The 115,343-nt window shown below is 72.9% G+C and carries 92 protein-coding genes, 2 tRNA genes and 3 pseudogenes (2 of these 97 cut by a window edge); 68 read left to right on the plus strand and 29 right to left on the minus strand.

Annotated features, from left to right (window positions below):
* The 4 genes in view from C8046_RS01410 to C8046_RS01425 are tightly spaced (at most 23 nt apart) and all read left to right on the plus strand, a layout consistent with a single transcriptional unit that may run on beyond the window.
* On the plus strand, positions 1–416 hold the end of the coding sequence (locus C8046_RS01410) for a hypothetical protein (protein WP_146197027.1). The gene continues 448 nt to the left of window position 1, outside the view; only the last 416 of its 864 coding nucleotides appear in the window; its start codon lies off the left edge, out of view; its stop codon occupies positions 414–416.
* A complete protein-coding gene (locus C8046_RS19640) occupies positions 416–2,188 on the plus strand; it encodes a Y-family DNA polymerase (RefSeq protein WP_109227954.1) in 1,773 nt (590 codons plus the stop codon). Before C8046_RS01410 ends, C8046_RS19640 begins: the two co-directional genes overlap by 1 nt.
* Before the next feature lie 23 nt (positions 2,189–2,211).
* Complete coding sequence (locus C8046_RS20135) at positions 2,212–2,877, plus strand: PHP domain-containing protein (RefSeq protein ID WP_158277101.1); 666 nt, start codon at positions 2,212–2,214, stop codon at positions 2,875–2,877.
* Positions 2,874–5,975, plus strand: a complete 3,102-nt coding sequence (locus tag C8046_RS01425) for an OB-fold nucleic acid binding domain-containing protein (RefSeq protein WP_419183532.1) — start codon at positions 2,874–2,876, stop codon at positions 5,973–5,975. The genes C8046_RS20135 and C8046_RS01425 overlap by 4 nt, the downstream gene beginning before the upstream one ends.
* Positions 5,976–6,011: 36 nt before the next feature.
* Here C8046_RS01425 and C8046_RS01430 read toward each other — a convergent pair whose 3' ends face one another.
* The 6 genes from C8046_RS01430 to C8046_RS01455 all read right to left on the minus strand — a co-directional run bounded on the left by C8046_RS01430 (position 6,012) and on the right by C8046_RS01455 (position 11,077).
* Positions 6,012–7,343 (minus strand): AI-2E family transporter, encoded by a 1,332-nt coding sequence (locus tag C8046_RS01430; protein ID WP_109227956.1) that lies wholly within the window; start codon positions 7,341–7,343, stop codon positions 6,012–6,014.
* A 96-nt stretch (positions 7,344–7,439) separates the two neighbouring features.
* Complete coding sequence (locus C8046_RS01435) at positions 7,440–7,946, minus strand: tRNA (cytidine(34)-2'-O)-methyltransferase (RefSeq protein WP_109227957.1); 507 nt, start codon at positions 7,944–7,946, stop codon at positions 7,440–7,442.
* 21 nt (positions 7,947–7,967) lie between these two features.
* The gene (locus C8046_RS01440) at positions 7,968–9,152 is read right to left on the minus strand and encodes an AAA family ATPase (protein WP_109227958.1); all 1,185 of its coding nucleotides are present in this window, start codon (positions 9,150–9,152) and stop codon (positions 7,968–7,970) included.
* Between the two features lie 10 nt (positions 9,153–9,162).
* Positions 9,163–9,798, minus strand: a complete 636-nt coding sequence (locus tag C8046_RS01445; protein WP_235866025.1) for a vitamin K epoxide reductase family protein — start codon at positions 9,796–9,798, stop codon at positions 9,163–9,165.
* An 80-nt stretch (positions 9,799–9,878) separates the two neighbouring features.
* Positions 9,879–10,862: a hypothetical protein gene (locus tag C8046_RS01450; RefSeq protein WP_109227959.1), complete on the minus strand. Its 984-nt coding sequence runs from the start codon at positions 10,860–10,862 to the stop codon at positions 9,879–9,881.
* A 131-nt stretch (positions 10,863–10,993) separates the two neighbouring features.
* A tRNA-Leu gene (locus C8046_RS01455) sits at positions 10,994–11,077 on the minus strand.
* Between the two features lie 177 nt (positions 11,078–11,254).
* Between C8046_RS01455 and ligA the strand changes: the two genes are divergently transcribed.
* A complete protein-coding gene (gene ligA / locus C8046_RS01460) occupies positions 11,255–13,291 on the plus strand; it encodes an NAD-dependent DNA ligase LigA (RefSeq protein ID WP_199224361.1) in 2,037 nt (678 codons plus the stop codon).
* Positions 13,292–13,335: 44 nt separating this feature from the next.
* Here the strand turns inward: ligA and C8046_RS01465 are convergent, their stop codons facing one another.
* From C8046_RS01465 to C8046_RS01475, 3 genes are read right to left on the minus strand one after another with little or no spacing between them, the layout of a single operon-like run.
* Complete coding sequence (locus C8046_RS01465) at positions 13,336–15,498, minus strand: glycosyl hydrolase (RefSeq protein ID WP_109227961.1); 2,163 nt, start codon at positions 15,496–15,498, stop codon at positions 13,336–13,338.
* A complete protein-coding gene (locus C8046_RS01470; protein ID WP_158277102.1) occupies positions 15,495–16,226 on the minus strand; it encodes an HlyD family efflux transporter periplasmic adaptor subunit in 732 nt (243 codons plus the stop codon). The genes C8046_RS01465 and C8046_RS01470 overlap by 4 nt, the downstream gene beginning before the upstream one ends.
* On the minus strand, positions 16,226–18,130 hold the full coding sequence (locus C8046_RS01475; protein ID WP_109227963.1) for a glycosyltransferase family 2 protein: 1,905 nt from the start codon (positions 18,128–18,130) through the stop codon (positions 16,226–16,228). The genes C8046_RS01470 and C8046_RS01475 overlap by 1 nt, the downstream gene beginning before the upstream one ends.
* Before the next feature lie 274 nt (positions 18,131–18,404).
* On the opposite strand from C8046_RS01475, the gene C8046_RS01480 reads away from it, so the two are divergent.
* Positions 18,405–20,477 carry a M3 family metallopeptidase gene (locus C8046_RS01480; protein ID WP_109227964.1) on the plus strand — a complete coding sequence of 691 codons (2,073 nt, stop codon included), beginning with the start codon at positions 18,405–18,407 and terminating at the stop codon, positions 20,475–20,477.
* Positions 20,478–20,524: 47 nt separating this feature from the next.
* Positions 20,525–21,823 (plus strand): M20/M25/M40 family metallo-hydrolase, encoded by a 1,299-nt coding sequence (locus tag C8046_RS01485; RefSeq protein WP_109230654.1) that lies wholly within the window; start codon positions 20,525–20,527, stop codon positions 21,821–21,823.
* 10 nt (positions 21,824–21,833) lie between these two features.
* Here the strand turns inward: C8046_RS01485 and C8046_RS01490 are convergent, their stop codons facing one another.
* A complete protein-coding gene (locus C8046_RS01490; protein ID WP_109230655.1) occupies positions 21,834–22,040 on the minus strand; it encodes a DUF5703 family protein in 207 nt (68 codons plus the stop codon).
* Positions 22,041–22,113: 73 nt separating this feature from the next.
* On the opposite strand from C8046_RS01490, the gene C8046_RS18580 reads away from it, so the two are divergent.
* The gene (locus C8046_RS18580) at positions 22,114–22,374 is read left to right on the plus strand and encodes a DNA primase (RefSeq protein WP_199224362.1); all 261 of its coding nucleotides are present in this window, start codon (positions 22,114–22,116) and stop codon (positions 22,372–22,374) included.
* 18 nt (positions 22,375–22,392) lie between these two features.
* On the opposite strand, the gene C8046_RS01500 is transcribed toward C8046_RS18580, so the two are convergent.
* Entirely contained in the window at positions 22,393–23,367 is a 975-nt protein-coding gene (locus tag C8046_RS01500; protein ID WP_109227965.1) for an aldo/keto reductase, read from the minus strand.
* A gap of 54 nt (positions 23,368–23,421) precedes the next feature.
* Here C8046_RS01500 and C8046_RS01505 point away from each other — a divergent pair, with 54 nt between their 5' ends.
* Positions 23,422–24,270 (plus strand): undecaprenyl-diphosphate phosphatase, encoded by an 849-nt coding sequence (locus C8046_RS01505; protein ID WP_419183533.1) that lies wholly within the window; start codon positions 23,422–23,424, stop codon positions 24,268–24,270.
* Positions 24,271–24,300: 30 nt separating this feature from the next.
* Here the strand turns inward: C8046_RS01505 and C8046_RS01510 are convergent, their stop codons facing one another.
* Entirely contained in the window at positions 24,301–25,293 is a 993-nt protein-coding gene (locus C8046_RS01510) for a CorA family divalent cation transporter (protein ID WP_146197028.1), read from the minus strand.
* A gap of 29 nt (positions 25,294–25,322) precedes the next feature.
* Between C8046_RS01510 and mshC the strand changes: the two genes are divergently transcribed.
* Positions 25,323–26,648 carry a cysteine--1-D-myo-inosityl 2-amino-2-deoxy-alpha-D-glucopyranoside ligase gene (gene mshC, locus C8046_RS01515; RefSeq protein ID WP_109230657.1) on the plus strand — a complete coding sequence of 442 codons (1,326 nt, stop codon included), beginning with the start codon at positions 25,323–25,325 and terminating at the stop codon, positions 26,646–26,648.
* On the opposite strand, the pseudogene C8046_RS20140 reads toward mshC, so the two are convergent.
* Positions 26,645–27,549 (minus strand): annotated as a pseudogene (locus tag C8046_RS20140) (PAC2 family protein). The gene mshC and the pseudogene C8046_RS20140 overlap by 4 nt on opposite strands.
* Before the next feature lie 87 nt (positions 27,550–27,636).
* Here C8046_RS20140 and C8046_RS01525 point away from each other — a divergent pair.
* The 13 genes from C8046_RS01525 (at position 27,637) to C8046_RS01585 (ending at position 42,914) form a co-directional block, all read left to right on the plus strand.
* Positions 27,637–28,314, plus strand: a complete 678-nt coding sequence (locus tag C8046_RS01525) for an HAD family hydrolase (protein ID WP_235866026.1) — start codon at positions 27,637–27,639, stop codon at positions 28,312–28,314.
* Positions 28,311–29,426: a site-2 protease family protein gene (locus C8046_RS01530; RefSeq protein ID WP_109227968.1), complete on the plus strand. Its 1,116-nt coding sequence runs from the start codon at positions 28,311–28,313 to the stop codon at positions 29,424–29,426. Before C8046_RS01525 ends, C8046_RS01530 begins: the two co-directional genes overlap by 4 nt.
* Before the next feature lie 36 nt (positions 29,427–29,462).
* Entirely contained in the window at positions 29,463–30,548 is a 1,086-nt protein-coding gene (locus tag C8046_RS01535) for a tRNA (adenine-N1)-methyltransferase (RefSeq protein WP_109230658.1), read from the plus strand.
* Positions 30,549–30,585: 37 nt separating this feature from the next.
* Positions 30,586–32,211 carry a proteasome ATPase gene (arc, locus tag C8046_RS01540; protein WP_109227969.1) on the plus strand — a complete coding sequence of 542 codons (1,626 nt, stop codon included), beginning with the start codon at positions 30,586–30,588 and terminating at the stop codon, positions 32,209–32,211.
* Between the two features lie 92 nt (positions 32,212–32,303).
* Positions 32,304–34,376 (plus strand): depupylase/deamidase Dop, encoded by a 2,073-nt coding sequence (gene dop / locus C8046_RS01545; protein ID WP_199224363.1) that lies wholly within the window; start codon positions 32,304–32,306, stop codon positions 34,374–34,376.
* 57 nt (positions 34,377–34,433) lie between these two features.
* Positions 34,434–34,622, plus strand: a complete 189-nt coding sequence (locus C8046_RS01550) for a ubiquitin-like protein Pup (RefSeq protein ID WP_109227970.1) — start codon at positions 34,434–34,436, stop codon at positions 34,620–34,622.
* The gene (prcB, locus tag C8046_RS01555; RefSeq protein WP_235866027.1) at positions 34,619–35,452 is read left to right on the plus strand and encodes a proteasome subunit beta; all 834 of its coding nucleotides are present in this window, start codon (positions 34,619–34,621) and stop codon (positions 35,450–35,452) included. The genes C8046_RS01550 and prcB overlap by 4 nt, the downstream gene beginning before the upstream one ends.
* Before the next feature lie 4 nt (positions 35,453–35,456).
* Positions 35,457–36,170: a proteasome subunit alpha gene (gene prcA, locus C8046_RS01560; RefSeq protein WP_109227971.1), complete on the plus strand. Its 714-nt coding sequence runs from the start codon at positions 35,457–35,459 to the stop codon at positions 36,168–36,170.
* Positions 36,163–37,548, plus strand: a complete 1,386-nt coding sequence (gene pafA / locus C8046_RS01565) for a Pup--protein ligase (protein ID WP_109227972.1) — start codon at positions 36,163–36,165, stop codon at positions 37,546–37,548. The genes prcA and pafA overlap by 8 nt, the downstream gene beginning before the upstream one ends.
* Positions 37,545–38,513 carry an FKBP-type peptidyl-prolyl cis-trans isomerase gene (locus C8046_RS01570; RefSeq protein WP_109227973.1) on the plus strand — a complete coding sequence of 323 codons (969 nt, stop codon included), beginning with the start codon at positions 37,545–37,547 and terminating at the stop codon, positions 38,511–38,513. The genes pafA and C8046_RS01570 overlap by 4 nt, the downstream gene beginning before the upstream one ends.
* Before the next feature lie 38 nt (positions 38,514–38,551).
* Entirely contained in the window at positions 38,552–39,322 is a 771-nt protein-coding gene (gene hisF / locus C8046_RS01575; RefSeq protein WP_109227974.1) for an imidazole glycerol phosphate synthase subunit HisF, read from the plus strand.
* Positions 39,319–41,133: an ABC transporter ATP-binding protein gene (locus tag C8046_RS01580; protein WP_109227975.1), complete on the plus strand. Its 1,815-nt coding sequence runs from the start codon at positions 39,319–39,321 to the stop codon at positions 41,131–41,133. Before hisF ends, C8046_RS01580 begins: the two co-directional genes overlap by 4 nt.
* The gene (locus C8046_RS01585; RefSeq protein ID WP_109227976.1) at positions 41,130–42,914 is read left to right on the plus strand and encodes an ABC transporter ATP-binding protein; all 1,785 of its coding nucleotides are present in this window, start codon (positions 41,130–41,132) and stop codon (positions 42,912–42,914) included. The genes C8046_RS01580 and C8046_RS01585 overlap by 4 nt, the downstream gene beginning before the upstream one ends.
* A 29-nt stretch (positions 42,915–42,943) precedes the next feature.
* Here the strand turns inward: C8046_RS01585 and C8046_RS01590 are convergent, their stop codons facing one another.
* Positions 42,944–43,603, minus strand: coding sequence for a TIGR03085 family metal-binding protein (locus C8046_RS01590; protein WP_109227977.1), 660 nt, complete (start codon positions 43,601–43,603; stop codon positions 42,944–42,946).
* A gap of 53 nt (positions 43,604–43,656) precedes the next feature.
* On the opposite strand from C8046_RS01590, the gene hisI reads away from it, so the two are divergent.
* The 17 genes from hisI (at position 43,657) to C8046_RS01675 (ending at position 61,257) form a co-directional block, all read left to right on the plus strand.
* Positions 43,657–44,019, plus strand: a complete 363-nt coding sequence (gene hisI, locus C8046_RS01595) for a phosphoribosyl-AMP cyclohydrolase (RefSeq protein ID WP_109227978.1) — start codon at positions 43,657–43,659, stop codon at positions 44,017–44,019.
* The gene (locus tag C8046_RS01600; RefSeq protein WP_109227979.1) at positions 44,016–45,566 is read left to right on the plus strand and encodes an anthranilate synthase component I; all 1,551 of its coding nucleotides are present in this window, start codon (positions 44,016–44,018) and stop codon (positions 45,564–45,566) included. Before hisI ends, C8046_RS01600 begins: the two co-directional genes overlap by 4 nt.
* Positions 45,563–45,964: a Trp biosynthesis-associated membrane protein gene (locus tag C8046_RS19645; RefSeq protein ID WP_158277103.1), complete on the plus strand. Its 402-nt coding sequence runs from the start codon at positions 45,563–45,565 to the stop codon at positions 45,962–45,964. The genes C8046_RS01600 and C8046_RS19645 overlap by 4 nt, the downstream gene beginning before the upstream one ends.
* Positions 45,919–46,203, plus strand: a complete 285-nt coding sequence (locus C8046_RS19650) for a Trp biosynthesis-associated membrane protein (protein ID WP_268921353.1) — start codon at positions 45,919–45,921, stop codon at positions 46,201–46,203. The genes C8046_RS19645 and C8046_RS19650 overlap by 46 nt, the downstream gene beginning before the upstream one ends.
* A gap of 73 nt (positions 46,204–46,276) precedes the next feature.
* Positions 46,277–46,579, plus strand: a complete 303-nt coding sequence (locus tag C8046_RS01615) for an HGxxPAAW family protein (protein WP_109227982.1) — start codon at positions 46,277–46,279, stop codon at positions 46,577–46,579.
* Entirely contained in the window at positions 46,576–47,049 is a 474-nt protein-coding gene (locus C8046_RS01620; RefSeq protein ID WP_109227983.1) for a CD225/dispanin family protein, read from the plus strand. Before C8046_RS01615 ends, C8046_RS01620 begins: the two co-directional genes overlap by 4 nt.
* A gap of 42 nt (positions 47,050–47,091) precedes the next feature.
* A complete protein-coding gene (locus tag C8046_RS01625; RefSeq protein ID WP_109227984.1) occupies positions 47,092–47,544 on the plus strand; it encodes a DUF2752 domain-containing protein in 453 nt (150 codons plus the stop codon).
* A 90-nt stretch (positions 47,545–47,634) separates the two neighbouring features.
* Entirely contained in the window at positions 47,635–48,219 is a 585-nt protein-coding gene (locus C8046_RS01630; RefSeq protein WP_109227985.1) for a DUF4190 domain-containing protein, read from the plus strand.
* Complete coding sequence (locus C8046_RS01635; RefSeq protein WP_235866028.1) at positions 48,216–48,674, plus strand: DUF2752 domain-containing protein; 459 nt, start codon at positions 48,216–48,218, stop codon at positions 48,672–48,674. The genes C8046_RS01630 and C8046_RS01635 overlap by 4 nt, the downstream gene beginning before the upstream one ends.
* 70 nt (positions 48,675–48,744) lie before the next feature.
* The gene (gene trpC / locus C8046_RS01640) at positions 48,745–49,557 is read left to right on the plus strand and encodes an indole-3-glycerol phosphate synthase TrpC (protein ID WP_109227986.1); all 813 of its coding nucleotides are present in this window, start codon (positions 48,745–48,747) and stop codon (positions 49,555–49,557) included.
* 90 nt (positions 49,558–49,647) lie between these two features.
* Entirely contained in the window at positions 49,648–50,940 is a 1,293-nt protein-coding gene (gene trpB / locus C8046_RS01645; RefSeq protein WP_109227987.1) for a tryptophan synthase subunit beta, read from the plus strand.
* Complete coding sequence (trpA, locus tag C8046_RS01650) at positions 50,937–51,734, plus strand: tryptophan synthase subunit alpha (protein WP_109227988.1); 798 nt, start codon at positions 50,937–50,939, stop codon at positions 51,732–51,734. Before trpB ends, trpA begins: the two co-directional genes overlap by 4 nt.
* On the plus strand, positions 51,731–52,765 hold the full coding sequence (gene lgt / locus C8046_RS01655) for a prolipoprotein diacylglyceryl transferase (protein WP_109227989.1): 1,035 nt from the start codon (positions 51,731–51,733) through the stop codon (positions 52,763–52,765). Before trpA ends, lgt begins: the two co-directional genes overlap by 4 nt.
* A 98-nt stretch (positions 52,766–52,863) precedes the next feature.
* Entirely contained in the window at positions 52,864–57,438 is a 4,575-nt protein-coding gene (gene gltB, locus C8046_RS01660; RefSeq protein ID WP_109227990.1) for a glutamate synthase large subunit, read from the plus strand.
* Entirely contained in the window at positions 57,431–58,891 is a 1,461-nt protein-coding gene (locus tag C8046_RS01665; RefSeq protein ID WP_109227991.1) for a glutamate synthase subunit beta, read from the plus strand. Before gltB ends, C8046_RS01665 begins: the two co-directional genes overlap by 8 nt.
* A 73-nt stretch (positions 58,892–58,964) precedes the next feature.
* Positions 58,965–60,404, plus strand: a complete 1,440-nt coding sequence (pyk, locus tag C8046_RS01670; RefSeq protein ID WP_109227992.1) for a pyruvate kinase — start codon at positions 58,965–58,967, stop codon at positions 60,402–60,404.
* A 139-nt stretch (positions 60,405–60,543) separates the two neighbouring features.
* Positions 60,544–61,257, plus strand: a complete 714-nt coding sequence (locus tag C8046_RS01675; protein ID WP_109227993.1) for a hypothetical protein — start codon at positions 60,544–60,546, stop codon at positions 61,255–61,257.
* A 30-nt stretch (positions 61,258–61,287) separates the two neighbouring features.
* On the opposite strand, the gene C8046_RS01680 is transcribed toward C8046_RS01675, so the two are convergent.
* Positions 61,288–63,558 (minus strand): 6-phosphofructokinase, encoded by a 2,271-nt coding sequence (locus C8046_RS01680; protein ID WP_109227994.1) that lies wholly within the window; start codon positions 63,556–63,558, stop codon positions 61,288–61,290.
* Between the two features lie 163 nt (positions 63,559–63,721).
* Between C8046_RS01680 and C8046_RS01685 the strand changes: the two genes are divergently transcribed.
* Positions 63,722–65,041: an NAD(P)/FAD-dependent oxidoreductase gene (locus tag C8046_RS01685; protein WP_109227995.1), complete on the plus strand. Its 1,320-nt coding sequence runs from the start codon at positions 63,722–63,724 to the stop codon at positions 65,039–65,041.
* An 18-nt stretch (positions 65,042–65,059) separates the two neighbouring features.
* On the opposite strand, the gene C8046_RS01690 is transcribed toward C8046_RS01685, so the two are convergent.
* A tRNA-Leu gene (locus C8046_RS01690) sits at positions 65,060–65,133 on the minus strand.
* Between the two features lie 23 nt (positions 65,134–65,156).
* Here C8046_RS01690 and C8046_RS01695 point away from each other — a divergent pair.
* Both C8046_RS01695 and C8046_RS01700 read left to right on the plus strand, forming a co-directional pair.
* Positions 65,157–65,822, plus strand: coding sequence for an ANTAR domain-containing response regulator (locus C8046_RS01695; RefSeq protein ID WP_419183534.1), 666 nt, complete (start codon positions 65,157–65,159; stop codon positions 65,820–65,822).
* A 155-nt stretch (positions 65,823–65,977) separates the two neighbouring features.
* Positions 65,978–67,285 carry an ABC transporter substrate-binding protein gene (locus C8046_RS01700; protein ID WP_109227996.1) on the plus strand — a complete coding sequence of 436 codons (1,308 nt, stop codon included), beginning with the start codon at positions 65,978–65,980 and terminating at the stop codon, positions 67,283–67,285.
* Between the two features lie 591 nt (positions 67,286–67,876).
* Here C8046_RS01700 and C8046_RS01710 read toward each other — a convergent pair.
* Genes C8046_RS01710 through C8046_RS01725 form a run of 4 tightly spaced genes read right to left on the minus strand, consistent with a single transcriptional unit; the run spans position 67,877 to position 71,945 of the window.
* On the minus strand, positions 67,877–68,680 hold the full coding sequence (locus C8046_RS01710; RefSeq protein ID WP_109227998.1) for an ABC transporter ATP-binding protein: 804 nt from the start codon (positions 68,678–68,680) through the stop codon (positions 67,877–67,879).
* Positions 68,677–69,615 (minus strand): ABC transporter ATP-binding protein, encoded by a 939-nt coding sequence (locus C8046_RS01715; protein WP_109227999.1) that lies wholly within the window; start codon positions 69,613–69,615, stop codon positions 68,677–68,679. Before C8046_RS01715 ends, C8046_RS01710 begins: the two co-directional genes overlap by 4 nt.
* Positions 69,608–70,591 carry a branched-chain amino acid ABC transporter permease gene (locus C8046_RS01720; RefSeq protein ID WP_109228000.1) on the minus strand — a complete coding sequence of 328 codons (984 nt, stop codon included), beginning with the start codon at positions 70,589–70,591 and terminating at the stop codon, positions 69,608–69,610. Before C8046_RS01720 ends, C8046_RS01715 begins: the two co-directional genes overlap by 8 nt.
* A gap of 10 nt (positions 70,592–70,601) precedes the next feature.
* Positions 70,602–71,945 (minus strand): branched-chain amino acid ABC transporter permease, encoded by a 1,344-nt coding sequence (locus tag C8046_RS01725; protein ID WP_235866029.1) that lies wholly within the window; start codon positions 71,943–71,945, stop codon positions 70,602–70,604.
* Positions 71,946–72,279: 334 nt separating this feature from the next.
* On the opposite strand from C8046_RS01725, the pseudogene C8046_RS19060 reads away from it, so the two are divergent.
* A pseudogene (locus C8046_RS19060) lies at positions 72,280–72,669 on the plus strand (GNAT family N-acetyltransferase); the annotation flags it as partial.
* A gap of 155 nt (positions 72,670–72,824) precedes the next feature.
* On the opposite strand, the gene C8046_RS01735 reads toward C8046_RS19060, so the two are convergent.
* Positions 72,825–73,274 carry a PaaI family thioesterase gene (locus tag C8046_RS01735; RefSeq protein WP_109228003.1) on the minus strand — a complete coding sequence of 150 codons (450 nt, stop codon included), beginning with the start codon at positions 73,272–73,274 and terminating at the stop codon, positions 72,825–72,827.
* On the opposite strand from C8046_RS01735, the gene polA reads away from it, so the two are divergent.
* Positions 73,273–76,035, plus strand: a complete 2,763-nt coding sequence (gene polA, locus C8046_RS01740) for a DNA polymerase I (protein ID WP_109228004.1) — start codon at positions 73,273–73,275, stop codon at positions 76,033–76,035. The two genes, C8046_RS01735 and polA, sit on opposite strands and share 2 nt — an antisense overlap.
* A 64-nt stretch (positions 76,036–76,099) precedes the next feature.
* On the opposite strand, the gene C8046_RS01745 is transcribed toward polA, so the two are convergent.
* Complete coding sequence (locus C8046_RS01745) at positions 76,100–76,921, minus strand: class I SAM-dependent methyltransferase (protein ID WP_109228005.1); 822 nt, start codon at positions 76,919–76,921, stop codon at positions 76,100–76,102.
* A 202-nt stretch (positions 76,922–77,123) separates the two neighbouring features.
* Between C8046_RS01745 and C8046_RS01750 the strand changes: the two genes are divergently transcribed.
* The 5 genes from C8046_RS01750 to rpsA all read left to right on the plus strand — a co-directional run bounded on the left by C8046_RS01750 (position 77,124) and on the right by rpsA (position 84,407).
* Positions 77,124–78,806: an ABC transporter substrate-binding protein gene (locus C8046_RS01750; RefSeq protein WP_109228006.1), complete on the plus strand. Its 1,683-nt coding sequence runs from the start codon at positions 77,124–77,126 to the stop codon at positions 78,804–78,806.
* Between the two features lie 82 nt (positions 78,807–78,888).
* Positions 78,889–79,896 carry an ABC transporter permease gene (locus tag C8046_RS01755; protein WP_109228007.1) on the plus strand — a complete coding sequence of 336 codons (1,008 nt, stop codon included), beginning with the start codon at positions 78,889–78,891 and terminating at the stop codon, positions 79,894–79,896.
* Complete coding sequence (locus C8046_RS01760; RefSeq protein WP_109228008.1) at positions 79,893–80,858, plus strand: ABC transporter permease; 966 nt, start codon at positions 79,893–79,895, stop codon at positions 80,856–80,858. Before C8046_RS01755 ends, C8046_RS01760 begins: the two co-directional genes overlap by 4 nt.
* A gap of 3 nt (positions 80,859–80,861) precedes the next feature.
* Positions 80,862–82,676, plus strand: coding sequence for a dipeptide ABC transporter ATP-binding protein (locus C8046_RS01765; RefSeq protein ID WP_109228009.1), 1,815 nt, complete (start codon positions 80,862–80,864; stop codon positions 82,674–82,676).
* A 240-nt stretch (positions 82,677–82,916) separates the two neighbouring features.
* Complete coding sequence (gene rpsA, locus C8046_RS01770) at positions 82,917–84,407, plus strand: 30S ribosomal protein S1 (RefSeq protein WP_109228010.1); 1,491 nt, start codon at positions 82,917–82,919, stop codon at positions 84,405–84,407.
* Between the two features lie 129 nt (positions 84,408–84,536).
* Here rpsA and C8046_RS01775 read toward each other — a convergent pair whose 3' ends face one another.
* The 5 genes from C8046_RS01775 to C8046_RS01795 all read right to left on the minus strand — a co-directional run bounded on the left by C8046_RS01775 (position 84,537) and on the right by C8046_RS01795 (position 90,222).
* Positions 84,537–85,091, minus strand: coding sequence for an NUDIX domain-containing protein (locus C8046_RS01775; RefSeq protein WP_109228011.1), 555 nt, complete (start codon positions 85,089–85,091; stop codon positions 84,537–84,539).
* Between the two features lie 22 nt (positions 85,092–85,113).
* The gene (gene efeB, locus C8046_RS01780) at positions 85,114–86,382 is read right to left on the minus strand and encodes an iron uptake transporter deferrochelatase/peroxidase subunit (RefSeq protein WP_109228012.1); all 1,269 of its coding nucleotides are present in this window, start codon (positions 86,380–86,382) and stop codon (positions 85,114–85,116) included.
* 1 nt (position 86,383) lies between these two features.
* Positions 86,384–87,622 (minus strand): iron uptake system protein EfeO, encoded by a 1,239-nt coding sequence (gene efeO / locus C8046_RS01785; protein WP_109228013.1) that lies wholly within the window; start codon positions 87,620–87,622, stop codon positions 86,384–86,386.
* On the minus strand, positions 87,619–88,530 hold the full coding sequence (gene efeU, locus C8046_RS01790) for an iron uptake transporter permease EfeU (RefSeq protein WP_109228014.1): 912 nt from the start codon (positions 88,528–88,530) through the stop codon (positions 87,619–87,621). The genes efeO and efeU overlap by 4 nt, the downstream gene beginning before the upstream one ends.
* Before the next feature lie 153 nt (positions 88,531–88,683).
* Positions 88,684–90,222: a PucR family transcriptional regulator gene (locus tag C8046_RS01795; protein ID WP_158277105.1), complete on the minus strand. Its 1,539-nt coding sequence runs from the start codon at positions 90,220–90,222 to the stop codon at positions 88,684–88,686.
* A gap of 115 nt (positions 90,223–90,337) precedes the next feature.
* Between C8046_RS01795 and gabT the strand changes: the two genes are divergently transcribed.
* The 8 genes and pseudogenes from gabT to coaE all read left to right on the plus strand — a co-directional run bounded on the left by gabT (position 90,338) and on the right by coaE (position 99,797).
* Positions 90,338–91,675: a 4-aminobutyrate--2-oxoglutarate transaminase gene (gabT, locus tag C8046_RS01800; RefSeq protein ID WP_235866030.1), complete on the plus strand. Its 1,338-nt coding sequence runs from the start codon at positions 90,338–90,340 to the stop codon at positions 91,673–91,675.
* Positions 91,672–93,134: pseudogene (locus C8046_RS01805) on the plus strand (NAD-dependent succinate-semialdehyde dehydrogenase). The gene gabT and the pseudogene C8046_RS01805 overlap by 4 nt, the downstream one beginning before the upstream one ends.
* A 75-nt stretch (positions 93,135–93,209) precedes the next feature.
* Positions 93,210–94,628: an aminobutyraldehyde dehydrogenase gene (locus C8046_RS01810; protein ID WP_109228017.1), complete on the plus strand. Its 1,419-nt coding sequence runs from the start codon at positions 93,210–93,212 to the stop codon at positions 94,626–94,628.
* Positions 94,629–96,029 carry a flavin monoamine oxidase family protein gene (locus C8046_RS01815; RefSeq protein WP_109228018.1) on the plus strand — a complete coding sequence of 467 codons (1,401 nt, stop codon included), beginning with the start codon at positions 94,629–94,631 and terminating at the stop codon, positions 96,027–96,029.
* Positions 96,029–96,904 carry a universal stress protein gene (locus tag C8046_RS01820; RefSeq protein ID WP_109228019.1) on the plus strand — a complete coding sequence of 292 codons (876 nt, stop codon included), beginning with the start codon at positions 96,029–96,031 and terminating at the stop codon, positions 96,902–96,904. Before C8046_RS01815 ends, C8046_RS01820 begins: the two co-directional genes overlap by 1 nt.
* 3 nt (positions 96,905–96,907) lie before the next feature.
* Entirely contained in the window at positions 96,908–98,476 is a 1,569-nt protein-coding gene (locus C8046_RS01825; RefSeq protein ID WP_109228020.1) for an APC family permease, read from the plus strand.
* A 57-nt stretch (positions 98,477–98,533) separates the two neighbouring features.
* A complete protein-coding gene (locus tag C8046_RS01830; protein ID WP_235866031.1) occupies positions 98,534–99,163 on the plus strand; it encodes a pyroglutamyl-peptidase I in 630 nt (209 codons plus the stop codon).
* 31 nt (positions 99,164–99,194) lie between these two features.
* On the plus strand, positions 99,195–99,797 hold the full coding sequence (gene coaE, locus C8046_RS01835) for a dephospho-CoA kinase (RefSeq protein WP_109228021.1): 603 nt from the start codon (positions 99,195–99,197) through the stop codon (positions 99,795–99,797).
* Positions 99,798–99,866: 69 nt separating this feature from the next.
* Here the strand turns inward: coaE and C8046_RS01840 are convergent, their stop codons facing one another.
* The gene (locus C8046_RS01840) at positions 99,867–100,301 is read right to left on the minus strand and encodes an OsmC family peroxiredoxin (protein ID WP_109228022.1); all 435 of its coding nucleotides are present in this window, start codon (positions 100,299–100,301) and stop codon (positions 99,867–99,869) included.
* 98 nt (positions 100,302–100,399) lie between these two features.
* On the opposite strand from C8046_RS01840, the gene uvrB reads away from it, so the two are divergent.
* Together uvrB and C8046_RS01850 are read left to right on the plus strand one after the other, a co-directional pair.
* Entirely contained in the window at positions 100,400–102,493 is a 2,094-nt protein-coding gene (gene uvrB, locus C8046_RS01845) for an excinuclease ABC subunit UvrB (RefSeq protein ID WP_109228023.1), read from the plus strand.
* A 227-nt stretch (positions 102,494–102,720) separates the two neighbouring features.
* Positions 102,721–103,761 (plus strand): TerC family protein, encoded by a 1,041-nt coding sequence (locus tag C8046_RS01850; RefSeq protein ID WP_109228024.1) that lies wholly within the window; start codon positions 102,721–102,723, stop codon positions 103,759–103,761.
* Between the two features lie 129 nt (positions 103,762–103,890).
* Here C8046_RS01850 and C8046_RS01855 read toward each other — a convergent pair whose 3' ends face one another.
* Positions 103,891–104,184, minus strand: coding sequence for a YciI family protein (locus tag C8046_RS01855; RefSeq protein ID WP_109228025.1), 294 nt, complete (start codon positions 104,182–104,184; stop codon positions 103,891–103,893).
* Between the two features lie 90 nt (positions 104,185–104,274).
* Between C8046_RS01855 and uvrA the strand changes: the two genes are divergently transcribed.
* The 8 genes from uvrA to tpiA all read left to right on the plus strand — a co-directional run.
* Positions 104,275–107,169, plus strand: a complete 2,895-nt coding sequence (gene uvrA, locus C8046_RS01860; protein ID WP_419183535.1) for an excinuclease ABC subunit UvrA — start codon at positions 104,275–104,277, stop codon at positions 107,167–107,169.
* Between the two features lie 19 nt (positions 107,170–107,188).
* Positions 107,189–109,123 (plus strand): excinuclease ABC subunit UvrC, encoded by a 1,935-nt coding sequence (gene uvrC, locus C8046_RS01865; RefSeq protein WP_109228027.1) that lies wholly within the window; start codon positions 107,189–107,191, stop codon positions 109,121–109,123.
* Positions 109,120–110,094 (plus strand): RNase adapter RapZ, encoded by a 975-nt coding sequence (rapZ, locus tag C8046_RS01870; RefSeq protein WP_109228028.1) that lies wholly within the window; start codon positions 109,120–109,122, stop codon positions 110,092–110,094. The genes uvrC and rapZ overlap by 4 nt, the downstream gene beginning before the upstream one ends.
* A gap of 2 nt (positions 110,095–110,096) precedes the next feature.
* Positions 110,097–111,077 carry a gluconeogenesis factor YvcK family protein gene (locus C8046_RS01875; RefSeq protein WP_109228029.1) on the plus strand — a complete coding sequence of 327 codons (981 nt, stop codon included), beginning with the start codon at positions 110,097–110,099 and terminating at the stop codon, positions 111,075–111,077.
* A 106-nt stretch (positions 111,078–111,183) separates the two neighbouring features.
* Positions 111,184–112,164 (plus strand): DNA-binding protein WhiA, encoded by a 981-nt coding sequence (whiA, locus tag C8046_RS01880; RefSeq protein ID WP_109228030.1) that lies wholly within the window; start codon positions 111,184–111,186, stop codon positions 112,162–112,164.
* Positions 112,165–112,380: 216 nt separating this feature from the next.
* Positions 112,381–113,385 (plus strand): type I glyceraldehyde-3-phosphate dehydrogenase, encoded by a 1,005-nt coding sequence (gap, locus tag C8046_RS01885; protein ID WP_109228031.1) that lies wholly within the window; start codon positions 112,381–112,383, stop codon positions 113,383–113,385.
* A gap of 113 nt (positions 113,386–113,498) precedes the next feature.
* Positions 113,499–114,707 carry a phosphoglycerate kinase gene (locus tag C8046_RS01890; protein ID WP_109228032.1) on the plus strand — a complete coding sequence of 403 codons (1,209 nt, stop codon included), beginning with the start codon at positions 113,499–113,501 and terminating at the stop codon, positions 114,705–114,707.
* A gap of 11 nt (positions 114,708–114,718) precedes the next feature.
* Positions 114,719–115,343: the 5' portion of a triose-phosphate isomerase gene (gene tpiA, locus C8046_RS01895; protein ID WP_109228033.1), read on the plus strand. The gene runs 155 nt beyond the window's last position; only the first 625 of its 780 coding nucleotides appear in the window; the start codon lies at positions 114,719–114,721; its stop codon lies off the right edge, out of view.

Consider the following 115,343-nt stretch of genomic DNA (forward strand, 5'->3'; position numbering starts at 1 on the left):
GCGTGATGGTGCCCGATCCCGGTCCCGCGGCGGCGGCCGTGCTCGGAGCGTTGACCGACGGGTTCGACGTCGTCGTGGTCGGGGCCTGCAGCGCGCTCGACGAGCGTGACCGGCGGGCCGTCTCCCAGCGCGTCCGCCACCGCGGCGCCGTCCTGCTGAGCACCGGCCCGTGGCCGGGCAGCGAGACGACCCTCACGGTGGAGGGGCGGACCGGGGCGGGGTTGGACTCGCACGGTCGCCTCGTGGCGGAGGAGCTCGTGGTCACCAGCAGCGGCCGAGGGCTGGGGTCCGGCCGGACGCGCCGGGTCCGGGTCGGTCAGGACGACGGGGCCACGCGGCTCACCGTGCTGCCCCACCTGCCCGGCGCCACCGGTCCGCGGCTGCCTCGGATCGAGATCGAGCGGAGAGCCGGCTGATGGCGTCCCTCCCGATCCCCTCCGACGCGGCCCGCCCGCCGCTCGCCGCTGTCCCCGTTCCGTCGCGATCCGCCGAGCGTGCCCCGCGCCTCGGCGTGCTGTGGGTGCCCGACTGGCCGGTCGCCGCGGCCGCGCTCGAGGGGCAGCTGGCGGTCGACCGACCGGTCGCCGTCCACGACGCCCGCGGTGTCCTCGCCGCCTCGGCCCCCGCCCGGGCGCTCGGGGTGCGGCGGGGGATGCGTCGTCGGGCCGCCCAGGAGATCTGCCCCGAGCTCGTCCTGGTCCCGACGGACACGGGGCGGGACGTCCGCGCCTTCGAGCCGCTGGTCCAGGCCTGCGAGCACCTCGTGGCGGACCTCGAGGTGGTCCGTCCGGGGATGGTCCTGTTCGCCGCCGGTGGGCCGGCGCGCTACAGCGGCGGGGAGGACGCCCTGGCGGAGGCGCTGGTCGGCGTCGTCGCGGACGAGACCGGGGCCGAGTGCCAGGTCGGCGTCGCCGAGGGCTACCTGACGGCGGTGCTCGCCGCCCGGGAGGGGGTGCTCGTCCCGCCGGGGCGGTCACGGGAGTTCCTGGCCGGCCGGGACGTGCGCACCCTGCTGCACGCGGCCACCACGCGGGAGGCGAGCGCCGCCTGGAGCGATCTGGTCGACCTGCTGCGCCGGCTCGGGCTGCACACCCTCGGCGACGTCGCCGGGCTGCGCGCCAGCGACATGGCCGCACGCTTCGGCGAGCTCGGCTCGCAGGCCCACCGGCTGGCGGGCGGGCTGGACGCCCGGCGCCCCGCGGTCCACCGCCCCGACCCCGACATCACCACCAGCGCCAGCCTCGATCCGCCGGCGGAGCGCATCGACACGGCCGCGTTCACGGCTCGTCGGCTGGCGGAGGAGCTGCAGAACCGGCTGATGCGGCGCGGGGCGGTCTGCGCCCGGCTCCAGGTCTCGGCCCGCACCACCACGGGGCGGGAGCTGGTCCGCACCTGGCGCATCGAGGGCGCCCTGACCGCGAGCGAGCTGACCGACCGGGTCCGCTGGCAGCTGGAGGGGTGGCTCGGAGGCCGCAGCGGACTCACCCCGAGCGCCCCGCTGGCCCGGATCGAGCTCGCCGCGAAGGAGGTGAGCCCGGCCGGGGCCGCCCAGGACGGGCTCTGGGGTCGTCGCGCCCGCGGTGAGGTCCAGGCCGGCCGGGCCGCGCTGCGGGTCCAGGGGATCCTGGGGCCGGAGCGCGTGGTCGTGCCGGTCCCGGAGGGCGGTCGCACGCCCCGGGACCGCGTCCGCACGGTGGTGTGGGGTGACGAGAGCCCCGACCGTCGCCGGCCCGATGCGCCGTGGCCCGGTCAGATCCCGCCGCCCTACCCGAGCATCGTCCCGCTCGAGCCCCGGCCGGTCGCCGTGCTCACCGCCGCCGGCGTCCCGGTGGTCGTGGACGCCCGCGGTCAGCTGCAGGGGGATCCCGCCCAGCTGCAGGTGCCCGTTCCCGCACGGATCCCCACGGTCGCGCCCGGGGCGGCGCCGAGCCCCGTCGACGAGTCGGCGGCCGGACCGACGACGGCGCCCTCGCGCGGACGGTCGCCGCGGTCGACGCCGCCCACGCTCGGCTGGCTCCGCCCCGGCGGCTACCGCATCACCGCCTGGGCCGGTCCGTGGCCGGTCACCGAGCGATGGTGGGGACAGCGTCGTCGTGGTGCGTGGGCCCAGGTCGAGACCGAGCGCGGTGGGGTCGTCCTGGTGTGCTTCCGGGAGGGTTCCTGGTGGATCGAGGGCGTCCATGACTGACCGCCGCCCCGAGGAGCCCGGCCGTGGGTAGGGGTCCCGGGCACGTCCCGTACGTCGAGCTCCACGCCCACTCCGCGTTCAGCTTCCTCGACGGTGCCAACCAGCCCGAGGAGCTCGTCGCCGAGGCCGTCCGTCTCGGGTTGGACGGACTGGCGATCACCGACCACGACGGTCTCCACGGCGTGGTCAGGTTCTCCCAGGCCGCCCGGCACGGTCGGCTCCCCACGGTCATCGGCTCCGAGCTCAGCCTCAGCGCGACGACGGCCACCACCGGCGTCCCCGACCCGCAGGCGAACCATCTGGTGGTCCTGGCCCGCGATGCCGAGGGCTACTCCCGGCTCTCGCGCGCCGTCGCGACGGCGCACCTGGTCACCGGGCGCAAGGGGGAGCGCGACTACGGCCGCGCCGTCGGCCTCGACCCGCTGGAGGTGCTCGCCGAGCAGGCGGGGGGCCCGACGGCGGCCACTGGCTCGTCCTCACGGGCTGCCGCAAGGGGTCGCTGCGTCGCGCCCTCGACCCCGACGGCTCGGGGCTCCGGTGGGACGTCCCGGCGGCCCGCACCGAGCTCGATCGGCTCACGGCGCTGTTCGGCCGGGAGAACGTCGCCGTCGAGCTCACCGACCACGCCCGCCCCACCGACGGTGAGCGCAACGCCGTCCTGGTCGACCTCGCCCGGGCGGCGGGGGTGACGGCCGTGGTCACGGGCAACGTGCACGCCGCCCGTCCCCGGGACGCGGCGCTGGCGGACGTGCTCGCGGCCGTCCGCGCCCGCTCGAGCCTGGACGACATCGACGGCTGGCTGCCGCCGCACCCCGCGCACCTGCGGAGCGGCGCCGAGATGCTCCGACGCCACCACCGGCACCCGGAGGCGGTCGAGTCCGCGGCCCGCCTGGGAGCGGAGTGCGCGTTCGACCTCACGCTCGTCGCGCCGAACCTGCCGCCCTTCCCGGTCCCGGAGGGGCACACCGAGCACAGCTGGCTGCGCGAGCTCACGATGCGCGGGGCGAGGGAGAAGTACGGCTCGCGCGAGGATCCGCGCCTGCCCGAGGCGTACGCGACCATCGAGAAGGAGCTCGAGCTCATCACCCGGCTGAACTTCCCCGGCTACTTCCTCATCGTGGCCGAGATCGTGGACTTCTGCCGTCGCAGCGGCATCCTGTGCCAGGGCCGGGGGAGCGCCGCGAACTCGGCCGTCTGCTACGCCCTCGGCATCACCGCGGTGGACGCCGTGCAGCACCGGCTGCTCTTCGAGCGCTTCCTGTCCGACGGCCGTGCCGGACCGCCCGACATCGACCTCGACATCGAGTCGCGTCGGCGGGAGGAGGCGATCCAGTTCGTCTACGACCGCTACGGTCGCGAGTTCGCCGCGCAGGTCGCGAACGTCATCTCCTACCGGCCGCGCTCGGCGGTGCGGGACGCCGCCCGGGCGTTCGGCTACGACGTCGGGCAGCAGGACGCCTGGTCGAAGGGCATCGAACGCTGGGGCAACCTGCGGGGCGCCGGTCCCGTGACGCCGTGGTGGCACGGCGACCCCGCGATCACGGGGCGGCCGGTGCCGGCCTCGGCCGAGGCCGGCGCTGCCGACCGCGCCGCCTCCGACCGCGCCGCCTCCGACCGCGCCGCCTCCGCCCGCGCCGCCTCCGCCCGGGTGCCCGCCCCCCGCGAGAAGGGGGTCGATCCCCACGACCCCGCCCCGCCGAGGAACGCCCCGGCCAGTGCGCAGGAGATCGGTGAGATCCCCGACCACGTCATCGACATGGCCGAACAGCTCCTGCGGCTGCCACGCCACCTGGGCATCCACTCCGGCGGCATGGTGATGTGCGACCGCCCCGTGATCGAGGTCTGCCCCGTGGAGTGGGCGACCATGCCCGGCCGCACCGTCCTGCAGTGGGACAAGGACGACTGCGCCGACGCCGGACTCGTGAAGTTCGACCTCCTCGGCCTCGGCATGCTCACCGCGCTGCGGCTGGCCTTCGAGCACGTCGCCGAGCGGGAGGGGACCGTGCTGACGCTGCACTCGCTGCCCCAGGAGGACCCCGCGGTCTACGCGCTGCTGCAGTCGGCAGACACGGTCGGGGTGTTCCAGGTGGAGTCACGCGCCCAGATCGCCACGCTGCCGCGTCTCAAGCCGACCTGCTTCTACGACATCGTCATCGAGGTCGCGCTCATCCGGCCCGGACCCATCCAGGGCAACTCGGTCCACCCGTTCATCCGCCGCAAGAACGGCCAGGAGGAGGTCGTCTACCTGCACCCGCTCCTGAAGCCCGCGCTCGAGAAGACCCTGGGTGTGCCGCTCTTCCAGGAGCAGCTGATGCAGATCGCGATCGACGTCGCCTCGTTCAGCGCCACCGAGGCGGACCAGCTGCGTCGCGCGATGGGGTCCAAGCGGTCGATGGAGAAGATGGAGGCGCTCCGCGAGCGGCTGTTGCAGGGCATGGCGGACAACGGCATCAGTCGGTCCGTGGCCGAGCAGATCTTCGACAAGCTCAGAGCGTTCGCCGACTTCGGCTTCCCCGAGTCCCACGCGTTCTCCTTCGGCTACCTCGTCTACGCCTCCACCTGGCTCAAGGCCCACCACCCCGAGGCGTTCTACGCCGGGCTGCTGGGCGCCCAGCCGATGGGGTTCTACTCGCCGAGCTCGCTCGTGGCGGACGCGCGCCGCCACGGGGTCGTCGTCCGACGCGCCTGCGTCGCCTCCTCGCGCGTGCACGCGCACGTCGAGACCCGCGAGCCGGCGGAGGGGGGCACGGCCGATCTCTCGGCCGACCCCACCACCCCGCCCGACGGCGTCCGCGGCCTCGTCCCGCGGCCGACCTTCGCGCGGGAGACCTGGCTGGAGGACCGCGCACGACTGGCGAGCACGGACCCGACCTCGGGCACCTGGGACGCCACCGATCTCGACGGCGGGGCCGACCCCGACCGCGATCTCGACGGCGATCTCGATCTCGACTCCGACTCCGACCGCGACGGCGACCCTGACGACCCCACCTCCGACAGGGGCTCCGACCGCTCCGACACCCCCGACGTCGGCACCCCCCACCCCCGTCGCGCCTACGCCGTGCGCCTCGGGCTCGCCCCGATCCGCGGCATCGGGGAGCGGACGGCCGAGCGGATCGTCGCCGTGCGGCAGGAGGCGCCGTTCGTCGACGCCGCCGACCTCGCCCACCGGGCGCGGCTCACCTCGACCCAGCTCGAGGCGCTGGCGACGGCGGGCGCGCTGCGCAGCTTCGGGGGCTCCCGTCGTCAGGCGCTCTGGACGGCCGGCGCCCTGGCGGGCGAGGCCGGGCGGAGCCACGCGACCTCGAGCGGGGTCTGGGTCCAGGAGGTGCTCGCGGGCACCACCGTCGGCACGGCGGCACCCGCGCTGCCGGAGATGGGCGCCGTCGAGATCGCGGTGGCCGACGTGTGGGCCAGCGGGGTCTCGCCCGAGCACCACCCGACCCACTTCGTCCGGCCTCGGCTGGGACAGCAGGGCGTGCGGCCGGTCAGCTCGCTCGTGAGCGTGCCCGACGGGACGAGGGTGGAGGTGGGCGGCGTGGTGACCCACCGTCAGCGGCCCGGAACGGCGCGGGGCGTGACGTTCCTCGCGCTGGAGGACGAGACGGGGATGCTCAACGTCGTCTGCTCGGCCGGGCTGTGGGCCCGCCACCGGCGCACCGCCGTCCGCAGCCGCGGCCTCGTGGTGCGTGGGACGGTCGAGCGCACGGACGGCGTCGTGAACCTGCTGGCCGACGGGATGCGGACGCTCAGCCTCAGTGTCGCGACGTCCTCGCGCGACTTCCAGTGACGTGAGGTCCGGCGTCGAGGCGCGGACCTCGCGGCCTCAGGCCCGGGCGTCCTGCGTGCCGGCGTCCGCGGCCCCGTCCTCCGCCTCGGCCGCGCGGCGTTCCTTGACCCACGGCGGTGGCGTCGACTCGCTGATCACCGGGTCGCGCGAGACGATCTCCTTGATCGAGGGCAGGTCTCCCGTCAGTGGATCGTCCTTGCGTCGCAGCCGGTTGTAGACCGTCCAGGTCACGGCGATCACCGGGATCGCCACGACGGCGCCGATCAGGCCGCCGAGGAAGGTTCCCGCGGTCACTCCGAGGGCGACGACCACCGGGTGGAGCGAGACCTGCCGGCCCATGATGAGCGGCTGGAGCAGGTGACCCTCGACCTGTCCGATCCCGGCGATCCCGAGCGTCACGACGAGGGCGGCGAGCGGCCCGTTGGCCGCCAGGGCGACCACCGCGGCCACGATCATCGCTGCCGGAGCTCCGACGAGCGGGATGAACGCACCGATGAGCACGAGCACGGCGAGCGGGGCGGCGAGCGGCACGCCGACGATCGTCAGGAGGACGTAGGCGAGGATCCCGTCGATCACGGCGATGATGACCGTGCCCCGCGCGTAGCCGGCGAACGTGTACCAGCCGGCGCCTGCGGCCTCGTGCATCTTGATGCGCGAGCGCGCCGGGAGCTGGTTGAGGAACCAGATCCACATGTGGGGTCCGACGGCGAGGAAGAACACCGTGGTGAAGACCCCCAGGGCGAGGATGGTGAAGACCTCGAACACCCCGCCCGCGTTGCTGAAGACGGTGCCGGCGATGTCACCGCTGTGCTGCACGAGCCAGCGCTGACCCTCGCTGATCCAGCCGGTGATGTCATCGTTGGTGATCGTGAACGGCAGCGGGCCGTTCTCGAGGAAGTCGAGGATCTGGCTGACGCCGCTGTTGAAGTCCTTGGCCAGGTCGGGGGCCTGCACGGTCACCGAGTAGATGACGTAGGTCAGCAGCCCGACGAAGGTCGCCGCCGACAGCACCATCGCCAGCGCGGTCGCCAGCCCCCGGGGCATCACCCTGGCGAAGACCTTGACGACCGGTTCCAGCACCGAGGTCACCACCAGCGCGAGGAACACGGCGATGAAGACCACCTGCACCTGGAGGATGGCGAACACCGCGATGGAGATCGCCGCCACGATGACGAGAAGACGCCACGAGTAGCCGCCCGCCTTCTGCAGCCACGTCGGGACGCCGTCGCTCCCGGACCGGACGGTGGCGGTCGGGTGGAGCGCCGGCGAAGGAGAACCGCTCACCGTCGCGGTCGTGACGGCGCGACGACGTGGACGCGTGGGCGCCTCGCTCACTCCCGTCGACGGACGGTGAGACTGCCTGCTCATGAACGAGCGCCTTCCTGTTGCCGAACCCCGCACTCGAACTTAGCCGCGACACGGGGTCGGAACCTACACACACGCCCGGCGGCGACGCTCCGCCGGTCAGACGCCGCCGGTGTAGTCGAGCTGGCGCCACAGCTCGTAGAGCGCGACGGTGGCGGCGTTGGCCAGGTTGAGCGAGCGCAGTCCGGGCCGCATCGGGATGCGCACCCGCGAGGTGATCCGGGGGTCGTCGAGCACGTGCTGGGGGAGCCCCGTCGGCTCGGGTCCGAACAGCAGCACGTCACCCGCGGCGAACTCCACCTCGGGCAGCGTCACGTCGGTGGCGGCCGTGAAGGCGAACACCCGGTCGGTCCCGGCGGCCGCGAGCGCGGCGTCGAGATCGGGCTGCACCGCGACGTGGGCGAGGTCGTGGTAGTCCAGCCCGGCGCGACGCAGCTTCGCCTCCGACATGTCGAAGCCGAGGGGCTCGACCAGGTGCAGCTGGGCACCCGTGAGTGCGGCGAGGCGGATCGCCGCGCCGGAGTTGCCGGGGATGCACGGCTCGAAGAACACCAGGTGCGCGAGCGGCGACGTGGGCGGGGTCGGGGTGGCGTGGGGCTGGGACATCGCCGTCGATCGTACGCGCGGCTACCGGCTGGGCCAGTGCCACGGAGGCGCGTCGAGCACCCCCTGGCCCTCCACGACCGTCTGCCCCGCGTCCTTGACGAGGTGGACGCGGTCGGCTCCCTCGCGCACCAGGGCGTCGGCCAGCACGTCGGAGTGCGTGACCATGACGATCTGGCTGTCGCGGGCGGCGTCCGACACCAGGCGGGCGAGCGGTTCGAGCAGGCGCGGGTGCAGGCTCGTCTCGGGCTCGTTCAGCACCAGGAGCCCGGGCGGTCGCGGCGAGAGCAGGGCCGCGGCCAGCAGCAGGAACCGCACGGTCCCGTCCGACATCTCGGCGGCTCGCACCGGACGCAGCAGACCCGGTTGGTGGAGCACGACCTCGAGGCCACCGGTCCCGCTCTCGGTGCCGGCGAGCACGACGTCGTGCACGGCCACCCGCGAGCCGTCGAGGGCGTCGTCCACGGCAGCGGCGAGCACGTCCCGGCGACCGACCTCCTCGATCGTGGCGAGCGTGGAGGCGAGGCTGGCGCCGTCGGGGGACAGCACGGGTGAGCGCGTGGCGAGGTGAGTGGCGCGCGCCGGGGCGTCGGCGTCGGTGCGCATCTGGTCGTAGAACCGCCAGCCGTCGAGCATCGAGCGCACCGCCATCACCTCGGGGGCGAGGCGTCCGTCCGCGACCTCGGTGAGGATCGACCGTGACGTGGCGACGCCGTCGGGCAGCACCTCCCACCCGCGGGATCCCCGCTGCCGCATCCGAGGGCCTGCGCGGTCCACGAGCGTGCTCGCCGGACGGAGGAACGGTCCGGCGAAGACGGCCTCGGCCTTGATCGAGGAATCGTGCGGGAACCTTCCGGCCTCCGAGAAGGTCGGGAGCCCGAGGTCGACGGCGTAGCCGAAGTCCTCCGAGGCGACCCCGAGGAGCAGCCGGACCGGTCCGGTGCGCACCGTGCCGTGGACGGACGACACGACTCGACCCGTGAGCCCGCCGGGATTCTCCGGACCGGCCCACCGCAGCGCGTCCAGCCCGCCGGAGCGGGCGACGTCGGCGATCAGCTCACCTCGAGCGGCGGAGGCGAGCAGCCGCAGCGAGCGGTACAGGCTGGACTTGCCGGCGCCGTTGGGGCCGGTGACGACCGTGGTCCGTCCGAGGCCGACGGTGACCTCGCGCAGGGAGCGGTAGCCGGCGACGGCGACGGTGGTGATCACGGGGCGGGCCTCAGCTGAAGAAGATCGTGCCGTACTTCAGCAGGATCCCGATGGCCATCGCGGCGATGATCACGGCCGGGATGTAGACGTCGACGTTGTTGCGCACCAGCGTCAGGGCGATCTCCTGACCTCGCCTCGACAGCGGGAGGTTGTTCTCGACGACGTTGATGTGGAGCATCGTGAAGAACGTGACCGTGGTGAACACGGTGATCGTGAGGCACCAGGGGCACAGCGAGCCGATCACGAACATCGACTGGAAGAACAGCCAGAAGGCGAAGACGAGGCCCAGCAGGTACCCGATCTGGGCGGCGAACATGAACCACCGCGGGAACCGCACGCCCGCGAATCCCGCGACGGCGATCGTCAGCACCACCGGTTCGGTCGCCAGCCCGATGAAGGCGTTGGGGAACCCGAGCACCTGCGCCTGCCAGGCCCGCGCGACGGCGCCGCACGAGAGTGCCGCGTTGACGTCGCACCCGAACACCGCCTCGGGGTTCCCGGCGAGGTGGAAGCTCTCGACCGACAGCACCGCCGACGCGACGAGGCAGAAGATCGCGGAGATCCCCATCGTGGCGAACAGGAACCGTCGGGAGTGCCGTCGGCCGACGAGGGCCGGAGCCTCGGGGCCGTCAAGGGTGGTGGTCACGGCTCCAAGAATGCCGTAGATCGGCTGCGAGGTCGCTGGGAACGGCGCGCGAATCGACACGTGAGTGCGGTCGGGGCTGCTCAGGACGTCGTCGCTGCCGCCGCCTGGTAGAGCAGGTGGTGGGCGGGGGAACCCTCGGGGAGCTGGAGCTCCAGGCGCGCCCCACCCAGGACCAGCCCCGCCGTCACGACCCCGTCGAAGGACGCGTGCCCCTCGATCGTGACCGTCTCGAGGGTGTTCAGCGCGACGACGAGGTGGGAGGCGGAGTGGTCTGGCATCGTGCCGCGTGTGAGCGGGTCGCGACGCCCGAGCACCTCGAGCGCGACGCCGTCGCTCGCGAGGATCGCGCCGTGCAGCGTGACGGGGTTGACGGCGTCGGTGATCCGCGCGACGGCCCGACCGATCCCGCCGGCGCGACGGCTCACACGGCTGCGGCCGTGCCAGGCCCACGGAGCGAGTGCCGGTCGTCCTCGCTGAGCCTCCCGCAGGTTGCTCACGAGGGCCTGGTCCTGCGGCAGGACGACGGCGGTGGTCTCGGTCGCGACGTAGCGGCCGGCCTCCCGCAGCGCGCCACCGGCCCGGCTGAGCACGTCGGAGGTGGTGCCCACCCGCAGCGCGTCGACGAGCCGCTGCACGCTCGCGCGCGCCGAGCCGTTGTAGCGGACGGTCAGGGCGTCGCCCGCTCGGGAGAGCACCGTGAACGACGCGTCCAGCAGGCTGACGGAGTCCTGGACCGCTGCGACGTCCACGTACCGCACGCTCCACACCGTGTAGCTGCCGGGTTCGCGGCGGGTGCCGCGACGGTGGTGACGGTCGCCGTCGGTCCGTCGCGAGAGCGCCGTCAGCCCGATGTCGTCGAGCACAAGCATGTGGTCGTACAGGTCCATGTCCGCCGTCGCGTCGCGCCGGTGGATCGAGCGCGGGACCTTGAGCACGAGAGCCGTCGAGGTCAGGTCGAGCGGATAGCTCCGGAACAGCGGCGGGACGTCGGCCGGCGTGCGGACCTCGTCGATCCAGGGACCGAACTTCTCGAACTCGCCGGTTCCGGCGACGGACGTCGTCATGGTCTGGCCTTTCGGCGGTCGTGTCTGCCGCAGTGGCGGCCCGGGTCCAGTGTGGCAGCGGATCGGGCGGTCAGGGGAGGCCCAGGAACGACGACACCCCGGAACCGTGTCGGTTCCGGGGTGTCGATCGGTGTCCAGAGGGGGACTTGAACCCCCACGCCCGTTAGGGCACTAGCACCTCAAGCTAGCGCGTCTGCCAATTCCGCCACCTGGACAGGTGGTCTGCTCCGACATGACCGAGTGGCCCCGACCGCGTCAGGCAGCGGAGAAGACACTACACGCGAGTCGGCCGGTCTCACAAATCGGCGTCCTGGCGCGGCTCGCAGGTCCTCGCCACACCGTGGGCCGCCGAGTCCGGAGCGGTGTCGGTGCCTCGCACTAGGGTGCCTCTCGTGACCTCGATTGACCTCTCGGCCCTCGCCCGCCAGCTGCGCGCCGCCGCCTCGGCCTACTACGACGGCACCGAGCAGACCATGTCCGACGCCGAGTACGACGCTGCGATCGACGTCCTGCGCGAGGCCGCGGCCTCCGACCCCGTCATGGAGGCCTCCGTCGCCGATCTGCTGACCTCGGTGGCCGCCGGGCAGTCCAAGGGCGGCGACGTCGTCCACCCCAGCCTCATGGGGTCGATGGAGAAGGCCAAGACGCTCGAGGAGATCGCCGAGCTGGTCGCCGCCGTCGCCGGCCCGGTGCTCGTGGAGCCCAAGCTCGACGGCCTCGCGGTCCGCGCCGTCTACCTCGAGGGGGCGCTCCGCCTGGTCGCGACCCGCGGCAACGGCACCACCGGCGAGAACATCACCGGCAAGGTCCGGCTGCTCGAGGTCGTCGGCCTGCCGGCTGCGCTGACCGACCGCGCGACCTCCGTCGAGGTGCGTGGCGAGGTCTTCATGGCCGACGCCGACTTCCCCCGCGCCCAGGAGGTCCGCGCGGCGCTCGGCGGGGCGCCGTTCATCAACCAGCGCAACGGCGCCGCCGGCATCCTGCGCAAGGGCGACGCCGGTTACGCCGGTCTGCTCCGCTTCGCCGCCTACGACGTCGTGCCGCTCCCGAGCGAGGAGCGGACGGTCGACGACCCCTCCTACGCCCAGCGGCTGCTCGCTGTGGCCGCGCTCGGTGTCACCACCGCGAACGCGCTCGTGGCCGAGCTCGACGCGCTCCCCACCACCGAGCCCGACGCCGTCACCGCCCGCGTCGCGCTGCTCGACGCCGAGCGCGAGCGGCTGGGGTTCCCGATCGACGGCGCCGTCGTGAAGGCCGATCTCGACGCCGACCGGCTGCGCCTCGGCATGGGCTCGCGCGCCCCGAAGTGGGCGGCGGCCTACAAGTACGAGGCCGAGCAGGCGCCGACGACGGTGCGCGCGATCGCGACCACCGTGGGCCGCACCGGGCGCCTGGCGATCCGCGTCGAGGTGGATCCCGTCTTCGTCGGCGGGACCACGATCACGTACGCCACCGGCCACAACGCGCCGTGGATGCTCGAGCGCGACGTCCGGGTGGGGGACACCGTCGTCGTGAAGCGCGCCGGCGACGTCATCCCCTACATCGAGACGGTCGTGCTCGCCGCCCGCCCGGCCGACTCCGAGCCGTGGACCCCGCCCGAGACGGACCCGAACGGCAACCCGTGGGACAAGACCACGCTGCTGTGGCGTTCCACCGACCCCACGCTCTCGGTCGGGGGCCTCATCGAGTACGCCGTCGCCCGCGACGCGCTCGACGTCGAGGGCATCGGCTCGGAGATCGTGGCCGCCCTCGTGGAGAGCGGCCTCGTCAGCACGGTCGCCGATCTGTTCTCCGACCGGCTCGACGTCGAGACCCTCGCCGCCCTCACGCTGTCGGAGGGCCGCACGCTCGGGCCGAAGAACGCCGCCAAGATCGTCGCCGAGATCGACCGCGCGCGCTCGGCCCCGTGGAATCGCGTCATCACGGCGCTCGGGATGAGGATGACCGGTCGCACCTCCTCGCGCCGCCTCGCGGCCGCGTTCCCCACGATGGCCCGGCTGCGCGCCGCGACCGTCGAGGAGCTCGCCGACGTCGACGGCATCGGCCCGATCAAGGCCCAGGTGATCTTCGACGGCCTGCACCAGCTGGAGTCGGCCGGAGTCCTGGACGCGCTCGAGGCCGGCGGCGTGACCATGGGCACCGACCGTGGCGAGAGCGCCCAGGACCTCCCGCTCGCCGGCCTGACGATCGTGGTTTCCGGCTCCGTGCCCGGCTACACGCGCACGACCGTCGCCGAGGCCATCGAGGCGAACGGGGGCAAGTCCTCCAGCTCGATCTCCGGGGCGACCAGCCTGCTCGTGTCGGAGCCCTCGACCTCCGGCAAGTACACGAAGGCGGCCAAGCTCGGCGTCCGCATCGTCACGCCGGAGGAGTTCCTGGAGATGCTCGAGGGCCGGGTCGCTCCGGCGGCTGAGTCCCCCGAGGCCTGAGGCGCTCGGGAGCCGAGTGGCCGAGCGCCCCGCGGAACGCACCCCTACCGCTGCGCCGCCACCATGATCCGGGCGAGCAGCGCGGACCGGGAGAACGCCCCGTCGATCGCGTCGTCCGGCAGCGCGCGCGCCTCCTCCAGCGCCTGGGCGGCGGCCTCGGGACCCGCCATCGCCCGGTAGGCGAGCAGGTAGTCGGAGAACTGCGGCACCGGGGCCGGCACGGTGTCGGACCCGTCCCACGCCTCGCGCACGATCGCCTCCACGTGAGTGGCGTCGCTGTCGGCGAGGTAGTCCTGCGACGGCGACATCGGCAGCAGCTGGATTCCCGCCATGGCCGAGGACTCCGGTGAGAACCAGGTGGCCCAGTCGCGCTTGCCACCCCAGTTCATCGCCACGATCTCGTGCGAGAAGGCCTCCATCCCCGGCTGGTCGAGGTCGGGATCCATCCAGTAGTCCAGCGCGCTGGTGGCCTCGCCCGCCAGCAGCCACGCCCCGGTGGTCGCCAGGTCCGACCGGTCGCTGACCCGACCCCAGAGCTCGAGCCCCGCCCAGGCCGTCACGGCCTCCGAGCTCGACTCCTGGTTGTTGCCGTCCGCGAACGGTGAGGGTCCCGAGGCCCACGAGTGACCCCGGTAGGGGTCGAACACACGGCGCACGGGGACCTGGTCCGTGGTGGCGGGGGAGGCGACGTCGGCCGCCAGGGCCTCCATCGTCGGCGCCATCTCCGGCACCCGGGCCGGGTCGAGCTCGCCGAGCACCGCCGCCGCGTAGAGCAGGTAGCCGTAGTGGAAGTGGTGGTCGTTGAACTCCTCCGACCCGAAGGACGGAGCCTGCCCGACGACGCCGTGCCACGCCTCGTCGTGGACGAAGCAGCGCTCGCCCCCGGCCGAGGAGGACTCCGCGCCGCAACCGGTGAGCCAGGGCTCGATCCCGGCCGTCAGGCGCGCGACGGCGTCGTCCCGCAGGTCGCCCTCGCCCAGGTCGTCCGCCAGCGACGCGAGCATGCTGAGGCGGTAGAGCGCCTTGGTCCCGAAGTAGGAGTCGCCCGGCAGCACGTCGGGCGTGGCGGCCAGGTCCTCCGCGAGCGCGGCGGCGATCTCCGCCCGCTCCTCCCCACCCAGGGCGTCGACCCCGGCCAGCGAGGTGCGCGCCTCGCGGAGCGGCACCGTCCAGGTGGAGGTCGAGCCGGAGCAGACCGACAACGGTCCCAGCACGCTCGCGTAGGTGCCCAGGTCGCAGTCGTCGGCCGCGCCCTGGTGGGGGAGCCGCGCGACGGCGCTCGCCCCGCCGTCGGCCGTCTCGTACGTCAGGGTGGTGGTGGCGACGCCGGCGCCGGGGTCGACCGCGCCGGTCACCCTCGTGTCGGTCACGGGGTGCGACGCGGCCGGGACGAGCCCGGCCGGATCGGTCCCGTCCGGCGCGGCCCACAGCACGGCCACCTGGCCGGCCTCGAGCGTGAGGGCGTCGCCGTCGAGCGAGCCGGCGGGCAGCAGCGCCGCGTAGGTGTGGGTGGCGACGGCGGTGGTCGCGAGCTCGAGACCGTCGGGGACCTCCGCCGCGTCCGAGGCGGCCACCGGCGCGAGGTCGGGGCCGAGCCCGAGCGTCACGGACCGGGCGGCCGTCACGACCACGAAGGGCGAACCCTCCGTGAGCAGGGTCGAGGTGAGAGGTGTGCCGGCGTCGTCGAGGTGGTCGACCCTGACGCTCAGCTCGTCCCACGCGCCGACGATGAACGAGCTCGCCGGGACGTCGAGCACGACCCGGTCGACGTGGGCGCCGGTGATGACGGCCGCCGTCGAGGCGACGTCCGGCAGCCCGATCGCCACCTCGGTCGAGGAGACCCGGGCGCTGAGCGGGAGCGGGAAGACCGGGAGGGACTCCTCCGACAGGGCCAGCGAGGAGAACCAGCGGTTGGTGGGCGGCAGCACGCCGTCGCCGAGCCGCAGGATCTCCGGCGCGCTCAGGGTCGACGACGGCAGCGCCGCGATCGCCTCGGCCTGCGAGGGCGGGGCCTCGGTGGGCAGCGCCGTGGCACCCGCGGGCAGCGGATCCTCGCCGGAGCCCGAGCCCGAGCCGGTCTCGGACCCCGCGTCGGGACCGGCGCTCGAGCCGGAGCCCGAGCCAGGCACGCAGCCGACCAGCCCGAGGACGGCGGCCAGCACCGCGCTCCCGAGGAGGACGCCGCGCGTCGGTCGACGTCGGGTCACAGGCCGATCTTCCGACCGAAGTCGCCGATGCTCTGGACGACCTCGGCGAGCGGGCCCTCGTCGCGCAGCGACATGCTCGCCTCGACGGGCGTCCCGGGCTGGAACAGCCCGTCCGGGCTCGATCCGGCCAGGGCGTCGCTCTCGATGACGACGACGGCCTGGGCGCGACCCTCGTTCGTGGTCACGGACACGGAGCGGACGACACCGGACAGCCGCTCCGCGTTGGGGAGCGAGAGCCCGACGGCGGCGCCGACCTCGACGCGGGCGTACTCGCGCGGGGTGAGGTCGAACTGGGCCAGGACGTAGAGCGTCTCGGGCTGGGCGATCGCGGTCAGGACGGAACCGGCGGGCACGAACGATCCCGCCCGGGCCGTGAGGCCGCTGACGACGCCGTCGCCCGGGGCGAGGAAGGTCATCGTGCCGTCCTCGTCGACCGTGTAGCCGCCCGAGTCGGTCGCCACGGTGCCCTCGCGCAGGTCGCGCTGCAGGGCGAGCGAGCTCACCGTGAAGAGCTCCTGGCCGGCGCTGACCTGCTCGCCGTCGGTCACGAAGGTCTCCTCGACGGTCCCGGGGTAGTCGGTCCCGATCTCGAGCGAGCCGATCTGGATCGACGCGGAGTCGCTGGTGCTCTGCGCCAGGCGGTTGCCCAGCAGGTAGGTCGAGCCCGCGGTGACGGCGAGCACGAGGACGAGGCCCGTGAGGAGCTTGATCGTGGTGCGGATGGACATCATCGGACTCCGGTCGTGGACGTCTCACGCACGCGGCGGGCCGGCGCGGGTGGGACGGAGGAGGGGTGGTCGGGGGTGGTGGTCGCCGTCACGACGGGCGCCGTGGCCGGACGCGCGTCCCGGCCGCCGCGCGCCTCGACGGAGGTGGGTGCAGCCGGCGCGGCGGCGACGACGGCGGAGCGGGCCAGGGCCCGCTCGGCGCGAGCCGCCCGGGCGAAGGTCCGGTCCTCGTGCGCTCCCTGCAGCAGGAAGCTGCCGACGATGAGGGTGTTGGTGACGTTCCAGGCAAGCGCGAGCGTGAACAGCCCCGTCGCCTCCTGCTTGAGGATCCCGACGACCGAGGTGATGGCCAGGAACACGAACACGACGGTCTGCGGAACCATCCACGCGAAGGCGGACGAGCGTTCGCCTCGGGCACCCGTCGCGTGCCAGACGGTGTCCCGGCCGAGCAGTGCTCCGACGAACGCGCGGACGTAGATCGGGAACGAGACCGCGGCCAGGAGGAGCACCTGCCAGCGGAAGGAGCCGAGCGTGAAGAATGCGATCGCGATCTGCATGACGTAGAAGGCGGAGTAGTACAGCACCCAGGTCCCGGGCGAGATCGTCAGGTTCATCGGCGCGAGGTCGAAGTAGATCTGCATCGGCGGGACCATCAGCAGCAGGAGGGGTGCCATCCCGGTCAGGTAGTGCGTCGCCGTCACGAAGTACTGCACGCGCTGGTCGAACGTCAGCGTGCGGCGGCGGGAGAAGGGGTTGTGGCGCAGGAGGATCTCGAAGCCACCGGTCGCCCAGCGCTGCTGCTGGCGCGTGTAGGCCTCGATCGTCTGGGGGGTGTCGCCGACGGCGAGGGCGAGGGGGATGTAGATGCTCGTCCAGCCGCGCTCGTGCAGGAGGAGGGACGTCCACACGTCCTCGGACTTGGAGTCCGTGTACATGCCCCCGATGTCGGCGACAGCCTCGCGTCGGAAGATGACGTTCGTGCCCACGCAGAACGCCGCGTTGAACCGGTTCCGGCCGGGCTGGATGAAGCGGTAGAAGACCGCCTGCATGTAGCCGGCACCCCGGGACACGATCGACGAGAGGTTGCGGTAGGTCTGCGGCGTCTGGACGAAGGCGACCCGGTCGTCGGTGAAGAACGGGACCGTCTCGTGCAGGAACTCGGGCTCGGGGACGAAGTCGGCGTCGAAGATCGCGAAGTACGGCGCGGACGAGATCGTCAGGGCGTGGTTGACGTTGCCCGCCTTGGCGCCGTGGCTCGACAGCCGGCGGACGTAGCGCGACCCCAGCTCGGCACACAGGTCCCTGACGTCGTCGCTGCGCCCGTCGTCCAGGACCCAGGTCGTGTGGCTCCCGTGCATGGCGAGCGCGGCGCGGACGGTGCGCTCGATCGTTCCCAGGTCCTCGCCGTAGACGGTGATGTACACGTCGACGTCGATCGCCTCGTTCTCCAGCCGCATGGGCCACAGGTGGGGGGAGTCCTCCAGCCCCAGGCCGGAGATCTCGGCGGTGTCCACCAGCTCGCGCTGCGCCTGGAAGAAGGCGAACGTCCGCGGGTTGTAGCCCGAGGACAGGATGGTCCACATCGCCAGGAGCGCGTGCAGCACGATGAGGCACTCGGCCGCGATCACCAGGACGTAGGGCAGCAGGTCGCCGCGGTTGGCCGGGTTCAGCAGGAACACCGAGTAGGCGACGGCGCCGATGGTCGCGAGCAGCACCAGCATCATCAGGGACGGCGACTCGACGGGGGAGGTCGTGCGGCGTCGTGCACGACGCCCGTCCGCCTGGTCGTCCGTGGTGCGGAGGCGCTCGCGCTCGAGGAGGCGGTCGAAGGGTGTCGGTACGACGAGCTCGGATGGGGAGTCGGGAGAGGGGGTGGGTGCGGAGGGGTGTCGAGGGGGTGACATGGCGATCCTGCCCGGAGGGGGAGAGGGGGAGGCGAGGACCATCGGCGAAGCCGCGGATCGTTCGCGCTGGCTTCGGTGCCGAGGTGCACCCCCGAAGGAGCGCGTCACGTCGTGCTGTGGTGCAACAGTCACAGGCGGTTCGCCGTTTCGTGTTCGCGTGGTGCGCGCCCGACCATCGATTCGCCTCACGACTTGCGCAGGTCGCCGCGCCCCGATACGGGAACGGCTCCGGTCGAGCGACCACCCCGTGGTGCCGAACGGGCAAGATGGAGGCATGGCCCCCACCGCGCTCGACCCGAGCAACCCGTTCGCCGCGCCCTCCACCCTCGACTACGGCCTCCCGCCGCTCGACCGCGTCGAGCTCGGCCACTTCCGCCCCGCGATCGAGGCCGGGTTCGCCCAGCAGCGCGCGGAGTGGGAGGCGATCGCCACCGACCCCGAGCCCGCCACGTACGCCAACACGATCGAGGCGCTGGAGCTCGCGGGCGATCTGCTGACGCGCACGCTCCACGCGTTCTTCATCTACACGTCCTCGATCGGCGGCGACGAGCTCGACGCCATCGCGGCCGACGTCGCCCCGGAGCTGTCCGCCCACGGCGACGCGTTCCGGCTCGACCCGCGCCTGTTCGCGCGGTACGAGGCGATCGCCGCGAGCGGTGAGGAGCTGGACCCCGAGGCGACCTGGCTGCTCGAGCAGCTGCGCAAGGACGCCCGCCGCGCCGGCGTCGCGCTCGGCGAGGCCGAGCAGGAACACCTGCGCAGCCTCAACGCCGAGCTCACCAGCCTCGAGACGCTCTTCGGCCAGCAGGTCGTCGCCGGCATGAAGGCCGCCGCCGTGCCGGTCACCGACCCGTCGCTCCTGGCGGGCCTGTCCGACGGCGACCGCGCGTCCCTCGCGCAGTCGGCCACCGACCGCGGCAGCGAGGCGGGCCACCTCGTCACGCTCATCCTGCCGACGTCGCAGCCGATCCTCGTCGACGCCTCCAGCCGCGACCTGCGCGCCGAGGTGCAGTCCGCCTCCACCACGCGGGGGACCGGCGTCGACGCCGCGTCGGACACCCGTCAGACGATCCTGCACGTCGCCCGCCGTCGGGCCGAGCGCGCGCAGCTGCTGGGCTTCCCGCACCACGCCGCCTACGTCGCCGCCGACGGCACCGCCGGGACGAGCGAGGCCGTGATGGGCATGCTCCGCCGACTGGCCCCGGCCGCGGCCCGCAACGCCCTCGCGGAGGCAGCTGACCTCGAGACCGAGATCCGCGCCGCCGAGGGCCCCGACGCGACGCTGACCGCCGCCGACTGGCCGCACTACGCGGCCAAGGTGCGCCAGGCGCGCTACGACGTCGACATGGCCGGGCTGCGTCCCTACCTCGAGCTCGAGCGGGTCCTGGTCGACGGGGTCTTCTGGACGGCGACCCAGCTCTACGGCATCACGTTCACCGAGCGCACCGACCTGCCCACCTACGCGGACGGCATGCGCGTGTGGGAGGTCAGCGACGCCGACGGCACCGGCATGGGCCTGTTCCTCGGCGACTACCACGCCCGTGAGGGCAAGCGCGGCGGCGCCTGGATGACGAGCTTCGTCAACCAGTCCCGGCTCAAGGGAACCCACGCCGTCGTCACCAACACGCTCAACGTGCCACGCCCGCCGGCGGGAGAACCCACGCTGCTGACGTGGGACGAGGTCATCACGACCTTCCACGAGTTCGGGCACGCGCTGCACGGGCTGCTCTCCGACGTCCACCACCCGTCGCTCTCGGGCACCTCAGTCCCGCGCGACTTCGTCGAGTACCCCTCGCAGGTCAACGAGATGTGGGCGACCCACCCGGCCGTCATGGCCCGCTACGCGCGCCACCACGTCACGGGCGAGGCGCTCGACCTCGCCGTCGTGGAGCGACTGCGCGAGGCCGCCGGGTACGGCGAGGGGTTCCGCACGACGGAGTACCTCGGTGCGGCGCTGCTCGACCAGGCCTGGCACCACCTCGCTCCCGAGGAGGTGCCGACCGATCCCGCGGACGTGCTGACCTTCGAGAAGCGGGCGCTGGCCGACGCCGGGCTCGACCTCGAGCTCGTGCCGCCGCGGTACCGCTCGACCTACTTCAACCACACCTTCGCCGGCGGCTACGACGCGGGCTACTACTCCTACATCTGGAGCGAAGTGCTCGACGCCGACACCCAGGCCTGGTTCGAAGAGGGGGAGAACGGCGGCCTGGACGCCGATCGCGGCCGCCGGTTCCGCGAGACGCTGCTCTCGCGCGGCCACAGCGCCGACCCGCTGTCGTTCTACCGCGAGCTGCGCGGCCGCGACGCCGACATCACGCCCCTCCTCGTCCGTCGGGGCCTCCAGTGAGCGCCGCGGGCGCGTCGCCGTCGGGCGAGAAGCCCACGCCGACCCTCATGGAGACCGAGGCGGTCCGGATCTGCCGCGAGCTGATCCGGATCGACTCCTCCAACTACGGCGACGGGTCCGGCCCCGGCGAGCGCGCCGCGGCCGAGCACGTGATGACGGAGCTGACGAACGCCGGCTACGACCCCGTGCTGGTGGAGTCCGAGAAGGGCCGCGCCAACGTCCTGCTGCGGATCGCCGGGGAGGACTCGAGCCGCCCGGGTCTCGTGCTGCACGGCCACACAGACGTCGTCCCCGCCGAGGCCAGCGATTGGAAGATGGACCCGTTCGGTGGCGAGGAGATGGACGGCCTGATCTGGGGCCGCGGCGCCGTCGACATGAAGGACATGGACGCGATGATGCTCGCCGTCCTGGCCCAGATGGCGCGGGACGGCCGCAAGCCCCCGCGCGACCTGGTCGTGGCGTTCTTCGCCGACGAGGAGGCCGGCGGCCGTCTGGGCTCGCACTGGGCCGTGAAGAACCACCCCGAGTTCTTCGAGGGTGCCTCGCAGGCGATCAGCGAGGTCGGCGGCTTCTCCGTCGATCTCGACGGACGACGCGCCTACCTCCTCCAGACGGCCGAGAAGGGCCTGGCGTGGCTCAAGCTCGTGGCCGACGGCACGGCGCAGCACGGCTCCCAGGTGCCCGTCGACAACGCCCTCGTGCGGCTCGCCGGCGCCGTCGCGCGGATCGGGGCGCACGCCTGGCCCCGCGACCTCACCCCGACGGTCCGCGCGCTGCTCGACGGCGTGGCCGACCTGTCGGGGACGACGTGGAGCGACGACGACACGTCGTCGATCGACGCCCTCGTCGCCTCGCTCGGCTCCGCGAGCAAGTTCGTCGGCGCCACGCTCTCGACAACGACCAACCCGACCCAGCTCGACGCGGGCTACAAGGCGAACGTCGTGCCGTCGCAGGCGAGCGCCGTCGTCGACCTGCGGTTCCTCCCCGGCCGCCAGGAGGAGGCGATGGCCACGCTCCGCGAGCTCGCGGGCGAGGGCGTGCGGATCGAGCCGATCACCACCGACATCGGTCTCGAGGCCCCGCACGAGGGTGACCTCGTCGACGCGATGGTCGCCGCGATCGACTCCGAGGACCCGGGCGCCCGGGTGCTGCCGTACATGCTCTCGGGCGGCACGGACAACAAGGCGCTCTCGCTGCTGGGGATCGAGGGCTACGGCTTCGCCCCGCTGCGGCTGCCGGCCGACCTCGACTTCGCCGGGATGTTCCACGGCGTGGACGAGCGGGTCCCGGTCGACGCGGTGCAGTTCGGGACGCGCGTGCTGGACCGGCTGCTGCGGACCTGCTGAGCGGGGCCCGTCAGAGGGTGGAGGTCACCCGCAGCACCTTGCGGCGGAGCCAGACCTTGCGGGTCCCGCCGATGTAGATGCGGGTGCGGGCGAGCTCCCAGCGTCCGTACTCCGCCTCGTCCGTGAGCAGCCGACGCACGTCGCCGCCGGAGGTCGTGCGCGGCAGGGTGAGGACGCGGAACTCGTACGTCGCGCGGTCGGCGGTGCTGGCTCTCACGAAGGTCCTCACCTGCTCTGTCGTTCGGTTGCGGGCGATGCCATTGTGCCCCAGCGCACGATACGGTTGCGGCATGTCAACGGATCCGCGCGCCGCCCTCGACCGCCTCGTCGCGGCCTTCGAAGCTCACCTCGAGGCGGCCCGCACCAGCCGTGACCCCGACGCCGAGGGCGTCGTCGACGCCGCCGCCACGCTGGCAGACGCGTTCGACACGTACGACGACGCGCTGTTCACCGCCTTCGGCGTGGACACCCCGTTCGACGTCTACGACGACGAGGACGACGAGGACGACGACGACTTCGAGGATGACGACGAGGACGACGACGAGGACTGAGTCCTCGGTCGCACCACGTCAGCGGCGCTCGGGATAGCCCAGCGCCGGCGCGGTCACCTCGTCCAGCACCGCCCGGATCTCCGGCGGCAGCGCGCCGTCCTCGCCCGAGACGAGTCCCGCGACCGACTCGAGCTGGGCCGCCGTGCGCGGCCCGATCACCGCGCTCGTGACCCCGGGGGCGTCGCGGGCCCATGCCAGCGCCACCTCGGCGCTGCTGCGCCCGAGCCCGTCGGCCGCCGTCGCCACCGCCTCCACGAGGCCGGCGGCCGCGTCCGTGAGGTAGGGCTCGACGAAGCCGCGCAGGTGCGAGGACGCGGCCCGCGAGTCCGCGGGACGGGCGCGGCGGTACTTGCCGGTCAGCACGCCCCGCCCCAGCGCGGACCAGCCGATCATCCCGAGCCCCAGCGCCTCGCACGCCGGCAGCACCTCGCGCTCGGCCCCGCGCGCGAGCAGCGAGTACTCCATCTGCGTCGCCGCGAGCGGGAGCCCGGCCGCGGCGGCCAGGGTGGCGAGGTGCGCCGTCGCCCAGCCCGGGTGGTTGGACACCCCCGTGTAGCGCACGCGTCCCGAGCGGACGGCGATCTCCAGTGCCGAGAGCGTCTCGGCGGCGGGCGTCACGCCGTCGGGCACCTGGACCAGCCACAGGTCGAGGTGGTCGGTGCCCAGCCGCTCGAGCGTCGCGTCGAGGTCGTCCAGCAGGGCGCCGCGGCCCGCGCTGATGCGCACGCCTCCGGCGTCGCGTCTCACACCCGACTTGCCGCAGACGACGATCTCGCGGCGCACGCCGAGCTCCGCGACGACGGCGCCGAGCGTCTCCTCCGCGAGCCCGTCGCCGTACGAGCCGGCCGTGTCGAGCACCGTCCCGCCGGCGTCGAGGTAGCCCTCGAGGAGGGCCCTGGCCTCGTGCTGGTCGGTGTCCCGACCCCAGGTCATGGTTCCCAGGGCGACCGGGCTGAGGACCAGTCCGGTGGTTCCGGCACGGCGAGGCTGCATCGCCTCAGGGTACGGCCCGCCTACCCTGGTCCGGTGACGTGGTGGGAAGCAATCGTGCTCGGAATCGTTCAGGGACTCACGGAGTTCCTGCCTGTCTCGTCGAGCGCGCACCTGCGCATCGTCGGGGCGCTGATGCTGGACGGGCAGGACGTCGGTGCGACCTTCACCGCGATCACCCAGATCGGCACGGAGCTGGCGGTCCTGATCTACTTCCGGCACACGATCGCGCAGGTCGTGCGGCGCTGGATCGCCACGCTGCCCGAGGTGCGCGCCGGCGGGCGGTGGAACAACCCGCTGCGGCTGGCCGACGCCGACGCCCGGATGGGCTGGCTGATCATCGTGGGCTCGCTGCCGATCGTCGTGCTCGGCGTGCTCTTCCAGGACGCGATCGAGGGGGCGCTGCGCGACCTCCGGTTCACGGTGTTCACGCTGGCGTTCTTCGCCCTGCTGCTCTGGGCGGCCGACCGCTGGGGACGCCAGCTCAAGACGCTCAAGGCCCTCGACGGCCGCGACGGCGTCGCATTCGGTTTCGCGCAGGCGATGGCCCTCATCCCGGGTGTCTCGCGCTCCGGCGGCACGATCACGGCCGGCCTCGCGATGGGCTACACCCGCGAGGCGGCGGCCCGGTACTCGTTCCTGCTCGCCGTGCCGGCGGTGCTCGGCTCCGGCCTGTACCAGCTGGCGAAGGCGATCGGCGGCCACAGCGACGGCGGGATCGTCGTCAGCGGGGGAGCGACGCTGCTCGCCACGGTGGCGGCGTTCGTCGTCGGCTTCGTCGTCATCATCGCGTTCCTCAAGATCGTCTCGAGCCGCGGCTACCTGCCGTTCGTGATCTACCGGCTCGTGCTCGCCGCCGTCATCGGCATCCTGCTGATGAACGGCGTGCTCAGCCCGACGGCGTAGCGCAGCCCGGCTTGCGCGGGGAGAGTCGCCTCACAGCCAGCCGGAGCGCTTGAACGCGCGGTACAGGACCGCCACGGCGCCGGCGATGAGCGTCATCACCGCGGGGTAGCCCCAGTGCCACGTCAGCTCCGGCATGTACTCGAAGTTCATGCCGTAGATCCCGGCGACGGCGGTCGGGACGGCGGCCAGCGCGGCGTAGGCGGAGATCCGGCGCATGTCGGTGTTCTGGCGCACCTGCACCATCGTCAGCTGCGCCGTGAGCATGTCGCCCAGCAGCCGGTCGTCCGTGTCGAGCGCGTCCGCCACGCGGCGGAACCCCTGCTCCAGGCGCTCGAGGTGGCCGAGGGTGACCTCGCCGAGGTCGGCGTCGTCGACCTCCGTGATGAGCGTGAGCCGGGTGAGGATCGGCAGCACGTGCCGCCGGGAGTCGGCGATCGCACGCTTCACGCGGTAGATCCCGGCGACGTTGTCGTCGTCGTCCGTCGCGGTGGAGAAGACCGCGTTCTCGAGGCGGGCCGTGCGCGAGGTGACGCCGTCGCTCACCGCCGTGACGTCCTCGAGCGCGAGCGAGAGCAGGGCGCGCACGACGACGTAGTTGCCCCGGCGGCGGCTGGCCGGCAGCGACCGCACGCGCGCCACGAGCCGCTCCAGCGCTGCCCGGTCGACCGACGTGGTGACGGCGCGGTCGAGCTGGGCCACGACGTGGACGAGGGTCGAGCGAACGGGCCGGTCGCCCTCGCTCAGCGAGAGCAGGGCCACCCGCATCGCGACGGTGTCGTCGGGCAGCCCCGCGCTCGCGTGCGGCGCGAGCACGGAGTCGGCCATCTGTCGCAGGGCGGCGTCGCCGTCGCCCGCCATGCCGCACCGCCGCAGCGCGTCGCCCTGGGCGCGGCGCCACTCGCCGCGGTCGTTGGGGAGCAGCTCGACCACCCAGCGGCGGCGGGCCGCGGCGTAGGCGTCGGGATCCGCCGTCGCGGGATCCAGGAGCTCGCCCTCGGGCGTGAGTCGGTACTCGGTGCGCACCCACCCATCGTCCTCTGTAGGCTCACGTGGTGCATTCCTGGCGATCGCCCGCAGTTCCCGTCCTCCCTCTCGCCGACCGCGACCTGCGTCCCTCGGCCACGGACTCGGCGTCCCGGCAGCGCCGGACGCTCGGTGAGGGCCGACGAGCCAGCCTCTACGTGTGCGGCATCACGCCGTACGACGCGACGCACCTGGGCCACGCCGCCACGTACGTCACCTACGACCTGCTCGTCCGCTCCTGGCGCGACTCCGGGGTCGAGGTCACCTACGCGCAGAACGTGACCGACGTCGACGACCCCCTGCTGGAGCGCGCGCGCGACACGGGCGTCGACTGGCGCGAGCTCGCCGTGTCGCAGACGGACCTGTTCCGCTCCGACATGGAGGCGCTGCGCGTCATCGCGCCCGACCACTACCTCGGCGCCGTCGAGACGGTGCCCGACGTCGTGCGCGCCGTCGAGCGCCTCGTGGCCGACGGCGCGGCCTACCGCGTCGGGCCCGACGCCACGGGGGCCGGCGACGGCGACGTGTACGCGGATCTCGCCGCCGACACCCGCTTCGGGCTCGAGCCGATGGGCGACGCCACGGACGAGGCCGGCCGGATCGCCGAGTTCGCCGCGATGGGCGGCGACCCCGACCGCCCCGGCAAGCGCGCCCCGCTCGACCCGCTGCTGTGGCGCGCCGCGCGCGAGGGCGAGCCGTCCTGGCCCGGCCGGAGCCTCGGCGACGGCCGCCCCGGCTGGCACGTCGAGTGCGCGACGATCGCCGCGATGACGCTGGGGGCGCCCGTCGCCGTCCAGGGCGGCGGCCGCGATCTGCGCTTCCCGCACCACGAGATGTCCACGAGCCACCTGCGGATGCTGTCGGGTGACGCCCACCCCGTCGTCGCTCAGGTGCACGCCGGCCTGCTCGCCTACGAGGGCGAGAAGATGAGCAAGTCGCGCGGAAACCTCGTGCTGGTCTCGCGGCTGGTCGAGCAGGGCGTGGAGCCGATGGCCGTGCGGCTGGTGCTGCTGTCGCACCACTACGCGTCCTCGTGGGAGTTCCACGAGGCGGAGCTGATCGACGCCGCCGAGCGCCTGACGCGCTGGCGGGACGCCGTGGCGCTGACCGCGGGCGGCTCGGTCCCGGGCGCGGGAGTCCCGGACTCCGGCGCGGTGGTGACGCAGGTCCGTCTCGCCCTCGCCGACGACCTCGATGCCCCGCGCGCCCTCGCCGCGGTCGATGCCTGGGCCAGTGCGGTGCTGGCGGCGGACGCGGCCGACGTCGTCGAGACCGGCACTGCGACCGACGGCGGGTCCGCCCCCGGCGCGCTGGTGCGCGACGCCGTCGACGCCCTGCTGGGGATCGCGCTCTAGGAGAGCCCGGGCCCCGAGCCCGGCTCGCCGCCCCGGCCGTGACCGGGGTCTCGACGGCGGAGGTACTGCTCGAACTCGCGCGCGATCGCCTCGCCGCTCGCCTCGGGCAGCTCGACGGTGTCCTTGGCCTCCTCGAGCTGGCGGACGTACTCGGAGATCTCCGGGTCCTCCTCGGCCAGCTCGTCCACACCGCGCTGCCAGGCACGGGCGTCCTCCAGCAGGTCGCCCATCGGCAGCGGCTCGCCCACGGTCTCCTCCAGCGCCGCGAGCAGCGCGAGCGTCGCCTTGGGCGACGGGGGCTGGGCGACGTAGTGGGGGACGGCGGCCCACACGGACATGGCGCGCATCCCCTCGGCGCGCGCCTGGTGACCGAGCACGGAGATGATCCCGGCGGGGCCGGTGTACTCCGAGGACTCGAGCCCGAGAGCGGCCTGCAGGACCGGGTCGTCGCTCGTGCTCTGCACGGGGATCGGCCGGGTGTGGGGCACGTCGGCGAGCAGCGCGCCCACCCCGACGAAGGTCGCGGGGCCCAGCCCTTCACGACCGCGAGGATCTCGGTGCAGTACTGCCGCCACCGCATCGACGGCTCGACGCCCTGCACCAGCAGGACCGTCCGGCCGGCCACGGGGGAGCGCGTGACCGAGACCCGGGTCGCGGGCCACGTCAGCTCGCGCGCACCGGTGCCCGGGATGCTGACGCCGGTCGCGTCGGAGCCGCCGGTCGGCGGACCGACCACCGGACGGTTGACCTGGAAGTCGTAGAAGTCCTCGGGGTCGAGCGAGGCGACCGGTCGGGCGCCCCAGGCCGAGGCGATGAGGGAGATGGCGTCGCTCGCGGCGCTGCCGGCGTCGTTCCACCCCTCGAAGGCGGCGAGGACGAGCGTGGGCTCGGTATCTGTCACTGCTACAGCCTACGCAGCCCGGCCCCACCCGCCCCTGCGAGAATGGTCCCCGTGCGCCGGAGTGGTCGGCGCCGAGACGGGAGACACGTGACGCACGCGCTGCCCGAGGCCCTGCTGTGGGACCTCGACGGAACCCTGGTGGACAGCGAGCCGCTGTGGATCGCGGCCGAGCACGAGCTCGTGGCCGCCCACGGCGGGGTCTGGACCGACGAGGACGCGCTGTCGCTGGTGGGCAACTCGCTCGACGACAGCGCGCTGATCCTCATCGAGCGTGGCGTCGACCTGACTCCGCAGCAGGTGATCGACAATCTCGTCGACCGCGTCAACACCGCGATGACGACCGTCGGCCCCGACTGGCGTCCCGGTGCCAGGGAGCTGGTGGCGCAGGCCGCCGCGGCCGGGGTGCCGCAGGCGATCGTCACGATGTCCTACCGGGTGCAGGCCGAGGCCGTCGCCGGGCTGCTGCCGCCCGGGGCCATCACGACGATCGTCGCCGGCGACATGGTGACCCACGGCAAGCCGCACCCCGAGGCGTACCTGACCGCGGCGGCGACGCTCGGCGTCGACGTCACGCGGTGCATCGCCGTGGAGGACTCGGCCACCGGTTCGGCCTCCGCGCGCGCCTCGGGCGCGCGCACCGTCGTCGTGCCCCACGCCGTCGAGGTGCCGCACGCCCCCGGACTGGCCCGGACCGAGACGCTCGAGGGCCTCACGCTGGCCGACCTCGTGACGCTGTCCGGCCTGGGCGCACCGGACCCCGCGTGAAGCGCCCCGGCTGGCGGCTCGGAGCCGTCGGCGGCTCGCCGGTCTACCTCGCACCGAGCTGGCTGCTGGTGGCGGCCATCCTCACCGTGCTGTTCCTGCCGACCGTGCAGCGCGCCGCCCCCGGCTTGGGGACGCCGGCCGCCGTCGCGGCCGCGGCGACCTTCCCCGTGCTGCTGTTCGCCTCCGTCCTCGCCCACGAGCTGGCGCACGGGGCCGCGGCGCGGCTGGTGGGCGCACAGGTGCGCGAGTACGTCATCACGTTCTGGGGCGGGCACACGAGCTTCGGCGCCGAGCTGCGCACCCCGGGGGCCAGCGCGGTCGTGTCGGCCGCCGGACCGCTCGCGAACGTCGCGCTCGCCGTCGTGGGCTGGCTGACGCTCGAGGCGCTGCCGGGCGGGCTGTCCGCCGTCATCGTCGCGGCGCTGACCTACGCCAACGTGATCGTGGCCGGCTTCAACCTGCTGCCGGGCAACCCGCTCGACGGCGGGCGCATCCTCGAGGCGCTGATCTGGAAGGTCACGGGCGACCGCGACACCGGCACGATCGGCGCCGGCTGGGTCGGGCGCGTGCTGGCGGTCGTGATCGCCGTCGTCGTCCTCGGTCTCCCGCTGCTGCGCGGCCAGCAGCCGGGCCTCACGACGGCGGTGTGGGCCGTGCTGGTGGCCGGTCTCGTCTACAACGGCGCCACCCAGTCGATCCGGCTCGGCCGGGCCCGGCGCTCGGCCGCGGGCTTCGACCTGCGGCCGCTGGTGCGGCCCGCCGTCGTCGTCGCCGAGGGCGCGACGCTGGCGCAGGTGCCGCGGCCGCCGATCGGGATGGCGACGAGCGACGTCGTCGTCGTGGACGGCACGGGCCGACCCGTGGCGGTGCTGGACGCGGCCGCGGTGGCCACCGTGCCGCCGCACGCCCACGCGAGCACCCCGGTCACCGCCGTCGCCCGGACCCTCCCGGCGGAGGCCGTGCTGACGGCGACGGCGGGGGCGGACGCGCTCGGAGCCCTGGCGCGCGGCGTCAGCGCGAGCGACGTCGTCGTGCTCGTGGGCCCCCACGGCATCCTCGGGACCGCCACCCGCGACTCGGTCGTCGCCGCCCTGGCGCCCCGGGATCGTTAGGCTCACCCGGTGACTGAACTCCCCACCGGCGCCGAGATGCGTCGCGGACCCTTCCGGGAGGGCGACCGCGTGCAGATCACCGATCCGCGCGGCAAGCCCTCCACCATCACCCTGCGCGCTGACGGTTCGTTCCAGACGCACCGCGGCTACTTCCGCCACACCGACCTCATCGGGGCGAGCGAGGGCACGGTCGTGGAGACGTCGGCCGGCGTGGCCTACCTCGCGCTCCGCCCGCTGCTGTCCGACCACGTGCTGTCGATGCCGCGCGGCGCCGCGGTCATCTACCCCAAGGACTCCGCGCAGATCATCTCGATGGCGGACATCTACCCGGGCGCCCGTGTGGTCGAGGCCGGCGTGGGCTCGGGCGCGCTGACGATGTCGCTGCTGCGCGCCGTCGGCGACGCCGGCTCGCTGCTGTCGATCGAGCGCCGCGAGGACTTCGCGGTCATCGCGACCGGCAACGTCGAGGCGTTCTTCGGCAGCAGCCACCCGGCGTGGGAGCTGGAGGTGGGCGACCTCGCCGACGTCCTGCCGACCGCGCGCGAGGCCGGCAGCGTCGACCGGATCGTGCTCGACATGCTCGCGCCGTGGGAGAACATCGAGGTCGCGGCCGACGCGCTCGCACCCGGCGGTGTTCTGCTCGCCTACGTCGCGACCACCACGCAGCTGTCCCGGTTCGCCGAGGACCTCAAGGCCGACGGCCGCTTCACCGAGCCGCTCGCGTCCGAGACGATGCTGCGCGAGTGGCACCTCGAGGGGCTGGCGGTCCGGCCGTCGCACCGCATGGTGGCGCACACCGGCTTCCTCGTCACGACGCGCCGCATGGCGCCGGGCGTCGAGGCGCCGCTGCGCCGTCGTCGCCCCGCGAAGTCGACGGCCACCGAGGACGCCGAGGCCCTCGAGGCGCTGGCGCGCGACGCGGCCCGCGTCCAGATCGGTGACGACTGGACCCCGGAGGACCTGGGGGAGCGCGGCATCACCGGGAAGAAGGCGCGCCGCGCCGGACGGCACGCCGAGGCGCTGCGCGAGGCGGCGGCCGGTGGCCGGGACGCCGAGGAGGACGCCGGCGACGAGCGTCACGCGGACGAGACCGGGAACCCCGAACCCGCACCGCGCGCCTAACCTGGGACCACCACCCGCCTGAGCTGAGGAGCTCGCAGTGACCGACGACGACGCGCGCCGCGAGGCCGCCTCACTCGCCCAGAAGAACGAGCGGCTCACCGCCGTCCTCATCAAGGCTCGTCAGGAGCTCGCCGAGCTGAAGGAGCAGGTCGAGCAGCTGACGCGACCGCCCGCCACCTACGCGACCTTCCTGGCCGCCCAGAGCGACGGCACGGCCGACGTGATGGCCACCGGGCGCAAGATGCGCGTGCCGGTCTCGCCGCTCGTGGATCTCGCCGCGGTCGGGCCGGGCCAGGAGGTCCAGCTCAACGAGACGATGGCGCTGGTCGAGGTCGGCGGCTACGAGCGCGTCGGCGAGGTCGTCACCGTCAAGGAGCTCATCGGCACCGACCGCGCCCTCGTGGTGGGTCGGGCCGACGAGGAGCGCGTCGTGCGGCTCGCCGGCCAGCTCTCGCAGGAGCGGGTGCGCGTCGGCGACGCGCTGACGATCGACCCGCGCAGCGGCTTCGTGCACGAGCACATCCCGCGCTCGGAGGTCGAGGAGCTCGTGCTGGAGGAGATCCCCGACGTCGAGTTCGAGGACATCGGCGGGCTGGCCGACCAGATCGAGGCGATCCGCGACGCCGTCGAGCTCCCGTTCGGTCACCCCGAGCTGTTCCGCGAGCACGGCCTGACCCCGCCCAAGGGCCTGCTGCTCTACGGCCCGCCCGGCTGCGGCAAGACGCTCATCGCCAAGGCCGTGGCCGCGTCGCTCGCCCGCACGGTGGGCGCGGCGGCCGGCCAGGAGGCCGTGCGCAGCTCGTTCCTCAACGTCAAGGGCCCGGAGCTGCTGAACAAGTTCGTCGGCGAGACGGAGCGCCACATCCGGCTCATCTTCGCCCGGGCGCGCGAGCGCGCCGAGCAGGGTGTGCCGGTCGTGGTCTTCTTCGACGAGATGGAGTCGCTGTTCCGCACCCGCGGCACGGGCATCTCCTCCGACACCGAGACGACCGTCGTGCCGCAGCTGCTGGCGGAGATCGACGGCGTCGAGCGCCTCGACAACGTCATCGTCATCGGGGCCTCGAACCGCGAGGACATGATCGACCCGGCCATCCTGCGGCCCGGTCGCCTCGACGTGAAGATCAAGGTCGAGCGTCCGGACGCCGAGGCCGCGCGCGACATCTTCCCCAAGTACCTGCGCAGCGACCTGCCGCTCCACCCGGACGACGTCGCCCAGCACGACGGCGACCGCGAGCGCACCGTCGCCGCGATGATCGACGCCGCCGTCGAGCGGATGTACTCGCTCGGCAAGGAGAACGAGTTCCTCGAGGTCACCTACGCCAGCGGCGACCGCGAGGTGCTGTTCTTCAAGGACTTCGCCTCGGGCGCGATGATCCGCAACATCGTGGATCGCGCCAAGAAGGCGGCGATCAAGGCGCTGCTGTCGGGCCAGCCGCGCGGGATCAGCGTGGGGCACCTCCTCGAGGCGGTGGCGCTCGAGTTCCACGAGAACGAGGACCTGCCCAACACCACCAACCCCGACGACTGGGCGCGCGTGTCCGGCCGCAAGGGTGAGCGCATCGTGTTCATCCGCACGATCGTCGCGCCGAAGGGGGCGGGGACGGCGCCGGGTCCGGTGGCCCGCACCGTCGAGACGCTGTCCGACCCCGGGCAGTACCTGTAGGTCGGTCACCCTCGGGCGGGTCGCCGGCCGAGCCGGCAGACCCGGCCGGGGACCACGCGCGCCGAGCCGCCTAGGCTGGTTCGGTGCGCGTGATGGGAATCGAGACGGAGTACGGGATCCTCGGCGGCGAGGGGGCGAGGCAGAACCCGATGGCGCTGTCGGCGCTCGTCGTGGCCGCCTACGCCCAGGCGGTGCCCCGTCCGGGGCGGACCCGCTGGAGCTACGAGAGCGAGGACCCGCTGTCGGACGCGCGGGGCTGGCGGATCGACAGGGCCGCGGCCCACCCGAGCCAGCTGACCGACGTCGGGCGCTCCGACGAGCCGGAGCCGGACGACGACGGCGACGCGCCCCTGCGCGTGACGCTCACCCGGCGGCGGCGTCCGGTCTCACCCGAGCGCGACGACCCCGCCGCGACCAACGTGCTGCTGACGAACGGCGCGCGCCTGTACGTCGACCACGCCCACCCGGAGTACTCCAGCCCCGAGGTCCTCACCGCGCGGGACGCCGTCGCGTGGGACCGGGCTGGCGAGCGGGTGATGCTCGAGGCGGTGCGGACGCTCGCGGCGTCGCCGCACACGCCGGACGTCCATCTCTACAAGAACAACGTCGACGGCAAGGGTGCCAGCTACGGCACCCACGAGAACTACCTCGTGGACCGGGCCGTGCCGTTCGGCGACATCGTCGACTACCTCACGGCGTTCCTCGTGACGCGGACGATCATGGTCGGGTCCGGCCGCGTGGGGCTCGGGGTCTCCGGCGAGATTCCGGGCTTCCAGCTCTCCCAGCGCGCCGACTACATGGAGGCGGAGGTCGGGCTCGAGACGACGCTGCGTCGTCCGATCATCAACACGCGCGACGAGCCGCACGCCGATCCCGGGCGGTTCCGCCGGCTGCACGTGATCATCGGCGACGCCAACTGCTTCGAGACGGCGACCTACCTCAAGCTCGGCACGACCTCGCTCGTGCTCAGCGTGCTCGAAGCCGCCCAGCGCGGGGCGCAGATCCCGCTGTCGTGGGAGGCCGCGCACCTGGCCGATCCGGTCGCCTCGGTGCAGACCGTCAGTCGGGACCTGTCGCTCACGGCCGAGCTCGACACCGCTGGCGACGGCGTCCCGCTCACGGCGCTGCAGATCCAGCGGTACTACGCCGCGGGGGTGCGCGAGGTGCTGGGGGACGACCTCACCGAGGACGACGCCGCCGTGCTCGCCGCGTGGGAGCGCACCCTGGACCTGCTCGAGCACGACCACGACACCGCGGCGCGCGAGGTGGAGTGGCTCGCGAAGCTGCGGGTGCTGGAGGGGCTGCGGGAGCGGCACCACCTCGCGTGGGACCACGCGAAGCTCGCCGCGCTCGACCTGCAGTGGTCCGACGTCCGGCCCGAGCGCGGGATCTGCGCCCGGCTGCGGGCGTCCGGTGGCGTCGCGACCGTCGTCCCGCCCGACGAGGTCGAGCGCGCGGTCACGCATCCGCCCACCGACACGCGTGCGTGGTTCCGGGGTGAGGCGCTGCGCCGCTACCCGGAGGCCGTGGCCGCGGCCGGGTGGGACGGCGTCGTGCTCGACGTCCCGGGGGAGCCGACGCTGGTGCGGGTGCCGATGCCGGACCCGCGCCGCGGGACGCAGGCGCTCATGGGCGCGCTGCTCGACCGCCACCCCACGGCGGCGACGCTGGTGGCAGAGCTCGGCGGGGCGGCCCGGGCCGCGCGTCGCGCTGACCCGCCCCGCTGGCCGCACCCCCGCCGTCGCCACCCCACCCCACCAGGGGGCACTTGCCGCCCCTCGAGGGGGTACTTCCTGCCCCTCGAGGGGGTACTTCGTGCCTCTCGTGGGGGTAGTTCTCGCCGCTCCCGGGGGTACTTCCCGCCTCTTGCGGGGGTACTTCGTGCCTCTCGTGGGGGTAGTTCTCGCCGCTCGCGGGGGTCCTTCCGGTCCCTCGAGGGGATAGTTGCGGACGCACTCGGGGGCGATTCCCGACGGCGGAGCCGCGCGATCGCCGTCGTGCCAACGACGCCCATCACCCCCGGGCAGGACAGCAACAACCCCCTCGAGGGACCGGAAAGACCCCCTCGAGGGACAACAAGTACCCCCTGGAGGGACAACAAGTACCCCCTGGAGGGTCAGGAAGTACCCCCTCAAGGGTGGGGGCCGGGCGGGGCCGCGCGCTGACCCGCCGTGCGGCCGGGCCCGGCATAGGATCGGGGTGTCAATCGAGGAGGAGTACCCGTGGCGACGTCACAGCAGCACAGCACCCCGCGTGGACCCGAGGGCGACGGCGAGGGCGCGCCCCCCGTCCCCACCGCCCCCGCCGCCTCGACCCAGGCGGTCGACGACCTGCTCGACGAGATCGACGACGTCCTGGAGACCAACGCCGAGTCCTTCGTGCGCGGGTTCGTCCAGAAGGGCGGCCAGTGAGTCGCGGCCCCGCCGCGTCCCTGGGCTCGCCGTCCTCGCCGCGGCTGCCTGACGCCTACCTCGCCGCCGGGACGTCCTCGTTCGTCGACTTCGTGGGCGAGGTGGCGCCCGAGCTGCTCGCCGCTCGCCACGCCGGCGGCGGCGAGCTCGAGCAGGCGCACGCGACCACGATCGTCGCCCTGAGCTACCCGGGCGGCGTCGTGATGTCGGGGGACCGACGCGCGACGTCGGGCACCTACATCGCCCACCGCGAGATCGAGAAGGTCTTCGAGGCCGACTCCACCTCGGCGATCGGCATCGCCGGCGCCGCCGGGATCGGCCTCGACCTCGTCAGGCTGTTCCAGCTCGAGCTCGAGCACTACGAGAAGCTCGAGGGCACGCCGCTGTCGCTCGAGGGCAAGGCCAACCGGCTCGCGCGCCTCGTCCGCGCCAACCTGCCGCTCGCGACCCAGGGCCTGGCCGCGATCCCGCTCTTCTGCGGGTTCGACGCCGTCACGCAGGCCGCGCGGCTGTACTCCTACGACGTCGTCGGCGGGCGGTACGAGGAGCGCCACTTCCACTCGATCGGCTCCGGCTCGATGTTCGCCCGCGGCAGCCTGAAGAACCTCTGGCACTCCGCGCTCACCGAGACCGAGGCGATCGAGGTCGCCGTCGCCTCGCTGCTGGACGCGGCCGACGACGACTCCGCGACCGGCGGGGTCGACCTCGTGCGCGGCATCTTCCCTGTCGTCGCCCGCATCGATGCGAGCGGCTACCGACGGATCGACGACGGCGAGCTCGCCACCCACGTCGGCCGCATCCTGGCGCTGCGCGCAGAGGCGAGGAGGTGACCGCATGAGCATGCCGTTCTACGTCTCGCCCGAGCAGGTGATGAAGGACCGGGCCGACTACGCGCGCAAGGGCATCGCCCGCGGTCGCGCCGTCGTCGTGATGACCTTCGCCGACGGCATCCTGTTCGCCACCCACAACCCCTCCCGCGCGCTGCACAAGGTCGGCGAGATCTACGACCGCATCGCGTTCGCCGCCGTGGGCAAGTACCACGAGTTCGAGTCGCTGCGCGTGGCCGGGATCCGCTACGCCGACCTGCGCGGCTACGCCTACGACCGCGCGGACGTCAGCGTCCACGGCCTGGCCAACTCCTACGCGCAGACGCTCGGGTCGATCTTCACGGCCGACGCGAAGCCGTACGAGGTCGAGCTCGTCGTGGCCGAGGTCGCACCCGACCCCGACGGTGACCAGATCTACCGGCTCTCCTTCGACGGCTCGCTGGCCGAGGAGACGCACCACGTCGTGATCGGCGGTCAGGCGGAGACCCGCCACCAGATCGTCTCCGACGCCTGGCAACCCGGCATGGACCTGGCGCAGGCGCTCAGCCTCGCGCTGGCCGCGCTCGAGCATCGCGAGGACGGGCTGACCGTGCCCATCGACCCCACCCAGCTCGAGGCAGCCGTGCTGGACCGGTCGCGCGGCCGCCGCGCGTTCCGTCGTCTCGTCGCGTCGCAGCACCTGCGCGGCACGCACCCCGCCGGCGAGGCCCTCGATGGCTGAGCACGACGTCGCCACGCGGCGCATCTTCGGGCTCGAGACCGAGTACGGCATCACCTGCGCGGCCCCCGACGGCCGCGCGATGGGGGCGGACGAGGCGGCGCGCTACCTGTTCCGCACCGTTGTGGCGTGGGGACGCTCGAGCAACGTCTTCCTGCGCAACGGGGCCCGGCTCTACCTCGACGTCGGCAGCCACCCCGAGTACGCCACGGCCGAGTGCGACGACATCCGGCAGGCGGTGATCCAGGACGCCGCCGGGGTGCGCATCCTCGAGGACCTCCTCACCGACGCGCAGCAGCGCATGACGGCGGAGGGTCTGCCCGGCCGGCTGCACCTCCTGCGCAACAACGTCGACTCGCACGGCAACTCCTTCGGCTGCCACGAGAACTACCTCATCCGCCGTCGCTCCGACTTCGCGCGGACGGCCGACGTGCTCATCCCGTTCTTCGTCACGCGCCAGATCCTCACCGGGGCCGGCCACGTGCTCGACGGTCCGCGCGGCGCCCGGTTCTGCTTCTCCCAGCGCGCCGACCACATCTGGGAGACCGTCTCCTCGGCCACCACCCGCTCGCGCCCGATCATCAACACGCGCGACGAGCCGCACGCGGACGCCGACACCTACCGCCGGCTGCACGTGATCGTCGGCGACTCGAACATGGCCGAGCCGACCACGATGCTCAAGCTCGGCACGACCGACCTCGTCCTGCGGATGCTCGAAAACGGTGTGCACCTGCGCGACGTCGCCCTGGAGAACCCCGTGCGGGCGATCCGCGACATCAGCCACGACCTCACGGGTCGCGCGCCGATCACGCGCAGCTCCGGCGCCGTGACGACGGCGATCGACGTCCAGGCCGAGCTGCTCGCCCGCGCCCAGGAGTTCGTCGCGGCCACGAATGACACCTCCGAGACCACCGCCTGGGTGCTGGACCTGTGGGAGCGCGGGATCACCGCCGTCGCGGACGGCAACCACGCGCTCGTGGACACCGAGCTCGACTGGGCGATCAAGGAGCGGCTCCTCCAGCGCTACCAGGAGCGCCAGGGCGTCGGCCTCACCGATCCGCGCATCGCGCGACTCCTGCTCGCCTACCACGACGTCTCACGCACCGACGGGCTGCTGGCGTCGATGACGGCGAAGGGGCTCGTCACGCGCGTGACCACCGAGGATGAGGTCGTCGAGGCCACCGAGCGCCCCCCCGCCACCACGCGTGCCCGACTGCGCGGCGAGTTCGTGCGCGCGGCCCAGGAGGCCCGCCGCGACCACACCGTCGACTGGGTGCACCTCAAGCTCAACGACGCCGCGCAGCGCACCGTGCTGTGCTCCGACCCGTTCCGCTCGCACGACGAGCGCGTGGACCGTCTGATCGCGAGCATGCGCTCGTGATCGGGCTCGCCCGCGGTTCCCGACGGCGGTCGCTCGCCGGCGCCGCCACGGCGGCCCTGCTCGTGGTCGGCCTGGTCGCCGGCTGCCAGGAGGAGGCGCCCGTGCCGGAGACGCCGCAGCCCACGATCGAGGTCGCGGGCGACTTCGGGGTGCGCCCGACCATCACGGTCCCCGAGGGGCTGACGGTCGCCGAGACGAGCTCCGCCGTCCTCATCCCCGGTGACGGCCCGGTCGTCGCGGAGGGCGGGGGCCTGCTGCTCGACTACGTGGCGCTCGACGTCGTCACCGGCGAGACCGTGGCCGACACGTTCCCGACGCTGCCCGAGATCCGGAGCCTCACCGTCGACTCGCTCGGCGCGCCGCTCTACGAGCTGCTCGAGGGGGTCTCGGTCGGGACCCGGATCGAGCGCGTCGAGCTGGGGACCGCCGCCCGCCCCAACCCGCACGTGCTCGTCGTGGATGTCCTCCCCGTTCGCGCGACCGGGCAGGCCCGCGAGCCCGAGGCCGGGTTCCCCACGGTGACCCTCGACGACACCGGCGCCCCGACGGTCGCGGTCCCGGCGGAGCCGGCACCGACCTCCGCGCGGTTCGCCGTGCTCGTCAAGGGCGACGGGCCGCAGGTCGCGACGGACCAGTCGCTCGTGCTGCAGCTCACCGCCGTGCGGTGGACCGACGGCGCCGTGGTCGACACCACCTGGGGGAGCGGCGCGCGCGCCGTCGCCCTGAGCGACCTCGGCGAGGCGCTGCGCGGTGCGTTGCTCGAGCAGACGGTCGGCTCCCAGGTCCTCGTCGTCGCCCCGCCGGCGGACGGAGCGGCGGGCGACACCCTCGTCTACGTCGTCGACATCCTGGCGACGGCCGACATCGCGGTGGACCCGGCGGGGACGGAGGGGCTCGTCCCCACCCCGTCCGAGTCGGCCGGCGCCGTGGAGCGTCCCACGGACCCGCCGCCCGCGACCGAGTAGCGCCGGATCCACACCGACGGCGGACGTAGGGTTGGACCATGCCCGTTGCTCTGCGTGTCGTGCCCTGCCTGGACGTCGACGCCGGACGCGTCGTCAAGGGCGTGAGGTTCGCGGGTCTGCGCGACGCCGGTGACCCCGTCGAGCTGGCGCGTCGCTACGACGCCGAGGGCGCCGACGAGATCACCTTCCTCGACGTGAGCGCCTCCACCTCCGGCCGCGCCACCACGCTGGAGACCGTCACCGCCGCCGCGGAGCAGATCTTCGTCCCGCTCACCGTCGGCGGTGGCGTGCGCAGCGCGAGCGACGTCGAGGCGCTGCTGCGCGCCGGCGCCGACAAGGTCGGCGTCAACACCGCGGCCATCGCGCGCCCGGAGCTCATCGGTGAGATCACGCGTCGGTTCGGCAACCAGGTGCTCGTCGTCTCCGTCGACGCCCGGCGCTGCCCGCCCGGCGTCGAGACGGCCTCGGGCTACGAGGTGACCACTCACGGCGGCCGTCGCGGCACCGGCATCGACGCCGTGGCGTGGGCCGCCGAGGCGGCCGACCGCGGCGCCGGCGAGGTGCTCCTGAACTCCATCGACGCCGACGGCACCAAGGACGGCTTCGACATCGCGATGCTCACCGCCGTGCGCGCCGCCGTCGACGTCCCGCTGGTCGCGAGCGGGGGAGCGGGCACGACGCAGGACTTCGTCGCCGCGGCGGCCACCGGCGCCGACGCCGTGCTCGCCGCGAGCGTCTTCCACTTCGGCACGCTGAGCATCGGCGCGGTCAAGGACGCTCTGCGTGGCGCGGGCCACGTGGTCCGGTGACCGCCTCCCGCCTGCGCGGAGGTGAGCTGCGGCGGTCCTTCGCGCTCATCGGGCGTGGTCTGCGCGAGCAGAAGCGCGCCGCCACCATCGCGATCGTCGTCTCCGCCGTCTACGGGCTCGGCACCGTCGCCTCCGGCTGGCTGCTCGGCCGCGCCACCGACGAGGTGATCGTCCCCGCGATCGGCGGTGACGGCGTCACCACGCGCGACGTCTGGCTCATGGGCGGCGCGCTGCTGCTGGTCTCCCTCGTCACCAGCGTCGCCGTCGCGCTCCGCCGCATCTACGCCGGCATGGTCGCCTACGACGTGCAGGCCGACCACCGCCGCAAGGTCACGCGGCACTACCTCCGCCTGCCCATGTCCTGGCACCGTCGCCACCCCACCGGGCAGCTGCTCGCGCACGCGAGCTCCGACGTCGAGGCCGCGGCCGGGGTGTTCGTCCCGCTCCCGTTCGCCATCGGTGTCCTGGTCATGCTCCTGGCCGCGAGCGGCGCGATGCTGGCCGCCAACTGGGCGCTCGGGCTCATCGGCATCGCCGTGCTGCCCGTGGTGGTCATCGCCAACGCCGTCTACCGCCGCGCCGTCTCGCCGGTGGTCCAGCAGGCGCAGGAGGAGCGTGCCCGGGTCGCCGACGCCGCGCACGCCAGCTTCGAGGCCGCGCTGGTCGTCAAGGCGCTCGGCACGTCCGACCGCGAGGAGACGGCCTTCGCGGCCGCGACCGACCGCCTGCGGGCCGCCAACACGCGGGCCGGCCGGATCCGCGCCGTGTTCGATCCCGTGATCGACCTCGTGCCGGCCGCCGCGACGCTGCTCGTGCTCGTCGTCGGCGCCTCCCAGGTGCGCGCCGGTGCGGCCGCACCCGGCGATGTCGTCACGGCCGCCTACCTGCTCACCGTGATGACCTTCCCGGTGCGCGCGATCGGCTTCGTCCTCGGCGAGCTGCCGCGCTCGCTGGTCGGCCACGACCGGATCTCGAGCGTCCTGGACTCCCCGGTCGACCACGACCGCCTCGGCAGTGTCGGGGCGCCGGGCGAGGCCGGCGGGGCGAGCCTCGAGCTGCGCGACGTCGGGCTCGTGGTCCAGGACACGGGCGGCCAGGCCGAGCTGCTGCGCGACGTCACGCTCTCGGTCGCCCCCGGCACGCGCGTGGCTGTCGTCGGCACGACCGGTGCGGGCAAGTCCACGCTGCTCGACGTCGTCAGCCAGCTCACGCGCCCGACCGCCGGGACGGTGGTGATCGACGGCGTGGACGCCTCCCACCTCAGCTACGCCGAGCTCTCGCGGACCGTGGCCTACGCGGCGCAGGACGCGTTCATCTTCGACGACTCGGTACGCGGCAACGTGGCGCTCGACGCCCCGGACGTCGCGGCGCTGACCGACGACGTCGTGTGGGACGCGCTGCGCCGCGCCCGGGTCGACGACGTCGTGCGCGCCCTGCCCGACGGCCTCGAGACGATGCTGGGGGAGCGCGGCACGAGCCTGTCCGGCGGGCAGCGGCAGCGGGTCGCCATCGCGCGGGCGCTGGTCCGCGAGCCCCGCCTGCTCCTGCTGGACGACGCGACCTCCGCGCTCGACCCCGTCGTCGAGCGCGAGATCCTCACGGGCCTGGGGGCCGAGAGCGAGGGCGCGCCCACCGTGCTGATGGCCGCCTACCGCCCGGCGACCATCGCGCTCGCCGACGTCGTCGTCCACCTCGAGCGCGGCTCCGTCGTCGCCGTCGGCACGGTCGCCGAGCTCCAGGTCTCCTCGCCCGGCTTCGCGGCGCTGCTGCAGGCCTACGAGCGCGACCGCGGCCGGGAGGTCGAGGCATGAGCGGCATCACTCCCGCCTCCGAGCTCGGCGTCATCGCGACCGTCCGCCGCGGTGTGCGCGAGTCGCCGCTGATGCTGCGCGGCATCTGGCTGACGCTCGGGCTCGCCGCGCTGGCCACCACGGGCCGCATCGTCGTGCCGTTCGCCGTCCAGCGGGCGACCGACGACGGCGTGCTCGCGCCCGGGGGGCCCGACGTCGCCCTGGTCGTGAACGTCGCCCTCGGGGCCGCCGTCGTGCTGCTGGTCGCCTCGGCGTGCGCCGCGATCAGCAACGCCCGGCTCTTCGCCGCGACCGAGGCGGGTCTGGCGCAGCTGCGCACCTCCGCGTTCCGCCACGTGCACGACCTGGCCGTCCTCACGCAGAACACCGAGCGCCGCGGCGCCCTCGTCTCGCGGGTGACGAGCGACGTCGACACCATCAGCATGTTCGTCCAGTGGGGCGGCATCATGCTCGTGCTCTCCTCGCTGCAGATCGTGGCGGCGACCGTCGCGATGGCGTTCTACTCGTGGCAGCTCGCGCTGCTGGTGTGGCTCTGCCTGCTGCCGATGGCCGTGCTCGCCCCGCGCGCCCAGAAGGCCCTGAACGCCGCCTACCTCACCGTCCGCGTCAAGGTGGGCTCGATGCTCGCGGCCGTCTCGGAGTCGGTCGTCGGCGCGCACACGATCCGGGCCTACGGCATCGGCGTGCGGACGCAGTCGCGCCTGGACCAGGCCGTGCGCGAGCACCGCAACTCCGCCGTGCGGGCCCAGACCCTCGCGGCCGCGGCGTTCTCCACGGGGGTGCTGCTCTCGGGACTGGCGCTGTCGGCCGTCGTGGTGGCCGGCTCGTTCCTCGGCATCGCGGGCGACATCTCCGTCGGCGACCTGCTCGCGGTCCTGTTCCTCGTCCAGCTCTTCGTCGGCCCCGTGCAGAACGCGACCGAGGTGCTCAACGAGCTCCAGAACGCCGTCGCCGGGTGGCGCCGCGTGCTCTCGCTGCTCGAGACGCCCGTCGACGTCGTGCAGCCGGCCACGCCGGTTCGCCTCCCTGACGGACCGCTCGGCGTCCGGCTCGAGGACGTCACGTTCGCCTATCCGGGCGGTCCTCCGGTGCTGCGCGGCATCACGCTGGAGGTCCCGCCGACGACGCGGGTCGCCGTCGTCGGACGGACGGGGTCGGGCAAGACGACGATCGCCCGGCTCGTCACGCGCTTCACCGACCCCGGCGCCGGCCGGGTCCTCGTGGGCGGGGTCGACCTGCGCGAGGTCGCGGACGCCGATCTCCGACGCCGCGTCGTCACGCTCGCCCAGGAGGGCTTCCTGTTCGACACGACGGTGGCCGGCAACGTCGCGTACGGCCTCGCCAACCCGGAGGCGCCGCAGGCTCGCGCCCGCGTCGAGGCGGCCGTGGCCGAGCTCGAGCTCACCGACTGGGTCGCCTCGCTGCCGCTGGGGCTCGACACGCCGGTGGGTCAGCGCGGGGAGTCGCTGTCGGCGGGGGAGCGACAGCTCGTCGCGCTGCTGCGCACGCAGGTGGTGGGCGCTGACCTCCTCGTCCTGGACGAGGCGACCTCCGCCGTCGACCCCGCCACGGAGCTCCGCACGGCGCGCGCGCTGACGCGGGCGATGTCGGGGCGCACGTCGATCACGATCGCCCACCGGCTCTCGACCGCCGCGCAGTCCGACCTCGTGGTCGTCGTGAGCGACGGCGAGGTGGTCGAGGTCGGCAGCCACGACGAGCTGCTCGACCGCGACGGCCACTACGCCGCGATGTTCGCCTCCTGGCTCGCCTCGACGAGCTGAGCACCCGGCCGGGCCGCGCCGGCCCGCGCTCAGCCCAGCGTGGGCGGCAGGTCAGTGTGCGCCGCCAGGAAGTCGGCGACGGCGGCATCCGGGCCCGTCACCTTCACCAGCGACGCGCGCTCGCGCCCCGAGAGCCACAGCGTCAGCTCCAGCGCCGTGCCCGTGAGGACGACGCTCGCGTCGCCGCGCGCCACGACGGCGCGCGCCTGCGGCGTGACGAGCACGACGCCGGCGCCGCCCCGGGACGCCGACCGGGCGTACCGGAGCCGCGCGAGCGCACGCACCTGCGACCACACGCTGGCGCCCAGCCGCTCGGGCAGCTCGCGGGGCGCGTTCGGCAGCTCCGCGCCGCGGCGCACGTCCTCGGCGTGGATGAGCATCTCGGAGACGTTCGCCAGGGCCGACCAGCCGATCGGGCTGAGCGCGGAGGGTCCCTCCGCGACCTGGTCGACCAGGCGCGCGTAGCCCTCGGCGTCGGTCGCGGTGTCAGCGAGCTCCGCCGTCGGGTCGACCCCGCGCGCCATCGCGATCGCGACGTGCACCGGGCGCCGCTCGCGCAGGACCACGTGAGCCGCGAGGTGCCGCGCCTCCCAGCCCTCGCAGAGCGTCGGGTCGGTGGGCCGTGCGGCCCGGAGGGCGGCCACGAGGTCGGCCCGGGGTCCGGTGCGCAGGTCGTCGATGATGTCCATCCCTCGATCCTGCCTCGCCCGGGGCCGGGGGGCGAGCGTGGAAGGATGGCGGAGTGAGCAGCCTCGACCCCACCATCGCCGCCCGACTGACCCGGGACCCCAGCGGACTGGTCGCCGCGATCGTCCAGGACGACGCCTCGGGGGACGTCCTCATGCTCGGCTGGATGGACGACGAGGCGCTGCACCGCACCCTCACCTCGGGCCGCGTGACGTTCTGGAGCCGGTCCCGGCGCGAGTACTGGCGCAAGGGCGACACCTCGGGCCACACGCAGCACGTGCGCTCCGTGGCGATCGACTGCGACGGCGACGCGCTGCTCGTGCGCGTCGAGCAGGTGGGCGCCGCGTGCCACACGGGGGAGCGCACCTGCTTCCTCAGCGGCGGCGAGCTGCCCGCCGTCGTCGGCAGCGCGGCATGAGCGGCCTGGCGCTGCCCGACGCCCTGGCGTGGGGCGAGACCTGGCCCTCGGCGGCCGAGTTCCGCCACGTGGCGACGTCGCACCGCGTCGTCCCGGTCGTGCGCCGGCTGCTGGCCGACGCCCTCACCCCCGTGGGCGTGTACCGCGCGCTGGCCCAGGCCCGCCCCGGCACCTTCATCCTCGAGTCCGCCGCGGCGGACGGCACGTGGGACCGGTACTCCTTCATCGGGGTCCGCTCGCGGGCGACGCTCACCTCCCGCGACGGCCGGGCGGTGTGGACCGGTGACGTCCCCGCGGGCCTCCGCACCGAGGGTGACCCGCTGGAGGTGCTGGCCGACGCGCTGCGCCAGCTCGCCACCGATCCCGTCGAGGGTCTGCCGCCCCTGACGAGCGGGTTCGTCGGCGCCATCGGCTGGGACGCGATCGCCTACTGGGAGCCGACGCTGCGACCGACGTCCGTGGTCGAGGTCGACGTGCCCGACGTCGCGCTCTGCCTGGTCGAGGACCTCGTCGTCGTCGACCACCACGACGGCGTCGTCTGGCTGATCGCCAACGCGATCAACGGTGACGGCTCCGACGAGCGCGTCGACGAGGCCCACGCGGCCGCGACGGCGCGGCTGGACGCGATGGAGCGCGACCTGGCGACGCCCGTGGTCACCGGATCGGCCTCGCTCGGCGACGCCGAGCCGCCCCTGGTCCGCGCCCGCACCACGCCCGAGGAGTACGAGGCGGCCGTCCTCGTCGCCAAGGAGCGGATCCGCGACGGCGAGGCGTTCCAGATCGTGCTGTCGCAGCGCTTCGACCTCGACTGCCCCGCGCCGGCGATCGACGTCTACCGCACCCTGCGCGCGCTCAACCCGAGTCCGTACATGTACTGCGTCCACCTCACCGACGCCGACGGCGGCGAGTTCGCGGTCGTCGGCTCGAGCCCCGAGACGCTCGCCCAGGTGCACGGCACCGACGTCATGACCTACCCGATCGCCGGCTCGCGGCCGCGCGGCAAGGACCGGGTCCAGGACGCCGAGCTCGAGGCCGAGCTGCTGGGCGACGCCAAGGAGCGCGCCGAGCACCTCATGCTCGTCGACCTCGGTCGCAACGACCTGTCCAAGATCGCCGATCCCGCCACCGTGCGCGTCAGCGAGTTCATGGACGTGCGCCGCTTCAGCCACATCATGCACATCTGCTCCACGGTGACCGGCACGCTGCGCCCGGGGGCGACGGCGCTGGACGCCCTCACCGCGACGTTCCCCGCCGGCACGCTCAGCGGGGCCCCCAAGCCGCGGGCGGTCGCCATCATCGACGAGCTCGAGCCGGCGCGCCGGGGTGTCTACGGCGGGACCGTCGGCTACCTCGACCTGGCGGGCAACCTCGACATGGCGATCGCCATCCGCACGGCCGTGATCAAGGACGGAACGGCCCACGTGCAGGCCGGGGCCGGGATCGTCGCGGACTCGCGCCCCAGCGCCGAGCACGCCGAGTGCGTGACCAAGGCCGCCGCCGTCGTGCGCGCGGTGCAGCTCGCCGTCGGTCTCGGGGCACGGCGGTGACCCGCGGGCGCGCCCTGGGCGCCGTGGTCGTCCTCGCGGCGGCGACGTTCGGCCTCGCCTCGCTGCCGTGGTTCAGCGCCACGGTCGTGCAGGTCTCGGGGGAGGAGACGATCTCGATCGCCGGGACCGGCGCGTCGCCCGTGATCGGGGCGCTCCTGCTCGTCGTCGGCGCCGGGGTGGTGGCCTACCTCCTGGCGCGCGGCGTGCTGGCCCGGATCGTCGCGGGCGTGCTCACCGTGGCGGGCGCCGCGGTCGTGGCCTCGTGCGTCGTCGCGCTCCAGGACCCGGCCGCCCCCTGCAGCGGCTCGCCGCCGAGGTCTCCGGGGTGCCGGAGCTGGCCGGCGAGGTCGCCGTGGCGCCCTGGGGCTGGGTGTGCACCGCCGTCGCCGTCGCGCTGACGCTGGCCGGTCTCGCGCTCACGCTGGTCCGGCCCGCGGTGGCGGGGCCGAGTCGCTACGAGCGACGCCCCGCCGCAGCGGTCGCCCCGTCCGCCGCGCCCGGCGCGGCGACCGGCTCGCCGACGTCCACGGCGGCCGACGGCGCCGACCGGGCCGACGGCGGAGTCGGCGAGCCGTCCCCCCTCGCCCCGGTCGACGACTGGGACGCGCTGACGCGCGGTGAGGACCCCAGTCGCTGATCGCGGCCGGAGATCCCACTACGATGGTTCTGACTTTCCTCGCGGATCCGATCCGCCCGACCCTGGAGGACCCGTGGCCGAGCGCCAGCTGATTCTCATCTCGCCGGCAGGCGACAAGCTGCCCCCCGCCTCCCCGTTCCACAACGAGGGCAAGACGGTCGCCGGATGGCTGGTGTGCTGGGGCCTCATCATCGGGTCGACGATCCTCGGGGTCGGCATGATCGCCGCGATCATGCCGCTCGTGATCGCGGGTTCGATCGTCTGTGCCGCGACGCTCGTCGCCGGTGGGGCGTTCCGCGCCGCGGGGCACGGCCAGCCCCAGCCGGTTCTCGTCGCCCACGGTGACGCCAAGGGCGAGAAGAAGGCCGACGCATGAGCTACCTGCCGCCGCCGCGTCCGGGCGACGAGCCCGAGGAGACCCCGCCGTCCTACGGCAGTCCCCAGTACGGCCAGTCGGGCCCCACCGGGAACCCCGGGGACTCCTACGGCACGCCGCCGTCGGACCCGTACGGCATCCCGCCGAGCGACTCCAACCCGTTCGGGACGCCGCCGCCCCCGCCCGCGGCGCCGTACTCGCCGTACAGCTCGGCCTACGCGAGCGGCCCCGTCGGCACGCCGCCGGCCAACAACCTGGTGTGGGCCATCCTCACGACCGTCCTGTGCTGCCTGCCGGCCGGCGTCGTCTCGATCGTCTTCGCCGCGCAGGTGAACTCGAAGTGGGCCATGGGTGACGCCGCGGGCGCCCAGCGCTCCGCCGCGAACGCCCGCACGTGGGCCATCGTCTCGGCGGTGCTCGGTGTGATCGCCGGCATCGTCGTGTTCGCCTCCCAGGGCGCGAGCTCCTGACCACCTCGCCACGTTGCGCGCGTCGCTGACGACGGCCGCCGCATGACGACCACCGCTGACCGGGCGGGACCGCGCACGGCGCGGTCCCGCCCTGCGTCGTTCCTGCGTCCGGGGGCGGTCCTCGTCGCCGCCGGGGCGGCCCTGACCGTCCTCGCCGTGCGCGACCCGCTCACCCCGGGCCACTACCCGACCTGCCCGTTCCTGTCGCTGACGGGGCTGGCCTGCCCGGGGTGCGGGTCCATGAGGGCCCTGTACCACCTCACCCAGGGTGACGTGGCGGCGATGTGGGCCTACAACCCCCTGGCGGTGCTGGCCGTCGTGCTGCTCGCGGGCATCTGGGTCGCGTGGGTCGTGCGCCTCGTGCGCGGCCGGGAGCGGACGCGCGTCGCGCCCGCCTGGCTGCTGCTGACGTTCGCGGCCGGGGTGCTCGCCTACGGCGTCGCCCGCAACGTCCCCGTGCTCACCCCGTTCCTCGGTCCCCTCGGCGTCGGCTGAGCCGGGGCGACGCCGTCGCGCGCGCCGGGCCCCTGCGAGCATCGCCGCGAGCCTTACGCTCGTGCCACCACCTCGACCCCAGGAGAGCCCGTGTCCTTCCCCCCACAGCCGCCCGCGTCCGACGACGAGCCCCGTTACGGCCAGCGACTGCCGGAGGGCCAGCAGCCCCCGGGACCCTCCGAGGAGCCGCGCTTCGGCGCCCGCCTGCCCGAGGGTCAGACGCCCCCCGTCCCGCCGGCCCAGCCCGGGGCGTGGCCGGCGGCGGGCCAGCAGCCCAACCCCTACGGCTCCCCGTCGTCCAACCCCTACGGCGGCCAGCAGCCGGCCGACCAGAACCCCTACGGCGGCCAGAACCCGTACGGCGGCCAGCAGCCGTTCGGCGCCCCGGCGCCGTACGGGGCGGCGAACGGTGGGAACCCGACGGCCAAGAACTCGCTCGGGGTCTGGGCGCTCGTCCTCGGCATCCTCGGCTTCTGCTGCGGGCCGGCGTCGATCGGCGGCCTCATCCTGGGCATCCAGGCCCGCAAGGCGGTCGCCGAGGGGCGGGCCAGCAACGGCGGCCTCGCGCAGGCCGGGTTCGTCATCTCGATCGTCGCCCTGGTGGCGTGGGTGGCCTACCTCGTCTGGGCGCAGGCGACGGGCTTCAACCCGCTGGAAGGCCTCGAGGACCTGTGACGACGGGCCCCGGCGGCCGCACGGTGGCGGCCACGACGTCGCCGGCGGCGGCCACCGGGGCGTCGTGGCGCCTGCCGGCGACGGTGGCCGCCACGATCGCCGCCGCGGTGACGGTCCTCGTGGTGCGCACGCCGCACTCCTCCGGCAGCTACGGCGTGTGCCCGAGCGTGCTGCTCGGCCTCGCGTGCCCCGGGTGCGGCGGGCTGCGCGGCACCTACGAGCTGGTGCACGGCGACGTCGCCTCGGCGTGGGCGTTCAACCCGCTGGTGGTCGTCGGGGCGCCGCTCGTGCTCGCGCTCCTGATCCGCTGGGGGTGGGACGCCGCGGCCGGTCGCGCCCCGTGGACCCCACCGAGCTGGCTCGCCTGGCTCTCGGGCGCCGCCGTCGTCGTGTTCTGGGTGCTGCGCAACGTCCCCGCGCTGAGCCCGTACCTCGGCCCGCTCGCCGTCCCGTGAGGTGGTCCGCTGGTGCCGCACCGTCGCTGCGGGGCCTACCCTGGAGCCCATCAGACCGGAGGGATGAGCCGTGACCGTGCTCGAGGAGATCGTTGCCGGCGTCCAGGAGGACGTGGCCGCCAGGAAGGCCGTCACGAGCCTGGACGCGCTCAAGGCCCGTGCGGCCGAGCTGCCCCACGCCAAGAGCTGCCACGACCGGCTCAAGCGCGCCGACGCGGTCCAGGTGATCGCCGAGGTGAAGCGCGCCAGCCCGAGCAAGGGTGATCTGGCCCCGATCCCGGACCCGGGCTCGCTCGCCGCTGCCTACGAGGCCGGCGGCGCCGCCATCGTCTCGGTCCTCACGGAGGAGCGCCGGTTCAAGGGGTCGCTCGCCGACCTCGACGCCGTACGCGCCAAGGTCGACATCCCGGTGCTGCGCAAGGACTTCGTCGTCACGCCGTACCAGATCTGGGAGGCGCGCGCCCACGGGGCCGACCTCGTGCTCCTCATCGTGGCGGCCCTGGAGCAGACCGTGCTGACCTCGTTCGTCGAGCGGATCCACTCGCTCGGGATGTCGGCCCTCGTCGAGGCGCACGACGCCGAGGAGGCGCGACGCGCCGTCGACGCCGGAGCTCAGATCGTCGGGATCAACGCCCGCAACCTGCACACGCTCGAGGTCGACCGCGCGACGTTCTCCGCCGTCGTGGACGTCCTGCCCGACCGGGTCGCCAAGGTGGCCGAGTCCGGGGTGCGCGGTTCGCACGACGTCCTCGACTACGCCCGCGTCGGGGCGGACGCCGTGCTGGTGGGGGAGTCGCTCGTGCGCTCCGCCGACCCGCGCGCGGCCGTCGCCGACCTCGTCGCCGCCGGGGCCCACCCCGCGCTGCGCGCCCTGCGGCACTGACACCGCACCGCCCCGCGCCGTCGGGCCCCCGCCCGCGGCGCCCCGCTGACCCGCCCCACCCGACGCACCCGGAAGGTCGACCGAGCTCTCGTGTCCACCAGCTCTCCCACGCCCCCCGTCCCGCCGTCCACGCCCCTGGCGGACGCGAGCGGTCCCTACTTCGGTGACTTCGGAGGGCGCTGGGTCCCCGAGGCCCTGGTCGCCGCCCTCGACGAGCTCACCGAGGTCTGGCAGAAGGCCGTGCTCGACCCCGAGTTCACCGACGAGCTGCGCCGCCTGCAGCGCACCTACGTCGGGCGCCCCTCGCCCCTGACCGAGGTGCCGCGCTTCGCCGAGCGGATCGGCGGGGTCCGCGTCTTCCTCAAGCGCGAGGACCTCAACCACACCGGCTCCCACAAGATCAACAACGCGCTCGGTCAGGCGCTGCTGGTCAAGCGGATGGGCAAGACCCGGGTCATCGCCGAGACCGGCGCCGGCCAGCACGGGGTGGCGACGGCGACCGTGTGCGCGCTGCTGGGTCTCGAGTGCGTCGTGTACATGGGGGAGAAGGACACGCAGCGGCAGGCGCTCAACGTCGCCCGCATGCGACTGCTCGGCGCGACCGTCGTCCCGGTGACGATCGGCTCCCGCACGCTCAAGGACGCGGTCAACGAGGCGCTGCGCGACTGGGTCGCCAACGTCGAGACGACGCACTACCTCCTCGGCACCGCGGCCGGCCCGCACCCGTTCCCGCAGATGGTGCGCGACTTCCAGCGCGTCATCGGCGAGGAGGCGCGCGAGCAGCTCCTCGAGCGCACCGGCAGCCTGCCGACCGCGGTCCTCGCGTGCGTCGGCGGCGGCTCCAACGCCATCGGGATCTTCAACGCCTTCCTCGACGAGCCCGCGATCACGCTGTTCGGGTTCGAGGCCGGCGGTCGTGGCACGGGCGAGGGTGAGCACGCCGCGCGGTTCGCTGGTGGCTCGGTCGGCGTCCTCCAGGGCGCGAAGAGCTACGTGCTGCACGACGAGGACGGGCAGATCCTCCCGACGGACTCGGTCTCGGCCGGCCTGGACTACGCGAGCGTCGGCCCCGAGCACGCGTGGCTGCACGACCTCGGGCGGGTCACCTACCAGCCCGTGACGGACGCCGAGGCGATGGACGCCTTCCGGCTGCTGTGCCTGACCGAGGGGATCATCCCCGCGATCGAGAGCGCGCACGCGCTCGCCGGCGCGATCCGGGTCGCCGACAGCGTCAGGGCCACCCACACGGGCGAGGACCTGCCGATCCTGCTCATCAACCTGTCCGGGCGCGGCGACAAGGATGTGGCCACCGCCGGACGCTGGTTCGACGTGCTGGACGCGGCGGACGCCGCCGACGCCGAGGCCCGGGAGGGACGCGCATGAGCACCACCACCCGCGTGACGAGCGGGGCGGTCCTCGACGCCTCCCGCGCGAGCGGCCGCGCCTCGCTCGTCGGCTACCTGCCGCTCGGTTACCCCGATCTCGAGACCTCCGTCGAGGCAGCGCGCGCCATGGTGCACGCGGGCGTCGACGTCGTCGAGCTGGGGCTGCCGTACACCGATCCCGTGCTCGACGGTCCGGTGATCCAGCAGGCCGCGGAGCAGGCCCTGGCGCGCGGGCTGCGCACGCGCGACGTGTTCGGCGCCGTCGAGCGGATCGCCGAGACCGGCGCCGCCGTGCTGGTGATGAGCTACTACAACCCGATCCTGCGCTACGGCGTCGACGCGTTCGCGCGCGACCTGGCCGCCGCGGGTGGGGCCGGCCTGATCACCCCCGACCTGGTGCCTGACGAGGGCGCCGACTGGATCGCCGCCTCGGACGTGCACGGACTGGACCGCGTGTTCCTCGTCGCCCCGAGCTCCACCACCGAGCGCCTCGTGCTGACGGCCGAGGCGAGCCGCGGCTTCGTCTACGCGGCGTCGGTGATGGGCGTGACGGGGACCCGGACCAGCGTGGGCGAGGCCGCCGAGCGGCTCGTCGCCGACACGCGCGCCGCCGGCGCCCCGCGGGTCTGCGTCGGGCTCGGCGTCTCGACGCCGGAGCAGGCGGCCGAGATCGCCACCTACGCGGACGGCGTCATCGTCGGCTCGGCGCTCGTGCGCGCCCTGGGGCCCGACGGCGACGTCGCCGCCCTCGCGGCCACCGCGGCCGCGCTCGCCACGGCGGTCGGGCGATGAGCCTCGCCGACGGCGCGGTCGTGCTCGCCGCGGGGATCCCGAGCCCGCCCGAGCACACCTGGCACCTCGGACCGCTGCCGCTGCGCGCCTACGCGATCGCCATCCTCATCGGCGGGATCCTCGCCTGGTACCTGCTCGTGCGCCGCTACCGCGAGCGCGGCGGCCCGGTGGACAAGCTGGGCGACGTCGTCGTCTGGGCCGTCGTGCTCGGCATCCTCGGGGCCCGGATCTACCACGTCATCACCTCGCCCGACGCGTACTTCGGCCCCGACGGCGATCCCTGGCTGATCCCGCAGATCTGGAACGGCGGACTCGGGGTCTGGGGCGCGATCGCGCTCGGCGCCGTGGGCGCCTGGATCGGCTGCCGCCGCGCCGGGCTGCGGCTGGCGCCGTTCGCCGACTCGCTGGCCCCCGGCCTGCTCGTCGCGCAGGCGGTCGGGCGGATCGGCAACTACTTCAACCAGGAGCTCTACGGCAGCGAGACCACGCTTCCGTGGGGGCTGCAGATCGACGCCCACCCCGGCGTCCTGTTCCACCCGACGTTCCTGTACGAGCTGATCTGGAACCTCCTCGCCGCGGCCGTGCTCATCTGGATCGACCGCCGGTTCCGCCTCGGTCACGGCCGCGTGTTCCTGCTGTACGTCGTGCTCTACACGGCGGGCCGCGGCTGGATCGAGGCGCTGCGCATCGACGAGGCCCAGCTGATCGGCGGGCTCCGGCTCAACGTCTGGACGTCGATCATCGTCTTCGTGGCCGCGCTGGTCGCGTTCGTCGCCGTCGGGCGGCGCAGCCCCGGGCGCGAGACCGGTGACGAGCTGTGGCTGCCCGGGCGGGCGCCCGACGTCGCCGACGCAGGAGTCGAGGGCGACGCGTCGGCGACCTCCGCCGACCCGGCGACCGGTGCCACCACGCGGTCGGGGGACGAGGACGAGCCCGACGTCGAACCCGACGAGCTCGAGCAGGCGCTGGACGCGCGGCGGCACCGTGCCCCGGACCGTCCAGCACCTGGCCCCCGCACGACGGAAGAGTAAAAGGCAGGTATATTCTTGCTGCTGTGGGCCGACGACGTCCCGTTACTGATCGACGTTGAGCCTTTGCCCCTGCGGCAGGGAGTGAGGACGGCCGCTGCATGGTGAGTTCACGTTGGGCGCACGAGTCCGGGAAGGCCCTCGTGGCCCCCGGTGAGACAGGTCTGTACCACCCGTCGGACGATCACGACGCCTGCGGGGTGGCCTTCGTGGCCACCATGCGCGGGACGCCGGGTCGCGACATCGTGGACGCCGGCCTGACCGCGCTGCTGAACCTGGACCACCGCGGTGCCGTCGGCGCCGAGGTGAACACGGGCGACGGCGCCGGGATCCTCACGCAGGTTCCCGACGCCTTCCTGCGCGACGTCATCGACGCCGAGCTGCCTCCCGCCGGGCACTACGCCATCGGCATGGCCTTCCTGCCGCAGGAGCCGGCGGCCGCCGACGAGGCGCAGCGCGCGATCGCCGCCATCGTCGCCGAGGAGGGGCTGGAGCTCCTCGCCTGGCGCGACGTGCCCGTCGTCGCCGACCTCGTGGGCCCCTCGGCGCGCGCCAGCATGCCGACCTTCCGCCAGCTCGTCGTCGCCGACCCGGAGCGGGCGCTGGCCGACCTCGACCTCGAGCGGCGCGCCTACCGGCTGCGCAAGCGCATCGAGCGCCAGCTCGACGTCTACCTCGCCTCGCTCTCGGCGCGCACCATCGTCTACAAGGGCATGCTGACGACGGCGCAGCTCGAGCCGTTCTTCCCCGACCTGTCCGACCCGCGCTACGCCAGCGAGCTCGCGCTCGTGCACTCGCGGTTCTCGACCAACACGTTCCCCTCCTGGCCGCTCGCCCAGCCGTTCCGCTCGATCGCGCACAACGGCGAGATCAACACGGTCAAGGGCAACCGCAACTGGATGGCCGCGCGCGAGGGCATGCTGCGCAGCGACGTGCTCGGCGACCTGACGCCGCTGCTGCCCGTCGTGACGCCGGGCGCGAGCGACAGCCAGACCTTCGACGAGGTCGTCGAGCTCCTGCACCTCGGTGGCCGCTCGCTCCCGCACGCCGTCCTGATGATGATCCCGGAGGCGTGGGAGAACCACGCCACCATGGATCCGGCGCTCAAGGCGTTCTACGAGTACCACTCCACGCTCATGGAGCCGTGGGACGGGCCCGCGTGCCTCACGTTCACCGACGGCACCCTCATCGGCGCCGTGCTGGACCGCAACGGTCTGCGCCCGGGCCGGTACTGGGTGACGGAGGACGGCCTCGTCGTGCTCGCGTCCGAGGCGGGCGTGCTCGACCTCGACCCCGCCACGGTGGTCAGCAAGGGTCGCCTCGAGCCCGGCAAGATGTTCCTCGTCGACACCGGCGCCGGACGCATCGTCGCCAACAGCGAGGTCAAGGCCGCCCTGTCGGCCGAGCGTCCGTACGCGCAGTGGCTCGAGGAGCACGCGGTCTACCTCGACCAGCTGCCCGAGCGCGAGCACGTCCGTCACACCGCCGCCTCGGTGCTCCGTCGCCAGCGCACGTTCGGCTACACCGAGGAGGAGCTGCGCATCCTCCTGACCCCGATGGCCTCCAACGGCCTCGAGCCGCTGGGCGCCATGGGCACGGACACCCCGATCGCCGTCCTGTCCGGTCGGCCGCGGATGCTGTTCGACTACTTCACGCAGATGTTCGCGCAGGTGACCAACCCGCCGCTCGACGCGATCCGCGAGGAGCTGGTCACCTCGCTCGGCGGGGCGATCGGCCCCGAGCCGAACCTGCTCGAGGACACGCCCGAGCACGCGCGCAAGCTGGTGCTCCCGTTCCCGGTGCTGGACAACGACCAGCTCGCCAAGATCGTCAAGGTCGACCGCGACCCGGCGATGATCGGCAAGTTCCGCTCCGTCGTCGTGCGCGGGACCTACCGCGTCGCCGGCGGCGAGGAGGCGCTGCGCACGCGCCTGGAGGAGATCTGCGCGCAGGTCGACCGTGCCGTCGCCAACGGCGCGAGCTTCCTCGTCCTCTCCGACCGCAACTCCGACGCCGAGTTCGCGCCGATCCCGTCGCTGCTGCTGCTCTCGGCCGTGCACCACCACACGCTGCGCAAGCACACGCGCACGCAGATCTCGCTCGTCGTCGAGGCCGGCGACGTGCGCGAGGTGCACCACGTCGCGCTGCTCATCGGCTACGGCGCCGCGGCCGTGAACCCGTACCTGGCGATGGAGAGCGTCGAGGAGCTCGCCCGCTCCGGCTACGTCGACGTGGCGCCCGAGAAGGCCGTCGCCAACCTCATCAAGGGGCTCGGCAAGGGCGTCCTGAAGGTCATGAGCAAGATGGGCATCTCGACCATCTCCTCCTACCGCGGGGCCCAGGTGTTCGAGGCCGTCGGCCTCAGCCACGAGCTCATCGACGCCTACTTCAGCGGCACCACCTCGCGCCTGGGGGGCATCGGGCTCGACGTCGTCGCGGCCGAGGTCGCCGCGCGTCACGCGGACGCCTACCCGCCCTCGGGCAACGCCACGCCGCACGAGCGCCTCGGCGTCGGCGGCGAGTACCAGTGGCGTCGCGACGGCGAGGAGCACCTGTTCGACCCGGAGACCGTCTTCCGGCTCCAGCACGCCACGCGCGAGCGCCGGTACGACATCTTCCGCCAGTACACCGGTCGCGTGAACGACGCCTCCAACCGCCTGATGACCCTGCGCGGCCTGCTCAAGCTCGACTCGGGCCGCGAGAGCATCTCGATCGACGAGGTCGAGCCGGTCTCGGAGATCGTCAAGCGGTTCAACACCGGCGCGATGAGCTACGGCTCCATCTCGAAGGAGACCCACGAGACGCTGGCGATCGCCATGAACCGTCTCGGTGGCCGTTCCAACACGGGGGAGGGCGGTGAGGACGTCGAGCGGCTGCACGACCCCGAGCGCCGCTCGAAGGTGAAGCAGATCGCCTCGGGTCGCTTCGGCGTCACGGCCGAGTACCTCACCAACGCCGACGACCTGCAGATCAAGCTCGCGCAGGGCGCCAAGCCCGGCGAGGGCGGTCAGCTGCCCGGTCACAAGGTGTACCCGTGGGTGGCCAAGACACGTCACTCCACGCCCGGCGTCGGGCTCATCTCGCCCCCGCCGCACCACGACATCTACTCGATCGAGGATCTGGCCCAGCTGATCCACGACCTGAAGAACGCCAACCCGGCGGCGCGCGTCCACGTCAAGCTCGTCAGCGAGTTCGGCGTCGGCACGGTCGCGGCCGGCGTCTCGAAGGCGCACGCCGACGTCGTGCTCATCTCGGGCCACGACGGCGGCACGGGGGCCAGTCCGCTGACGTCCCTCAAGCACGCGGGCACCCCGTGGGAGATCGGCCTGGCCGAGACCCAGCAGACGCTCGTGCTCAACAACCTGCGCGACCGCATCACGGTGCAGGTCGACGGCCAGCTCAAGACGGGCCGCGACGTCGTCGTGGCCGCGCTCATGGGCGCCGAGGAGTACGGGTTCGCGACGGCGCCGATGGTCGTCTCAGGCTGCATCATGATGCGCGTGTGCCACCTGGACACGTGCCCGGTCGGCGTCGCGACGCAGAACCCCGAGCTGCGCGCGCGCTTCACGGGCAAGCCCGAGTTCGTCGTCACCTTCTTCGAGTACGTCGCCCAGGAGGTGCGCGAGCTGCTCGCCGAGCTGGGCTTCCGCTCGCTCGAGGAGGCGATCGGCCAGGTGCAGGCGCTGGACGCGAGCGACGCCGTCGAGCACTGGAAGGCCAAGGGCCTGGACCTCGGCCCGGTGCTCACGGTGCCGCAGCCCGTCGAGGGCTCGTCGCTGGTGCGCACGCAGGCCCAGGACCACGGTCTCGACCGCGCCCTGGACAACCAGCTCATCGCCCTCAGCACGGACGCGCTCGAGAACGCCGAGCCGGTCCGGATCTCGCTGCCGGTCCGCAACGTCAACCGGACCGTCGGCACGATGCTCGGGCACGAGGTCGCCAAGCGCTACGGCGACTCCGGCCTGGCCGACGACACGATCGACGTCACCCTTACGGGGTCCGCGGGACAGTCCCTCGGGGCGTTCCTGCCCGGTGGCATCACGCTCCGCCTGCTCGGCGACGCGAACGACTACGTCGGCAAGGGCCTGTCCGGTGGACGCATCGTCGTCCGGCCCGACCGCGCCGCGAGGTTCGACCCCGCCTCGCACGTCATCGCGGGCAACGTCGTCGGCTACGGCGCGACGACGGGCGAGGTCTTCCTCTCCGGTCTCGCCGGCGAGCGCTTCGGCGTCCGCAACTCCGGCGCCACCCTCGTGGTGGAGGGGACGGGGGACCACGCCCTGGAGTACATGACCGGGGGAGTGGTGCTCGTGCTCGGCCGCACCGGCCGGAACGTCGGCGCCGGCATGTCGGGCGGCACGGCCTACGTGCTCGACCTCGACCACGCGCAGGTGAACGCCGCCGCCATCGCGTCGGGCGAGCTCCTGCTCACCCCCCTGAACGACACCGATCGGGACCTCGTGGCCGGCCTGCTGCGCCGCCACCAGGAGGAGACCGACTCGCCGCTCGCGGCGACCCTCCTCGCGGACCTGACCGGCACCCTCGACCGCTTCACCCGGATCCTGCCCGCCGACTACGCCCGGATGACCGAGATCCTGGCCGACGCCGCGCAGCGAGGTCTGGACCCGGCCGCCCCCGGCGCCTGGGACGAGATTCTGGAGGCAGCACGTGGCTGACCCGCGCGGATTCCTGCGGACCCGGGAGCGCGAGCTCCCGACGTCGCGCCCCGTTCCGATCCGACTGTCGGACTGGAAGGAGGTGCACGAGCACCGGACGGGTGACAGCCCGTACCTCAAGCGTCAGGCCGGCCGCTGCATGGACTGCGGCATCCCGTTCTGCCACCAGGGCTGCCCGCTCGGCAACCTCATCCCGGAGTGGAACGACCTCGTCTGGCGCGAGCAGTGGGACGACGCGATCGAGCGTCTGCACGCGACCAACAACTTCCCGGAGTTCACGGGTCGCATCTGCCCCGCCCCGTGCGAGAGCAGCTGCGTGCTCGGGATCAACCAGCCGGCGGTGACGATCAAGAACGTCGAGGTCTCGATCATCGACGAGGCCTGGGAGCGCGGCTACGTCGTCCCGGCCGTGCCGGAGCGGCTGACCGACTCGACCGTGGCCGTCGTGGGCTCCGGCCCCGCCGGCCTCGCGGCCGCCCAGCAGCTGACGCGCGCCGGGCACACCGTGGTGGTCTTCGAGAAGGACGACGCGGTTGGCGGCCTGCTGCGCTACGGCGTGCCCGACTTCAAGCTCGAGAAGCACCACATCGACCGCCGCGTGGCGCAGATGGAGGCCGAGGGCACCCGGTTCCGCACCGGTGTCTCGATCGGCGAGGACATCACCTGGGACGACCTGCGCGCCCGGTTCGACGCCGTGGTCGTCGCCATCGGCGCGAGCATCCCGAGGGGCCTGCGGGTCCAGGGCGAGGAGCTCGACGGCGTCGTCCCGGCGATGACGTACCTGAGCCAGGCCAACGCGGTGGTCGCGGGGACCGCGGTCCCCGACCAGATCGTGGCGACCGGCAAGAACGTCATCATCATCGGCGGCGGCGACACCGGCTCGGACTGCCTCGGCACCGCGCTGCGCCAGGGCGCCGCGTCGGTGACGACGCTCGCGATCGGCTTCCAGCCGCCTGCCGAGCGTCCCGAGGACCAGCCGTGGCCGACGACGCCGCGCGTGCTCGAGATCTCCACGTCGCACGAGGAGGGCGGCGAGCGCGAGTTCCTCGCCTCGACCGTGCAGCTCCTGGGCACCGATCACGTCGAGGCCCTCCGGGTCGCCGAGACCGACCACCTGCCCGATGGCCGTCGCGTGCCCAAGGAGGGCACCGAGCGCGAGGTCCCCGCCGACCTCGTCCTCATCGCCATGGGCTTCACCGGCCCCGACGCCGCCGGCGCGGCCGCGCAGATCGGCGTCGCGGTCTCCCCGCGGGGCGAGATCGAGCGCAGCGAGGCCTACGAGACGTCGGTCCCCGGCGTCTTCGTGGCTGGCGACGCCGGACGCGGCCAGTCCCTCATCGTGTGGGCGATCGCCGAGGGCCGCGCGTGCGCGGCCGCCGTCGACGCCTACCTCACCGGGTCGACCGAGCTTCCCGCTCCGGTCCGACCGTCCGACCGCGGGTTCGCGGCCTGACACCAGCTGTTCGCCGACCCGCCCGGGACTTCCGGTTGTCGGCACCGTCCACGACCGAACTAGGCTGAACCCCATGCGTAGAGCAAAGATCGTCTGCACCCTTGGCCCCGCGACGGCCTCCCCCGAGAAGATCCAGGAGCTGGTCGACGCCGGCATGGATGTCGCCCGCATCAACCGCAGCCACGGCGAGCCCGAGGAGCACCAGGCCGTCATCGAGCACGTGCGCGCCGCCGCCGACAAGGCCGGCCGCGCCGTCGCGATCCTCGTCGACCTGCAGGGTCCCAAGATCCGCCTCGAGCGCTTCGTCGCCGGCCCGCACCACCTCGCCGTCGGTGACGTCTTCACCATCACGACGCGCGACGTCGAGGGCACCAAGGATCTCGTCGGCACCACGTACAAGGGCCTCCCGGGCGACTGCACGCCCGGCGACCAGCTGCTCATCGACGACGGCAAGGTGACCGTCCGCGTCACCGAGGTCACCGAGACCGACGTCATCACGGTCTGCGAGGTCCCCGGACCCGTCTCGAACAACAAGGGCATCAACCTGCCCGGGGTCGCCGTCTCGGTCCCCGCGATGAGCGACAAGGACGAGGAGGACCTGCGCTGGGCGCTGCGCCTCAAGGCCGACTTCATCGCGCTGTCCTTCGTGCGCAGCGCCAAGGACTACGACGACGTCGCGGTCATCATGGCCGAGGAGAACTACAAGGCCCCGGTCATCGCCAAGATCGAGAAGCCGCAGGCCGTGGACAACCTCGCCGAGATCATCGACGCGTTCGACGGCATCATGGTCGCCCGCGGCGACCTGGGCGTGGAGCTCCCGCTCGAGCGCGTGCCGCTCGTGCAGAAGGAGGCCGTCGCGCTCGCGCGTCGCAACGCGAAGCCGGTCATCGTGGCCACCCAGGTCCTCGAGTCCATGATCAGCTCGCCCCGTCCGACCCGCGCCGAGACCTCCGACTGCGCCAACGCGGTCCTCGACGGCGCCGACGCGGTCATGCTGTCCGGCGAGACGTCCGTGGGCGAGTACCCGATCGAGTGCGTGCGCGTCATGAGCCGCATCATCGAGGCCACCGAGGAGCACGGCCTCGAGCGCATCGCGGCCTTCACCTGGACGCCGCACACGCGTGGTGGTGTCATCACGGCCGCGGCCAACCAGATCGGCAAGACGCTGGACGCCAAGTACCTGGTGACGTTCACGCAGTCGGGCGACTCGGCCCGCCGCATGTCGCGCCTGCGCTCCGAGCTGCCGCTCATCGCGTTCACGCCCGACCCGCAGGTCCGGCGCCAGCTCGCCCTGAGCTGGGGCGTGACGACCATCGTCACGCCGACCGTCCCGCACACCGACGCCATGGTCGCCTCGGTCGACAAGTCGCTGCAGGAGGGCAAGTACGTCGTGCCCGGCGACCGCGTCGTCGTCGTCTCGGGTGCGCCCGTGGGCCGCGCCGGCACGACCAACCTGGTCCAGGTGCACACGATCGGTGACGACACCGACCGCCACGCGCCCGGGCAGGGCTGAGCAGCACCCGCACCACCCAGCACCGTCTGACGGCCGGCTCCCCTCGGGGGCCGGCCGTCCGGCGTCCCGGCGGGGGAGCCCGGTCGCGCGGACTCCCCCCGATCCCCGCCGGACGCCGTCGCGACCCTAGGGTGGGCGCGTGTCCGCGCGCCCCCGACCCACGCTCACCGTCCTCGCCCTCGCCCTCGCGGCGGTGCTCGGGACGACGTCGTGCTCGCTGCTGCCGTCGGCCGGCGACGGGCCGCTGGACCCCGCGCCGAGGACGTCGAGCTCGACGTCGACCGCCGACCCGGGCGAGCCGCGCTCGGTCCCGCCGGGCTTCCTCGAGTGCGACGACCAGGACCGGTCGGACGCCACCGCGCCCGCGGGGTCGGCCGCCGTCGCCGACGTCGACCTCACGCGGTACGCGGAGGTGACCCCGACGGGGTTCGAGCCCGCGAGCGGCTACATCGAGGACCAGCCCGTCGAGGGGGACTGGACGGTGACGGCGTTCGTCCCCGTGGACCAGGCCCACAGCCTCGACGCGCTGGGGATGGTCGTCTTCCCGGAGATGGAGCTCGGGCCCCTCGAGCAGACGTGCGGCACCGTCTCGTGGGCAGATGTCGAGGCACGGGTCGCGCGGTACGACGAGCTCCGGCGGACGGTCGAGGTGGCCCCCGACGAGCGCACCACCGTCGCGGGACTCCCGGCCGTCAAGGAGACCGTGGAGATCCCCGAGGGCGGCTACACGACGGTCGCCTACTGGATCTTCGGGCGCGGTCAGGTGGCGCGCGTCTGGTGCCAGTGGGTCGAGGACGCCGAGACGATCCGGCGCGGCTGCGACGAGTACGTCGCGGGCCTGACGTTCAGCTAGACCGCGGCGGCCGCGATCCGTCGAATCGCGTCAGTGGGTGGGGTCCACCGCCACGGCCTCCATCACCGGCTGCAGCGCGAGCCACCACTGGTCGCGCGGACGGTTGAACGTCGGGTCGACCAGCTCGGGCATCCGGGTGAACGGGAGCGTCGCGAGCCGGCCGTCCCGCTGTCCGACGAACCCCCACTCGTGAGTCCCCGCGTCGAGCTGGGTGGAGAGCCAGTCGACGCAGTAGGCCGCGAGGCGGGTCGCGTGGATCCTGTCGAACGGCGTCGGGTTGCCGCCCTGCTGCAGGTGGCCCAGGACCATCGGCCGGACGTCGTACGCACCGCCCGACTCCTCGGCGAAGAGCTGGCACAGGAACTCGGTGGTGTAGCCCACCGAGGCGTTCTCGTTGCGGATCGCGAGGTGGAAGCGGCGCCCGGCGCGGAACGAGCGGCCCATGTCCTCGACGTCGTCCGCGAGGTCGGCCAGCCGCACGCCGTTCTCGTGCAGGTAGACCTTCTCCGCGCCCACCGACATGGCGCCGACCAGCGACAGGAAACCGCAGTAGCGGCCCATGATCTCGACGACGAAGCACCGCCGCGACGCCTTGGCCGACTGCTTGAGGCGGTCGACGGCGGAGACGATCTCGTTCAGCGCGGTGTCGGCCCCGATGGTCATCTCCCAGCCCGCGAGGTTGTTGTCGATCGTGGTCGGCAGGGCGATCGCCGGGATGCGGAAGCCGGGGTAGCGGTCGCGCTCGGCCAGCATGCGGTGCAGCGACTCGTACGCCCGGTGACCGCCGATCACCAGCAGCGCGTCGACCTTCTCGTTCTCCAGCGCCCGGCTCACGGCGTAGAACTGCTCGACGGTCGGGACGCTCCGGCCGGTGCCCAGCTCGGCGCCACCCACGGCGAGCCAGTCGTCGACGTCGCCCCAGGCGAGCTCGTCGATCTCGGCGTCGATGAGGCCCTGGAAGCTGCCCCGCACCCCGAGCATCGTGTGCCCGCGCGACATGCCGAACCGGACGGCCGCTCGGACGGCGGAGTTCATCCCGGGCGCGAGCCCGCCCGCGTGCATGATGGCGATCCGTCGGCTCGGAGCCACGTCGGTCGGCGCCACCTGGGCGATCCCCTCGAAGACGCGCACCATCTCGGTGAACGACGAGCCGCGCATCGCCATGGCCTCGTCGTAGCGCCCGGCGTCGATGAGGCGGGGGATCTCGCGGGTCGCCTCGACGGCGTCCATCAGCGGGGTCAGGTGCACCCGGTTGCTGCGGACCCCGACGAGCTGCGGCTCGTGGTCCGGGCCGGCCTCCAGCACCTCGAGCGCGGCGGCGTGGCCGACGAGGGTGGGCATCCAGCGGTCGTAGGCCGAGGGAGCGCCACCGCGCTGCACGTGACCGAGGATCGTGACGCGGGTGTCCTCGCCGAGCCGTTCCTCGAGCATGTCGCGCACGCCCTGGCTCGTGATCGGGGCGCCGTCGCGGTCCCTGGCACCCTCGGCCACGACGACGATGCTGTCGCGCCGCCCGGCGGCCCGGCCGGCGCGCAGACGCTCGCACATCTCGTCCTCCCAGCCGGGCGGCGGCGGGTTCTCCGGGATCATCACGTAGTCGGCGCCGCCGGCGATCGCGCTCATCAGCGCGAGGTACCCGCAGTGCCGTCCCATGACCTCCACGACGAACGAGCGCTGGTGGGAGGCCGCGGTGCTCGAGAGGGCATCGATCGCCTCGATGATCCGGTGCAGGGCCGAGTCGGCGCCGACCGTCATGTCCGTCCCGACCATGTCGTTGTCGATCGAGCCCACGACGCCGGCGATCACCAGGTGGGAGTGGCGGCGCGCGAGGTCGGGCGTGATCCGGTCGGACTCGACGAGCTCGTCCAGGAGCCCGATCCACTCGGCGCGGAAGAGGTCGGCGCCCGACAGCGAGCCGTCGCCCCCGATCACGACGAGGCGGTCGATCCCGCGCTGCACGAGGTTGGCGGCGGCCTTGAGCCGGCCCTCCCTGGTGCGGAACTCGACCGAGCGGGCCGTCCCGATCACGGTGCCGCCGCGGTGCTGGATCGAACCGACCGAGCCCCAGTCGAACCGCTGGATCGCGTCGCCCCCGTCGATCAGGCCCTGCAGACCCTCGTACACCGCATACACGTCCGCCCCCGCGCCGATCGCGGTGCGCACGACGGCGCGGACGACACCGTTCATCCCCTGGGCGTCGCCGCCCGAGGTGAGGACCGCGACGGCCGGTCGACGGCCTGAGCCCTCGTTCGACGTCGTGCCCCGGCCCGTTCCCGAGGCGGCGGTCGTGGTGCTGTCCATGCGTCATCCCTTGCTCGACCAGTGGCTCGTTCGACCCTATTCCAGCCCGTCGTACCGCACGCACCGACGAAGGTCCCGGCACGTGAACGTTGCGTTTCGTCCCGCCCTCGTCCGCGCCGTCCGGGGTGCGGGGTGCGGGGGAGGACTGGGCTAGGTTCGGACGGTGCCCCTGCCGTCCCCGCCCGCCACCGCGACCGTCGTCGGCGGCGGACCGGCCGGCCTGATCGCCGCCGAGGTCCTCGCCGGGGCGGGGCTCGCCGTCACGGTCCTCGACCGGATGCCGTCGGTGGGACGCAAGCTGCTGATCGCGGGGCACGGGGGCCTCAACATCACCCACTCGGAACCCCTGCCGGGCTTCGTCCAGCGGTACGGCTCCGCCGCCCCGCGGATCGCCCCGATGCTGGAGGCGTTCTCGCCGGAGGATCTGCGCGCGTGGTGCGAGGACCTGGGGGAGCCGACGTTCGTCGGGTCCAGCCGCCGGGTGTTCCCGCAGTCCTTCCGGGCGAACAAGCTCCACCGCGCGTGGCTCGCCCGGCTGGCGGAGCTCGGCGTCGAGATCCGGACGCGCCACCGGTGGACGGGCTGGGCGGAGGACGCCGGGCCCGACGGCGGCGACGGCGTCTCCCGGGGCGGTACCGCGACCCGGGCGCGCGCCGTCCGCGCGACGGCGGCCGACGGCGTCGAGCACGTCCTCGACTCCGACGTCGTCGTCCTGGCCCTCGGGGGCGGCTCGTGGCCGCAGCTCGGGTCGGACGGGAGCTGGACCGACCTGCTGCGGAAGCGCGGCCTGGCGGTGACGGCGCTGCGTCCCGCGAACGTCGGCGTCCGGGTGCCGTGGACCCCGCTCTACGCCGAGCGGTTCGCGGGGGTCCCGCTCAAGCACCTCGCGCTCACCGTCAGGGGCGCGGGCGCCCCCGCGGTTCCCGGCGACGCCATGATCACGGCCGAGGGCCTCGAGGGCGGCCCCGTCTACGCCGTCGGTGCCGCGATCCGCCGGGCGCTGGACGCCGACGGTCGGTGCGTCGTCGAGCTCGACCTCCGCCCTGACCTCACGGTCGCCGAGCTCGAGGCGCGGCTGCGGCGTCGTCGGCCCAAGGACTCGACCTCCAGCTGGCTGCGCCGCTCCGTGGGCCTCGACCCCGCGTCGGTCGGGCTGCTGCGCGAGGCGACGGCGGGCGCGATCCCGGGCGATGCCGGGGCGGTCGCCGCGCTCGTGAAGGCGGTCCCGGTCGAGACGAGGGGCACGATGCCGCTGGCGAAGGCGATCTCCAGCGCCGGCGGCCTCGCGTGGACCGAGGTGGACGATGCGCTCATGCTGCGGACGCTGCCCGGCACGTTCGTGGCGGGCGAGATGCTCGACTGGGAGGCGCCGACCGGCGGCTACCTGCTGCAGGCCTCGTACAGCTCGGGGGTGGTCGCGGCACGCGGGGCGCTGGCCTGGCTGGGGCGTCGTGAGACGCCTCGGGGGCGAGTGGGGGAGTGACGTCCGTCACGAGTGGGGTGCCCCGGGAGGGATTCGAACCCTCACTGTGCCGGGTTTGAGCCGACTGCCTCTGCCAGTTGGGCTACCGGGGCCCGCGGGGGACTAGGCTACCGGGGTGAGCACCGAGAACGAGAATCCCGCAGCCGAGCCCGCCGACGACACGCTCGGGGCGACCGAGACCACCTCGGGCGGCGGGATCGGCAAGGGGCGCCGCGTCGTCGTCGCCGAGGACGAGGCGCTGATCCGCATGGACGTCGTCGAGACCCTCGTGGACGCCGGCTTCGACGTCGTCGGTGAGGCGGGCGACGGCGAGACCGCCGTGCAGCTCGCGACCGACCTCAAGCCCGACCTCGTCGTGATGGACGTGAAGATGCCCGTCCTCGACGGGATCTCCGCCGCCGAGCGCATCGGCCGCGACCGCATCGCGCCGGTCGTGCTGCTCACCGCCTTCTCGCAGACCGAGCTCGTCGAGCGCGCCCGCGACGCCGGCGCGATGGCGTACGTCGTCAAGCCGTTCACCCAGGCCGACCTCCTGCCCGCGATCGAGATCGCGCTGCACCGCCACGCGGAGATCGTCGCCCTGGAGAGCGAGGTCGCCGATCTCGCCGACCGCTTCGAGACCCGCAAGCGCGTCGACCGCGCCAAGGGTCTGCTGATGACCCGGATGGGTCTCACCGAGCCCGAGGCCTTCCGCTGGATCCAGAAGACCTCGATGGACCGCCGTCTCACCATGCGCGAGGTGGCCGACGCGGTCATCGACCAGGTGGGCGAGGACGAGTAGTTCCACCCCGCTCCCGGGTGGGAGCGTTACCGCATCGTTGTGAACTGTGATGGCAGCGTGACTGCTGCGACACATTCCCGACACACAACTGCGGTGTGCTTCCTTCTACGACCGCGCCGCTACCGGGCGGCAGGCCTTGAGAAGGAGACACCCACATGAACCGATCCATCGCGCGGGTCGCGGCGGTCGCGGGCGCAGTCGCGCTCGTCCTCGCCGCATGCAGCAGTGGCGAGTCCGGTGACGACACGACCGAGTCGGGTACCGCCTCGGAGACCACCGACGGCGGTGACGCGTCCGGTGAGGGCGGCGTCCTGCACATCGGCACGCTGCTCCCGGTGACGGGTTCGCTGGCCCAGCTCGGCCCGCCCGAGATCGCTGGCGTCGACCTGGCCGTGGCCGAGATCAACGAGGCCGGCGGCGTGTTCGGCTCCGACGTCGAGGTTACCCACACGGACTCCTCCGACACCGAGAACGCGGCCGTCGCCACGGAGTCGTCGCAGAACCTCATCTCCAGCGGCGTCCACGCCGTCATCGGTGCGGCCTCCTCCGGTGTGACGTTCAACGTCATCGACGACATCACGGGTGCCGGGATCGTCCAGATCTCCCCGGCCAACACCGCGACCGACCTGTCGGGCTACAGCGACTTCTACTTCCGCACCGCGCCGCCGGACACCGTCCAGGGTGACGCGCTCGCGAACCTGATGATCGCCGACGGCGCCGCCAACGTCGCCACCATCGTCTTCAACGACCCGTACGGCACGTCGCTGCGCGACGTCGTCGAGGGCGTCGTGACCGAGGCCGGCGGCTCGCTCGTCTACGGCGCCGAGGGCAGCGAGTTCGACCCGAACGAGACGAACTACTCCTCGATCGTGGCCGACACGATCGCGTCGGGCCCCGACGCGATCGCGATCATCGCCTTCACGACGCAGACCCCGCTCATCGTGCGCGAGCTTGTGGCGCAGGGCTGGGACATGAGCACGGTGTACTTCGTCGACGGCAACCTGCAGAACTTCGGCACCGAGGGCGACATCGGCTTCCCCGAGGGCACGCTCGACGGTGCGAAGGCCACCCTCCCGGGCGCCTTCCCGACCGCCGACTTCCAGGAGCGTCTGGCGACCGTCAACGCCAACCTGAACGACTACTCCTACGCGGCCGAGTCCTACGACGCCACGATGCTCGCGGCTCTCGCGGCGCTCAAGGGTGGCGAGGCCTCCGGTGAGGCCATCCAGGCCAACATGGCGGCCGTCTCGGGCGTCGACGGTGGCACCGAGTGCACCGGCTGGGTCGAGTGCTCGGAGCTCATCGAGGCCGGCGACGACATCTCCTACCAGGCCGTCTCCGGTGTGGGGCCGTTCAACGAGGCCAACGACCCGTCGTCGGCCGCCATCGGCATCTACCAGTTCGGCCCGTCGAACGAGTACGAGTTCGTCGAGTCGGTCCAGGGTGAGGTTCCCTCCTCCTGATCCGCTGAACCAGCAGTGACGAGAGGCCCCGGTGCTACGGCACCGGGGCCTCTCGCCGTCCCCGGCAGCAACCACCCCCTCGTACGGCAGCAGGCGCCCCCTCGCGGGACGCCCGAGGTCGTCCTGACGGTCCCGGACCGCAGGGCGCGGGACGTCGTCGTCGAGGGGGTGGCTGTCGTCCCTCCGGGGGCGGTTCCGGCACGACGGCGCTCGTCACCCTGGGAGGTGAGGGGCGTCGTCGCGCGTGGCTGCGCGCGCCGGTTGAGGCACCGTCGCTGTCGACTGCAGCGACGTCGGGCAAGGCCCGCCCGCGTCAGGAGGTCCCCCTCGTTTGTCTGCAACGACCCCCTAGTACGGCAGCAAACACCCCCTGGAGCGGCAGCAACTACCCCCTCGAGCTAGTCGTGGGGGAGCAGGGTCGACATGAAGAGGGGCGCCTGGGCGCGGGACCTCTGGAGGGGGTGGTTGTTGCCCCCTTGGGGGGTGGTTGTTGACGTACCCGGGGGTGGTTGTGGGACGGACGACGACGGCGCCCGTCACCTCGGGAGGTGACGGGCGCCGTCGTGCGTGGCTGGGTGGGGTGCGCCGCGCTCAGGCACCCTTGTCGGCGTCGCGCGCGGCGTCGACGTCGGTCGCCAGGGTGCCGAGGTAGAGCTCGATGACCTTGGGGTCGTTCATGAGCTCGCGCCCCGGCCCGGAGTAGGCGTTGCGGCCCTGGTCGAGCACGTAGGCCCGGTCGCAGATCTGCAGCGCCCGGCGAGCGTTCTGCTCGACGATGATGACCGAGACGCCCGCCCGGTTGATGCGGCGGGTCCGCAGGAACGCCTCGTCCTGACGCACGGGGGAGAGGCCGGCGGACGGCTCGTCGAGCAGGATGACGGACGGCTCGGGCATGAGCGCCCGCGCCATCGCGACCATCTGCCGCTCACCGCCGGACAGGGCGCCCGCACGCTGCTTGCGGCGCTTGCCCAGCTCCGGGAAGAGGTCGATGACGGCCTCCACGCGCTCGGCGAACTTCGCCGGCGACTGGTACACCCCCATCTGCAGGTTCTCCTCGATCGTCAGGCTCGGGAAGACGTTGTTCGTCTGCGGCACGAAGCCGACCCCGCGCTTCACCAGCGAGTCCGCGCGCAGGTTGGTGATGGGCTCGCCCTTGAGGGTCAGCGACCCCGACCGGATGTTCACCAGGCCGAACAGCGCCTTCAGCAGAGTGGACTTGCCGGCGCCGTTCGGGCCGATGATGCCGACGAGCTCGCCCGGGTGCAGCACGAGGGAGCAGCCCTGGAGGATGTTGACGCCGGGCAGGTACCCGGCCTCGAGGTTGTCGGCGTGGAGCAGCGGTTCACCCGCCGGTGCACCGCGGTGCACCTGACTCGCGTCGATCGTCTCGCTCACTTGGCGTCCTCCTCTTCGGCCTCGAGCTCGGCCATGGCTTCGACATCGATGACGGTGCCCTCCTCGAGCAGCGAGTCGTCGCCGAGGTCGGTGTCGTGGTGGGCGCCCAGGTAGGCGTCGATCACGGCCTGGTCGTCCATGACCTCCTTGGGCGGTCCCTCGGCCACGACCTTGCCCTCGGCCATCACCACGACCCAGTCGGAGATGTGGCGCACCATGTGCATGTCGTGCTCGACGAACAGCACGCTCGTGCCGGTGTCGCGCAGGTCGGTGATGTGACCGAGCAGCGACTGGGTCAGCGCCGGGTTCACGCCGGCCATCGGCTCGTCGAGCATGACGAGCGTCGGGTCGGACATCAGCGCGCGGGCCATCTCCAGCAGCTTGCGCTGTCCGCCCGAGAGCGAGCCGGCGAAGTCGTCCTTCTTGGCGTCGAGCTTGAACCGCACGAGGAGGTCCATGGCCTTCTCGGTGTTCGCCTTCTCCTGCGCCCGCCACAGCGGCCGCAGGAGGGCGGCACCCATTCCCTCGCCGACCTGGTTGCGTGCACCGAGCCGCATGTTCTCCAGCACCGTCATGCGCGAGAGCGCCTTGGTGAGCTGGAACGTGCGGACCATGCCGGACTTCGACACCCGGGAGGCCGGCACGCCGGCGAGGTCCTTGCCGTCGAACGTCCACGACCCCGCGTCGGGGCGGTCGAAGCCCGTCATGAGGTTGAAGAAGGTCGTCTTGCCTGCACCGTTCGGACCGATGAGGGCGGTGATGACGTTGCGCTGCACCTCGAGGTGCGCGACGTCGACGGCGTTCACCCCGCCGAACGTGCGACGCACGCCGTCGGCCACCAGGAGCGGATCGCTCTTGGCCGCACCGGGGGTGTGGGAGACCGACGCGAGGGACTCGCGCGCGGCCGTCACGTGGAGGCTCGTGTCGTCAGCCATTGATAGCCAGCTCCTTCTTGTCTCCCAAGATCCCTTGTGGTCGGAACACGATCAGCAGGACGAGCGTGATGCCGACGAGGACGAAGCCCAGGGGCTCGATCTCCGTGGAGGTCAGGACGTTGTCGGGGATGAGGCCGCGCATGAGGCCCCGGACGAGCACGAGGGCCGCCCAGAACAGGATCGATCCCAGCACCGGACCGAAGACGGTCGCGGCACCGCCCAGCAGCAGGATGGTCCAGGTGTTGAAGGTCACCGGTCGCCCGAGCGAGTCGGGCTGGACCGAGCTCGCCAGCGAGATGACTATTCCTCCCACCGCCCCGAACACCCCGCCGAGCACCAGCGACTGCAGCTTGAACGTGTAGACGTTCTTGCCGAGCGCGCGGACGGCGTCCTCGTCCTCGCGGATGCCCTTGAGCACCCGGCCCCACGGGCTGCGGAGGAGGAGGAACACGATGAGGCACGCGAGGGCCACGAGGGCCCAGCCGACGATCCGCAGCCACCAGGAGTTGGACGCGTTCATCGGCAGCGAGATCGGGCCGAGGGTGACGAGACCGTCCTCGAACGGCGACGCCCCCTCGAACGAGTACTTGAAGCTGTTGCCGAGCAGGCCCTGGGAGCCGCCGGTCAGCTGGTTGAGGCCGACCGAGCGCCCGATGTAGCGGATGATCTCGGCCGCGGCGATCGTGACGATCGCCAGGTAGTCCCCCCGCAGCTTCAGCGTGGGCAGACCGAGGATGAGCGCGAACACGACGGCGCACGCGATCGCGATGGCGAAGGCGCCGACGAGCGGCACCCCGGCGATCGTGGAGATCGCGAACCCGTACGCCCCCAGCAGCATGAAGCCGGCCTGGCCCATGTTGATGAGGCCGGTGAGGCCGAAGTGCACGTTGAGGCCGATGGCCGCGAGGGCGTAGGCGATGGCGGTGGGGCCGGTGGCCTCACGCAGGACGTCAGTGAGCAGTGAAACGATGTCCATGAGGAATCACCTATCCGATCCGCTGGGCTCGGCCGAGGATGCCCTGCGGTCTGACGAGCAGGACGACGATGAGGATGACGAGCGCGCTGGCGTAGCGCAGGTCGCTCGGCAGGATGAGCGTGGAGAGCTCGACGACGAGCCCGATCACGAGGGCGCCGAGGAGACCACCGAGCGGCGAGCCGAGGCCACCGAGCGTGATGGCCGCGAACATCAGCAGCAGCAGGACCGAACCGAAGTTGAAGCGGGTGGAGCCGAGGTAGAGACCCATCAGCACACCACCGAGCGAGGCGAGGCCGGACGAGGCCACCCACACCCCGCGGATGATCGAGGCCACCTTGATGCCCGACGCCGCGGCGAGCGCCGGGTTGTCCGACACGGCTCGTGTGGCGCGACCGATCCGGGTGCGCTGGAGGACCAGCGCCACGGCCGCGAGAACGACGCCGGCGATCACGACCGACAGCATCGTCTGCTGCGACATCGAGACCGGGCCGAGCTGGATGCGCTCGGAGATGCTCGAGACGATCGGCAGCGGGCTGGCGCCGTAGAGCACGAGGTAGAGGTTGAGCATCGCGAGGGCCAGACCGATCGTGACGATCAGCTGCTGGGTGATCCCGACGCCGCGGCGCCGCAGCGGCGCGAAGATGCCCGCGTCGAGCAGCCAGCCGATGATGCAGCCGGCGATGGTCGCCAGGATGATCGAGGACCACAGGGGCAGGCCCCACCAGCGCACCGCCGAGAAGGCGACGAGTCCGCCGAGCGTGACCAGGTCGCCGTGGGCGAAGTTGCTCAGGCCGGTCGTGCCGTAGATGAGGTTCGCGCCGACCGAGGCGAGCGCGAGCAGGAGTCCGAAGACCAGTCCCGACAGGATGAGCTGCAGCACCCGGTTGTTGCCGGACCCGGCCGCCGCGCTCTCGCCGGCGGCGCCGGACTCGGCGTCGGGGGCGGTGGTCGCCGTCGGGGCGGACGTCTCGCCGTCGCCGCCCGCGGGGGGCGTCGTCGGGGCGGGAGCCCCGCCGGGGTCTCCCAGCGCGAACAGCGCCCCCGGGCGCTTGCCGAGGTCGGCCTGCACCGTCTTGGGGTTGCTCGCCGGGTCGCGCAGCGTCTCGCCGGCGGGCAGCGTCGCCTCGTCGAGGGTGACGGTGTACTCACCGGACTCGGTCACGGCCACGCTCCACTGGCCGGCATCGTTCGTCACCGCCTCGAAGGAGCCGGCGGGGCCCTCGACCGCGAGGGCGACGCCGACGGCGGGGTCACCTGCCGAGGTACGCAGGGTCCCCTGGATGCACGCGGTGGCGGTGTCGGGGACGCACGGGGCGGCCGCGGCGGTGGCCGGGGCTGCGACGAGTCCGAGCACCCCCACCAGGGTGGCGATCAAGAGGCCGAGCAGTGGTCCGAGGCCGCGCCGCCGGTGAGGGCGGTGCACGGCTCGCTGCGCTGTTTCCGGCACGAGCAGCTCCAAGTCGTGGGACAGATCTGACGCTTCTCGCACCCAAGGCACAAGAGGCGCTCGTGAACGTACGGCGGCCATGTGTCGGCCGCGTTCTCGAATGTGACGATCGTGTTAACGGGGTGGCGCCGGGTTACGACGTTGGGCGTAATGTTCCATCCCGGGGCTCGAGCAGCAAGGGAGTGGATCGGTGGGTCGTGAACTCGTCTCGGTGAGGCCGGCGCAGGCTGATGACCTGCCCATGCTCGCCGTCATCCTCGAGGAGGCCGGTGCGGAGCACCCGCTCGGGGCCCCGTTGGGAGTACCCGCGCCCGGGATCCTGCTGCGTCGGCTGCGCGCCTTCGTCGACAACCACCCCGGTCGGATCTCGGTCGCCGAGGTCGGGACGAGCCAGGTCGGCGCCGCCATCTCCCAGGTCTACGAGCCCGGTCTGTTCTCCGAGACGCCGTGGCTGCAGGTCGAGATCCTCTACGTGCGACCCGAGTGGCGTCGACGCGGCGTGGGCCGCGCGCTGATGGCGGACCAGGCCGTCTTCGCGGCGTCCGCCGGCACGGACACCATCGTCACGCTGCCGGTCTCCGGCGCCCGCAGCGAGCAGCGCTTCCTCTCGCGCCTGGGCTTCTCCGCCGTCGGCTCGCGCCGCACGTGCGAGGTGGCCACGCTGCACCGCCGCCTCGGCCAGGACACCCCGCGCGGCGGCCTCGAGGCGATCATCGCCCGGCGTCGCGCCATGAACGAGCGCGTCAACACGCCGCCCCGCGGGATCGAGCTCCCGCCGCCCGAGGATCAGGACGGCGTGGCCCCCGCGCTGTTCCCCGCGGCGCCCGCCGTCGTGGAGCCGCTCGCGCCGTCGAGCAGGAGGCAGGTCAGGCGCGCCGAGCTGATGCGGCGCTCCGCCTCGTCCGTCACCTCGACCAGGTAGGTCGCGCTCGACCGTCCCAGGTGGACGGCCGTCGCCCGTGCCCGCACGGTTCCCGATCGCGCGGCGCGGTGGTGGGTCACCGACAGCTCGAGCCCGACGGCGGCCCGTCCCGGTCCCGCGTGCTGCTGTGCGGCCACGGAGCCCACCGTCTCGGCGAGCGCCGCCGTCGCGCCGCCGTGCAGCAGCCCGTACGGCTGGGTGTTCCCCGCGACGGGCATCGTGCCGGTGCAGCCCTGGGCGCTGATCTCGGACAGCTCCATCCCGAGCCGCTCCATCAGGGTGCCGGTGAGGTCGGGAGTCTCGATGTCGGACATGCCACCTAGGCTGGCACCCGTGACCGACCACGACGCCCTCGACGCACCGGCCGACCCCGAGATCACGGCCCCGGCCGCGGCCTCCGACGCGAAGCTGCTCCTCATCGACGGCCACTCGATGGCCTTCCGCGCCTTCTTCGCGCTGCCGGTGGAGAACTTCGCCACGACCGACGGCCAGCCGACCAACGCCGTGTACGGCTTCACCTCGATGCTCATCAACCTCGTGCGCGACGAGCAGCCGACCCACGTCTTCGTGGCCTGGGACATGTCGGGCCCCACGTTCCGCACGGAGCAGTACGCGGAGTACAAGGGCACGCGCTCGGCGGCGCCGGACGAGTTCAAGGGCCAGGTCCCGCTCATCCAGGAGGTGCTCGCCGCGCTGAGCATCCCGCACGTGGGGATCTCCGGCATCGAGGCCGACGACGTGCTCGCCACGCTGACGGACCGCGCGGAGCGGCAGGGCGCCGAGGTCCTCGTCTGCTCGGGCGACCGCGACACTTTCCAGCTCGTCACCGACCGCGTGACGGTCCTCTACCCCCGCAAGGGCGTCTCCGACCTCGTGCGGATGACTCCCGCCGCCGTCGAGGAGAAGTACGGCGTGCCGCCGGGGCGCTACCCCGACCTCGCGGCGCTCGTCGGCGAGACGAGCGACAACCTCCCCGGCGTCCCCGGCGTCGGTCCGAAGACGGCCGCGAAGTGGATCAACGCCTACGACGGGCTCGACGGCGTCGTGGGCTCCGCCACCGCGATCACCGGCAAGGCGGGGGAGAGCCTGCGGGCCAACCTCGCCCAGGTGATCATGAACCGCCAGCTCAACGGGCTCATGCGCGACGTCGACACCCCGCTCCAGCTCGCCGACCTCGTGCGCGTGCCGATCGACCGCGAGGCCGTGCACCAGGTCTTCGACGCGCTGCAGTTCCGCGTGCTGCGCGACCGGCTGTTCGACATGCTGCCGAAGGACGAGGCGGGCACGGCGGAGGACGTCGAGGATCTCGCCGTGCAGGTCACCGACCTCGTGCCCGGTGCCCTGGCGCCGTGGCTCGCGGCCCGTGAGGGCCAGGAGCTGGGGCTCGACGTCGCGGGGACGTCGGCGCACGGCACGGGCGACGCGTGGGCCCTGGCGATCGCCGACGGCGAGGGGGAGTCGCTCGCGATCGACCTCGCCACCATCGGTGACGCCGACCTCGACGTGCTCGGCGCCTGGCTGGCCGACCCCGCGGCCGCGATCACGGTGCACGACGCCAAGTCCACGTCGCACTCGCTCGCCGGTCGCGGCCTCGTGCTCGCCGGCGTCACGCTGGACACGCTGCTGGCCGCCTACCTGTGCCACCCCGACCAGCGGACCTACGACCTCGGCGACCTCACGGTGCGCTACCTCAAGCGCGAGCTGCCGAGCGGCGTCGACGCCGCCTCGGACGGCATGCTCGACCTGGGGCTCGACGGCGACTCCTCCGGCGGTCGGACGGCCGCCGCGCGGGCCGTCGCAGTCCGGGAGCTCGGCGAGCCGCTGCGGGCCGATCTCGCGACCCGCGGGGCGACGGCGCTCATGGGCGACGTCGAGCTGCCCGTGCTCGCCACCCTCGTGGACATGGAGCGCGCGGGCATCGCGGCGGACGTCCCGTACTTCACCACGCTGCTGAACGAGTTCGACGCCGCCGTCGAGCGGGCGGCCGCGGGCGCGTACGAGGCGATCGGGCGCAGCGTGAACCTCGGCTCGCCGAAGCAGCTCCAGGAGGTGCTGTTCGACGAGCTCGGGATGCCCAAGACCCGCAAGACCAAGACGGGCTACACCACCGACGCCGACGCCCTCGCCGACCTCTTCGCGCGGACCGAGCACCCGTTCCTGGAGAACCTCCTCGCCCACCGCGAGGCGATCCGGCTGCGCCAGACCGTCGAGGGGCTGCTGAAGTCCGTCTCGCCGGACGGTCGCATCCACACGACCTTCCAGCAGACCGTGGCCGCGACCGGCCGGCTGTCGTCGGTCGATCCCAACCTCCAGAACATCCCGATCCGCACGACGGAGGGGTACCGGATCCGCGAGGGCTTCGTCGTCGGGGAGGGCTACGAAGGCCTCCTGACGGCCGACTACTCCCAGATCGAGATGCGCATCATGGCGCACCTGTCGGGCGACGCCGGACTCATCGAGGCCTTCCGCTCCGGCGAGGACCTGCACCGCTACGTGGGCTCGCGGGTGTTCGGCGTCGCCCCCGAGGACGTCACCTCGGCGATGCGCGCGAAGATCAAGGCGATGTCCTACGGCCTCGCCTACGGCCTGTCGGCGTTCGGGCTGTCCAAGCAGCTGGGCATCGGGGCCGGCGAGGCCCGCGGCCTGATGGACGACTACTTCGAGCGCTTCGGGGGCGTCCGCGACTACCTCACGGGCGTCGTCGACGACGCGCGCCAGGAGGGCTGGACCTCGACGATCCTCGATCGCCGGCGCTACCTGCCCGACCTCACGAGCGACAACCGCCAGCGCCGGGAGATGGCCGAGCGGATGGCGCTCAACGCACCCATCCAGGGTTCGGCGGCCGACGTCGTGAAGGTCGCGATGATCGGGGTCTCCTCGCAGCTGCGGCTGCGCGGCCTGGCGTCGCGGCTCCTGCTGCAGGTCCACGACGAGCTCGTGCTGGAGGTGGCACCGGGGGAGCGCGAGGAGGTCACCGAGCTCGTCCGCGCCCAGATGGCCGCGGCGGCGGACCTGTCCGTGCCGCTGGACGTGAGCGTCGGTTTCGGTCGCAGCTGGCGCGACGCCGGGCACTGAGCAGCACGGGCGACGCCGGCGCGACCTCGAGGACCGAGCGCCGCCGGAGCCGCGTCCGTCGGCCTCAGGCGGGCAGCTGCGCGCCGAGCACGAGCGTCCCCGGCAGGTGCCGGGAGCGCAGCTCGCTCCAGCCGCCCCAGGTGCTGCGTCCCGGCTGCCAGGTCGGCTCGAGCAGCGTCGTGACGTGGAACCCGGCCGCGGTCACCTGGGCCACGTGCTGGGCCAGGGTCCGGTGGTACTCCGCGTAGATCACGGCGCCCGTCTCGTCGAGCTCGCGGTAGGGCGTGTCGTCGACGTAGGAGCGCGTCGCCGTCAGCCCGCCCGGGCCGGGGTCGTCGGGGAACGCCCAGCGCACCGGGTGCGTGGTGGAGAAGACCCAGCGGCCCCCGGGGCGCAGCACCCGGGCGGCCTCCCGGTGCACGGCCGCGGCGTCGGCGACGAACGGCAGCACGCCGTAGGACGTGAACACGACGTCGAACGCGCCGTCCGTGAACGGGAGGTGCAGGGCGTCGGCCTGGACCAGCGGGAGGTCGACGCCGGTGCGCTCGTTCGCGGCCCGGCCGGCGCGGAGCATCGCGTGCGAGAGGTCCGTCGCCACGACGTCGACACCGCGGGAGGCCAGCCAGCGGCCGCACGGTGCGCTGCCGGCGCCCACCTCGAGCACCCGCGCCCCGGTGAGGTCGCCGAGAGCCCCGGCCTCGGCCTCGGTGAGCCCCTCGGGGCCCCACGTGAACGACACCTCGCCCAGCGCGTCGCCGTGCTCGGCCAGGTACTCCTCCGCCTCGCCGTCCCACCAGCGCCGGGCCGTCGCCGCGTCGTCGTGGTCGGCGGGGCCGTAGCCCGCCTCGGCCAGCGTCGGCTCTCTGTCCTCGGTCACACCGGACATCCTCCGTCACGGCGGCGACCTGGCACGTCGTGACGCCGCGACGTCGGGTCCCGGGGTGCCGCAGCGTCCCAGATCACGGCACCGTCACGGTCGTATGTCGAGACGGTGTCGGCAGGCTCGGCGACTTGACCGGGGCTGGCGTTCATGTGACGTTCTCCCAGCGCGGGTGACGGACGTCACCCTCGGTAGACGGAGGAACCTCATGCGCAAACTTCACATCGCGGTCGTCGGCCTCGCCGCGTCGTCCCTGGTCCTGGCCGGCTGTGCCTCGGACCGCGGCGACGACGGCGCGACCACCGAGCCCGCCGAGTCGGGCTCCAGCTCGACGGCCACGGAGGGCGGCGGTTCCGACGGACCGTCGACCTTCACGTTCGCCTCGTCCTCGGACCCGGCCTCGCTCGACCCCGCGTTCGCGAGCGACGGCGAGTCCTTCCGCGTCGCACGCCAGATCTTCGAGGGCCTCGTCGGCGTCGAGCCGGGCACGGCCGACCCCGCGCCCCTGCTGGCCGAGTCCTGGGACGTGAGCGAGGACGGCCTCGAGTACACCTTCCAGCTCAAGGAGGGCGTCAGCTTCCACGACGGCACGCCGTTCGACGGCGAGGCCGTCTGCTTCAACTTCGACCGCTGGGACGGCTTCACCGGGATCGCGGCGTCCGAGTCGATGTCCTACTACTGGGGCAAGGTCAACGGCGGCTACGAGGGCGCCGGCAAGTACGCGTCGTGCGAGGCACCCGACGACGCCACGGCGGTCGTCACCCTGAGCTCGCCGCTGCCCGAGCTGGTCGCGGCACTCAGCCTCCCGGCCTTCTCGATGCAGTCGCCCACGGCGCTGCAGGAGTACGGCGCGGACGACGTCGGCGGCTCCGAGGACGCCCCGACGCTGCCGGAGTACGCCACGGGCCACCCGACCGGCACCGGCCCGTTCACCTTCACCTCGTGGAGCCCGGGCGAGAACGTCACGCTCGGCGCCAACCCCGACTACTGGGGCGAGCAGGGTCAGATCACGACCGTCATCTTCCCCGTCATCTCCGACGCCACGGCCCGCCGCCAGGCGCTCGAGGCCGGCGACATCGACGGCTACGACCTCGTCGGCCCGGCCGACGTCGTCGCGCTGGAGGACGCCGGCTACACGATCGAGAACCGCGACCCCTTCAACGTGCTCTACCTGGGCATGAACCAGGCGATCCCGGAGCTCGCGGACATCCGCGTGCGCCAGGCGATCGCCCACGCGATCGACAAGGACTCCCTCGTCGCGGCGACGCTCCCCGAGGGCACCCTCGTGGCGACGAACTTCGTGCCGCCGTCGGTCCGCGGCCACAGCGACGACGTGCCCACGTACGACTTCGACCAGGACGAGGCCCGCTCGCTCCTGGCCGAGGCCGGGGTCAGCGACCTGACGCTGAACTTCACCTACCCGACCAACGTGTCGCGTCCGTACATGCCGACGCCGGAGCAGGTCTTCGAGCGGATCGCCGCTGACCTCGAGGAGGTCGGCATCACGGTCGAGGCGACGCCGCTGCCGTGGAGCCCGGACTACCTCGACCGCATCCAGGGAGGCGCCGACCACGGTCTGCACCTCCTGGGCTGGACGGGTGACTACAACGACACCTACAACTTCATCGGCGTGTTCTTCGGCGCGCAGTCGAACGAGTGGGGCTTCGACGACCCGGCCCTGTTCGAGTCGCTCTCGACGGCCCGCGTGGCCACCGACGAGGCCGAGCAGACCGCGCTGTACGAGGAGGCCAACGTGGAGATCATGACGTCGCTCCCCGGCATCCCGATCGCGCACCCGGTGCCGTCGCTCGCGTTCCGTCCCGGTGTCGAGAACTACCCGGCGTCGCCGGTCCAGGACGAGGTCTACAACGTCATCACGCTGACGGACTGACCCCGCCCGAACGCCCCGGATCCGGTGCCCGCGCCCCACGGCGCGGGCACCGGATCCGCCACGACCTGCGAGAGACCTCCTTGTGCTGATGCTCATCGTGCGCCGCCTGGCGCAGCTGGTGCCCACCCTGATCGGCCTGACGATCCTGCTGTTCTTCTGGGTGCGCGCCCTTCCGGGCGGCCCCGCCGTCGCGCTCCTGGGTGAGCGCGCCACCCCCGAGGCCGTCGCGGACATCAACCGCCTCTACGGCTTCGACCGCCCCCTCCTCGAGCAGTACTTCACGTACGTGGGCCGCCTGCTCCAGGGCGACTTCGGCACGTCGATCCGGACGCGTCGTCCGGTGCTCGAGGAGTTCATCGACCGGTTCCCGGCCACGCTCGAGCTCAGCCTGGCGGCGCTGCTGTTCGCCGTCGTCGTCGCCATCCCGCTCGGCTACGTCGCCGCGCGCCGCCGCGGCACGATCGTCGACCACACCTCCGTCGTCGTCTCGCTGATCGGTGTGACGGTCCCGGTCTTCTTCCTCGCGTTCATCCTCAAGTACGTCTTCGCGGTCAAGCTCGGCTGGTTCGCGACGACGGGGCGCGCCTCTGTCGACATCAACGCCACCAACCCCACGAACCTCTACGTGCTCGACGGCCTGCTCACCGGTGAGCTCGACGCGAGCTGGGACGCGATCATGCACCTGGTGCTGCCGGCGATCGCCCTCGGGTCGATCCCGCTGGCGATCATCGCGCGCATGACGCGGGCCTCGGTGATGGAGGTGCAGGGCGCCGACTACGTGCGCACCGCCCGCGCCAAGGGCCTGCGCCCCGGCCGCCTGCGCAACCGCGTCATCCTGCGCAACGCGATGCTCCCGGTCGCCACGACGATCGGTCTGCAGGTCGGGCTGCTGCTGTCGGGCGCCGTGCTGACGGAGACGGTGTTCTCCTTCCCCGGCATCGGCAGCTTCCTCTACCAGGCCATCTCCTCCAGCGACTACCCGGTCCTGCAGGGGTTCATCCTCGCGATCGCGGTGGTGTACGCCCTGGTCAACCTCCTGGTCGACATCTCCTACGGCCTCATCGACCCCCGGATGCGAGCCCGCTCATGACCGCCGTCCTCCCGCCCAGCCACGACCCCGACGAGCCGGCGCTGACCGAGACCCCGATCGTCAACGAGAAGGAGACGAGGCGCGGCAAGGACGACGCGGGCGCCAGCATCTGGCGCCTCGCGTTCCGTCGGCTGCGCCGCAACCCGGTCGCGATCATCGGCGCCGTCATCGTCGCGATCTTCCTGATCGTCGCCATCGCGGCACCGTGGCTGGCGCCGTTCCCCGGGGACGCGACGCCCGGCCGCAACCTCATCCGCCCCACCTTCATCCCCGGCCCCTCGGCGGAGTTCCCGCTCGGGCTCGACCGGTTCGGCGGCGACGTCCTCAGCAAGCTGATCTGGGGTGCGCGCGCCTCGCTGGTCATCGGTGTCCTCTCGACGCTCATCGGCCTGGTCGGCGGCGTGCTGCTCGGGCTGCTCGCCGGGGCGTTCGGCGGTTGGGTCGACTCCGGCGTGATGCGCCTGGTCGACCTCATGCTCGCGGTCCCCTCGCTGCTGCTCGCCGTCTCCATCGCCGCCGTCGCGGGTCAGCGCCCGTTCGCGGTGATCCTGGCGATCGGGGTGGTCCAGATCCCCATCTTCGCCCGGCTGCTGCGCGGCTCGATGCTGGCGCAGAAGGGCCAGGACTACGTGCTGGCCGCGCGCTCGCTGGGTCTCAGCCGGGGCACCGTGACGATGTCCCACGTCCTGCCCAACAGCCTCGGACCGGTGATCGTCCAGGCCACCCTCGTGCTGGCGACGGCGGTCATCGAGGCCGCGGCCCTGTCCTTCCTCGGTCTCGGCGGCGGACGCCCGACGACGGCCGAGTGGGGGCGCATGCTCACGCAGGCCCAGAACGAGCTCGCCATCGCGCCGCAGCTCGCGATCTACCCCGGCCTGTGCATCTCCATCACGGCGCTCGGCTTCACCCTGCTGGGGGAGTCGATGCGCGAGGCGCTCGACCCGCGCTCGAGGAAGGGCTGACCCATGACCGAGGACCTCGGCGTGCCGACCACCCCCGCACCCACCCCCGAACCCGGGGCCGCGACCGACGTGCTGCTGCGCGTACGCGACCTCGAGGTCACCTTCTCCACCGAGCAGGGCCCGGTCGTGGCCGCGCGGAACGTCTCCTTCGACGTCCTCGAGGGCCAGACCGTGGCGATCGTCGGCGAGTCGGGCTCCGGCAAGACGACCGTCGCGACGGCGGTGCTGGGCCTCCTGCCCGGCAACGGCCGCGTGACCGCCGGCTCGGTGGAGATCTCGGGCCGCGACGTCGTCGGGCTCTCACGCGCGGAGCTGCAGAAGATGCGGGGCCGCGTGCTCGGCCTCGTCCCGCAGGACCCCATGACCAACCTCAACCCGGTCGCGACGGTCGGGAGCCAGGTCGTCGAGGCCCTCGAGGCGACGGGGACCGAGCGCGGACGGGCGGCGAGGGACCGTGCCCGCGAGCTGCTCGTCGAGGTCGGCCTCAGCGACGCCGACAGCCGCATGGGTTCCTACCCGCACGAGTTCTCCGGCGGCATGCGCCAGCGCGCGCTCATCGCGATCGGGCTCGCCGGGTCGCCCCAGCTCCTCGTGGCCGACGAGCCCACGTCGGCCCTCGACGTCACGGTGCAGCGCGTCATCCTCGACAAGCTCGCCGACCTCACGACCTCGCGCGGCACGTCGGTCCTGCTGATCACGCACGACCTGGGCCTGGCCGCCGAGCGCGCGTCCCACCTCCTGGTGATGTACCGCGGCGAGCTCGTCGAGCACGGGGCCGCCCGCGAGATCCTGCGCGACCCCCAGCACGAGTACACGAAGCGGCTGCTGGCCGCGGCACCGTCGCTGGCCTCGCGCCGGATCCAGATCGCCAAGCACAGCGGCCACCTCGAGGCCGTCACCGACGACCTGCTCGCGCCGACCGAGCGCACGGACGAGCCGTCGGACGTCGCGACCGCGCCGACGACCGGTGCGACCGGCGGCGTGACGGCGGACCCGGCGTCCGACGTCGACACCCCCGCCCCGGTCATCCGCGCGGTGAACCTGCGCAAGGTCTTCCCGGGCGGCCGCCGCGGTCTGCGACGCCGGAGCGACGTCGTCGCGGTCGACGACGTCTCGTTCGCCATCCCGCGCGGCCGGACGCTCGGCATCGTGGGGGAGTCGGGATCGGGCAAGTCGACCGTCGCGAAGATGGTGCTCGACCTGCTGCCCCCGACCTCGGGGAGCGTCGAGCTCGACGGGCTCACGGTGGGCGCCCGCACCCAGGCCGAGGAGGTCGCCTTCCGCCGGCGGGTGCAGCCGATCTTCCAGGACCCGTACTCCTCGCTCGACCCCCTGTTCACGATCGCGCGCACCGTCGAGGAGCCCCTGCGGGCTCACGGCGTCGGCTCGGCGACCGTGCGACGCGCGCGGGTCAGGGAGCTGTTGGACCAGGTCGCGCTGCCGAGCGACGTGATGCGTCGCTACCCCTCGGAGCTCTCGGGCGGTCAGCGGCAGCGGGTCGCGATCGCCCGCGCGCTGGCGCTCAACCCCGACGTCGTCGTGTGCGACGAGGCGGTCTCGGCGCTCGACGTCGTGGTGCAGGCCCAGATCCTGCACCTGCTCGCCGAGCTGCAGACGGAGCTCGACCTCACCTACCTGTTCATCTCCCACGACCTCGCCGTGGTCCGTCAGATCGCGGACCAGGTCGTCGTGATGGAGCACGGGCGCGTGGTGGAGCAGGGCAGCACGGACCAGGTGTTCGACGACCCCCAGGAGGCCTACACCCAGGCCCTCCTGGCGGCGATCCCCGGGGCTGGTCTCGAGCTGGCGATCTCCTGATCGTCCGCCGACGCGTCCCGACGCACCCCGACCGCGGTGTTGGCGCACGCGCGGCGGCCGGGCTAGGATGGACGCTGGCGCTTGCTGCTCGCGCGCCCTCTCATGCTCTGGTGATCGCCCTCCGTGACGGTCCGTGGCCGGTCGGGAGGCGCGGGCGACCGCCGGTCCTCATCCTGGACCGACGGGCGGACGCCGTCCACCAGTCCATTCGATCCCTGTCCGCAACGGAGTCTCTCCTACATGACCATCTCCACCCCCGCCCCGGCTGTCCCGCAGGTCGCGATCAACGACATCGGTTCGGCCGAGGACTTCCTCGCCGCCGTCGACGCGACCATCAAGTACTTCAACGACGGCGACATCGTCGAGGGCACCATCGTCAAGGTCGACCGCGACGAGGTCCTTCTTGACATCGGTTACAAGACGGAGGGGGTCATCCTCTCCCGCGAGCTCTCGATCAAGCACGACGTCGACCCGGACGAGGTCGTCAAGGTCGGCGAGATCGTCGAGGCCCTGGTCCTCCAGAAGGAGGACAAGGAGGGACGTCTTCTCCTGTCCAAGAAGCGCGCCCAGTACGAGCGCGCCTGGGGCACGATCGAGAAGATCAAGGAGGAGGACGGCGTCGTCACCGGCACCGTCATCGAGGTCGTCAAGGGTGGACTCATCCTCGACATCGGCCTCCGTGGCTTCCTCCCCGCCTCGCTCGTGGAGATGCGTCGCGTCCGCGACCTCCAGCCGTACGTCGGCAAGGAGATCGAGGCCAAGATCATCGAGCTCGACAAGAACCGCAACAACGTGGTCCTGTCGCGTCGCGCCTGGCTCGAGCAGACCCAGTCCGAGGTCCGCTCGACCTTCCTGTCGACGCTGGCCAAGGGCCAGGTGCGTCCGGGTGTCGTGTCGTCCATCGTGAACTTCGGTGCGTTCGTGGACCTCGGCGGCGTCGACGGTCTCGTCCACGTCTCGGAGCTGTCCTGGAAGCACATCGACCACCCCTCCGAGGTCGTCGAGGTCGGCCAGGAGGTCACGGTCGAGGTTCTCGACGTCGAGCTCGACCGCGAGCGCGTCTCGCTGTCGCTCAAGGCGACGCAGGAGGACCCGTGGCAGCAGTTCGCGCGGACCCACGCCATCGGTCAGGTCGTGCCCGGAAAGGTCACCAAGCTCGTCCCGTTCGGTGCGTTCGTTCGTGTCGAGGACGGCATCGAGGGCCTCGTGCACATCTCCGAGCTGGCCGTGCGTCACGTCGAGCTCCCGGAGCAGGTCGCGAAGGTCGGCGAGGAGGTCTTCGTCAAGGTCATCGACATCGACCTCGAGCGTCGCCGCATCTCGCTGTCGCTGAAGCAGGCCAACGAGGGCGTCGACCCCGCGTCGGACGACTTCGACCCCAGCCTCTACGGCATGGCGGCCGAGTACGACGAGGCCGGGAACTACAAGTACCCGGAGGGCTTCGACTCGGAGACCAACGAGTGGCTCGAGGGCTTCGACACGCAGCGCGAGGAGTGGGAGCGGCAGTACGCCGAGGCCCAGTCGCGCTGGGAGGCCCACAAGAAGCAGGTCGCCAGCGCGATCGAGGCCGACGCCGAGGCTCCGGCCGAGGCGGCCGGCACGAGCAGCAGCAGCAGCTCCTCCTCGGAGTCCGCTGCGTCCAGCTACTCCTCGGCCCCGTCGGGCCCGAGCGGGACGCTGGCCTCGGACGAGGCGCTCGCCGCGCTTCGCGAGAAGCTCACCGGCGCCTGAGCCCCAGGCTCCCGTAGCACCGACGACGCCCGTCACCTCCTCGGAGGTGGCGGGCGTCGCCGTCGTCCGGGGGTACTTCCCGACCCACCCGGGGGTACTTCCTGCCGCACCAGGGGGTCATTCGTGTCGTCAGCCCCAGCGCCCGAACGTGATCGCGGCGAGGGCCAGGGCGGCGAGCGTCTCGCCGTCGCGAATCTCGCCGCGTCGCACGAGGTCGCCGATCTCCGACCACTCCACGGTGCGGACCTGGGAAATGCCCTCCGCGGCGGCGTCGTGCCCGACTCCGTCCCCGACGACGACACCCTCGGCCACCACCACCGTGCCCGGCGCCCGACACACGCCGTTGAGCGAGTCGACCTCGCCCGCGATCCGCCAGCGACCGCCGGTCACGCCGGCCTCCTCGAGCAGCTCTCGCCGCCCGGCGGTGATCGGGTCCTCACCGTCGCTACCGCCGGCCGGCACCTCCCAGCCCGCGCCCGTCGTGTACCGGTCGACCTTCACCAGCACGACCCTGTCCTCGTCGTCGACGGCGACGACGAAGACCGCGGGGGAGCGCACCTCCACGACGCCGTAGATCCCGGTCCCGCCGTCGGGTCGGACCACCTCGTCCTCGGTGACGCTGATCCAGGGATTGCCGTAGACCTCACGGCTCGAGACCTGCTGCCACTGCGACGTCGCGCTCATCGCCCGATTGTGTCAGCCCCGGTCAGCCCAGCAGGGTCTCGCCGATCCAGCCGCCGGGCTGCGTGCCCGGCGGGATCGCGAACGTCGCGGATCCGACGTGCCTGACATACTCGTTCAGCAGGTCCGTGGACAGGTGGCGCTGCACCGTGACGAACTGCTCGACGTCGCGCACGTAGGCCAGGAAGAACAGCCCGGCGTCCAGGCGCCCGAGCGCGTTGCTGCCGTCCACGTAGTTGTAGCCGCGGCGCAGCATCTGGGCGCCGCCGTTGTTGTCGGGGTGGGCGAGCCGGACGTGCGAGGCGACGTCGATCGCGGGCGCCCCGTCGACCTCGACGTCGAAGTCCGGGTCGGTCAGCTCCTCGCCCCCCGACAGGGGAGCCCCCACGTCCTTGTCCCGGCCGATGATGGTCTGCTGCTCGCCGAGCTGCACCCGGTCCCACGTCTCCATGAGCATCTCGATCTTGCGGGCGACGAGGTAGGAGCCGCCGGCCATCCAGGCGGGCTCGTCGGTCGGCGCGACCCACACCGAGCGCTCGAGCGAGGCGGCGTCGTCCGCGAGCACGTTGGCCGTGCCGTCCTTGAACCCGAAGAGGTTGCGCGGGGTGGCCTGCGCGGTCGTCGTCCGCGAGGTCCGGCCGAACCCCATCTGCGACCACCGCACGTGGGCGGTCCCGAACGCGATCCGGCTGAGGTTGCGGATCGCGTGGACCGCGACCTGCGGGTCGTCCGCGCACGCCTGGATGCACAGGTCGCCGTGCGAGGACTCCGCCTTGAGCACGTCGCCGAGGAAGGGCGGCAGGGGCGCCAGGCCCGGCGGGCGCCGGTCGGCGATCCCGAACCGGTCGACGCCGTCGAGCTCGAACAGCGTCGGCCCGAGGCCGATCGTGATCGTGAGCGACGAGGCCGGCAGGCCGAAGGCCTCACCGGTGTCGTCCGGCGGGGCGTCGAGGGGACCGGCGACCGCTCCGGAGGCCGAGACGTCCAGCCCCTGCGTCAGCCGCGACGCGGCGTAGCTCCAGTCCTTCAGGAGCGCCACGAGGTCCTTCCGCGTGGCCCGGGAGGACAGGTCGAAGGACGCGAGGTGCAGGTGGTCCTGCACCGGCGTCGTGATCCCCGCCTGGTGATCGCCGTGGAAGGGGTGCGGGGCGTCGCCGTCGTGCCCAGCGCCGCTGACCGAGAACCGCCCGGCGGCGGCGCCGACGGCGCCCACCGCGAGCCCCGCCGCCCCCAGGCCGAGGGCCTGGCGACGGGAGGGGCCGCGACGGACGCCGGGCTGCACGGACTCGGTCACGTCAGGCGAGCACCGTCGTGGTGAGCTGCGAGAGCGGCTCGGCGAGCGCGTTGATGAGGTCGGACAGTTCCTTCTTGTCGGCGTCCGTGAGCTCGGAGTACGTCACGAAGCCGGCGTCGAGCGACCCGTGGGCGGCAAGCGACTCCTCGAGTGCGGTGTAGCCGTCCGCGATCTCCACGGTGAGGGCCTCGCCGTCCTCGCCCTGGGCGATCGCGAGGTCCTCCACCAACGAGAACGCCATCTTCGAGCCCTCGACGTTGGCGGCGAAGTCCCACAGGTCCGTCCCGGACCACCAGTCCTCCTCGCCCGTGATCTTGCCCGTGGCGACCTCGTCGAGCAGCGCGATCGCGCCGTTGGAGATCCAGTCGACGCCCTGGTCGTCGAGGAAGGTCGTGAACTCGTCGGAGTGGACGTAGTCGTACAGCTCGGTGACGTCCTCGACCAGGAGCCGGCCGAACTCGGCCCGCTCCGCCGGCGTCGACGGCGCCCAGTCCTGGAACGCGTCCGTCTCGCCGTCGGAGTTGAGGGTGCCAGGCGCCGGCTCCCAGAGGTCCTTCTCGATGCGGTGGAAGCCGGTCCAGTCCAGGCCCTCGGCGACGGCGTCGACCTCGCGGTAGTCGATGCGCGGGTCGAGGTCGCCCAACGCCTCGGCGACCGGCTCGACGCGCTCGTAGTAGGCGCGCACCTGCGGGAACGCCTCCTTCGCCGCGTCGTCGTCGCCGTCGGTGTAGAGCGTGACGAACGCCTCGGTCTCGGGCAGCAGCTGCGCGACCTGGTCCTTGACGAACGCGGCGTACAGATCGACCGCGTCCTGCTTGAGCTCGGCGTCGGGTCCGGTGAGCTCGACGCGGTCGCCGCTCACGGTGAACGCGGTGGACCCCACGCCGGCGCCGATCATGCCGGGCTTGCACATCGTGAGGTAGTCGCCCGGCTGGGCGGTCACCGTCAGCGTGCGCTGCTCGGCGGGAGCGATGTTCTCGACCTCGCCCACGATCCGCAGCCCGTCGGAGGCCATGAGGTAGAACTCGGTGACCTGGTCGCCGTCGTTGGTCACCTCGAACTGCAGCGTGCCGGACGACGCCTCGGTCGCGCTCACCTCGCAGGCGGAGTCCGTGGACGTCACGGTGAGCGCGCCGTCGGCGGACTCGGGGGAGTTCGGCACGCAGGCGCTGGTGGCGAGCGTGGCGAGCGCGACGGCGGCCAGTGCCGCCCTCGTGCGGGACGTCAGGGGGGAGGTCATGCTGCTCCTTCGGGTACCCGGACCGGTGCCGGGGTGGGGCGGGACGGGAAGGCACGGCGCACGAAGGCCGTGCCGACGACGGCGAGGTAGAGGGCCCAGGCGGTGATCTCGAGCCAGGTCATCTCGGGGGTGAAGCCGAGGGTGCCCTTGAGAACGGCGGCGAGCGCGCCGTCCGGGGCGATGACGTGCGCGATCTGGAACGCCCAGCCGAACGGGAAGCCGGGGAGCCCGACGGCGACCGCACCCGTCGCGGCGTCGATCGGCGCGAGCGCGGTGAACGGGCCGGGCAGGAAGGCGGCCTCCTGCAGGTCGTGCACGCCGTAGGCGAGCACGCCGGCGGCGACCACCACGAGCGCGGCGCCCGTCCACCGGAAGAAGACGGCGAGGTTGATCCTCACCATCCCGCGGTAGATGAGCCAGCCGAGCGCGACGGCGGTGAGCAGGCCCAGGACCGCGCCGAGCACGGCCCCTGGGCCGTTGCCGAAGGAGCGCACGGTCGACCACAGGAACAGCGTCGTCTCGATGCCCTCGCGGGCCACGGAGATGAAGCCGATGCTCACCAGGCCCCAGGCGGAGCGGGCGAGGGCGGCGTCGACCTGGTCGTGGAGCTCGCCCGCGAGCCCGCGCGCGGCGCCGAGCATCCAGAACACCATCCACGTCACGAGCGCGACCGTGACGATCGAGAGGATCCCGCCGATCGCCTCCTGCGCGCGGAAGCTGAGTCCGTACGCGCCGAAGGTGAGGATGGCGCCGAGCGCGAGCGACCCGACGACGGCGAGGCCCACACCTGCCCACAGGCGTGGCAGGACGGCGGTCCGGCCGGTCCTGTGGAGGTAGGCGACGAGGATCCCGACGACGAGCGCGGCCTCGAGGCCTTCGCGCAGGCCGATGAGGAAGGTGGCGAGCACTCACGGTCCTTCCGGCGGGGAGCGGGCCGGACGAGTCACGAGGTGAGGTTCGGCTTACCTATTACCGGGGAAGGTACTCCTGCATCGAGACGGTCAGCAACGGACTCGCGTGTGACGAGCGTCACCGAGTGCGACGGACCTGATCCGCCGGGATCAGTCCCCGTCCGGACCGACGGCTCGCAGCGCCCACCAGATCTCGGCCCTGGCGTCCATCGTCGCGAGATCGCGCCCCAGCAGGCGGGCCGCCCGGTCGACGAGCGCCCGGAGCGTGTGGCGGTGGATCCCGAGGGAGCGGGCCGCCGGATCCCACTGGCAGCCGTGCGTCAGCCACGCCCGCAGCGCCGCGAGGAGGTCGACGCGCTCGTCGGCGGCGAGCGGGGCCAGGAGCGCGCGGGCCACGTCGCGCGCGCCCGGCGTCATCGAGATCCACTCCAGCGGCCGCCCTGCCAGGTCGCCGAAGAGGCGCAGCTCGCCCGGGTCGGCGCCGGTGACGGCGACCCCCGCCTCCCGGAAGGCCCGCGGCAGCTCGGGGTGGGCCACGGCGCCCGACAGGCCCGCGGTGGCACCGGGCGCGCCGGCCAGGGCCGTGGCGACCTCCGCCGCGGCGCCCGCGGGGACGAGCGCGACGATCTCCTGCTCGTGCAGCGCCCCGAACCCGGGCAGCGGCCGCAGCAGGGCCCGGGCCCGCTCCAGGTCCGCGGCCTCGCCCCGGACGCGGAGCACCCGGACGGGCGCCGGGGGGAGCGGGGTCCCGAGGCGGCGCGCGGCCGTGCGGACGGCGTCGGCGTGGCCGGCGACCGCGAGCGCGACGACGGCGGAGGCCACCTGGTCCCGCGCCTGCAGACCGCGGCGGTCCTGCTCGAGCGAGAGGCCCGCCAGCGCCGAGGCTGTGGCCAGCACGCCGGTCTCGACGGCGTCGGGGGCCGCGTCGCCGACCCGGACCAGGACGCCGCGGAGCTCGCCGGCTCGCCCGAGGGTCTGGCACGTGGCGTGCCGGCCCTCGACGTCCAGGGTGGTGGCGGCACGTCGGCCGTCACGCAGCAGGCGGGTCGCCTCCTCCCGCAGCGCCGGCCACGGGGCGGCGGCCAGGGCGGCGGGGGAGAGAAAGCGACCGTCGTGGCCCCAGGCGCGCACCCGGTCCGGCTCGACCACCCCGATCTGGGTCCCGGTCTGCTCGGCGACGCCCGCGAGCGAGGCGGCGAGACCGTCGAGGCGGTGCGCGGCCGACGTCACCGCCCGGGTCGCCCGGACGCCCCAGTCGGCCCGAGCGCGGCCGGCGCGCGTCCGCTCCTCGGCGACCCAGGACGCCACCGCGACGAACGGCGTCGCGTACGGCACCTCGAACAGCGGCAGCCGCGCCTCGCGGCAGGCTCGCACCAGCGCCGCCGGCGGCGCGCCGCGCACGACGTCGGAGCCGTGGCCGAGCGCGAGCACTCCCGCGGTGACGAGGCGGGCCACGTAGGCCCCCGTGGTGCTGTCCGGGCGCGACGCGTGCGGCGCGGCCTCGTCGTCGGGCAGCTGCGTCCCGGTCGTCAGGACGACGGACCCGGGTTCCAGGAACGGCGTCGGGTCGAGCAGGTCGGTGCCGTGGGCCCAGGTCACGGTCGCGGTCAGCGCCTCGGCGTCGCCGTCGACGATGACGCGCAGGGCGAGCGGGCGGTGCGCGATCAGGGACCCCAGCGTCGGTTGCACGCCGTCATGCTGCCACAGTGGCAGATCCACGCCGGATCCCCGACGATCTGGCACTGCCCGCGTGAGGTGGCCCACTCCTACGCTGGCGCACACCGAACCCGAAGGAGAGCGCGCCGTGACGACCACCCCCACGTCCACCACCGACCTGCCCCAGGTGCGGCAGCTGGTGACCTCGATCCCCGGCCCCCGCTCGTACGAGCTGATGCGGCGGAAGCTGGCCGCGGTCCCCACCGCCGTCGGCACGACGATGCCGGTCTTCGCCGCACGCGCCGGTGGCGGTGTCGTCGTCGACGTCGACGGCAACTCGCTCATCGACCTCGGCTCGGGCATCGCTGTCACGGGGGTCGGCAACAGCGCGCCCCGGGTCGTGGCGGCCGTCACCGAGCAGGTGGCCGACTTCACGCACACGTGCTTCATGATCACCCCGTACGAGCAGTACGTGGCCGTGGCGGAGAAGCTCAACGCCCTCACGCCGGGCGACCACGACAAGCGCACCGCGCTCTTCAACTCCGGGGCCGAGGCGGTCGAGAACGCCGTCAAGATCGCCCGCGTCGCCACGGGGCGGACCGCCGTCGTCGCGTTCGACCACGCCTACCACGGGCGGACGAGCCTCACGATGGCGCTGACGGCGAAGGTCAAGCCGTACAAGGACGGGTTCGGGCCGTTCTCGCCCGAGGTCTACCGCACGTCGGCGTCCTACCCCTACCGCGACCGCCTCACAGGTCAGGAGGCGCTCGACCGCGCGATCGCCCAGATCACCACGCAGGTCGGGGTCGCCAACCTCGCGGCCGTCATCATCGAGCCGATCCAGGGCGAGGGTGGCTTCATCGTCCCGGCCGACGGGTTCCTCGAGGGGCTCGTGGCCTGGTGCCGCGAGAACGGCGTCGTCTTCATCGCCGACGAGGTCCAGACCGGATTCGCCCGCACGGGCGCGATGTTCGCCAGCGAGCACTTCGGGATCGTGCCCGACCTCGTCGTCACCGCGAAGGGCATCGCCGGCGGGCTGCCGCTGTCGGCCGTCACGGGCCGCGCCGAGCTGATGGACGCGCCCGGCGCCGGGGGGCTGGGCGGCACCTACGGCGGCAACCCGATCGCGTGCGCCGCCGCGCTCGCCGCCATCGAGACGTACGAGGCGGACGACCTGGCGGGGGCGGCCCGGGCCATCGAGGAGCTCGCCGTCGGTCGTCTGCGCGCCGCCCAGGAGGGCGACCACCGCATCGGTGACGTCCGCGGGCTGGGCGCGATGATCGCCGTCGAGCTGGTCGACGACGAGGGGAACCCCGACGCCGCGCTCACCCAGCGCGTCGTGAGGGCCGCGCACGCGCAGGGCGTCATCGTCCTCACGTGCGGCACGTACGGGAACGTGGTGCGGCTGCTGCCACCCCTGACGATCCCGCTCGAGCTGCTCGCCGAGGGACTGGACGTCCTGCTCGACGCGCTGGCCGGCGCATGAGCGCCGTGGTGGCGGGCGTCACGGCCCCGACGCAGCTCTTCGTCGGCGGCGCCTGGCGCGACGCCGAGGGGGCCGAGACCTTCGATGTCCGCGACCCCGCGACCGGTGAGGTGATCGCCGCCGTCGCCAGCGCCTCGGTCGGCGACGGTGCCGCGGCCCTGGACGCCGCGGTCGCCGCGCAGGCGGAGTGGGCGGCGACCTCGCCGCGCACGCGCTCGACGATCCTGCGCGACGCGTTCGACCTCCTGCAGGAGCGTCGCGAGGACTTCGCCGCCCTCATGACGGCGGAGATGGGCAAGCCCCTGGCCGAGGCCCGTGGCGAGGTCACCTACGGGGGCGAGTTCCTGCGCTGGTTCAGCGAGGAGGCCGCGCGCATCGGCGGCCACTACGGTCTCAACCCCGAGGGCACGGGCCGCGTCATCGTCACGCGTGTCCCCGTCGGACCGTGCCTGCTGATCACGCCGTGGAACTTCCCGCTCGCGATGGCGACGCGCAAGATCGCCCCGGCGATCGCCGCGGGCTGCACGAGCGTGATCAAGCCCGCCGAGCTGACACCGCTGACGACGCTCGCGTTCGTCGACCTGCTGCGCGAGGTCGGGCTGCCCGACGGCGTGGTGAACGCGATCCCGACGCACGACTCGCGCGGCGTGTGCGGCCCGATCATCGCCGACCGCCGGCTGCGCAAGCTCTCCTTCACCGGCTCGACCGAGGTGGGCCGGGTGCTGCTGGCGCAGGCGGCCGAGGGCGTGCTGCGGACCTCGATGGAGCTCGGCGGCAACGCGCCGTTCCTCGTGCTGGCCGACGCGGACGTCGCGGCGGCCGTCGACGGCGCGATGCTCGCCAAGTTCCGCAACATCGGGCAGGCGTGCACCGCCGCCAACCGGTTCCTCGTCCACGCCGACCTCGCGCAGGAATTCACCGCGCTGCTCGCCGCGCGGGTGGAGGCGCTGGTGGTGGGGCCGGGTGACCGCGAGGGCACCACGATCGGTCCGCTGATCGACGCCGGGGCCGTCGAGCGCGTCACCGCGCTCGTGGAGGAGGCCGTCGCGGCCGGAGCGCGCCGTGCCACGGACGTGGCTCTGCCGGACGACCTGCCCGACGGCGGCACGTACCTCGCCCCCGTGGTGCTGACGGACGTCCCCGCCGACGCCCGGATCCTGCACGAGGAGATCTTCGGCCCGGTCGTGACCATCACGACCTTCACCGACGAGGACGAGGCGGTCGCCCAGGCCAACGGGACCGAGTTCGGTCTCGTCTCCTACGCCTACACGCGTGACCTCGCACGGGCCCAGCGTCTCGTCGAGCGGCTCGAGACCGGGATGACCGGGATCAACGTCGGGGTGGTGTCGAACGCCGCGGCCCCTTCGGCGGGGTCAAGGCCTCCGGGCTCGGCCGCGAGGGCGGGTCCGAGGGCCTCGAGGAGTACCAGTCCGTGAAGTACGCGCTCACACCGGCCTGAGCCGGCCCGATCCGACCAGGTCCGCCCGTCCCACCGACCACACCGAACGCCCCCACCACAGCGAGAGGAGCACCGATGGTGCTGCAGAACTGGATCGACGGAGCCTTCGTCGACGCGCACGGCACAGGACGGCTCGACGTCGTCAGCCCCGTCACGGAGGAGGTCGTCGCGGTCTCACCCGTGAGCGACGCCGAGGACGTGGACGCGGCCTATGCCGCCGCCGCGGGAGCCCGCCTCGCTTGGCGCCGCACCACCCCGGGTGAGCGGCAGCGGATGCTGCTCGCGTGGGCCGACGCGATCGAGGGTGCCGCCGACGAGCTCGTCGAGGCGCAGCACCGCAACACGGGCCAGCCGAAGGAGGCGATCCGGGTCGAGGAGGTCGTCACCGGCGCCGACCACGTCCGGTTCTTCGCCGGGGCCGCGCGCACGCTGAACGGTGCCGCGTCCGGGGAGTACCTCGCGGGCCACACCTCCCAGGTGCGTCGCGAGCCGATCGGCGTCGTCGGTCAGGTCACACCCTGGAACTACCCGATCATGATGGCGCTGTGGAAGATGGCGCCCGCGCTGGCGGCCGGGAACACGCTCGTCATCAAGCCCAGCGACACCACGCCCGAGTCCACGCTGGTGCTCGCGCGCCTCACGCAGGGGATCTTCCCCGACGGCGTCGTCAACCTCGTGCTCGGCGACGCCTCGACCGGCGCGCTCCTCACGTCCCACCGCAAGCCCGGCCTCGTGGCGATCACCGGGTCGGTCCGCGCGGGTCTCGCGGTGGCGGACGCCGCCGCGGGCAACCTCGCGCGCGCCCACCTCGAGCTGGGGGGCAAGGCGCCGGCGGCGGTGTTCGCCGGCGTCGACGTCGCGGCGACGGCCGAGGCCGTCGTGGGCGCGGCGTTCTTCAACGCCGGCCAGGACTGCACGGCCGTGACCCGCGTCCTCGTGCAGCAGGAGATTCACGACGAGCTGGTGGCCGCCCTGGTCGCCGCTGCCGAGGCGCTCACCGTCGGCGACGTCGAGGACGCCTACTACGGCCCGATGAACAACGCCACGCACTTCGCCAAGGTGCTCCAGGTGATCGAGGACCTGCCCGCGCACGCCCGGATCGAGACCGGCGGCACCCGGATCGGCGACCGCGGCTACTTCATCGCCCCGACCGTCGTCAGCGGGGTCCGCCAGGACGACGCCGTGGTGCAGCAGGAGACCTTCGGCCCCGTCATCACGGTCCAGCCGTTCGCCGACGAGGCCGAGGCGGTCGAGCTCGCCAACGGTGTGGACTACGGGCTCGCCGCCAGCGTGTGGACGCGCGACGTCGCCCAGGCGGCCCGGCTCGCGGCCGACGTCGACGCGGGCTGCGTCTGGATCAACACCCACATCCCGCTGGTGGCCGAGATGCCGCACGGCGGGTTCAAGCACTCGGGCTACGGCAAGGACCTGTCGGTCTACGGGCTCGAGGACTACACCCGGATCAAGCACGTCATGACCGCGACGGAGGCCTAGATGAGCGAGCAGGTGATCGACCGCGACGTCGTCGTGATCGGAGCGGGCGCGGCGGGTCTGACGGCGGCGAGCGATCTCCTCGCCGCCGGGCTCAGCGTCGCGGTGCTCGAGGCGAGGGACCGGGTCGGCGGCCGGCTGTGGACCCGGGAGGTCGACGGCGCGACGCTCGAGATCGGCGGCCAGTGGGTCTCTCCGGACCAGGAGGGGCTCATCGGCATGCTGGAGGAGCTCGGGCTGGAGACCTACCCGCGCCACCGCGAGGGCGACAGCCTCTACCGCTCGCGGGCGGGCGAGCTGACCCGGTTCACGGGTGAGATCTTCCCCGTCGCGCCGGAGACGGCCGCCGAGCTGGAGCGCATCATCGCGCTGCTCGACGAGATCGTCGCGGAGGTCGGGCCGCACGAGCCGTGGGCGCACCCGCGCGCGGCCGAGCTGGACCGTGTCTCGTGGGCGCAGTGGCTCGCGCAGCAGACCGACGACGTCGAGGCGCGCGACAACATCGCACTGTTCGCGGCGCAGGCGATGCTGACCAAGCCCGCGCACTCGGTCTCGGCGCTGCAGGCGATCCTGATGGCGGCGTCGCAGGGGAGCTTCTCCAACCTCGTGGACGCGGACTTCATCCTCGACCGGCGTGTGGTCGGCGGCCTGCAGCAGGTCCCGCTGCGGCTCGCCGAGCGGGTGGGCGACGACGTCCACCTCGACTCCCCGGTGCGCACGCTCGAGTGGAGCGAGGACGGCGTCGTGGCCCGCGCCGACGGCGGCCTGGTCGTCCGCGCGCGGCGCGCGATCGTGGCGGTGCCGCCGAACCTGTACTCGCGGATCTCCTACGTGCCCGCCCTGCCCCGTCGCGAGCACGTGATGCACCAGCAGGTCTCCCTCGGCCTCGTCATCAAGGTGCACGCCGTCTACCCGACGCCGTTCTGGCGCGCCGACGGACTCTCGGGGACCGTCTTCAGCCCCTACGAGGTCGTGCACGAGGCCTACGACAACACGAGCGTCCAGGACGAGGCCGACGGCCGCGGCACGCTGGTGGGGTTCGTGGCCGACGAGACGGCGGACGCGATGTTCGCGCTGTCGGCGCAGGAGCGCCGCGAGCGTGTCCTGTCGTCGCTCGCCGCCTACTACGGCGAGGCGGCGCTCACACCCGACGTCTACTACGAGAGCGACTGGGGCAGCGAGGAGTGGACCCGCGGCGCGTACGCCGCGAGCTTCTCCCTCGGTGGTCTGAGCCGGTTCGGCGCCGACCTCGGACGCCCGGTCGGCCCGATCCGCTGGGCCTGTTCCGACCTGGCCGGGCTCGGCTACCAGCACGTCGACGGCGCGGTGCGCATCGGGCGGGCCCGGGCGGCCGAGCTCGCGGCCGAGCTGGGCGCCACCCCGGCCGACGGCGGGCGCGACTGATGCGCGTCGTCGTCGGCTACCAGGACACCAAGTCGGGCCGCGACTCGCTCGCCCTCGGCGCGCGGCTGGCCGCGGCCGGCGGGGGCGAGCTGCACGTGGTCCTCGTGCTCGCCAGCAACGAGCGGGCCACGCTCGCGCCGCCCGAGGTGGGCTTCACCCGCTACCTCGAGCAGGCGGCGCTGGAGTGGCTCGCGAGGGCCCAGACGTGGCTCCGTGAGCACGACCTGACCCCGGCGACGACGCACCTGCGGTACGCCGAGTCCGGTGCCGAGGGGCTGCTGGAGGCGGCGCGCGAGCTGGAGGGGTCGCTCATCGTCGTCGGTGCCGCCCGCGGCGGGATCGCCGGTCGGTTCCGCATCTCCGGCGTCGCGAACGCGCTGCTGCACGCGGCCGAGGTCCCCGTCGCCCTGGCGCCCAAGAGGGCGCGCCGGACGCCGGGCTCCGGCGTCTCGCGGGTGACCGCTGCGATCGGGCTGCGTCCGGGGGCGAGCGACGTCATGACGTCGGCGATCCGGCTGTCGCAGACCGTGGGCGCCGAGCTGAGGCTGCTGTCGCTCGTCGCGATCGACGAGGACGGCCTCGGGACCTCCGACGCCGCCGCCGCGGCCGCGCACCAGCACGTGAGCACCGTGCTGGAGGGGGTGAGGGAGACCCTGCCCGACGGCGTGGCCGCCGACACCGTCGTCGCCCACGGGGCCACGTTCGAGGAGGCCGTGATCAAGGTCGACTTCGCCGGTGACGAGATCGTCGTCGTCGGCTCGTCCCGTCTGGCCAGTGCCGGACGGCTGTTCCTGGGGGCGACGGCGGCGCGGATGCTGCGCGAGCTCCCGGTCCCGATGGTCGTCGTGCCGCGTGACGCGGCGTTGGGGGAGTAGCTCATGTCGTCGAACACCACCGCACCGCCGTCGGGATCGGCCGACGCCGGCGAGTCGGGTCTGTCGAGGAAGGGGCTCGGCGCCGGCACCGTCGGGCTCGTCGGTGCCGTCGTCATCGGCATCTCGTGCATCGCGCCGGCCTACACGTTCACCGCGGCCATCGGTCCGACCGCCTCGGCCGTCGGCACCCAGGTGCCCGCGATCATCCTCGTCGGCTTCATCCCGATGCTCCTGGTCGCCTTCGGCTACCGCGAGCTGAACTCGGCGATGCCCGACTCCGGGACGTCGTTCACGTGGGCCACCCGGGCGTTCGGCCCGTACATCGGCTGGATGGCCGGCTGGGGCCTGGTCGCGGCCACGATCCTCGTGCTGTCGAACCTGGCGGGGGTCGCCGTCGACTTCCTGTACCTGCTGATCGCGCAGATCACCGGCAACGACTCGATCGCCGCGCTCGCCGCCAACCCCGTGATCAACGTCGTCACGTGCCTGGCGTTCGTGCTGGGGGCGACCTGGATCTCCTACCGCGACATGCAGACGACCCAGAAGCTGCAGTACGTGCTGGTCGGCTTCCAGCTGGTCGTGCTGGTGGTCTTCGCGGTGGCGGCGTTCGTGGGCGTGGCCAACGGGACCGCCTACGACGCGAGCCCCGTCTCGGCGTCGTGGTTCAACCCGTTCGAGATCCCCGAGTTCGGGATGGTGGCGGCCGGGCTGTCGCTCTCGATCTTCATCTTCTGGGGCTGGGACGTCACGCTGACGATGAACGAGGAGACCAAGGGCTCCGCGAGCACGCCCGGTCGGGCCGCCACCCTCACGGTGCTCATCATCGTGGTGGTCTACGTGTTGCTCGCCGTCGCGCTGATCGCGTTCGCCGGCGTCGGCACGGGGGAGTACGGCCTCGGCAACGAGGCCATCCAGGACAACGTCTTCTTCCACCTCTCCGGGCTCGTCATGGGTCCGCTGGCGTGGCTCGTCTCGCTGTCGGTGCTGTCGAGCTCGGCCGCGTCGCTGCAGTCGACCTTCGTGTCCCCGGCCCGGACGTTGCTGGCCATGGGCCACTACGGGGCGCTCTCGCCGTCGTTCGCGAAGGTCCACCCCACGTTCTTCACGCCGGGCTACGCGACCGTCGTCTCCGCCGTCGTCGCCTCCGGGTTCTACGCGGTGATGCGCTTCATCAGCGAGAACGTGCTGTGGGACACGATCACGGCGCTCGGCATGATGATCTGCTTCTACTACGGGCTGACCGCGTTCGCGACGGTCTGGTACTTCCGGACGCAGTGGTTCGTCAGCGTGCGGAACACGTTCTTCCAGCTGGTGTTCCCGCTGCTGGGCGGGATCGTGCTGTCGATCCTGTTCGTCACCACTCTGACGGACTCCGTCAGCCCGGACTACGGCTCCGGATCGTCGATCGGCGGGATCGGCCTGGTGTTCGTGCTGGGGGTCACCGTCCTCGTGATCGGCGTCGTCGTGATGCTCGTGCAGCGCGTGCGGCGTCCCGCGTTCTTCCGCGGCGAGACGCTGCGCCGCGGCGTGTCGGACGGGGCCGTCGACGAGGCGGCGAACCTCCCGGAGTAGCGGCCCGTCCCGCCGGCGCCGCCGCACGAGGGGGAGGGGAGCACCTAGGCTCGTCGGGTGACCCAGGTGCTCCCGCTCGTGCTGCTCACCGGCTTCGAACCGTTCGACGGCGCGGCCTCGAACGCGTCGTGGGACGCCGTGCTGCGGCTCGCCCGGGACTGGGACGCCGACGACGAGGGCGCCCGCCTGGAGGTGGCGTGCCTCCCGGTCGCGTTCGGCGCGGTGCGGAAGCGGCTCGCGGCCCTGGTGGCCGAGCACGCGCCCGCCGTCGTCGTCGCGACGGGGGTGGCGCCGGGGTCGAGCGCGGTCCGGATCGAGCGGGTCGCGCTCAACCTCGCCGACGCTCGGATCCCCGACAACGACGGCGACCAGCCCGTCGACGCCGAGGTCGTCCCCGGGGCGCCGCTGGCCCGGCTGGCCACCCTCCCCGTGAAGGCGGCCCTCGCCGCGTGCCGCGACCTCAGGCTCCCCGTGATGGAGTCGCTGTCCGCGGGAACCTACGTCTGCAACGCGACCTTCGTGCACGCGCTCGACGTCGCCCCGGACGCCCGGGTGGGGTTCGTCCACGTGCCCCGGGAGGCCGACCTCGACCTCGCGACGACGGCGTCCGCGCTGCGGGAGATCGTCCGGGCCACGCTCGGCCACGCCGGGGCCGACCTGCACGTGGTGGGCGGGTCGATCGCGTGAGCCGGCCGCTGCTCGTGGGCCTGACCGGGGGATCGCGTCGGGGAAGTCGACGGTCGCCCGCGCGCTCGCCGACCTCGGGGCCGTCGTCGTCGACGCCGACGCGCTCGCCCGCGAGGTGCTCGAGCCGGGCACGCCGGGACTCGCGGCCGTCGTCGCGCGCTTCGGGACCGGCGTGCTGCGCGACGACGGCGCGCTCGACCGCGCCGCGCTGGCGACCGTCGTCTTCGCCGATCCCGGCGCGCGTCGTGACCTCGAGGAGATCGTGCACCCGGCCGTGGGGCGCCGTTTCGAGGAGGTCGTCGCGACGACACCGCCCGGCGCGGTCCTCGTCCACGACGTCCCGCTCCTCGTGGAGAACGGCCTCGCGGCGCGCTACGACGTCGTCGTCGTGGTGGATGCCCCGGCGCACGTGCGCCTGGCGCGCGCCGTCGCGCGCGGGCTCGCGAGCGACCAGGTCGAGGCCCGGATGGCCGCGCAGGCGAGCGACGCCGAGCGGCGCGCCGTCGCGGACGTCGTGATCGACACCGGGGGGACGATCGCGCAGACGCTGGACGCCGTCGCGCAGGTGTGGCGGACGCACCTGGTGCCCGAGGTGGACGGCGACGCCGGAGCTCGCGAGAGCGCAGCCCCCTGACGCGACGAGCGGCCCCACCCGGAGGCGGGGCCGCTCGTTCGGGCCGTTCGACGCCGATCGTCGCGGATCTCAGGCGACGAGCGAGGCCTCGAGCGTGATGGTGACGGCGGCGAGCGCGGCACTGACGGGGCAGCCGGTCTTGGCGGACTCGGCGACGGCGAGGAAGTCCTCCTCGCTGATGTCCGGCACGGTGGCCTCGACCGTCAGCGTGATCCCCGTGATGCCCTCGCCGGCGACGAAGGTGACGGTGGCCGAGGTCTCGACGCGCGTGGGCGGCGTGCCCTTGCCCGCGAGCTCGTGGGAGAGGGCCATGGAGTAGCACGACGCGTGGGCGGCGGCGATGAGCTCCTCGGGCGTGGTCTGACCGCCGGCGCCCTCGGCGCGCGAGCGCCAGCTGACGTCGACCGTGGGGAAGGCGCCGCTGGCGACGGTGGTGCGGCCGGAGCCGGAGGCGAGGTCACCCTCCCAGACGGTGCTGGCGGAGCTGTTGACGGGCTTGGGCATGGAAAGGTCCTCCTCGTGGCGGCCGGGTGGATCCCGGCTCCACCTCCATCCTGCCCCCGCGAGCCGTCGATGTCAGTGGTCGGACGTACCGTTGAGGCATGAGACCCGTGACCGACCTGCAGCGCACCGTCGCCCCGTTCGAGGTGGTCTCGGAGTACTCGCCCTCGGGCGACCAGCCGACGGCGATCAAGGAGCTGACCGAGCGCCTCCAGGGCGGCGAGAAGGACATCGTGCTGCTGGGCGCGACCGGGACCGGAAAGTCCGCGACGACGGCGTGGCTCATCGAGCAGGTGCAGCGGCCGACCCTCGTGATGGCGCCGAACAAGACCCTCGCGGCCCAGCTCGCGACGGAGTTCCGCGAGCTGCTGCCCAACAACGCGGTCGAGTACTTCGTCTCCTACTACGACTACTACCAGCCCGAGGCCTACGTGCCGTCCTCGGACACGTACATCGAGAAGGACTCCTCGATCAACGACGAGGTTGAGCGGCTGCGGCACTCGGCGACCAACTCGTTGCTGACGCGCCGCGACGTCGTCGTGGTCGCCTCCGTCTCCTGCATCTACGGCCTCGGGACGCCGCAGGAGTACGTCGAGCGGATGGTGCAGCTGCGGGTGGGCGACGTCGTCGAGCGTGACGCGCTGCTGCGACAGTTCGTCATGATGCAGTACACGCGCAACGACGCGGCGTTCAACCGCGGCACCTTCCGCGTGCGGGGCGACACCGTGGAGATCATCCCCGTCTACGAGGAGCTCGCGATCCGCATCGAGTTCTTCGGCGACGAGATCGAGTCGATCGCGACGCTGCACCCGCTCACGGGCGACGTCGTGCGCAACGAGGTCGAGACCCACATCTTCCCGGCGACCCACTACGTCGCGGGCCCCGAGCGGATGTCCCGCGCGGTCGGCACGATCGAGGCGGAGCTCGAGCAGCGGCTGGCCGAGCTCGAGCAGTCGGGGCGGCTGCTGGAGGCCCAGCGGCTGCGGATGCGGACCACCTACGACCTCGAGATGATGCGCCAGATCGGCACGTGCTCGGGCATCGAGAACTACTCCCGCCACATCGACGGACGCGAGGGCGGCACGCCGCCGCACACGCTTCTGGACTACTTCCCCGAGGACTTCCTCCTCGTGATCGACGAGTCCCACCAGACCGTGCCGCAGATCGGGGCGATGTTCGAGGGCGACGCGTCGCGCAAGCGCACTCTCGTCGAACACGGTTTCCGGCTCCCGAGCGCGATGGACAACCGGCCGCTGCGCTGGGAGGAGTTCCTCGAGCGCACGGGGCAGACCGTGTTCCTCTCGGCGACGCCGGGGGCCTACGAGCTCGGGCAGTCCGACGGTTTCGTCGAGCAGGTCATCCGTCCGACGGGTCTGGTGGACCCCGAGGTCATCATCAAGCCGACCAAGGGTCAGATCGACGACCTGCTGGGCGAGATCCGCGAGCGAGCCGAGCGGGACGAGCGCGTCCTGGTGACCACGCTGACCAAGAAGATGTCGGAGGACCTCACCGACTACCTCGTCGAGCGCGGGATCAAGGTCGCCTACCTGCACTCCGAGGTCGACACGCTCCGGCGGATCGAGCTCCTCCGGGAGCTCCGGATGGGCGTGTTCGACGTGCTCGTCGGCATCAACCTCCTGCGCGAGGGTCTCGACCTCCCGGAGGTCTCCCTCGTGGCGATCCTCGACGCGGACAAGGAGGGCTTCCTGCGCTCAGGCACGTCGCTCATCCAGACGATCGGTCGTGCGGCCCGGAACGTGTCGGGGCAGGTCCACATGTACGCCGACAAGATCACCCCCTCGATGGCCCTGGCCATCGAGGAGACCACGCGGCGCCGCGAGAAGCAGGTCGCCTACAACCTCGCCAACGGCATCGACCCGACGCCGCTGCGCAAGAAGATCACCGACATCACCGACCAGCTCGCCCGCGAGGACGTCGACACGAAGGAGCTGCTCGCCGGCGGCTACCGCCAGGGCGGCAAGGGCAAGGGCGGGGGAGCGCCGAAGGGTGGCTCGTCGGCGCGTGAACGCCTCGCCGGGGCGGCGGCCTCCGACCTCGCCCAGCTCATCCAGGAGCTGTCGGACCAGATGCACGCGGCGGCCGCGGAGCTGCAGTTCGAGGTCGCCGCACGGCTGCGCGACGAGATCTCCGACCTGAAGAAGGAGCTCAGGCAGATGGTGGCGGCGTCGGCCTAGCGCCGGTCGGGTGGATGGGCGGACGGCGGGACGGGTGGCCCGATAGTTGCATCGTCAACGTTCGGGCCCGGTTCTGCTAGCCTTCCACCCGAAGGGGAGTACTCCTTGAGCAGCAGGCCCGTCATCACGGAACCCAGTGTCGCGTTCCCGGACCTGCTGGGCGCGGCACGTCGTCGCGTCGGAGAAGACCTTCGGTGTCTTCGTCGTACTCACCGGAGGTTTCCCCTGTGGATGTTCTTACCTGGTTCTGGATCGTCACCGGAACTCTGATCGTCGTCATGCTGACCGTCGACTTCGTCGGTCACGTCCGCACCCCGCACGCCCCCACGCTCAAGGAGGCCGCGATCTGGTCGGCCGTCTACGTGGCGATCGCCCTGATCTTCGGGGTGGCGATCCTGCTCGCGTGGGACACCACGCACGGCGTGGCCTACTTCTCGGGCTACCTGCTGGAGAAGTCGCTCAGCATCGACAACCTCTTCGTCTTCCTGCTGATCATGGGCAGCTTCCGCGTGCCGCGCGAGTACCAGCAGAAGGTGCTGCTCATCGGCATCATCATCGCCCTCGTGATGCGCACGATCTTCATCCTGCTCGGCAACGCCGTGGTGGAGAACTTCTCCTGGATCTTCTGGATCTTCGGCGCCTTCCTCCTGTACACGGCCTGGGCCCAGGCGCGTCACAAGGCGGACGACGACGAGGAGTACAAGGAGAACGGCTTCGTCCGCCTCATCCGCCGGGTCTTCCCGACCACCGAGGACTACGTCGGCGACAAGATGGTCGTGAAGCAGTCCGGCCGCCGCATGATCACCCCGATGCTCATCGTGATGCTGGCCATCGGCTCGGCCGACCTGCTGTTCGCCGTCGACTCGATCCCCGCCATCTTCGGCGTGACCACCCAGCTCTCCGGCGGCGAGCAGATCTTCGTCATCTTCGCCGCCAACGCCTTCTCGCTGCTGGGCCTGCGCCAGCTCTTCTTCCTCATCGACGGCCTGCTCGACAAGCTCGTCTACCTCAACTACGGCCTGGCCGCGATCCTCGGGTTCATCGGTATCAAGCTCGTCATCCACGCCATGCACACCAACGAGCTGTCGTGGCTGAACAACGGCGAGCACATCACGTTCATCCCCGAGGTGCCGACGGTCCTCTCGCTCGTGGTCATCGTCGTCGCCCTGGGAATCACCGCGTGGGCGTCGCTCACGATCGGCAAGCGCCGCCACGCCGACAAGAGCCCCAGCCCCACGATCCCGGCCGACCCCCGCAGCACCGACTGAGCCCGTCCGGCCCCGCCGGCTGCTCGGAGCACCCCCGGCAACGACGGAGCCCGAGCCCCTCCAGGTCCACGACCGGGAGGGGCTCGGGCTCTGCCGGCTCGAGGGCGGTCGTCCCGGGAGCGGTCGGGCTCAGCCCTCCACCAGCGCACTCCACGGACCGATGACCGGGGCCCAGGCCCGGGCGTCCCGCCGGGCCACGAGGCCGGCCGCCGCGAACGGATCGGCGTCGAGCAGCGCGAGGGCGGCGGCCTCGTCGTCGGCGACCAGCAGGAGCAGCGCGCCCTCGCCGGTCCCGAGCGGGCCGGAGGCGAGCAGGTCGCCGCCGGCCAGGAGCCCGCGCAGGAACTCGCGGTGCGCGGGCCGGACGGCGGTGCGCTCGTCGGCGCGGTGGTCGTAGGTGTACTCGACGGCGAACACGGGCACGGTGGGCTCCTGGGGCGTGGCACGGGTGGACCGTCCCAGCGTAGGACGACTGTGGGCGGCGTCACGGCTCTACGCCCACGTCGAACAGGTGTGCGAGATGTCGGAGGCGGCGGTTATCCTCGAGGGGTGAGTCTCATCATCTCCGGCGCCCGCGAGCACAACCTCCGCAACGTCTCGGTCGACCTCCCGCGCGACCGCCTGATCGTCTTCACGGGGCTGTCCGGATCGGGCAAGTCGTCGCTGGCGTTCGACACGATCTTCGCGGAGGGCCAGCGCCGTTACGTGGAGTCGCTGTCGGCCTACGCGCGACAGTTCCTCGGCCAGATGGACAAGCCTGACGTCGACCTCATCGAGGGCCTGTCGCCGGCGGTCTCCATCGACCAGAAGTCGACGAACCGGAACCCACGCTCGACCGTCGGCACGATCACCGAGGTCTACGACTACCTCCGACTGCTCTACGCCCGCGCGGGGACCCAGTTCTGCCCCGTCTGCGGCGAGCGCGTCACGTCCCAGAGCCCGCAGCAGATCGTCGACCAGCTCCTCGAGCTGCCCGAGGGCACGCGGTTCCAGGTCCTCGCGCCCGTGGTGCGAGGCCGCAAGGGCGAGTACGCCGACCTGTTCCGCGACCTCCAGGCCCAGGGCTTCGCCCGGGCCCGGGTGGACGGCGAGGTCGCGACGCTGACGGACCCGCCGACGCTGGAGAAGAAGCTCAAGCACGACATCGAGGTGGTCGTCGACCGCCTTGTCGTCCGCGCCAGCGCGAAGCAGCGCATCACCGACTCCGTGGAGACGGCGCTGCGCCTCGCCGAGGGCCTGCTGATCGTGGAGCTGGTGGACCGCGAGGCGGACGATCCCGAGCGCGAGCGTCGCTACTCCGAGAAGCGCGCCTGCCCGAACGAGCACCCCCTCACGCTCGAGGAGATCGAGCCCCGCACGTTCTCCTTCAACGCGCCGTACGGCGCGTGCCCCGAGTGCTCGGGTCTGGGGACCCGGCTCGAGGTCGACCCCGACCTGGTCGTGCCCGACGACGAGCGGACGCTCGCAGAGGGCGCCGTCGCGCCGTGGACCCAGGGTCAGGCGGACTACTACACGCGCCAGCTGGAGGCGCTCGGCGCCCAGCTCGGCTTCTCGGTCGACGTGCCCTGGCGGGCCCTGCCCGAGCGCGCCCGCAAGGCGGTGCTGTACGGCCAGGACCACGAGGTCAAGGTCAAGTACAAGAACCGCTGGGGGCGTGAGCGCCAGTACTCCACCGGCTTCGAGGGCGTCATCTCCTTCATCCAGCGTCGGCACTCCGAGACCGAGTCCGACTGGTCGAAGGACCGCTACGAGGGCTACATGCGGGAGGTCGCGTGCCCCGTCTGCGACGGTGCCCGGCTCAAGCCCGAGGTCCTAGCCGTCCACGTCGACGGCCGCTCGATCGCGGACGTCTGCGGCCTGTCGATCCGCGAGGCCCGCGACTTCCTCCAGACGCTGGAGCTCGGCGTCCGCGAGGCGGCGATCGCCGGGGCCGTGCTCAAGGAGATCGACGCTCGGCTCGGCTTCCTCCTCGACGTCGGCCTGGACTACCTCACGCTCGCGCGGCCGTCGGCCACGCTGTCGGGCGGCGAGGCCCAGCGCATCCGCCTCGCCACCCAGATCGGCTCCGGCCTGGTGGGTGTCCTGTACGTGCTCGACGAGCCGAGCATCGGTCTGCACCAGCGCGACAACCGTCGCCTCATCGACACCCTCACGCGGCTGCGCGACCTCGGCAACACGCTGATCGTCGTCGAGCACGACGAGGACACGATCCGCATGGCCGACTGGATCGTCGACATCGGCCCGGGTGCCGGCGAGCACGGCGGCAAGGTCGTCCACTCGGGCGACTACGCGGGCCTCCTCGCCTCGGAGGAGTCGCTCACGGGCGCCTACCTCTCCGGTCGCCGCAGCATCCCGGTCCCGACCTCGCGTCGTCCGCGCACCAAGGGCCGCGAGGTGACCGTCGTCGGCGCGCACGAGAACAACCTCAAGAACGTCACCGTGACGTTCCCGCTGGGTCAGCTCGTCGCCGTCACCGGGGTCTCCGGCTCCGGCAAGTCGACGCTGGTCAACTCGATCCTGCACACCGTGATGGCGAACGAGCTCAACGGTGCCCGTCGGGTCGCGGGTCGTCACAAGCGCGTGACGGGCCTGGACAACCTCGACAAGGTCGTCCACGTCGACCAGGGTCCGATCGGCCGCACCCCGCGCTCGAACCCGGCCACCTACACCGGGGTCTGGGACCACGTCCGCAAGCTCTTCGCCGAGACGACCGAGGCGAAGGTCCGCGGCTACCTGCCCGGCCGGTTCTCGTTCAACGTCAAGGGCGGCCGCTGCGAGGCCTGCTCGGGCGACGGCACGCTGAAGATCGAGATGAACTTCCTGCCGGACGTCTACGTCCAGTGCGAGGTCTGCCAGGGCGCCCGGTACAACCGCGAGACGCTCGAGGTGCACTTCAAGGGCAAGACCGTCGCCGACGTGCTGAACATGCCGATCGCCGAGGCCGCCGAGTTCTTCGCCGCCTCGCCCGGCATCTCGCGGCACCTCAACACGCTGGTGGACGTCGGCCTCGGCTACGTCAGGCTCGGACAGAGCGCCACCACGCTGTCGGGCGGCGAGGCGCAGCGCGTCAAGCTCGCCAGCGAGCTGCAGAAGCGCTCGAACGGCCGCACGTTCTACGTGCTCGACGAGCCGACCACGGGGCTGCACTTCGAGGACATCCGCAAGCTGCTGCAGGTGCTGCAGGGGCTGGTCGACAAGGGCAACTCGGTGCTGGTCATCGAGCACAACCTCGACGTCGTGCGCAGCGCCGACTGGGTCATCGACATGGGCCCCGAGGGTGGCTCCGGCGGCGGCACGCTGGTCGCCGAGGGGACCCCGGAGGCGATCGCCCGCGTCGCCGCCAGCCACACGGGCGCCTATCTGCAGGACCTGCTCCCCGTCGCCGAGCGCGCGGGCGCGGGCGCCTGAGGACGGACGCGCGCGGCGCATGACCAATCCGAGCGACTACCGGCCGGCGCCGGGGGAGATTCCCACGTCCCCCGGCGTCTACCGCTTCAGCGACCCCAGCGGCCGCGTGATCTACGTCGGCAAGGCGCGGAGCCTGCGGCAGCGCCTGGCGAACTACTTCGCGCCGCTGCCGACGCTCCACCCGCGCACCGCGCGGATGGTGACGACGGCGAGCCGCGTGGAGTGGACCGTCGTGGGCACCGAGGTGGAGGCCCTGTCGCTGGAGTACTCCTGGATCAAGGAGTTCGACCCGCGGTTCAACGTCAAGTACCGCGACGACAAGTCCTACCCCTACCTCGCCGTCACGATGGGGGAGACCGTGCCCCGGGTCTCGGTGATGCGGGGGGCCAAGCGCGCCGGCACCCGGTACTTCGGCCCGTACTCCCACGCCTGGGCGATCCGGGAGACCGTCGATCTGCTGCTGCGGGTGTTCCCGATCCGCAGCTGCAGCTCCGGCGTCTACAAGCGCGCGGCCCAGAGCGGCCGCGCCTGCCTGCTCGGCTACCTCGACAAGTGCTCGGCGCCGTGCGTCGGGCGCATCTCCCCGGAGGACCACCGCGCGCTGGCGGAGGACTTCTGCCGGTTCATGGCCGGCGACACCGGAACGTTCGTCAAGCGGCTCGAGGCGGAGATGGGCCGGGCCGCCGCCGAGATGGACTACGAGCGCGCCGCCCGCCTGCGCGACGACCTCGGGGCCCTGCGCCGCGTCGTGGAGAAGAACGCCGTGGTGCTCGACGACGGCACGGACGCGGACATCTTCGCCCTGGCCCAGGACGACCTCGAGGTCTCGGTGCAGGTGTTCCACGTCCGGGGCGGACGGGTGCGCGGGCAGCGGGGCTGGGTCTCCGAGCGGGTGGAGGACATGGACGACGGCGCCCTGGTCGAGCGCCTCCTGCAGCAGATCTACGCCGAGCGGGACGCCGACGTGCCCCGCGAGGTGCTGGTCCCCGCGCTGCCCGAGGACGCCGAGCAGCTCCAGGAGTGGCTCGGCGGCATCCGCGGGTCCAGGGTGAGCCTGCGGATCCCCCAGCGGGGCGACAAGCGCGCGCTCGCCGCGACGGTCCGCACCAACGCCGAGGGTGCGCTCGCGCTGCACAAGACCCGCCGTGCCGGAGACCTCACGGCCCGGTCCAAGGCCCTCGCCGACCTCGAGACCGAGCTCGACCTGCCCACGTCTCCGCTGCGCATCGAGTGCTTCGACATCTCCACGCTCCAGGGCACCCACCAGGTCGGCTCGATGGTCGTGTTCGAGGACGGGCTCGCCCGCAAGAGCGCCTACCGGCAGTTCGTCGTCCGCGGCGCGGACGGCAGCGGCGCCCGCGACGACACCGAGGCCATGCACGAGGTCATCACGCGGCGCTTCAAGCGCATGGCGGCCGAGCGCGAGGGCGCCGCCGTCGACGACGACGGCGTCCCCGTCGTGCGCGGGATCGACCCGAGCACGGGTCGCCCCGTGCGGTTCGCCTACGCCCCGCAGCTCGTCGTCGTCGACGGCGGACCGCCCCAGGTCGCCGCCGCCAAGCGGGCGATGGACGAGCTGGGCGTCACCGACGTCGCGCTCGTCGGGCTCGCCAAGCGGCTCGAGGAGGTCTGGCTGCCGGGGGAGGAGTTCCCGCTCGTGCTGCCCCGCACCAGCGAGGGGCTCTACCTGCTGCAGCGCGTCCGCGACGAGGCGCACCGGTTCGCCATCACCCACCACCGCAAACGCCGCAGCGGCGCGATGACCCGCTCGGTGCTCGACGACGTCCCCGGCCTCGGTCCCTCGCGGCAGGCGGCGCTCCTGGGACGCTTCGGCTCCGTCAAGGCGATCCGGGTCGCCGGCCCCGACGCCATCGCCGAGGTCCCCGGCATCGGCCCCAAGCTCGCCGTGGCGGTCCACGAGGCGCTGTCCGGGCCTGGCATCCTGGGGTCATGACCGGTGACGCGACCGACCGCCCGCACGCCCCGACGCACGACGACGACCACGACCCGCTGACGGTCCCGGGCGGCATCCCGCTGCTGGAGAGCACGACGACGAAGCCGAGCGCCGAGCGCAGCGAGGTCATCCTCATCACCGGCATGTCAGGCGCCGGCCGGTCACGCGCGGCGGCCGTGCTCGAGGACCTCGACTGGTACGTCGTGGACAACCTCCCGCCGCAGCTGCTCGCGCCCATGGTGGGGATGATGTCCCCGGACGGTGGCGTCCGACGGCTCGCCGCCGTCGTCGACGCCCGCGGCAAGGAGTTCTTCTCCGACCTCGACGGCGTGATCGAGTCGTTCCGGGCGCAGGGGATCGAGTACCGGATCGTCTTCCTCGACGCCGACGACGCCACCCTCGTGCGCCGCTTCGAGCAGGTCCGCCGTCCTCACCCGCTGCAGGGCGAGGGCACGATCCTCGACGGCATCGCGGCCGAGCGCACCGTGACCGAGCACCTGCGCGAGCGCGCCGACGTCTACCTCGACACGTCCCACCTCAACGTGCACGAGCTCGCCGCGCGGGTGCGGGCCGAGGTGGCCGGTGCGGGGGAGCGCCCGCTCGCGATCACCGTCGTCTCGTTCGGGTTCAAGTACGGCATCCCGCTGGACGCCGACCACGTCGTCGACGTCCGGTTCCTGTCCAACCCGTACTGGGTGACCGAGCTGCGCCACCTCACCGGCAAGGACGCCCCCGTCGCCGACTACGTGCTCGGGCTGCCCGGGGCGGCCGAGTTCGTGTCGGGCTACGCCGACCTCATCGAGCCGATCACCGCCGGGTACCTGGCCGAGCAGAAGGCCTACCTCACGATCGCGTTCGGCTGCACGGGCGGCAAGCACCGCTCGGTGGCGCTCTCGGAGCGGCTGGGGGAGACGCTGCGCTCCCGCGGGTACTCGGTGCGCAACCTCCACCGCGACCTGGGACGGGAGTAGCCGTGGCCGTCCGCGCGCTGGATCCGCTGCGGATCGAACCGCTGCGCATCGTCGCCCTCGGCGGTGGCCACGGGCTCGCCGCCTCGCTGCTGGCGCTGCGCCACCTCACGCCCGACCTGACGGCGGTCGTCACGGTCGCCGACGACGGCGGCTCGTCGGGGCGGCTGCGCCACGAGATGGGGATCCTGCCGCCCGGTGACCTCCGCATGGCCCTGGCGTCGCTGTGCGACGACACGCCGCGCGGGCGGGCGTGGCACGACATCCTCCAGCACCGGTTCGTCACCGACGGCGACCTCGACGGTCACGCCCTGGGGAACCTGCTCATCGCCGCGGCCTGGCAGCACGCCGGGTCCGCCGTCGCCGGCCTCGACCAGATCGCCGAGCTCATCGGGGTCCGCGGTCGTGTCCTCCCGATGGTCGCCGAACCGCTGGTGATCGAGGCGGACGTCACGCGACGCGGCCAGGCCGACCTGGTCGTGCGCGGTCAGAGCCGCGTCGCCGTCACCAGCGGGCGCGTCTCGCGCGTCCGGCTGCTCCCGGAGGAGCCCGAGATGTGCCCCGAGACGCTCGAGGCGATCCGGGCGGCGGACTGGGTCGTCCTGGGCCCGGGCTCCTGGTACACCTCGGTGCTGCCCCACCTGCAGGTGCGGCAGCTGCGGGACGCGATCCACGACGCCGCCCACATCGCCCTCACGCTCAACCTGCAGCAGCAGGAGGGCGAGACCGACGGGTTCACCGCCGCCGACCACGTCCGCGTGCTCCGCGAGGTGGACCCCGACCTGCGCCCCGACGTCGTCGTCGCGGACCCGGGCTGGGTGGACGACGTCGCCCAGCTGGAGGCCGTGGCCGGCGAGCTCGGCGCCGGCCTCCTGCTGCGCCAGGTGCGTGCCGACGACGGGACGGCGCGGCACGACCCGCTCCGGCTGGCCGCCGCCTACCGCGACGCGTTCTCGGCCACCTGGGGAGATGTCGCGCGGGGCTGAGATCCGCGCGACGCCGTCGGTTCCGCGACCCGGACGAGGCGTCCGGGACCCGGACGGCCCACATCGACGGGGGCACGGTTCCGCTCCGCGTGGCAGGATGTCCGGCATGTCTCTGACCGCTGCCGTGAAGGACGAACTGGCCAGGGTCCGGGTCGATCGCACCTCCAGTCGCAAGGCCGAGGTCTCGGCGACGCTGCGCTTCGCCGGGGGCCTCCACATCATCTCGGGGCGCATCGTCATCGAGGCCGAGCTCGACAACGCCGCTGCCGCGCGCCGGATCCGTGTCGCGATCGCCGAGGTCTACGGCCACGCGAGCGACATCATCGTCGTCTCGGGCGGAGCGCTGCGGAAGGGCAACCGCTACGTGGTCCGCGTGGTGCGCGACGGCGAGGCGCTCGCCCGTCAGACGGGCCTCCTGGACTCCCGGGGCCGCCCCGTGCGGGGGCTGCCGCCGCAGGTCGTCTCCGCGAGCGTCGCCGACACCGTCGCCGCCTGGCGCGGGGCGTTCCTCGCGCACGGGTCGCTGACCGAACCCGGCCGCTCCGCCGCCCTCGAGGTGACCTGCCCCGGACCTGAGGCCGCCCTCGCGCTGGTGGGCGCCGCCCGTCGCCTCGGCCTGAGCGCCAAGGCCCGTGAGGTGCGCGGCGTCGACCGGGTCGTGGTGCGCGACGGCGACGCCATCGCCGCCCTCCTGACCCGGATGGGCGCGCACGACGCCGTGCTGGCGTGGGAGGAGCGGCGCATGCGCCGCGAGGTCCGCGGCACCGCGAACCGCCTGGCCAACTTCGACGACGCGAACCTGCGCCGCAGCGCGCGGGCCGCCGTCGCCGCCAGCGCCCGCGTCCAGCGCGCGTTCGAGATCCTCGGCGACGAGGTCCCCGAGCACCTGGTCGAGGCGGGCCGCCTGCGGCTCGAGCACCGTCAGGCGTCGCTGGAGGAGCTCGGACAGCTCTCCGACCCGCAGCTGACGAAGGACGCCGTCGCGGGCCGGATCCGTCGCCTTCTCGCCACCGCCGACAAGCGAGCGAGCGACCTCGGCATCCCCGACACCGAGAGCATCCTCACGCCGGACATGCTTGACCTCTGAGGGTCGACGTGCCTCGTCCGTGACGGCCTCCGGCCGAGCGGCGGCACCCGGGTTCCGCAGGGCGAGACGCCTGCCGCCTGGGCACCAGGTCCCACCGTCCGGCGGGGGCCGACGTAGTAGTGTCCGTAGCGGAGAAACGGGGACGACCCCCTCCGGCCGCCCGGCAAGGGCGTGCCACCGGACGACTGCGTGCACTGCACGCTTGGAGGACCAATCGTGACCATCCGCGTCGGGATCAACGGGTTCGGCCGCATCGGCCGCAACTTCTACCGCGCCATCGTCGCCTCGGGCGCCGACATCGAGATCGTCGGTGTCAACGACCTCACCGACAACAAGACCCTCGCGCACCTGCTCAAGTACGACACCGTTCTCGGTGTCCTGCCGAGCGAGGTCACCTACGACGACGAGAACATCGTCGTCGACGGCAAGGCCATCCGCGCCCTCGCCGAGCGCGACCCGAAGAACCTCCCGTGGGGCGAGCTCGGCGCCGACATCGTCATCGAGTCGACCGGCTTCTTCACGGACGCCACCAAGGCCAAGGCCCACATCGAGGCCGGCGCCAAGAAGGTCATCATCTCGGCCCCCGCCTCGAACGAGGACGGCACCTTCGTCGTCGGTGTGAACCACACCGACTACGACCCCGAGACGCAGCACATCATCTCGAACGCGTCCTGCACCACGAACTGCCTCGCGCCGATGGCCAAGGCCCTCAACGACGCGTTCGGCATCGAGCGTGGTCTCATGACCACGATCCACGCCTACACGGGTGACCAGAACCTGCAGGACGGTCCCCACAAGGACCTGCGTCGCGCCCGCGCCGCCGCTCAGAACATCGTCCCCACCACCACGGGTGCCGCCAAGGCCGTCGCGCTGGTGCTCCCGGAGCTCAAGGGCAAGCTGGACGGCTACGCCCTGCGCGTCCCCGTCATCACGGGTTCCGCCACCGACCTGACCTTCACCGCCTCGCGCGAGGTCACCGTCGAGGAGGTCAACGCCGCGATCAAGGCCGCGGCCGAGGGCCCCATGGCCGGCACGCTGGAGTACACCGAGGACCCGATCGTCTCCTCGGACATCATCACGAACCCGCACCAGAGCATCTTCGACGCCGGCCTGACCAAGGTCTCCGGCGACCTGGTGAAGGTCGTGGCCTGGTACGACAACGAGTGGGGCTACAGCTCCTCCCTCGTGAAGCTCACCGAGTACGTCGGCGGCAAGCTCTGATCTGCCCGATGTGACCCGCGCCCGCGTCCGTACCCCTCGGGGTACGGGCGCGGGGGCGTCTCGGCCCTGTTCCACCCCGACGTTCCGCCCCAGGGCGGAGAGGAGACCCCGCTGTGAAGACGCTCGCCGACCTCGGTGACCTGCGCGGCAAGACCGTGCTCGTCCGCTCGGACTTCAACGTGCCGCTCGACGGCACCACCATCACGGACGACGGCCGCATCCGCGCCGCGCTGCCGACCCTCAAGGCCCTGCTCGACGGCGGAGCCAAGGTCGTCGTGACCGCCCACCTCGGTCGCCCCAAGGGCGCGCCGGAGGACAAGTACTCCCTCGCCCCCGTGGCCGCCCGCCTCGGCGAGCTGCTCGGCCAGGACGTCGCCCTCGCCGGCGACCTCGTCGGCGACAGCGCGAAGGCGACGGTCGGCGCGCTGACCGACGGCCGGATCGCCCTCCTGGAGAACGTCCGCTTCGACGCCCGCGAGACCTCCAAGGTCGACGCCGAGCGCGCCGAGCTGGCCGCCGAGCTGGCCGCCCTGGGCGGCGGCGTCGACGCGTTCGTCTCCGACGGCTTCGGCGTCGTCCACCGCAAGCAGGCGTCCGTGTACGACGTCGCGGCGATCCTCCCGCATGCGGCCGGCACCCTGGTCGAGGGCGAGGTCAAGGCGCTCGACAAGGCGATCAACGACCCCGCGCGGCCCTACGCCGTCGTCCTCGGCGGCTCGAAGGTCTCCGACAAGCTCGGCGTCATCGCCAACCTGCTCGAGAAGGCCGACACGCTGCTCATCGGTGGCGGCATGGTCTTCACGTTCCTCGCGGCCCAGGGCCACGAGGTCGGCAAGTCCCTGCTCGAGGTCGACCAGATCGACACCGTCAAGGGCTACCTGGCGCGCGCCGAGGAGAAGGGCGTCACCATCGTCCTGCCGACCGACATCGTCGCCGCCGAGGCGTTCGCCGCCGACGCGAAGCACGAGGTCGTCGCCGCCGACGCCATCCCGGCCGAGTCGCTGGGCCTGGACATCGGACCGGAGTCCGCCAAGGCGTTCGCCGAGGCCGTCAAGGCCTCCCGCACCATCGTCTGGAACGGCCCGATGGGCGTGTTCGAGATGGACGCCTTCGCCGGCGGCACCCGCGCCGTCGCCCAGGCCATGATCGACGCGACCGCCGCGGGCGCGTTCTCCATCGTGGGCGGTGGCGACTCCGCCGCCGCCGTCCGCACGCTCGGCTTCGACGAGGCCGGGTTCAGCCACATCTCCACCGGTGGTGGAGCCTCCCTCGAGCTGCTCGAGGGCAAGACCCTGCCCGGCCTCGCCGTGCTCGAGAACTGAAGGACGAGAACATGACCCGCACCCCCCTGATGGTGGGCAACTGGAAGCTCAACCTCGACCACCACGAGGCGATCGCCCTCGTGCAGAAGCTCGCCTGGACCCTCGGCGACGCCAAGCACGACTACGACGCCGTCGAGGTCGTCGTCTCGCCGTCGTTCACCAGCCTGCGCTCCGTGCAGACGCTCGTGGACGGCGACAAGCTCGGCCTGAAGTACGCCTCGCAGGACATCTCGGCGCAGGCGTCCGGCGCCTACACCGGTGAGGTCTCCGCGAAGCAGCTGTCCGCGCTCGGCGTGAGCTACGCGATCATCGGTCACTCGGAGCGTCGTCAGTACCACGCCGAGTCCGACGCGCTGGTGAACGCGAAGATCCTGGCCGCTCTCGGTGCCGGCATCACGCCGATCGTCTGCGTCGGCGAGCCGCTCGAGGTCCGCCAGGCGGGCGAGCAGGTCGCCTTCTCGCTGGCCCAGGTCGACGGCGCCCTCGCGGGTCTGTCCGCCGAGCAGGTCGCGCAGCTCGTCATCGCCTACGAGCCCGTCTGGGCGATCGGCACCGGCGAGGTCGCCACGCCCGAGGACGCGCAGGAGATCGCCGCGGCGACCCGCGCGCGCGTCGCCGAGCTGGTCGGCGCCGAGG

Origin of the sequence: Serinibacter arcticus, assembly GCF_003121705.1 — a bacterium.
GTDB lineage: Bacteria > Actinomycetota > Actinomycetes > Actinomycetales > Beutenbergiaceae > Litorihabitans.

What these genes read in the sequence shown, in the direction of transcription:
- C8046_RS19640 (WP_109227954.1), top strand. Translation starts at nt 416, where the DNA reads ATGGCGTCCCTCCCGATCCCCTCCGACGCGGCCCGCCCGCCGCTCGCC.
- C8046_RS01430 (WP_109227956.1), bottom strand. Translation starts at nt 7,343, where the DNA reads ATGAGCAGGCAGTCTCACCGTCCGTCGACGGGAGTGAGCGAGGCGCCC.
- C8046_RS01435 (WP_109227957.1), bottom strand. Translation starts at nt 7,946, where the DNA reads ATGTCCCAGCCCCACGCCACCCCGACCCCGCCCACGTCGCCGCTCGCG.
- C8046_RS01450 (WP_109227959.1), bottom strand. Translation starts at nt 10,862, where the DNA reads ATGACGACGTCCGTCGCCGGAACCGGCGAGTTCGAGAAGTTCGGTCCC.
- C8046_RS01470 (WP_158277102.1), bottom strand. Translation starts at nt 16,226, where the DNA reads ATGTCCATCCGCACCACGATCAAGCTCCTCACGGGCCTCGTCCTCGTG.
- C8046_RS01475 (WP_109227963.1), bottom strand. Translation starts at nt 18,130, where the DNA reads ATGTCACCCCCTCGACACCCCTCCGCACCCACCCCCTCTCCCGACTCC.
- C8046_RS01480 (WP_109227964.1), top strand. Translation starts at nt 18,405, where the DNA reads ATGGCCCCCACCGCGCTCGACCCGAGCAACCCGTTCGCCGCGCCCTCC.
- C8046_RS01485 (WP_109230654.1), top strand. Translation starts at nt 20,525, where the DNA reads ATGGAGACCGAGGCGGTCCGGATCTGCCGCGAGCTGATCCGGATCGAC.
- C8046_RS18580 (WP_199224362.1), top strand. Translation starts at nt 22,114, where the DNA reads ATGTCAACGGATCCGCGCGCCGCCCTCGACCGCCTCGTCGCGGCCTTC.
- C8046_RS01500 (WP_109227965.1), bottom strand. Translation starts at nt 23,367, where the DNA reads ATGCAGCCTCGCCGTGCCGGAACCACCGGACTGGTCCTCAGCCCGGTC.
- C8046_RS01535 (WP_109230658.1), top strand. Translation starts at nt 29,463, where the DNA reads ATGCGTCGCGGACCCTTCCGGGAGGGCGACCGCGTGCAGATCACCGAT.
- dop (WP_199224363.1), top strand. Translation starts at nt 32,304, where the DNA reads ATGGGAATCGAGACGGAGTACGGGATCCTCGGCGGCGAGGGGGCGAGG.
- prcA (WP_109227971.1), top strand. Translation starts at nt 35,457, where the DNA reads ATGAGCATGCCGTTCTACGTCTCGCCCGAGCAGGTGATGAAGGACCGG.
- pafA (WP_109227972.1), top strand. Translation starts at nt 36,163, where the DNA reads ATGGCTGAGCACGACGTCGCCACGCGGCGCATCTTCGGGCTCGAGACC.
- hisF (WP_109227974.1), top strand. Translation starts at nt 38,552, where the DNA reads ATGCCCGTTGCTCTGCGTGTCGTGCCCTGCCTGGACGTCGACGCCGGA.
- C8046_RS01585 (WP_109227976.1), top strand. Translation starts at nt 41,130, where the DNA reads ATGAGCGGCATCACTCCCGCCTCCGAGCTCGGCGTCATCGCGACCGTC.
- C8046_RS01590 (WP_109227977.1), bottom strand. Translation starts at nt 43,603, where the DNA reads ATGGACATCATCGACGACCTGCGCACCGGACCCCGGGCCGACCTCGTG.
- C8046_RS01600 (WP_109227979.1), top strand. Translation starts at nt 44,016, where the DNA reads ATGAGCGGCCTGGCGCTGCCCGACGCCCTGGCGTGGGGCGAGACCTGG.
- C8046_RS01620 (WP_109227983.1), top strand. Translation starts at nt 46,576, where the DNA reads ATGAGCTACCTGCCGCCGCCGCGTCCGGGCGACGAGCCCGAGGAGACC.
- C8046_RS01625 (WP_109227984.1), top strand. Translation starts at nt 47,092, where the DNA reads ATGACGACCACCGCTGACCGGGCGGGACCGCGCACGGCGCGGTCCCGC.
- trpA (WP_109227988.1), top strand. Translation starts at nt 50,937, where the DNA reads ATGAGCACCACCACCCGCGTGACGAGCGGGGCGGTCCTCGACGCCTCC.
- lgt (WP_109227989.1), top strand. Translation starts at nt 51,731, where the DNA reads ATGAGCCTCGCCGACGGCGCGGTCGTGCTCGCCGCGGGGATCCCGAGC.
- gltB (WP_109227990.1), top strand. Translation starts at nt 52,864, where the DNA reads ATGGTGAGTTCACGTTGGGCGCACGAGTCCGGGAAGGCCCTCGTGGCC.
- pyk (WP_109227992.1), top strand. Translation starts at nt 58,965, where the DNA reads ATGCGTAGAGCAAAGATCGTCTGCACCCTTGGCCCCGCGACGGCCTCC.
- C8046_RS01680 (WP_109227994.1), bottom strand. Translation starts at nt 63,558, where the DNA reads ATGGACAGCACCACGACCGCCGCCTCGGGAACGGGCCGGGGCACGACG.
- C8046_RS01700 (WP_109227996.1), top strand. Translation starts at nt 65,978, where the DNA reads ATGAACCGATCCATCGCGCGGGTCGCGGCGGTCGCGGGCGCAGTCGCG.
- C8046_RS01715 (WP_109227999.1), bottom strand. Translation starts at nt 69,615, where the DNA reads ATGGCTGACGACACGAGCCTCCACGTGACGGCCGCGCGCGAGTCCCTC.
- C8046_RS01720 (WP_109228000.1), bottom strand. Translation starts at nt 70,591, where the DNA reads ATGGACATCGTTTCACTGCTCACTGACGTCCTGCGTGAGGCCACCGGC.
- polA (WP_109228004.1), top strand. Translation starts at nt 73,273, where the DNA reads ATGCCACCTAGGCTGGCACCCGTGACCGACCACGACGCCCTCGACGCA.
- C8046_RS01735 (WP_109228003.1), bottom strand. Translation starts at nt 73,274, where the DNA reads ATGTCCGACATCGAGACTCCCGACCTCACCGGCACCCTGATGGAGCGG.
- C8046_RS01745 (WP_109228005.1), bottom strand. Translation starts at nt 76,921, where the DNA reads ATGTCCGGTGTGACCGAGGACAGAGAGCCGACGCTGGCCGAGGCGGGC.
- C8046_RS01750 (WP_109228006.1), top strand. Translation starts at nt 77,124, where the DNA reads ATGCGCAAACTTCACATCGCGGTCGTCGGCCTCGCCGCGTCGTCCCTG.
- C8046_RS01760 (WP_109228008.1), top strand. Translation starts at nt 79,893, where the DNA reads ATGACCGCCGTCCTCCCGCCCAGCCACGACCCCGACGAGCCGGCGCTG.
- C8046_RS01765 (WP_109228009.1), top strand. Translation starts at nt 80,862, where the DNA reads ATGACCGAGGACCTCGGCGTGCCGACCACCCCCGCACCCACCCCCGAA.
- rpsA (WP_109228010.1), top strand. Translation starts at nt 82,917, where the DNA reads ATGACCATCTCCACCCCCGCCCCGGCTGTCCCGCAGGTCGCGATCAAC.
- C8046_RS01775 (WP_109228011.1), bottom strand. Translation starts at nt 85,091, where the DNA reads ATGAGCGCGACGTCGCAGTGGCAGCAGGTCTCGAGCCGTGAGGTCTAC.
- efeO (WP_109228013.1), bottom strand. Translation starts at nt 87,622, where the DNA reads ATGACCTCCCCCCTGACGTCCCGCACGAGGGCGGCACTGGCCGCCGTC.
- C8046_RS01810 (WP_109228017.1), top strand. Translation starts at nt 93,210, where the DNA reads ATGGTGCTGCAGAACTGGATCGACGGAGCCTTCGTCGACGCGCACGGC.
- C8046_RS01815 (WP_109228018.1), top strand. Translation starts at nt 94,629, where the DNA reads ATGAGCGAGCAGGTGATCGACCGCGACGTCGTCGTGATCGGAGCGGGC.
- C8046_RS01820 (WP_109228019.1), top strand. Translation starts at nt 96,029, where the DNA reads ATGCGCGTCGTCGTCGGCTACCAGGACACCAAGTCGGGCCGCGACTCG.
- C8046_RS01825 (WP_109228020.1), top strand. Translation starts at nt 96,908, where the DNA reads ATGTCGTCGAACACCACCGCACCGCCGTCGGGATCGGCCGACGCCGGC.
- C8046_RS01840 (WP_109228022.1), bottom strand. Translation starts at nt 100,301, where the DNA reads ATGCCCAAGCCCGTCAACAGCTCCGCCAGCACCGTCTGGGAGGGTGAC.
- uvrB (WP_109228023.1), top strand. Translation starts at nt 100,400, where the DNA reads ATGAGACCCGTGACCGACCTGCAGCGCACCGTCGCCCCGTTCGAGGTG.
- uvrC (WP_109228027.1), top strand. Translation starts at nt 107,189, where the DNA reads ATGACCAATCCGAGCGACTACCGGCCGGCGCCGGGGGAGATTCCCACG.
- rapZ (WP_109228028.1), top strand. Translation starts at nt 109,120, where the DNA reads ATGACCGGTGACGCGACCGACCGCCCGCACGCCCCGACGCACGACGAC.
- whiA (WP_109228030.1), top strand. Translation starts at nt 111,184, where the DNA reads ATGTCTCTGACCGCTGCCGTGAAGGACGAACTGGCCAGGGTCCGGGTC.